Source organism: Flaviflexus salsibiostraticola (genome assembly GCF_003952265.1).
Classification (GTDB): domain Bacteria; phylum Actinomycetota; class Actinomycetes; order Actinomycetales; family Actinomycetaceae; genus Flaviflexus; species Flaviflexus salsibiostraticola.
The window spans coordinates 1,203,059-1,318,401 of sequence record NZ_CP034438.1; the positions used below are offsets into that span (position 1 = coordinate 1,203,059).

Annotated in this window: 99 protein-coding genes, 2 tRNA genes, 3 rRNA genes and 1 pseudogene (1 of these 105 cut by a window edge); 29 read left to right on the forward strand and 76 right to left on the reverse strand. The window is 65.7% G+C overall.

What is annotated here, in order from left to right; genetic code table 11:
• Window positions 1-114: 114 nt before the first annotated feature.
• The 7 genes from EJO69_RS05580 to gatC form a co-directional block, all read right to left on the reverse strand.
• The gene (locus EJO69_RS05580; protein ID WP_164519881.1) at window positions 115-426 is read right to left on the reverse strand and encodes a transposase; all 312 of its coding nucleotides are present in this window, start codon (window positions 424-426) and stop codon (window positions 115-117) included.
• A 397-nt stretch (window positions 427-823) separates the two neighbouring features.
• A 5S ribosomal RNA gene (rrf, locus tag EJO69_RS05585) occupies window positions 824-940 on the reverse strand.
• A 129-nt stretch (window positions 941-1,069) separates the two neighbouring features.
• Window positions 1,070-4,156 (reverse strand): 23S ribosomal RNA (locus tag EJO69_RS05590).
• A 305-nt stretch (window positions 4,157-4,461) separates the two neighbouring features.
• A 16S ribosomal RNA gene (locus EJO69_RS05595) occupies window positions 4,462-5,994 on the reverse strand.
• Together the 16S, 23S and 5S rRNA genes form the textbook arrangement of a ribosomal RNA operon.
• Window positions 5,995-6,414: 420 nt before the next feature.
• Window positions 6,415-7,902 (reverse strand): Asp-tRNA(Asn)/Glu-tRNA(Gln) amidotransferase subunit GatB, encoded by a 1,488-nt coding sequence (gene gatB / locus EJO69_RS05600; protein WP_126040057.1) that lies wholly within the window; start codon window positions 7,900-7,902, stop codon window positions 6,415-6,417.
• Window positions 7,902-9,398 carry an Asp-tRNA(Asn)/Glu-tRNA(Gln) amidotransferase subunit GatA gene (gatA, locus tag EJO69_RS05605; protein ID WP_126040059.1) on the reverse strand — a complete coding sequence of 499 codons (1,497 nt, stop codon included), beginning with the start codon at window positions 9,396-9,398 and terminating at the stop codon, window positions 7,902-7,904. The genes gatB and gatA overlap by 1 nt, the downstream gene beginning before the upstream one ends.
• Complete coding sequence (gatC, locus tag EJO69_RS05610; RefSeq protein WP_126040061.1) at window positions 9,395-9,694, reverse strand: Asp-tRNA(Asn)/Glu-tRNA(Gln) amidotransferase subunit GatC; 300 nt, start codon at window positions 9,692-9,694, stop codon at window positions 9,395-9,397. The genes gatA and gatC overlap by 4 nt, the downstream gene beginning before the upstream one ends.
• 83 nt (window positions 9,695-9,777) lie before the next feature.
• On the opposite strand from gatC, the gene EJO69_RS05615 reads away from it, so the two are divergent.
• Complete coding sequence (locus EJO69_RS05615; RefSeq protein ID WP_126040063.1) at window positions 9,778-11,037, forward strand: phospholipase D-like domain-containing protein; 1,260 nt, start codon at window positions 9,778-9,780, stop codon at window positions 11,035-11,037.
• 33 nt (window positions 11,038-11,070) lie between these two features.
• Here the strand turns inward: EJO69_RS05615 and ligA are convergent, their stop codons facing one another.
• Window positions 11,071-13,428 carry an NAD-dependent DNA ligase LigA gene (ligA, locus tag EJO69_RS05620; protein ID WP_126040065.1) on the reverse strand — a complete coding sequence of 786 codons (2,358 nt, stop codon included), beginning with the start codon at window positions 13,426-13,428 and terminating at the stop codon, window positions 11,071-11,073.
• Between the two features lie 165 nt (window positions 13,429-13,593).
• Between ligA and EJO69_RS05625 the strand changes: the two genes are divergently transcribed.
• The gene (locus EJO69_RS05625) at window positions 13,594-14,289 is read left to right on the forward strand and encodes an SOS response-associated peptidase (RefSeq protein WP_126040067.1); all 696 of its coding nucleotides are present in this window, start codon (window positions 13,594-13,596) and stop codon (window positions 14,287-14,289) included.
• Between the two features lie 18 nt (window positions 14,290-14,307).
• Here EJO69_RS05625 and EJO69_RS05630 read toward each other — a convergent pair whose 3' ends face one another.
• A complete protein-coding gene (locus EJO69_RS05630; RefSeq protein ID WP_126040069.1) occupies window positions 14,308-14,688 on the reverse strand; it encodes a hypothetical protein in 381 nt (126 codons plus the stop codon).
• Window positions 14,689-14,831: 143 nt separating this feature from the next.
• Between EJO69_RS05630 and EJO69_RS05635 the strand changes: the two genes are divergently transcribed.
• Window positions 14,832-15,080, forward strand: a complete 249-nt coding sequence (locus EJO69_RS05635; protein ID WP_126040071.1) for a WhiB family transcriptional regulator — start codon at window positions 14,832-14,834, stop codon at window positions 15,078-15,080.
• 71 nt (window positions 15,081-15,151) lie between these two features.
• Here EJO69_RS05635 and EJO69_RS05640 read toward each other — a convergent pair whose 3' ends face one another.
• The 10 genes from EJO69_RS05640 to EJO69_RS05685 all read right to left on the reverse strand — a co-directional run bounded on the left by EJO69_RS05640 (window position 15,152) and on the right by EJO69_RS05685 (window position 23,634).
• Window positions 15,152-16,126 (reverse strand): IS481 family transposase, encoded by a 975-nt coding sequence (locus EJO69_RS05640; protein ID WP_126040073.1) that lies wholly within the window; start codon window positions 16,124-16,126, stop codon window positions 15,152-15,154.
• 94 nt (window positions 16,127-16,220) lie between these two features.
• Window positions 16,221-17,183: an IS481 family transposase gene (locus EJO69_RS05645; protein ID WP_126037923.1), complete on the reverse strand. Its 963-nt coding sequence runs from the start codon at window positions 17,181-17,183 to the stop codon at window positions 16,221-16,223.
• Between the two features lie 96 nt (window positions 17,184-17,279).
• Window positions 17,280-17,522, reverse strand: a complete 243-nt coding sequence (locus tag EJO69_RS05650) for an IS3 family transposase (RefSeq protein WP_126040075.1) — start codon at window positions 17,520-17,522, stop codon at window positions 17,280-17,282.
• Window positions 17,523-17,577: 55 nt separating this feature from the next.
• Window positions 17,578-18,651 carry an IS110 family RNA-guided transposase gene (locus tag EJO69_RS05655; RefSeq protein WP_126042269.1) on the reverse strand — a complete coding sequence of 358 codons (1,074 nt, stop codon included), beginning with the start codon at window positions 18,649-18,651 and terminating at the stop codon, window positions 17,578-17,580.
• A 276-nt stretch (window positions 18,652-18,927) separates the two neighbouring features.
• Window positions 18,928-19,362, reverse strand: coding sequence for a DDE-type integrase/transposase/recombinase (locus EJO69_RS05660; RefSeq protein ID WP_342769235.1), 435 nt, complete (start codon window positions 19,360-19,362; stop codon window positions 18,928-18,930).
• Between the two features lie 16 nt (window positions 19,363-19,378).
• Complete coding sequence (gene istB, locus EJO69_RS05665; protein ID WP_126038216.1) at window positions 19,379-20,128, reverse strand: IS21-like element helper ATPase IstB; 750 nt, start codon at window positions 20,126-20,128, stop codon at window positions 19,379-19,381.
• Window positions 20,129-21,334: an IS21 family transposase gene (gene istA, locus EJO69_RS05670; RefSeq protein WP_126038218.1), complete on the reverse strand. Its 1,206-nt coding sequence runs from the start codon at window positions 21,332-21,334 to the stop codon at window positions 20,129-20,131.
• Window positions 21,335-21,354: 20 nt separating this feature from the next.
• On the reverse strand, window positions 21,355-21,615 hold the full coding sequence (locus EJO69_RS05675) for a hypothetical protein (protein ID WP_126040079.1): 261 nt from the start codon (window positions 21,613-21,615) through the stop codon (window positions 21,355-21,357).
• Window positions 21,612-21,938, reverse strand: a complete 327-nt coding sequence (locus tag EJO69_RS05680; protein ID WP_164519830.1) for a helix-turn-helix domain containing protein — start codon at window positions 21,936-21,938, stop codon at window positions 21,612-21,614. Before EJO69_RS05680 ends, EJO69_RS05675 begins: the two co-directional genes overlap by 4 nt.
• A 271-nt stretch (window positions 21,939-22,209) precedes the next feature.
• Complete coding sequence (locus EJO69_RS05685; RefSeq protein WP_211331517.1) at window positions 22,210-23,634, reverse strand: sensor histidine kinase; 1,425 nt, start codon at window positions 23,632-23,634, stop codon at window positions 22,210-22,212.
• Between the two features lie 44 nt (window positions 23,635-23,678).
• On the opposite strand from EJO69_RS05685, the gene EJO69_RS05690 reads away from it, so the two are divergent.
• The 8 genes from EJO69_RS05690 to EJO69_RS05725 all read left to right on the forward strand — a co-directional run bounded on the left by EJO69_RS05690 (window position 23,679) and on the right by EJO69_RS05725 (window position 30,803).
• On the forward strand, window positions 23,679-24,170 hold the full coding sequence (locus tag EJO69_RS05690) for a DUF2505 domain-containing protein (protein WP_126040082.1): 492 nt from the start codon (window positions 23,679-23,681) through the stop codon (window positions 24,168-24,170).
• Window positions 24,167-24,589, forward strand: coding sequence for an OsmC family protein (locus EJO69_RS05695; RefSeq protein ID WP_126040084.1), 423 nt, complete (start codon window positions 24,167-24,169; stop codon window positions 24,587-24,589). Before EJO69_RS05690 ends, EJO69_RS05695 begins: the two co-directional genes overlap by 4 nt.
• A gap of 228 nt (window positions 24,590-24,817) precedes the next feature.
• A complete protein-coding gene (locus EJO69_RS05700; protein ID WP_126040086.1) occupies window positions 24,818-25,234 on the forward strand; it encodes an Hsp20/alpha crystallin family protein in 417 nt (138 codons plus the stop codon).
• Window positions 25,235-25,320: 86 nt separating this feature from the next.
• Window positions 25,321-26,151 carry a thymidylate synthase gene (locus tag EJO69_RS05705; protein WP_126040088.1) on the forward strand — a complete coding sequence of 277 codons (831 nt, stop codon included), beginning with the start codon at window positions 25,321-25,323 and terminating at the stop codon, window positions 26,149-26,151.
• Entirely contained in the window at window positions 26,148-26,687 is a 540-nt protein-coding gene (locus tag EJO69_RS05710) for a dihydrofolate reductase (protein ID WP_126040090.1), read from the forward strand. Before EJO69_RS05705 ends, EJO69_RS05710 begins: the two co-directional genes overlap by 4 nt.
• A 95-nt stretch (window positions 26,688-26,782) precedes the next feature.
• Complete coding sequence (locus tag EJO69_RS05715) at window positions 26,783-27,538, forward strand: ABC transporter ATP-binding protein (RefSeq protein ID WP_126040092.1); 756 nt, start codon at window positions 26,783-26,785, stop codon at window positions 27,536-27,538.
• A 1-nt stretch (window position 27,539) separates the two neighbouring features.
• Window positions 27,540-30,065, forward strand: a complete 2,526-nt coding sequence (locus tag EJO69_RS05720; RefSeq protein WP_126040094.1) for an ABC transporter permease — start codon at window positions 27,540-27,542, stop codon at window positions 30,063-30,065.
• Between the two features lie 60 nt (window positions 30,066-30,125).
• Window positions 30,126-30,803: an HD domain-containing protein gene (locus EJO69_RS05725; protein ID WP_126040096.1), complete on the forward strand. Its 678-nt coding sequence runs from the start codon at window positions 30,126-30,128 to the stop codon at window positions 30,801-30,803.
• Window positions 30,804-30,962: 159 nt separating this feature from the next.
• Here EJO69_RS05725 and pflA read toward each other — a convergent pair whose 3' ends face one another.
• The 14 genes from pflA to EJO69_RS05795 all read right to left on the reverse strand — a co-directional run bounded on the left by pflA (window position 30,963) and on the right by EJO69_RS05795 (window position 45,378).
• A complete protein-coding gene (gene pflA, locus EJO69_RS05730; protein ID WP_126040097.1) occupies window positions 30,963-31,832 on the reverse strand; it encodes a pyruvate formate-lyase-activating protein in 870 nt (289 codons plus the stop codon).
• Entirely contained in the window at window positions 31,829-34,078 is a 2,250-nt protein-coding gene (pflB, locus tag EJO69_RS05735) for a formate C-acetyltransferase (RefSeq protein ID WP_126040099.1), read from the reverse strand. The genes pflA and pflB overlap by 4 nt, the downstream gene beginning before the upstream one ends.
• Window positions 34,079-34,289: 211 nt before the next feature.
• A complete protein-coding gene (locus EJO69_RS05740) occupies window positions 34,290-35,030 on the reverse strand; it encodes a transglycosylase SLT domain-containing protein (RefSeq protein WP_211331518.1) in 741 nt (246 codons plus the stop codon).
• 111 nt (window positions 35,031-35,141) lie between these two features.
• Window positions 35,142-35,381, reverse strand: a complete 240-nt coding sequence (locus EJO69_RS05745) for a hypothetical protein (RefSeq protein WP_126040101.1) — start codon at window positions 35,379-35,381, stop codon at window positions 35,142-35,144.
• 185 nt (window positions 35,382-35,566) lie between these two features.
• Complete coding sequence (locus tag EJO69_RS05750) at window positions 35,567-35,842, reverse strand: metal-sensitive transcriptional regulator (RefSeq protein ID WP_126040103.1); 276 nt, start codon at window positions 35,840-35,842, stop codon at window positions 35,567-35,569.
• A 2-nt stretch (window positions 35,843-35,844) separates the two neighbouring features.
• Window positions 35,845-36,099 carry a hypothetical protein gene (locus EJO69_RS05755; RefSeq protein ID WP_126040105.1) on the reverse strand — a complete coding sequence of 85 codons (255 nt, stop codon included), beginning with the start codon at window positions 36,097-36,099 and terminating at the stop codon, window positions 35,845-35,847.
• 1 nt (window position 36,100) lies between these two features.
• Window positions 36,101-37,783: an FAD-dependent oxidoreductase gene (locus EJO69_RS05760; protein WP_126040107.1), complete on the reverse strand. Its 1,683-nt coding sequence runs from the start codon at window positions 37,781-37,783 to the stop codon at window positions 36,101-36,103.
• Window positions 37,784-37,909: 126 nt separating this feature from the next.
• Window positions 37,910-38,707: a siderophore-interacting protein gene (locus EJO69_RS05765; protein ID WP_126040109.1), complete on the reverse strand. Its 798-nt coding sequence runs from the start codon at window positions 38,705-38,707 to the stop codon at window positions 37,910-37,912.
• A gap of 51 nt (window positions 38,708-38,758) precedes the next feature.
• Entirely contained in the window at window positions 38,759-39,514 is a 756-nt protein-coding gene (locus EJO69_RS05770; RefSeq protein WP_126040111.1) for an iron ABC transporter ATP-binding protein, read from the reverse strand.
• Complete coding sequence (locus EJO69_RS05775; protein ID WP_245993793.1) at window positions 39,511-40,635, reverse strand: iron chelate uptake ABC transporter family permease subunit; 1,125 nt, start codon at window positions 40,633-40,635, stop codon at window positions 39,511-39,513. The genes EJO69_RS05770 and EJO69_RS05775 overlap by 4 nt, the downstream gene beginning before the upstream one ends.
• A complete protein-coding gene (locus tag EJO69_RS05780; protein ID WP_211331519.1) occupies window positions 40,628-41,614 on the reverse strand; it encodes an ABC transporter permease in 987 nt (328 codons plus the stop codon). The genes EJO69_RS05775 and EJO69_RS05780 overlap by 8 nt, the downstream gene beginning before the upstream one ends.
• Window positions 41,615-41,667: 53 nt before the next feature.
• Window positions 41,668-42,690, reverse strand: coding sequence for a siderophore ABC transporter substrate-binding protein (locus EJO69_RS05785; RefSeq protein WP_126040113.1), 1,023 nt, complete (start codon window positions 42,688-42,690; stop codon window positions 41,668-41,670).
• Between the two features lie 208 nt (window positions 42,691-42,898).
• Complete coding sequence (locus EJO69_RS05790) at window positions 42,899-43,750, reverse strand: class C sortase (RefSeq protein WP_164519882.1); 852 nt, start codon at window positions 43,748-43,750, stop codon at window positions 42,899-42,901.
• A gap of 35 nt (window positions 43,751-43,785) precedes the next feature.
• Window positions 43,786-45,378, reverse strand: a complete 1,593-nt coding sequence (locus EJO69_RS05795) for a SpaH/EbpB family LPXTG-anchored major pilin (RefSeq protein WP_126040117.1) — start codon at window positions 45,376-45,378, stop codon at window positions 43,786-43,788.
• A gap of 344 nt (window positions 45,379-45,722) precedes the next feature.
• On the opposite strand from EJO69_RS05795, the gene EJO69_RS05800 reads away from it, so the two are divergent.
• From EJO69_RS05800 to EJO69_RS05820, 5 genes are all read left to right on the forward strand, one after another.
• Entirely contained in the window at window positions 45,723-46,409 is a 687-nt protein-coding gene (locus EJO69_RS05800; protein ID WP_126040119.1) for a fasciclin domain-containing protein, read from the forward strand.
• Between the two features lie 101 nt (window positions 46,410-46,510).
• Complete coding sequence (locus EJO69_RS05805) at window positions 46,511-47,110, forward strand: sigma-70 family RNA polymerase sigma factor (RefSeq protein ID WP_126040121.1); 600 nt, start codon at window positions 46,511-46,513, stop codon at window positions 47,108-47,110.
• Window positions 47,107-47,874 carry an anti-sigma factor domain-containing protein gene (locus EJO69_RS05810; protein ID WP_126040123.1) on the forward strand — a complete coding sequence of 256 codons (768 nt, stop codon included), beginning with the start codon at window positions 47,107-47,109 and terminating at the stop codon, window positions 47,872-47,874. Before EJO69_RS05805 ends, EJO69_RS05810 begins: the two co-directional genes overlap by 4 nt.
• Before the next feature lie 8 nt (window positions 47,875-47,882).
• Window positions 47,883-48,314, forward strand: a complete 432-nt coding sequence (locus tag EJO69_RS05815) for a DoxX family protein (protein ID WP_126040125.1) — start codon at window positions 47,883-47,885, stop codon at window positions 48,312-48,314.
• Between the two features lie 65 nt (window positions 48,315-48,379).
• On the forward strand, window positions 48,380-49,486 hold the full coding sequence (locus tag EJO69_RS05820; protein ID WP_126039482.1) for an IS1249 family transposase: 1,107 nt from the start codon (window positions 48,380-48,382) through the stop codon (window positions 49,484-49,486).
• Window positions 49,487-49,639: 153 nt separating this feature from the next.
• Here the strand turns inward: EJO69_RS05820 and EJO69_RS05825 are convergent.
• Window positions 49,640-49,716 (reverse strand) — tRNA-Met (locus tag EJO69_RS05825).
• Window positions 49,717-49,821: 105 nt separating this feature from the next.
• Window positions 49,822-52,872, reverse strand: a complete 3,051-nt coding sequence (locus EJO69_RS05830) for a UPF0182 family membrane protein (RefSeq protein ID WP_245993796.1) — start codon at window positions 52,870-52,872, stop codon at window positions 49,822-49,824.
• Window positions 52,873-52,972: 100 nt separating this feature from the next.
• Between EJO69_RS05830 and EJO69_RS05835 the strand changes: the two genes are divergently transcribed.
• Complete coding sequence (locus EJO69_RS05835; protein WP_126040129.1) at window positions 52,973-53,515, forward strand: PPA1309 family protein; 543 nt, start codon at window positions 52,973-52,975, stop codon at window positions 53,513-53,515.
• 60 nt (window positions 53,516-53,575) lie between these two features.
• Here the strand turns inward: EJO69_RS05835 and EJO69_RS05840 are convergent, their stop codons facing one another.
• On the reverse strand, window positions 53,576-54,667 hold the full coding sequence (locus EJO69_RS05840; protein ID WP_126040131.1) for a YlbL family protein: 1,092 nt from the start codon (window positions 54,665-54,667) through the stop codon (window positions 53,576-53,578).
• Between the two features lie 127 nt (window positions 54,668-54,794).
• On the opposite strand from EJO69_RS05840, the gene EJO69_RS05845 reads away from it, so the two are divergent.
• On the forward strand, window positions 54,795-56,192 hold the full coding sequence (locus tag EJO69_RS05845; RefSeq protein ID WP_126040133.1) for a zinc-dependent metalloprotease: 1,398 nt from the start codon (window positions 54,795-54,797) through the stop codon (window positions 56,190-56,192).
• A gap of 49 nt (window positions 56,193-56,241) precedes the next feature.
• Entirely contained in the window at window positions 56,242-57,198 is a 957-nt protein-coding gene (locus tag EJO69_RS05850; RefSeq protein ID WP_126040135.1) for a hypothetical protein, read from the forward strand.
• Between the two features lie 8 nt (window positions 57,199-57,206).
• On the opposite strand, the gene EJO69_RS05855 is transcribed toward EJO69_RS05850, so the two are convergent.
• From EJO69_RS05855 to EJO69_RS05880, 6 genes are all read right to left on the reverse strand, one after another.
• A complete protein-coding gene (locus EJO69_RS05855; protein ID WP_126040137.1) occupies window positions 57,207-59,201 on the reverse strand; it encodes an ATP-dependent DNA helicase UvrD2 in 1,995 nt (664 codons plus the stop codon).
• A gap of 237 nt (window positions 59,202-59,438) precedes the next feature.
• A complete protein-coding gene (nudC, locus tag EJO69_RS05860; RefSeq protein WP_126040138.1) occupies window positions 59,439-60,371 on the reverse strand; it encodes an NAD(+) diphosphatase in 933 nt (310 codons plus the stop codon).
• Window positions 60,368-61,459, reverse strand: coding sequence for a tRNA 2-thiouridine(34) synthase MnmA (gene mnmA, locus EJO69_RS05865; RefSeq protein ID WP_126040140.1), 1,092 nt, complete (start codon window positions 61,457-61,459; stop codon window positions 60,368-60,370). Before mnmA ends, nudC begins: the two co-directional genes overlap by 4 nt.
• Window positions 61,456-62,556 carry a cysteine desulfurase family protein gene (locus tag EJO69_RS05870; protein ID WP_126040142.1) on the reverse strand — a complete coding sequence of 367 codons (1,101 nt, stop codon included), beginning with the start codon at window positions 62,554-62,556 and terminating at the stop codon, window positions 61,456-61,458. The genes mnmA and EJO69_RS05870 overlap by 4 nt, the downstream gene beginning before the upstream one ends.
• Complete coding sequence (locus tag EJO69_RS05875) at window positions 62,557-63,528, reverse strand: electron transfer flavoprotein subunit alpha/FixB family protein (RefSeq protein ID WP_126040144.1); 972 nt, start codon at window positions 63,526-63,528, stop codon at window positions 62,557-62,559.
• A complete protein-coding gene (locus EJO69_RS05880; RefSeq protein WP_126040146.1) occupies window positions 63,525-64,304 on the reverse strand; it encodes an electron transfer flavoprotein subunit beta/FixA family protein in 780 nt (259 codons plus the stop codon). The genes EJO69_RS05875 and EJO69_RS05880 overlap by 4 nt, the downstream gene beginning before the upstream one ends.
• Before the next feature lie 118 nt (window positions 64,305-64,422).
• Between EJO69_RS05880 and glgX the strand changes: the two genes are divergently transcribed.
• Together glgX and trpS are read left to right on the forward strand one after the other, a co-directional pair.
• Window positions 64,423-66,636: a glycogen debranching protein GlgX gene (glgX, locus tag EJO69_RS05885; protein WP_245993798.1), complete on the forward strand. Its 2,214-nt coding sequence runs from the start codon at window positions 64,423-64,425 to the stop codon at window positions 66,634-66,636.
• 45 nt (window positions 66,637-66,681) lie between these two features.
• The gene (gene trpS, locus EJO69_RS05890) at window positions 66,682-67,794 is read left to right on the forward strand and encodes a tryptophan--tRNA ligase (RefSeq protein ID WP_126040148.1); all 1,113 of its coding nucleotides are present in this window, start codon (window positions 66,682-66,684) and stop codon (window positions 67,792-67,794) included.
• 242 nt (window positions 67,795-68,036) lie between these two features.
• Here the strand turns inward: trpS and EJO69_RS05895 are convergent, their stop codons facing one another.
• Together EJO69_RS05895 and EJO69_RS12680 are read right to left on the reverse strand one after the other, a co-directional pair.
• Window positions 68,037-68,228 carry a hypothetical protein gene (locus EJO69_RS05895; protein WP_126040150.1) on the reverse strand — a complete coding sequence of 64 codons (192 nt, stop codon included), beginning with the start codon at window positions 68,226-68,228 and terminating at the stop codon, window positions 68,037-68,039.
• 47 nt (window positions 68,229-68,275) lie between these two features.
• Window positions 68,276-68,401, reverse strand: coding sequence for a hypothetical protein (locus tag EJO69_RS12680; protein WP_281272849.1), 126 nt, complete (start codon window positions 68,399-68,401; stop codon window positions 68,276-68,278).
• Between the two features lie 127 nt (window positions 68,402-68,528).
• On the opposite strand from EJO69_RS12680, the gene EJO69_RS05900 reads away from it, so the two are divergent.
• The 4 genes and pseudogenes from EJO69_RS05900 (at window position 68,529) to glgB (ending at window position 75,936) form a co-directional block, all read left to right on the forward strand.
• Entirely contained in the window at window positions 68,529-70,541 is a 2,013-nt protein-coding gene (locus EJO69_RS05900; RefSeq protein WP_126042386.1) for a maltotransferase domain-containing protein, read from the forward strand.
• Complete coding sequence (treS, locus tag EJO69_RS05905) at window positions 70,538-72,331, forward strand: maltose alpha-D-glucosyltransferase (protein ID WP_245993800.1); 1,794 nt, start codon at window positions 70,538-70,540, stop codon at window positions 72,329-72,331. The genes EJO69_RS05900 and treS overlap by 4 nt, the downstream gene beginning before the upstream one ends.
• A 2-nt stretch (window positions 72,332-72,333) precedes the next feature.
• A pseudogene (locus EJO69_RS12565) lies at window positions 72,334-72,561 on the forward strand (maltokinase N-terminal cap-like domain-containing protein); the annotation flags it as partial.
• 1,179 nt (window positions 72,562-73,740) lie between these two features.
• The gene (gene glgB / locus EJO69_RS12570) at window positions 73,741-75,936 is read left to right on the forward strand and encodes a 1,4-alpha-glucan branching protein GlgB (RefSeq protein ID WP_245993833.1); all 2,196 of its coding nucleotides are present in this window, start codon (window positions 73,741-73,743) and stop codon (window positions 75,934-75,936) included.
• 103 nt (window positions 75,937-76,039) lie between these two features.
• Here the strand turns inward: glgB and EJO69_RS05915 are convergent, their stop codons facing one another.
• Window positions 76,040-79,255 (reverse strand): DUF3427 domain-containing protein, encoded by a 3,216-nt coding sequence (locus tag EJO69_RS05915; RefSeq protein WP_126040156.1) that lies wholly within the window; start codon window positions 79,253-79,255, stop codon window positions 76,040-76,042.
• Between the two features lie 467 nt (window positions 79,256-79,722).
• On the opposite strand from EJO69_RS05915, the gene EJO69_RS05920 reads away from it, so the two are divergent.
• A complete protein-coding gene (locus tag EJO69_RS05920) occupies window positions 79,723-81,330 on the forward strand; it encodes a glycoside hydrolase family 13 protein (protein WP_126040158.1) in 1,608 nt (535 codons plus the stop codon).
• A gap of 125 nt (window positions 81,331-81,455) precedes the next feature.
• Here the strand turns inward: EJO69_RS05920 and EJO69_RS05925 are convergent, their stop codons facing one another.
• Genes EJO69_RS05925 through EJO69_RS05935 form a run of 3 tightly spaced genes read right to left on the reverse strand, consistent with a single transcriptional unit; the run spans window position 81,456 to window position 84,668 of the window.
• Window positions 81,456-82,388, reverse strand: a complete 933-nt coding sequence (locus EJO69_RS05925; protein ID WP_164519883.1) for a co-chaperone YbbN — start codon at window positions 82,386-82,388, stop codon at window positions 81,456-81,458.
• Between the two features lie 28 nt (window positions 82,389-82,416).
• A complete protein-coding gene (locus tag EJO69_RS05930; protein ID WP_126040162.1) occupies window positions 82,417-83,484 on the reverse strand; it encodes a DUF8094 domain-containing protein in 1,068 nt (355 codons plus the stop codon).
• A 2-nt stretch (window positions 83,485-83,486) separates the two neighbouring features.
• Entirely contained in the window at window positions 83,487-84,668 is a 1,182-nt protein-coding gene (locus tag EJO69_RS05935; protein ID WP_126040164.1) for a prolipoprotein diacylglyceryl transferase, read from the reverse strand.
• 149 nt (window positions 84,669-84,817) lie between these two features.
• On the opposite strand from EJO69_RS05935, the gene EJO69_RS05940 reads away from it, so the two are divergent.
• Window positions 84,818-86,011: a cell division protein DivIVA gene (locus EJO69_RS05940; protein WP_126040166.1), complete on the forward strand. Its 1,194-nt coding sequence runs from the start codon at window positions 84,818-84,820 to the stop codon at window positions 86,009-86,011.
• Here EJO69_RS05940 and EJO69_RS05945 read toward each other — a convergent pair.
• From EJO69_RS05945 to argS, 24 genes are all read right to left on the reverse strand, one after another.
• Complete coding sequence (locus EJO69_RS05945) at window positions 85,998-86,780, reverse strand: alpha/beta fold hydrolase (RefSeq protein WP_126040168.1); 783 nt, start codon at window positions 86,778-86,780, stop codon at window positions 85,998-86,000. The two genes, EJO69_RS05940 and EJO69_RS05945, sit on opposite strands and share 14 nt — an antisense overlap.
• 32 nt (window positions 86,781-86,812) lie before the next feature.
• Window positions 86,813-87,118 carry a hypothetical protein gene (locus tag EJO69_RS05950; RefSeq protein WP_126040170.1) on the reverse strand — a complete coding sequence of 102 codons (306 nt, stop codon included), beginning with the start codon at window positions 87,116-87,118 and terminating at the stop codon, window positions 86,813-86,815.
• Window positions 87,118-87,813, reverse strand: a complete 696-nt coding sequence (gene nucS / locus EJO69_RS05955) for an endonuclease NucS (RefSeq protein ID WP_126040172.1) — start codon at window positions 87,811-87,813, stop codon at window positions 87,118-87,120. Before nucS ends, EJO69_RS05950 begins: the two co-directional genes overlap by 1 nt.
• A 10-nt stretch (window positions 87,814-87,823) precedes the next feature.
• Window positions 87,824-88,240: a DUF2550 family protein gene (locus EJO69_RS05960; RefSeq protein WP_126040174.1), complete on the reverse strand. Its 417-nt coding sequence runs from the start codon at window positions 88,238-88,240 to the stop codon at window positions 87,824-87,826.
• Between the two features lie 12 nt (window positions 88,241-88,252).
• A complete protein-coding gene (locus EJO69_RS05965) occupies window positions 88,253-88,528 on the reverse strand; it encodes a F0F1 ATP synthase subunit delta/epsilon (protein ID WP_126040176.1) in 276 nt (91 codons plus the stop codon).
• Complete coding sequence (gene atpD, locus EJO69_RS05970; protein ID WP_126040178.1) at window positions 88,525-89,988, reverse strand: F0F1 ATP synthase subunit beta; 1,464 nt, start codon at window positions 89,986-89,988, stop codon at window positions 88,525-88,527. The genes EJO69_RS05965 and atpD overlap by 4 nt, the downstream gene beginning before the upstream one ends.
• A 35-nt stretch (window positions 89,989-90,023) precedes the next feature.
• On the reverse strand, window positions 90,024-90,923 hold the full coding sequence (locus tag EJO69_RS05975) for a F0F1 ATP synthase subunit gamma (protein WP_126040179.1): 900 nt from the start codon (window positions 90,921-90,923) through the stop codon (window positions 90,024-90,026).
• A 2-nt stretch (window positions 90,924-90,925) separates the two neighbouring features.
• A complete protein-coding gene (gene atpA, locus EJO69_RS05980) occupies window positions 90,926-92,551 on the reverse strand; it encodes a F0F1 ATP synthase subunit alpha (RefSeq protein WP_126040181.1) in 1,626 nt (541 codons plus the stop codon).
• A 38-nt stretch (window positions 92,552-92,589) separates the two neighbouring features.
• Window positions 92,590-93,399, reverse strand: a complete 810-nt coding sequence (locus EJO69_RS05985) for a F0F1 ATP synthase subunit delta (protein WP_126040182.1) — start codon at window positions 93,397-93,399, stop codon at window positions 92,590-92,592.
• On the reverse strand, window positions 93,396-93,944 hold the full coding sequence (locus tag EJO69_RS05990) for a F0F1 ATP synthase subunit B (RefSeq protein ID WP_126040184.1): 549 nt from the start codon (window positions 93,942-93,944) through the stop codon (window positions 93,396-93,398). The genes EJO69_RS05985 and EJO69_RS05990 overlap by 4 nt, the downstream gene beginning before the upstream one ends.
• Window positions 93,945-93,946: 2 nt before the next feature.
• Complete coding sequence (gene atpE, locus EJO69_RS05995; protein WP_126040186.1) at window positions 93,947-94,159, reverse strand: ATP synthase F0 subunit C; 213 nt, start codon at window positions 94,157-94,159, stop codon at window positions 93,947-93,949.
• 42 nt (window positions 94,160-94,201) lie between these two features.
• Window positions 94,202-94,948, reverse strand: coding sequence for a F0F1 ATP synthase subunit A (atpB, locus tag EJO69_RS06000; RefSeq protein WP_126040188.1), 747 nt, complete (start codon window positions 94,946-94,948; stop codon window positions 94,202-94,204).
• A 230-nt stretch (window positions 94,949-95,178) separates the two neighbouring features.
• Window positions 95,179-95,604 (reverse strand): Cg1360 family ATP-synthase-associated protein, encoded by a 426-nt coding sequence (locus tag EJO69_RS06005; RefSeq protein ID WP_126040190.1) that lies wholly within the window; start codon window positions 95,602-95,604, stop codon window positions 95,179-95,181.
• On the reverse strand, window positions 95,601-96,692 hold the full coding sequence (locus EJO69_RS06010) for an MraY family glycosyltransferase (RefSeq protein WP_126040192.1): 1,092 nt from the start codon (window positions 96,690-96,692) through the stop codon (window positions 95,601-95,603). The genes EJO69_RS06005 and EJO69_RS06010 overlap by 4 nt, the downstream gene beginning before the upstream one ends.
• Window positions 96,689-97,327, reverse strand: a complete 639-nt coding sequence (locus EJO69_RS06015) for an L-threonylcarbamoyladenylate synthase (protein WP_126040194.1) — start codon at window positions 97,325-97,327, stop codon at window positions 96,689-96,691. The genes EJO69_RS06010 and EJO69_RS06015 overlap by 4 nt, the downstream gene beginning before the upstream one ends.
• Before the next feature lie 12 nt (window positions 97,328-97,339).
• Window positions 97,340-98,149 (reverse strand): N5-glutamine methyltransferase family protein, encoded by an 810-nt coding sequence (locus tag EJO69_RS06020; protein WP_126040196.1) that lies wholly within the window; start codon window positions 98,147-98,149, stop codon window positions 97,340-97,342.
• The gene (gene prfA / locus EJO69_RS06025; RefSeq protein ID WP_126040198.1) at window positions 98,146-99,240 is read right to left on the reverse strand and encodes a peptide chain release factor 1; all 1,095 of its coding nucleotides are present in this window, start codon (window positions 99,238-99,240) and stop codon (window positions 98,146-98,148) included. The genes EJO69_RS06020 and prfA overlap by 4 nt, the downstream gene beginning before the upstream one ends.
• A gap of 73 nt (window positions 99,241-99,313) precedes the next feature.
• Complete coding sequence (gene rpmE / locus EJO69_RS06030; protein ID WP_126040200.1) at window positions 99,314-99,526, reverse strand: 50S ribosomal protein L31; 213 nt, start codon at window positions 99,524-99,526, stop codon at window positions 99,314-99,316.
• 148 nt (window positions 99,527-99,674) lie between these two features.
• A complete protein-coding gene (rho, locus tag EJO69_RS06035) occupies window positions 99,675-101,627 on the reverse strand; it encodes a transcription termination factor Rho (protein ID WP_126040202.1) in 1,953 nt (650 codons plus the stop codon).
• Between the two features lie 193 nt (window positions 101,628-101,820).
• Entirely contained in the window at window positions 101,821-102,711 is an 891-nt protein-coding gene (thrB, locus tag EJO69_RS06040) for a homoserine kinase (protein ID WP_126040204.1), read from the reverse strand.
• Entirely contained in the window at window positions 102,711-103,811 is a 1,101-nt protein-coding gene (gene thrC / locus EJO69_RS06045) for a threonine synthase (RefSeq protein ID WP_126040206.1), read from the reverse strand. Before thrC ends, thrB begins: the two co-directional genes overlap by 1 nt.
• Complete coding sequence (locus tag EJO69_RS06050; protein ID WP_126040208.1) at window positions 103,811-105,082, reverse strand: homoserine dehydrogenase; 1,272 nt, start codon at window positions 105,080-105,082, stop codon at window positions 103,811-103,813. The genes thrC and EJO69_RS06050 overlap by 1 nt, the downstream gene beginning before the upstream one ends.
• 26 nt (window positions 105,083-105,108) lie before the next feature.
• On the reverse strand, window positions 105,109-106,449 hold the full coding sequence (lysA, locus tag EJO69_RS06055; protein ID WP_126040210.1) for a diaminopimelate decarboxylase: 1,341 nt from the start codon (window positions 106,447-106,449) through the stop codon (window positions 105,109-105,111).
• Window positions 106,450-108,126 carry an arginine--tRNA ligase gene (gene argS, locus EJO69_RS06060; protein ID WP_126040212.1) on the reverse strand — a complete coding sequence of 559 codons (1,677 nt, stop codon included), beginning with the start codon at window positions 108,124-108,126 and terminating at the stop codon, window positions 106,450-106,452.
• Between the two features lie 133 nt (window positions 108,127-108,259).
• Between argS and EJO69_RS06065 the strand changes: the two genes are divergently transcribed.
• Window positions 108,260-108,335 (forward strand) — tRNA-Arg (locus tag EJO69_RS06065).
• A 109-nt stretch (window positions 108,336-108,444) separates the two neighbouring features.
• Here the strand turns inward: EJO69_RS06065 and EJO69_RS06070 are convergent.
• The 4 genes from EJO69_RS06070 to EJO69_RS06085 form a co-directional block, all read right to left on the reverse strand.
• On the reverse strand, window positions 108,445-109,209 hold the full coding sequence (locus EJO69_RS06070) for a glycerophosphodiester phosphodiesterase family protein (RefSeq protein ID WP_126040213.1): 765 nt from the start codon (window positions 109,207-109,209) through the stop codon (window positions 108,445-108,447).
• A 115-nt stretch (window positions 109,210-109,324) separates the two neighbouring features.
• Window positions 109,325-110,683: a M23 family metallopeptidase gene (locus tag EJO69_RS06075; RefSeq protein ID WP_126040215.1), complete on the reverse strand. Its 1,359-nt coding sequence runs from the start codon at window positions 110,681-110,683 to the stop codon at window positions 109,325-109,327.
• Window positions 110,684-110,854: 171 nt separating this feature from the next.
• Window positions 110,855-111,895 carry a hemolysin family protein gene (locus EJO69_RS06080; protein ID WP_126040217.1) on the reverse strand — a complete coding sequence of 347 codons (1,041 nt, stop codon included), beginning with the start codon at window positions 111,893-111,895 and terminating at the stop codon, window positions 110,855-110,857.
• Complete coding sequence (locus EJO69_RS06085; RefSeq protein ID WP_211331540.1) at window positions 111,892-113,202, reverse strand: hemolysin family protein; 1,311 nt, start codon at window positions 113,200-113,202, stop codon at window positions 111,892-111,894. Before EJO69_RS06085 ends, EJO69_RS06080 begins: the two co-directional genes overlap by 4 nt.
• Before the next feature lie 209 nt (window positions 113,203-113,411).
• Here EJO69_RS06085 and EJO69_RS06090 point away from each other — a divergent pair, with 209 nt between their 5' ends.
• Window positions 113,412-115,343, forward strand: the 5' portion of a protein-coding gene (locus tag EJO69_RS06090; RefSeq protein ID WP_126040220.1) for a multifunctional oxoglutarate decarboxylase/oxoglutarate dehydrogenase thiamine pyrophosphate-binding subunit/dihydrolipoyllysine-residue succinyltransferase subunit. 1,788 nt of this gene lie beyond the right edge of the window; the window shows 1,932 of its 3,720 coding nt (coding positions 1-1,932); its start codon is at window positions 113,412-113,414; the stop codon falls past the right edge of the window.

Consider the following 115,343-nt stretch of genomic DNA (forward strand, 5'->3'; position numbering starts at 1 on the left):
TTTTCCAGGACCGGTAGGTCCGTGCGCTGACCTGTAGGCCCTGGCCCGTGAGGACGTCGCAGATTTGGGTGACTCGGTGGCCCTTGCTGCGTTGGTTGTCGATGAAAGCGATGGTCATCGGGATCGGGGGCCGAGTTCCCCCGCGAAGAAAACCGCTGCGTCGCGCAAAATACTGTTAGCTTCTTCCAGCTCCCGGATCTCTTTACGCAAGCGTTTATTCTCCTCAAGGACATCTGAGGATGTGCCGTCTCGTTGTCCGCCATCGATCTGGGCTTGGCGTACCCACCGGCGTAGAGATTCTTTACCGATCCCGAGCTGCCCGCCGATCTTCACACAGGCCTCGGTCAGATTCGCGTATTCGTCTAGGTGGTTCAAGACCAAGCGGATCGCGCGTTGTTTTGTTTCTTCAGGAATGCGTCTGGGCATAAATCCATTCTCTCTCAGACTCACAAAACAACGGCAACAAACCGAAGACGGTTCACACCGGCAAAAGTTATCGTCGAGGAGCATATTGCCGACAGGCTGCGTTGATCATGCAGGAACTGCGGGGACGCAGCGAAGACCGATACTGCGGATTCTCCCGGCTGCGGCACAGTCGTCTTCAATCTGGATAGTGATGCGATCGAAGAGCGGCGCCGTAAGAGCCTCGACTGGTCTCGCCCAGGGCATCATCACCCTCTCTTTCCAACCCCAAACGCTCAGAGAACGTGCCGACTCAGCAACTCGACTCACGGGCAGTCAACGTGACGGCTGGAGCAGCCTCGGTATTTGGGTATGCGAAAGGGCCCGGGACTGGTGTCCTGGGCCCTTTCCGGGGGTGTTATGGCGGCGGTGTCCTACTCTCCCACACCCTCCCGAGTGCAGTACCATCGGCGCTGGTGGGCTTAGCTTCCGGGTTCGGAATGGGACCGGGCGTTTCCCCACCGCTAGAGCCACCGCCAAAATCTTGGGGTCACGTCAAACGTGTGGTTATTCAGTTATGGACTGGTCACGGGTGGGTTGGGTGGTGACCGTACAGTGGACGCGGAGCATCGGAGCTCGTATGGAACAGTGTGTTCCCTTTTTGTGTGTTGTGAATTCTTTGGCCATTAGTACCAGTCAGCTTCACACCTTGCGGTGCTTCCACGTCTGGCCTATCAACCCCGTGGTCTTCAGGGGGCCTTCACCAACAATGTTGGATGGAAACCTCATCTTGAAGCAGGCTTCCCGCTTAGATGCTTTCAGCGGTTATCCCTTCCGAACGTAGCCAACCAGCCATGCACCTGGCGGTACAACTGGCACACCAGAGGTTCGTCCGTCCCGGTCCTCTCGTACTAGGGACAGCCCTTCTCAAGTTTCCAACGCGCGCAGCGGATAGGGACCGAACTGTCTCACGACGTTCTGAACCCAGCTCGCGTACCGCTTTAATGGGCGAACAGCCCAACCCTTGGGACCTACTCCAGCCCCAGGATGCGACGAGCCGACATCGAGGTGCCAAACCATGCCGTCGATATGAACTCTTGGGCAGGATCAGCCTGTTATCCCCGGGGTACCTTTTATCCGTTGAGCGACGGCGCTTCCACAAGCCACCGCCGGATCACTAGTTCCTGCTTTCGCACCTGCTCGACCTGTCAGTCTCACAGTCAAGCTCCCTTGTACACTTGCACTCGCCACCTGATTACCAACCAGGCTGAGGGAACCTTTGAGCGCCTCCGTTACATTTTGGGAGGCAACCGCCCCAGTTAAACTACCCACCAGGCACTGTCCCTGAACCAGATCATGGTCCGAGGTTAGATGTGCAATACGACCAGAGTGGTATTTCAACAATGACTCCACACCCACTAGCGTGAATGCTTCACAGTCTCCCACCTATCCTACACAAGCCGTACCGAACACCAATACCAAGCTATAGTAAAGGTCCCGGGGTCTTTCCGTCCTGCTGCGCGTAACGAGCATCTTTACTCGTCGTGCAATTTCGCCGAGTTCGTGGTTGAGACAGCGGAGAAGTCGTTACGCCATTCGTGCAGGTCGGAACTTACCCGACAAGGAATTTCGCTACCTTAGGATGGTTATAGTTACCACCGCCGTTTACTGGGGCTTAAATTCCCAGCTTCGCCCACCACAAGGGTGAGCTGACCAGTCCTCTTAACCTTCCAGCACCGGGCAGGCGTCAGTCCGTATACATCGTCTTACGACTTCGCACGGACCTGTGTTTTTGATAAACAGTCGCTTCTCCCTGGTCTCTGCGACCCTCGCCCCTAACCCGCATGGGGTTTCAAGGCTCGGGTCCCCCTTCTTCCAAAGTTACGGGGGCATTTTGCCGAGTTCCTTAACCACGATTCTCTCGATCGCCTTAGTATTCTCTACCTGACTACCTGTGTCGGTTTCGGGTACGGGCGGCTGGTACCTCGCGTCGAGGCTTTTCTAGACAGTACAGGATCACCCTACTTCCCCCATACGGGGTCATCATCAGACCTCACCCTCATGTCTCCCGGATTTGCCTGGGAGACGGGCTGCGTCCTTAAACGTGCCAAGCCATAAGACACGCGGTGGCTACCTCTCTGCGTCACCCCTGTTAATACGCTTGCCTACCGTAAGATCAGGTCCCACGCGCACCACCACACCATCCCGAAGGACGCTGCGGCGGCTTGGGTGGTTAGTATCCCTCACCTCAGCATTGGACGGTACTTCGCCGGTCACCAGAATATCAACTGGTTGTCCATCGACTACGCCTGTCGGCCTCGCCTTAGGTCCCGACTAACCCAGGGCGGATTAACCTGGCCCTGGAACCCTTAGTCATTCGGCGGACGGGTTTCTCACCCGTCTTTCGCTACTCATGCCTGCATTCTCACTCGTCACCATTCCACCGACGCTCACGCCCCGGCTTCACCACGATGACGACGCTCCCCTACCCAGCAACACGACTGTGCTGCTGCCATGGTTTCGGCGGTGTACTTAAGCCCCGCTACATTGTCGGCGCACAATCACTTGACCAGTGAGCTATTACGCACTCTTTCAAGGGTGGCTGCTTCTAAGCCAACCTCCTGGTTGTCACTGCAACTGCACATCCTTTCCCACTTAGCACACGCTTAGGGGCCTTAACCGATGGTCTGGGCTGTTTCCCTCTCGACTACGAAGCTTATCCCCCGCAGTCTCACTGCCACGCAAACGTAACCGGCATTCGGAGTTTGGCTGACGTCAGTAACCCGGTGGGGCCCATCAGCCATCCAGTAGCTCTACCTCCGGCACGCTACACGCAACGCTGCACCTAAATGCATTTCGGGGAGAACCAGCTATCACGGAGTTTGATTGGCCTTTCACCCCTACCCACAGGTCATCCCCTCCATTTTCAACTGAAGTGGGTTCGGGCCTCCACACGCTCTTACACGTGCTTCACCCTGCCCATGGGTAGATCACCCCGCTTCGGGTCTAGAGCATGCGACTCAAACGCCCTATTCAGACTCGCTTTCGCTACGGCTACCCCACACGGGTTAACCTTGCCACACACCACTAACTCGCAGGCTCATTCTTCAAAAGGCACGCCATCACCCCAACAAAGGAGGCTCTGACGGATTGTAGGCGCCCGGTTTCAGGTACTATTTCACTCCCCTCCCGGGGTACTTTTCACCATTCCCTCACGGTACTTATCCACTATCGGTCACTAGGGAGTATTCAGGCTTACAAAGTGGTCTTTGCAGATTCACACGAGATTCCACGAGCCCCGTGCTACTTGGGATACGCATAAGACAACATGCTGCAGTTTCATCTACCGGGCTCTCACCGTCTACGGCCCTGTTTCCCACCAGGCTCGACTACCACAACACATCCATCCCGGCCCCTTTACGGAGGACCGACAACACGCTCCCACAACACCGCATGCGCAACGCCCGTAAGCTCTCACACACACACGGTTTAGCCATCATCCGCGTTCGCTCACCACTACTGACGGAATATCTCTTCCTGCGGGTACTGAGATGTTTCACTTCCCCGCGTTCCCCCCACACACCCTATACATTCAGGTGCGGGTAACCCACCATAACGTGGGCCAGGTTTCCCCATTCGGACACCCTCGGATCACAGCTCGTTTGCCAACTCCCCGAGGCTTATCGCAGGCTACAACGTCCTTCTTCGGCTCCCAGTGCCAAGGCATCCACCGAACGCCCCTACAAAATTCACAACAAAAAGAACTCTTCGATTCACACAAACCAAAGATGCTCGCGTCCACTATACAGTTACCAAACAACCCACCCACACCACACACACCAACCACAGGCCGGCGCACACAGCGGAGCAGCCAGGGCTGCTGACCCCAAACCCCAACAGCATGCCGTTTCTCATTCAAAAACATCGTGTCCCGAGTGCACACTCAAGCAGCACACCACTCGCTACCCCATCGGCAGGAACATCGCCACCACACCACCAGCACAGACAAAAAGCCTGTGAACACTGACCATGTGGATTTCGGGAAAAAATTCTCCCTAGAAAGGAGGTGATCCAGCCGCACCTTCCGGTACGGCTACCTTGTTACGACTTCGTCCCAATCGCCAACCCCACCTTCGACCGCTCCCCCCACAAGGGTTAGGCCACGGGCTTCGGGTGTTGCCAACTTTCGTGACGTGACGGGCGGTGTGTACAAGGCCCGGGAACGTATTCACCGCAGCGTTGCTGATCTGCGATTACTAGCGACTCCGACTTCATGGGGTCGAGTTGCAGACCCCAATCCGAACTGAGACCGGCTTTAAGGGATTCGCTCAGCCTTACGACATCGCAACCCTCTGTACCGGCCATTGTAGCATGCGTGAAGCCCAAGACATAAGGGGCATGATGATTTGACGTCATCCCCACCTTCCTCCGAGTTAACCCCGGCAGTCTCTCGTGAGTCCCCACCATCATGTGCTGGCAACACGAGACAAGGGTTGCGCTCGTTGCGGGACTTAACCCAACATCTCACGACACGAGCTGACGACAACCATGCACCACCTGTACACCACCCCGAAGGCTGCCCCATCTCTGGAACATCGCAGTGTATGTCAAGCCTTGGTAAGGTTCTTCGCGTTGCATCGAATTAATCCGCATGCTCCGCCGCTTGTGCGGGCCCCCGTCAATTCCTTTGAGTTTTAGCCTTGCGGCCGTACTCCCCAGGCGGGGCACTTAATGCGTTAGCTACGGCGCAGAAGTCAAAGACCCCCACACCTAGTGCCCAACGTTTACGGCATGGACTACCAGGGTATCTAATCCTGTTCGCTCCCCATGCTTTCGCTCCTCAGCGTCAGTTATAGCCCAGAGACCTGCCTTCGCCATCGGTGTTCCTCCTGATATCTGCGCATTCCACCGCTACACCAGGAATTCCAGTCTCCCCTACTACACTCAAGCCTGCCCGTACCCACTGCAAGCGCGGAGTTAAGCCCCGCGTTTTCACAGCAGACGCGACAAGCCGCCTACGAGCTCTTTACGCCCAATAATTCCGGACAACGCTCGCGCCCTACGTATTACCGCGGCTGCTGGCACGTAGTTAGCCGGCGCTTCTTATGCAGGTACCCTCAACCAGGCCAAAACCTGGACTTGTTCCCTGCCGAAAGAGGTTTACAACCCGAAAGCCGTCATCCCTCACGCGGCGTCGCTGCATCAAGCTTTCGCTCATTGTGCAATATTCCCCACTGCTGCCTCCCGTAGGAGTCTGGGCCGTATCTCAGTCCCAGTGTGGCCGGTCACCCTCTCAGGCCGGCTACCCGTCGACGCCTTGGTAGGCCATCACCCCACCAACAAGCTGATAGGCCGCGAGCCCATCCCCTCCCAATAAATCTTTCCAACAACCACCATGCGGCAGCCGCTGAATATCCGGTATTAGACCCAGTTTCCCAAGCTTATCCCGAAGAAAGGGGCAGGTTACTCACGTGTTACTCACCCGTTCGCCACTAATCCACCCCCAGCAAGCTGGAGACTTCATCGTTCGACTTGCATGTGTTAAGCACGCCGCCAGCGTTCGTCCTGAGCCAGGATCAAACTCTCCGTAAAAACCTTACAGAAAAGCTGAAACAGCTCCATAAAAATACAGAACAAAAAAATCATCAAACAAAAAACGACACACTATTGAGATTCAAAACAAGCAACCCACAACGAAACGAACTTCCAAACCAGAAGCACTCCCGCGGAGCAACCTCTCCATCTTAGCGAACCAGACCCAGACCGACAAACCCGAACCAAGTGATCCGCGCCATCCCGTCCCGCCCGACCCGAAGATCCAGAGGCGTCCCTCCCGAACCAGCCGGAAGCAACTCGATAAACTTAAGCCGCCACCCCAACCCCGGTCAAATAAAACCACCGTGACCCTGCCCACCAACCCACATCACACCCGCATCTTTCGCCGGAATAGCAGCGAAAAATGAAGGACGGGACCCGTGGGCCCCGTCCTTTTCCTCGCTGCTGAGCGCGTTTCTACACGCGCGCCATGATGATCTCTCGGACCTTGGCGGCGTCCGCCTGTCCTCTCGTCGCCTTCATGACGGCGCCGACAAGTGCGCCGGCGGCCTGAACCTTGCCGCCACGGATCTTGTCGACAACGTCCGGGTGGGCGGCCATCGCGTCATCGACTGCCTTCTCGAGCGCCGAATCGTCGGAGACGATCTCGAGTCCGCGCTCTGCGGCAACCTCGGCAGGCGTTCCTTCGCCGGCGAGTGTGCCCTCGAGTGCCTGCCGAGCAAGCTTGTCGTTGAGCCTGCCGGACTCGACGAGCCGATCGAGCTCAGCGACATCCTCCGGGGTGACCGGGGCATCCTCGAGTGCGATGCCCTGCTCGTTGCAGTAGCGGATGATGAGACCCATCCACCACTTGCGGGCAGCGGCGGGACTCGCGCCGGCCAGAACGGTCCTCTCAACAACATCGAGCGTCTGGGCGGAGACGAGGTCGCGAAGCTCGAGATCGGACAGGCCCCATTCGGCCTGCAGACGCTCGCGCTTGGCGTGCGGGAGCTCGGGCAGAGATGCGCGGATCTCCTCAATCCATTCCCGGGGCGGGGCGACGGGCACAAGGTCCGGCTCCGGGAAGTAGCGATAGTCGTCGGCGTCCGACTTCTCGCGGCCCGGCGAGGTCGTGCCGTCTTCGTCGTGGAAGTGGCGGGTCTCCTGCGTGATCGATCCGCCGGCCGACAGGATCGCGCCCTGGCGCCTCATCTCGTAGACGACTGCCTGCTCGATGGCCGCGAACGAGTTGACGTTCTTCGTCTCTGTCCGGATGCCGAGCGGCGACTCCGGGGTCTCCCGAAGGGAGAGGTTGATGTCGGCGCGGACGTTGCCGCGCTCCATGCGCGCCTCCGAGACCTCGAGCGCGCGGAAGATGTCGCGCAGGGTCTTCACGTAGGCCGCAGCAACCTCAGGTGCACGGCCACCCGTGTTGGGAATGGGGCGAGTGACGATCTCGACCAGCGGCACACCTGCACGGTTGTAGTCGACGAGCGAGTAGTCGGCGCCCTGAATCCGGCCGTTGCCGCCGACATGACTGTTCTTGCCGGCATCCTCCTCCATATGGGCGCGCTCGATCTCGACGCGTACGACCTCGCCGTCATCAAGCCGCACGTCGACCCAGCCGTCGAAGGCGATCGGTTCGTCATGCTGCGACGTCTGGAAGTTCTTCGTCAGATCGGGGTAGAAGTAGTTCTTCCTCGCGAATCGGCACGATTCAGCGATCGTGCAGTTGAGCGCCAGCCCAATGCGGACGGCATACTCGACGGCCTTGCGGTTGAGCACAGGCAGCGATCCGGGAAGCCCGAGCGACGACGGGGTCACGTGAGCGTTCGGTACTCCGCCGAATTCGTTCGGCGCCCCGTCGAACATTTTCGTCTTCGTGCCGAGCTCGACATGCACCTCGATGCCGAGGACTGGATCGAAACGCTCGACGACCTCTGCGAAATCTAGAAGCTGCGTCATCAGTTATCCTTCCAATCCTTGGCGGGGCACGAGCCCGGGATGTCACCTGCGGAGGCCTCGACCGCGGCGGCGACCTCGTACATGAGATCGTCGCGATGTGCGGGCGCGAGCACCTGGAATCCAACCGGGAGTCCCTCGGAGAGTCCGCAGGGGATAGAGATGCCCGGAATGCCGGCGAGGTTGGCCGGGATCGTCGCGAGATCGTTGAGGTACATCGCCATCGGGTCGCCCACCTTCTCTCCGAACTTGAACGCCGTCGTCGGGGACGTGGGTGTCACGAGGACATCCACCTTGGCGAAGGCGGCGTCCAGATCGCGCTGGACAAGAGTGCGGACCTTCTGCGCCGAGGCGTAGTACGCGTCGTAGTGGCCGGCTGACAGGACATGGGTGCCGAGGATGATGCGGCGCTTGACCTCAGCACCGAAGCCCTTGCCCCGGCTCTCCGCCATGACGCGCTCTGCGGTGAGCGGGCCGTCCTCCGGCTCGACCCTCAGGCCGAACCTCATGCCGTCGAATCTCGCCATATTCGAGGAGACCTCGGCGGGCATGATGAGGTAGTACGCGGCGAGCGCGTAGTCGAAGGAGGCGCAGGAGACGGAGACGATCTCGGCGCCGGCCTCTTCGAGTCGGCGGACCGCGGCATCGAACTCTGCCCTGACCCCCGGCTCAAAGCCATCGGTCGACATCTGCTCGACGATGCCGACCTTGAGTCCGGACAGGTCCGAGCCGACACGGCGCACGATGTCCTCGAACGCCGGCACCGGTGCATCGAGGGACGTCGAGTCGAGCGGGTCGTGCCCGCCGATGACCTCCTGCAGGGCTGCCGCATCGGCGACGGTGCGCGCAACGGGGCCGACCTGATCGAGCGAGGACGCCATGGCGATGAGGCCGTAGCGGGAGACCGCACCGTACGTCGGCTTTGCGCCGACGGTGCCGGTCACGGAGCCCGGCTGCCTGATCGAGCCGCCCGTGTCCGAGCCGAGCGCGAGGGGAACCATGAAGGCCGCGACCGCAGCGGCGCTGCCGCCGCCCGAGCCGCCCGGGATCCTCTCCGTATCCCACGGGTTCCTGGTCGGGCCGAAGGCCGAATGCTCGGTCGATGAACCCATGGCGAACTCGTCCATGTTTGTCTTGCCGACGATCGGCATCCCCGCCTCGCGGACCTTGGTGACGACGGTGGCGTCGTAGGGCGGGAGCCATCCGTCGAGCATCATCGATCCGCAGGTCGTCGGGACGCCCCGCATGACGAGGTTGTCCTTGATGGCGATCGGGATGCCGGCGAGCCTGCCCACCTTCTCTCCGCGAGCGCGCTTCTCGTCGACCTCGCGGGCCGTCTCGAGCGCGGATTCCGCATCGACGTGGAGGAAGGCGTTGATCGTCGGGTTGAGCCTCTCGATGCGATCGAGGGTGGCGCGAGTGAGCTCGACGGAGGTGAGCTCACCGGCGGCGAGCATGTCGGCCAGCTCGAGAGCAGTCTTCTGCAGCAGCGCGGTCATGCCTCCTCCCCCAGGATCTGCGGGACGAGGAACTTGCCGTCCTCGCTGGCCGGCGCCTGGGCGAGGAACTCCGCAGGGTCGAGGCAGGGAACGACCTCATCCTCACGCATGACATTGGTCAGCGGAATCGGATGGGAGGTGGCGGGGATGTCCGGGGTGGCGACCTCGGAGACCGCGGCGACGGCATCGGCCACGACGGCCAGCTCGTGCGAGAATCTTTCGATCTCCTCCTCGGTCAGGGCAATGCGCGCGAGTGCCGCCACGCGGGCGACCTCGTCGGTAGAGATAGACGACATGCGCTCAGTCTAATACGGACCTGCCCCTCCCGTGGATCCGCATCTCGTAACGCGAGGCACTCCCTGTCCGTACAATACGGACCATGAGCAGATACCGCGCCCCCTCGATGAGCCGTCTCTGGCGTGGTGTCAAGGCGGGGCTCGCCGTCACCTTCGCCCTGCAGGCGACCGCGGTCGGCATCGTCACGGCCATCGATGAGCGTCGGAAGCGGCGCGAGCCCGCCACAGGCGAGTTCCCGCATTTCGCGCCCAAGCACTCGCATGTCGCGAATACCCAGGTGACGACGTACACGTTCGGGCACGATCTCTACGAGGACATGATCGAGGCGATCGAGTCGGCCGAACACACCGTCTATCTCGAGACGTACATCTGGAAGGCCGATGCCATCGGCCAGCGCTTCCGGGACGCGATCATCGGCGCTGCGGAGCGCGGAGTCTCGACCTACGTCATTGTCGACGTGTTCGGCAATCTCAACCAGGATCCACGGTTCCGGCACTTTCCGGACCTGGAGAACCTGCACGTGCGCCGCTTCCCCTTCCTCCATCCCGGAAGGATCTTTGGCTTCATCCGGCATTCCGGTCTCGACCACCGCAAGCTTCTCATCGTCGACTCGACGATCTCGTTCGTCGGCGGGTATAACATCGGCCAGCTCTATGCCGATCATTGGCGCGACACCCACATCCGTCTCGTCGGGCCCCAGACCTGGGAGCTGGAGAACGCCTTCATCGATATGTGGAATGCGCATCGGAAGCGCGGCGCGAAGCGGCTGACGGATCGGGGGACGTCGGAATGGGATTCGCGGGTGCGTGCGGTTCAGAACCTCCCCTCGCGGCTCTCCTATCCAATCCGCTCCATCTACCTCGGCGCACTGGACCGAGCGGCGTCGCACGCGTGGATCACGATGGGCTACTTCATTCCTGATCGCGATCTCCAGGAGGCCCTCATCGCCGCCGCCGACCGCGGCGTCGACGTCCGCGTCCTCATCCCCGAATACTCGAACCACATCGTCGCCGACTGGGCGGGCCGCCCCTCCTATAAGGCTCTGCTCGATGCCGGGGTGAGGATCTTCCTCTATCAGGGAGCGATGGTCCACTCGAAGACGATGACGGTTGACGGCAAGTGGAGCACGGTCGGCACCGCCAACATCGATGCCCTCTCCATGCGCGGCAACTACGAGGTCAACGCCGAGATCTACTCCGAGTCGCTTGCCGGCAACCTCGAGACCATCTTCGACCTGGACCTGACGAACTCACGCGAGCTGACGTCCGAGATGTGGGAGAACCGCCCGCTCTTCGCCCGCGTGCTCGAGCGGATCCTGCGGCCTCTCGGCGTCATTCTCTGACCCGCCGCTTCGGACCGCCGTCCAGAAGCGGTGTCAGGCGATGGCGTCTGGGCCGCCCTCGAGAAGGGCTGTGAACTGGTCCTCGTCGAGGATCGTCACACCGAGCTCCTCGGCCTTGGCGGCCTTCGAGCCGGCGTTCTCCCCGACGACGACATAGTCGGTCTTTTTTGACACCGAACCCGATGCCCTGCCGCCGCGGGCGATGATCGCCTCCTTGACCGAATCGCGGGTATAGGACTCGAGGCTGCCGGTGGCGACGATCGTCAGGCCCGCAAGGGTCTGAGGCAGCTCGTCGTCGACCTCGTCCTCCCACCGCACACCAGCGGCGCGCCAGCGCTCGACGATATCGCGATGCCAGTCGACCTCGAACCAGCTCGTCAGCGATTCGGCGATGATGCGGCCGACTCCGTCGGTCTCGGCGAGGTCCTCGACCGAGGCGGCGGCGATGGCATCGAGTGAGCCGAACCGGGCCGCCAGTGACCGAGCAGCGGTCGGGCCGACGTGCCGGATCGAGAGCGCGACGATCTTCCGCCACAGCTCCTTCGTCTTCGCGCCCTCGATCTCGCGAAGGAGAAGCTCTGTCGTCTTCGTCGGGACGGACTCCGTCTTGACTGTGCCGTCTTTGGCGTAGGCGGGCTTCGTCCAGGCCGCTCGCGCGTACCGATAGTCCCCCTGGAACTCTCCCTTGACCCTGACCTCGCTCCAGACGAACACGTCCTTCAGGTGCTCCGCCCTCACGTCGAAGAGGCCCGCCTCGTTGCGCAGAACGGGGGCCTGGGGGCCGGGAATGCCGAGGGCGTCGAGCAGGTCGGGGTTGATCTCGCCCGGGACGGGTTCGCCATGGTCGGCCACGGCCGCCCTGCCCGCCTTTGTGTCGAGGCTGACCCTCCTCCCGTCGATGAGGAGCGTGTGGCCGCCAATGAGGGAGGCGATTGCGGCGTCCCGCCGCGCGTCCGGGTTCGTCAGCATGAGCGCGGTCTCCGCGCCGAGAGCCTCGATATCAAGTGCGCCTCGTGAGCCGACGTGGGCAAGCCGCTCCGTCAGCTGTGCGGGACAGGACTTCGAGTTCGGGCACCGCCAGTCGGCCTCCCCCTCGTTGGAGGGGGCAAGAACGGAGCCGCAGCTCGGGCAGTGTCTCGGCATCGTCCACGGCACCTCATCGCCCGTCCGCAGCCGGTAAACGGGCCCGACCACCTCGGGGATGATGTCGCCGGCCTTCCGGAGGACGACCGTGTCGCCGATGAGGACGTCCTTTCGTGCGACCTCGGAGGGATTGTGGAGCGTCGCCTGCGAAACGGTCGACCCGTCGACGAAGACGGGTTCCATGACCGCGTAGGGCGTCGCCCGGCCGGTCCGGCCGATCTGGACTCGAATATCGAGGAGCCTCGTGTGGACCTCCTCGGGCGGGTACTTGTAGGCGATCGCCCACCGGGGCACGCGGGAGGTGTAGCCGAGCTCGCGCTGCATGGCGCGGCTCGCCACCTTGATGACGGCCCCGTCCATCCCGTGGATGAGGGAGTGTCTCTTCTCCCCGAGTCGCTCGATGAAGTCGAGCGCCTCATCGAGTCCCGTCACGAGCTCGGTGTAGGGAGAGATGGGCACACCCCAGCTCTCGAGCCGCTCGTAGATCTCCAGCTGGGACGAGACATCACTGCCGCCGTCGACCGCACCGATGCCGTGGGCGATGAAGGAGAGCGGGCGCGAGGCGGTCGCCGCCGGGTCCTTCTGCCGCAGCGATCCCGCGGCCGCGTTCCGAGGGTTGGCGAACGTCCTCGCCCCGTCCTCCTCGAGCCGCCGGTTGAAGGCGGCGAAGTCCGCGAGCGCGATGAAGACCTCGCCGCGGATCTCGATGAGATCGGGCCAATCGTCGCCCGTGAGCCTGTGGGGAACCGAGGCGATGGTGCGCACATTCGCCGTCACGTCCTCGCCCGTCGTCCCGTCCCCTCGTGTGGCCGCCTGGACGAGCTCACCGGACTCGTAGCGGAGGTTGACGGCGAGACCATCGATCTTCGCCTCGCAGACGACCTCGATCTCGGGGGTGCCCTCCTCACGGGCAACCCGCGCGAACCAGGCCTCGACCTCGTCCGTGTCAAACGCATCCTCAAGCGAGTACATGCGCTCCCGGTGCGTGACCGGGGAGAACACGGCGGGGGCCTCATCACCCGCCTCGGCGACATCGGCGCCAACATTCTTCGTTGGGGAGTCCTGCGTGCTGAGCTGGGGGAATTCCTCCTCCAGCTCACGCAGCTCCCTCATGAGCCGGTCATACTCGGCATCGGAGATCGGCGACTCGCCGCGCTCGTCGAGGTAGTAGGCGGTCTGCGCGGGAAGGAGGATGTCGGCCAGCTCCTGCCAGCGCGCATGGGCATCCGCAAATTCTTTCGTGCTCACGCGCCAATCCTAACGCCGAAGCCCCCGGCTAGCGCGATGTCGCCGCTCGCCCACACCGGGACGCGCGGGCCCACGGATGTGGGGCGATATGCCCGGTGCGGAGCAGCCTCGATGTGCCGCCGTCTCGGACTGCTCACGCGGGGCCCGCTCCACTACAGTGGTGCCATGTGCGGCCGATATGCGACATTCACCAGGCTTGATGAGCAGCCCGGACTGTTCGACCTCGATCTCATCACCGAGCCCGTGCGGCAGCGCCCGCCGAGCTGGAACGTCGCACCGACGACTGATGTGCCCGTCATCGTCGAGCGGTACGACGAGGGGCTCTCGCGTGAAGCGCACCTCGCCCACTGGGGGCTTCTGCCGCCCTGGGCGAAGGACAGGTCGTTCGCGGCCAAGATGATCAACGCCCGCGCCGAGAGCGTCGCCGAGAAGCGCTCGTTCGCACCCTCCCTCAAGAAGCGGCGCTGCCTCGTCCCTGCCGATGGCTATTACGAATGGAAGAAGGTCGGCGGCACGAAGCAGCCGTACTACATCTCCCGGGCCGACGGGCTTCCGCTCGCGTTTGCGGGGCTGTACTCGTGGTCGCGGGACGCCGATGGATGGCTGCTGAGCACGACGATCATCACGAAGGTGGCCGACCAGCTCGCCGACATCCACGACCGTGTACCCGTCGTCCTCAACCGTGAGGACTTCGCGGCCTGGCTCGATCCGCGTTCCGAGAGCGTCGATGCGGCTCTCGACATCCTTCAACACCCGAGTCCGGCTCTGTCCGCCATCCCGGTCGCGAAGGATGTGGGCCGGGTCTCTGTCGACCTGCCCGCGAATATTGAGGAGATACCGGCCGACCAGGTGATCGGCTGAGGGCGCGCAGGCGTCCGATCAGGTGAACTGGCGGCGGCGGACGGCGATGAGGGCGACGCTGACGAGCACGGCATAGACGACGATCGCGCCGATCGCGGCGGGGTGGAGAAAGTCAGTCGAGTAGAAGGCCCCGCCCACGAGGAGAACCTGCAGGGTGATCGCCGGGCCCGTCGCCCAGCGGACCTCCTTCCACACGGCGAAGGCGATGCCGCCGAGGAGCACCGCGACAACGAGCATGAACGCACCGAGGGTGGTCTCACTCCCATCGTCTGTCACGACCCGCTCACCGGTCAGTCCCGAGATCAGCACCGTCACCGCCCATGCCCCGAGGACAAGCGCTTCAAGGGCAACGCCGAGGGCCGCAATTCTCTCCGTGGGCAGCGGTTTCCGTTCCTGCATGGGCCAATAGTACCCAGGGAGCCTGTGACCGACTGCACCGGGCATTGTCGCCATGAAACCCTTTACCGCCCGCGGTCTCCGTGACAAGGTAATGAACTAGATGTTCACCCGGCGTTCGTGCCGGCTAAAGGAGACGATGTTCTATGGATTGGCGCCACCGCGCAGCGTGTCTGACCGAAGATCCCGAGCTGTTCTTCCCTATCGGCAACTCCGGTCCCGCGATTGCCCAGGTTGAGCAGGCCAAGGCCGTCTGCCTTCGCTGCGAAGTCCGCGATACCTGCCTCAAGTGGGCCCTTGAGACCGGGCAGGATGCCGGAGTCTGGGGAGCCATGTCCGAGGAGGAGCGCAGGTCGCTCAAGCGCCGCAACGCCCGCGCGCGTCGCGCGTCCTAGGGTCCGATGACAGGAGGAGAGGCGGCCGGTTCTGAACTGTTCCCCATTTGTTGGACAAGTTAATTAAACACCTAGGTGTACTGACCTCGACCGTTGTTGATTCGGTTGATTGGTGGGATTCCGGCGATGCCGAGGTGGGGTCTGTCTAGGTTGTAGTAATCGAGCCAGGACTGCAAGTGCGCGGTGCGTTGGGTGTTGGAGTCCCAGGGTCTGGCGTACGCCCATTCACCAGCCAGGGTTCGGTTGAACCGCTCGACTTTGCCGTTGGTCCATGGACAGTGGGGCTTGATGAACTTCTGTCTGATGCCATGAGCGTCGATCACGCCACGAAACGCCGCGGACTTGCGGTATGCGAACGCGTTGTCCGTGATCACCCGTTCAACACGCACTCCCAATCGGGCGTAGAACGCGATCGCACGCTGCAAGACTCCGGCAGCGGTGCAGCCTTTCTCATCGTCGTGGATCTCCGCATAGGCGACCCGGGAGTGATCATCGATCACGGCATGAATGTAGTCATATCCCAGGCCGCGCCTGCCACTCGGGCGCGCTCCGCGACCGTGGACTCGCCAGCCGCCACCGTCGGGGATCCGGCCAAGTTTCTTCACATCCATATGGATCAGTGATCCTGGGTAGTCGTGCTCGTAACGCTGAGCCGAGCGGCGCCGGGCCCGGATCACGGTCCCCGTCACCGGGTCCAGCTCGCGCAGCAGCGGGGCCTGATGACGACGCAACACCCGTCCCACGGTCGAGGCGTGCATGCCAAGCTGACCGGCGATGAACACCGGCCCGCGACGCGTGAAATGACGCAGGATCCGCACCCGAGTCTCCACGCACCCGCCCGTGCGTCGAGGGTGGGAACGGGCCACGCTGGAGCGGTCCTGCAGTCCCGCCAGGCCAGCCTCGCGGAAGCGGCGCCACCACCGCCATGCCGTCGTTCGAGAGACACCCATCTCGGCAGCGACGTGCGCAACAGCACGCCCCGATTGAATACGCCGAACCATAATCAGTCTTCCGGCCGGAGCCAGACGGGCATTAGCGTGGGACATAAGAGACCTCCGTGAGTACGAGTAGGGGAACTAGACAGCTCCAACTCGACTACGGAGGTCTCCCTCAAGTCAACAACGCTCCGGGTCAGTACACCTAGGTGTAGTTCCCAGTGAGGTTGTGAACACGGTCTGAGGGAGTCTGTCCTCCGATTCCGGTGTGGGGTCGGTGATGATTGTAGTGGTGGAGCCAGGTGCTGTACGTTGCGGCCCTGGCTCCGTCGCTTTCGTACATCTGGGCGTAGGCCCACTCGGTGGCGAGGGTGCGGTTGAAACGTTCAACTTTCCCGTTGGTCTGGGGCCGATACGGACGAGTTCGACGATGTTTCACATCAGGTCCGAGCGCGGCTGCGAACGTTCGAGAGCGGTAACAAGACCCGTTATCGGTCATCACCGCCGCAACGGTCACTCCGGCCTGGGCGAAGAACATGCGCGCTCGGTGCCAGAACGCGGCGGCTGTTTCTTTCTTCTCGTCGGCAAGGATCTCGGAGTAGGCCAGACGCGAGTAGTCATCGACCGCGTGATGCAGAAACGCGTACCCGACGCCATGGCGACGGTTACGCTTGCCGTTGGCGCGTCCGAGCATGCGATGTCCACCACCGTCAGGGATACGGCCGAGCTTCTTGATGTCGACATGCACAAGCTCGCCCGGACGCTGTTTCTCGTAGCGCACAGGGCGAGGCTTACGGACGGGCAGCCCGGTTGCTTGATCCAGATGTGCCAGCAGAGGCATCCGGTACCGGGCAAGGACGCGTTCGACCGTGGACCGCGGGATGCCCAGGTGGTAGCTGATCCGGTGCGGTCCCCACCGGCGGGTGAACCGCAGGCTGATGATGCGGTGCTCGCGCCGCTCCGCAAGCCTCATGGGTGAGTGATGCGGGCGCGAGGAACGATCCACGAGAGGTTCACCCGCGCGGTATCGGGACGCCCATTTCGATGCGGTGGCAGGTGAGACCTGGAATCGCTCCGCTGCGCGTCGGATCGACCATCCCTGATCGACGATCAGAGAAGCCAGGCGCTGCCTGCCCACAGGGGTCAATGGTGCGTTAGCGTGGGACATGAAGACCTCCGGTTACTGGATGCGAGTGTGGTAACCCACATCCTGCCGGAGGTCTTCATCTAACTCGAGCGTTCACAACCTCCCGAGGAACTACACCTAGGCTGCGAGGGCGTGGGTCCGGTATTCGATCGGGCTCATGCCCTTGAGCGTTAGGGATAGTCGCTGGGTGTTGTACCAGGCGATATAGGTGTGCAGGGCTGATTCGAGAGCGGCGATGTCGTCGTGGGTGTCGTGGTGGAACATCTCTTCCTTGACGTGTCCGAAGAAGTTCTCCATCACCGCGTTGTCCAGGCAGTTGCCCTTGCGTGACATCGATTGCCGTGCCCCTGCGTTGGCCAAGGCAGCACGCCAGGCTCCATGCTGGTACTGGAATCCCTGGACGCCCTTCTAAGTGTCAAGCAGCAATCTGCGTCTGATTGATTACCTGGGTTCTGGTTTTGAGCGCGTAGAACATTTCCCGTGCGAGGTATCGTTTCACGCACCTGAGGGCTTCCATTTTGGAGTGCCCTTCGGAGAGTTTCTTCGCCACATAGTCCTGGGTTCTCGGGTCGGTTCTGAGTCTGCCGATCGCGATGATGTGCAGGGCAGAGTTGGCTTGCCGGTCACCACCCCTGTTGAGCCGGTGACGGTGTGTTTTGCCTGATGATGCCGGGATCGGGCTCGCCCCACACAATGCTGCGAACGCGGCTTCTGAAGTCAGCCGGTCGGGGTTGTCTCCCGCAGTGATCAGCAGCTGAGCTGCAGACTCATAGCCGACCGCTGGTTTTTTGATGAGGTCTGGGGCGAGATGATCAACAATGTTTTTGATCATGACATCAAGATCAGCGATCTCATCAGTGAGTTCCAGGTACCTACGTGCAAGGGATTTCAAAGCGATCTTGTACGCGCCAGTGACATCGCGATACTTCGTGAGATCTGGTCGCCATGCGGCTAGGGTGCGGATGAGTTTCATGCGAGTCAGGGTGCGCAGCTGGTCACGGAGTTCGTCTGGTGCTGACACGATGTTCATGCGGATCATCTGTAACGCGACTCGTCTGGCAGCGACCGCAGTTTTACGGGACACTTTCAACACCCGTAGGGATTCAACCAGCCCGTCACGGGTTTTCGGGGTCACGGCACGCACCCGGGCATAGGCTGCGTGAGCAGCATTCTCTGCATCGAGGGTGTCGTCTTTGCCTTTGCGCCTTCGGAGGGCTTGGTCGGGGCCGGTGACTTCGAGTACTTCGATATCTTGTGCGTGGAGGTAGCGCAACAGGCCCGCCCCATAGGTGCCGGTGCATTCCACCCCGATCCTGGCGATCTGTCCGAAGGAGCGTAACCAGTGCACGAGCAGCTTGTACCCATGCCTGGTCGTAGGAAAGAATTCGGTTGCGAGTACCCGGTCGTGCTGATCAACTACCGCAGCAACATGCAGGTCTTTGTGGGTGTCTACGCCACCAACGACAGTGATGAAAGGTTGTGAGGTCATGAGGTTTCTCCAATCGATGTGCATTGTTTGTGGTGCTTTCGTATCGACCGGTAACCTGGACAAGACAGTAAAGAGAAAAGGTGTTCAGGCCCTTCTTGAGTCACATGATCACGGCGAGGCGAAAGCCTCGCCGTGAGTGTTCTCGAATGGTCGACAGGTCCGGGGAAAGACACGCTGGTCGATCAGAGTGTGAGTCAGAACCTTTCGGGAACACTCACGGCACCTGACCGACTGTTCAGGGGTCGATCGCTGTGTGGGTCAAACCATTCGAGAAGATCAGGCACTTCTATTCTTACTGTCTGAATGGACAAGCACAGTCGCTCCTGGAGGCAGGGCGCTGAGCGCGGCTTTAAGCGGGGTCAGGGTGAACTCCACTGTCGGGCTGGGACCGATCGAGTAGGACAGCACCGAGCGGTCGAAGAGATCCATGATCGGTGACAGATACAGCTTGTCGGCTCCGATGCGGAACTCGGTGACATCGGTGACCCATTTCTGGTTCGGCTCGGTGGCGGTGAAGTCCCGATTGAGGACATTGTCCGCGATGGTGCCGACCTGTCCGCGATAGCTGACATACCGTTTCCGTGATCGGGTCTTGCACTTCAACCCGAGCTCGCGCATCAGTTTCCATACCGTCTTCTGCGATATCTGCATGCCGCGGCGGTGAAGTTCCAGACTGTCGGCGGCAGTTGAATTTGGTGCATTTCCGGCGATCGAAAACTGAGCGGTTTTAGTTTACAGTTCCTTGTTCTTGTCGGTGTCTGATCCGGTAGGAGGTTCCTTTCGTGGTCAGGACTTGGGCGTGGTGGACGAGCCGGTCGATGATGGCTGTCGCAATCGTCTCGTCGTGGAAGATCGTGGACCAGGACCCGAAAGCGAGGTTTGAGGTGATCAGGATGGATGATTGCTCGTATCGGTCCGAGATGAGCTGGAAGAACAGGTTCGCGGCTTCTGGCTCGATGGGGAGGTAGCCGAGCTCGTCGATGATGATGAGCTTGTAGCGGCGAATACGCCGCAGCTCTTTCGTCAGGTCTCCCTTGTTGTGAGCGGCAGTGAGCGACTGGATCCAGCCGGCTGCGGTGTCGAACAGGACCGGGATTCCGGCCCTGGTCGCGGCAATGCCGAGCCCGATCGATATGTGAGTCTTCCCGGTGCCTGGTGGGCCGAGAAGGATCATGTTCTCCGCGTTGTGGATCCAGGTCGAGCGTGATGCTGCTTGAACGTCTGAGCGCAGGTGGGGCTGGTGATCGAAGGTGAAGTCCTCAATCGTCTTCATGGACGGGAAGTGTGCTCGTTTCCGTCGTATCTCGGCCCCAGATGCTTCCCGGGCGGTGACCTCGGCTTCCAAAACCGCGGCTAAGTACTCCTCGAACGTCCAGCCCTGTGCCCGCCCAGTGTCAGCCAGGCGAGCGAAAGAAGCTTGAATACGTGGTGCTTTCAACGCACTCGTGTAGTACGTGACGTCTTTGATCGCCTCCATTTAGGCCACCTCGATGTCAAAGATCTGGTCATATACTGCCAGGTCCCCGCCCTGGACCGTCACTCCGTAGCCGGGCAGGCCCTGGCGCTGCTGAAAGGTCGCACGCAGCTTCCGAGCGGTCTCCACGTGGTCAGGGTCGGTCACCTGACCGCCGCTGCCCCAAAGACGCTCATGAGTCGTGATGACCTTCCCGCCCGTACTGACTTGGACCGTCGACAGGTCCATGGTGACGTCGATGCGGTGCCCGATCCACCTGGGGTCAACACTGTAGGCGTTCGCGCCGATCTCGATGTAGTAGTCACGTCCCAACCGCGTCTGCACAGTCCACCTCGCTGCGGGATCAACCGGCGGCAACGCACCCATATGCTCGAGCTCGACGGTCAGGCCCTGGCCCCGAGTTTGGTCTTTCCCTCGTGGTTTCTTCCCTCGGATCACCTCGAGCCAGCCGGCGAGTTGAGCATTGAAATCCTTGGGACTGGCGAACGTCCGCCCGGGCAGGAACGAGGTTTCCAGGTAGGAGTTGAACCGTTCGACCACGCCCTTGGTCTCCGGGTCATAGGGTTTGGCTTGGACGAGCTTCACTCCGAGGGTTCCACAGAACTCCGCGACTTCCTGCCCGAGCTTGCCGTATCGTCCGATTCCGGCCTCGTTGTCCCACAATAGGCGTCGAGGAACCCTGCCAAAGGTGCTGATCCCGTCCCACATGCCCAACAGCAGGTCCGGGCGTTGCCGGCTCGGGATCATCAAGGCAACGGGATACTTTGACCAGGCCAGGATCATCGTCAGCACAGGGAAGCGTGCCGTCTTGCCGTTCCCGATCGGGATATCAACATTGGGGAACCACAGGTCACACTGAGCCACATCCCCGATCTCCCACTCCAACCGGTCCGCAGGATCGAGACGTCGTGGCGCATACTCAGGACGGATCCGTGCCACATTCTGCCGCAAGGCCCTCTCCGAGTAAGGCCAGCCCACCCGCTCGCCGATCACCGAGGCCGGCATCGTCGGACACTCCTCCAGCAGCCACCGTATCCGGGCCTCATACTCCCCAAACTTCGTCGGTGTCCTCGTGCGGACATAACGCGGCGGCTGATCAGACTTCACCGCCCGATCCACCGTATTGCGTGAGATACCCAGCTCAGCAGCAATACGAGCCTTCGGTACACCCTCGCGGGCAAGCACCCGGATCTTTTCCCAATCGTGCATTGAAATCACACTCCACATCGTTAATCGAAGTGCTCACTTTTCAAATGCCGAAACTGCTCACTTTTCAACTGCCGCCGACACAGACGAATGCGTCGGTGCCCGTACCTGCCCTGCCTGCTGGAGAAGATCTCCGTGATCAAGGCTTTGACTGCAGCGTGGCGGTCGGGACGGTTCAATGCGCGCAGATGGTAGTAGAACGTGGACCTGGGCAGGCGTGCGATCTCCAGCAGCACCGCCAGATTGTAGTCCGACTTGAGGGTGGCGACAGCGAGGGTTCTCACCTGTGCCCCTGATCCCTCAAGTCCCGCAATTTTTTCAGGTACGCGTTCTCCGCCCGCAACCGCTCGTTCTCCCGCTGGACCTGCTCGAGCTCACTGAGCTGGCGCGGCGGAGCATCATCGTCTTTACGTGGACGGCCTTTGGGCTTGGGTCGAAGGCCGGCCTCACCCTCATCTCGATAGCGACGCACCCATGCATCGATGAGCTTAGGAGAGGACAGCTGGAACTCCTGAGCCAGGGCTGGTTTCGACTCCCCGGCCAGGACACGCTCTACGACGACCTTCTTCTTCTCATACGAGTGCTGAGTCCTGGTTGGCTTGTTCATGAGGCACAATCTGCCATGGATCCGCCACCGGTCATAGAGCCGCGCCACGCGACCTTCAGGCACGCACAGCCGAGTCGCAACAAACCATGCGCCGTAGCCCCGTTCGAACAAGCCAACAGCCTCTTCACGCTGCTGTGGCGATAACAAAGACCTCAAATACATGAAATACTCCCCGGAAATCGGAACTGACTTCTACAGTCCAACTTCCGGGGAGCACTTCATTCGGCCGCCTCTCCTCTTTTCTCTGGGCAGCGCGCCCAGCGCTGACCGCTCAGTCCCGGCGTCGGATCTGGGCGTGGACACGGACGACGGTGCCGCCGTCCTCGCCCGGGTTCCAGGAGATGCTGCCGAGCAGGTCGGACTTGACCATGGTCTCAACGATCTGGGTGCCGAGCCCGCTGCCCCGCTCGCCCTCCTTGATCCCGACCCCGTCATCGACGATGACGACGTCGAGCTGGTCGTCGTCCCGCTCCGCCCGCACGGTGATGGTGCCATCCCGGCCCTTGAGCCCGTGCTCGACCGCGTTCGTGACGATCTCATTGAGGACCACCGCGAGCGAGGTCGCCGCCTCGGCGTGGACCTTGCCGAACGATCCCTCGAAGCGTGTCGTCACCTTCTGACCGGTCGCGGCCACGCCCGCGGCGAGGCGCATGAGTCGCGCGAACGTCTCGTCGAAGTCGACGCTGTCGGCGCCCGTCCGTGCGAGAGCCTCGTGGACCATTGAGATTGTGTAGATGCGGCGCTGGGCGTCGTCGAGGCTCTGCTTCGCGCCCGCGTCGGTCGCCCTGCGCGCCTGGAGGCGCAGGAGGGCCGACACGGTCTGGAGATTGTTCTTCACGCGATGGTTGATCTCGCGGATCATCGCGTCCTTCGTCATGAGCTCGCGCTCGGAGCGACGCAGCTCGGTCACATCACGGCAGAGCAGCATCGCCCCGGTCCGTACGCCCCTGTCCTTGAGCTCGATCGCCCGCAGCGAGACGACAACGCCGCGCGCCTCGACCTCGGTCACCCAGTTGCCCTTGCCCATGACGACGAGGGGCAGCATCTCATCGACGCTGTTCGAGTGCTCGGCAATCTCGGTGATCCGCTCCGCCAGCACCGTGCCGGGCAGGAGCCGGCGAATCCCGAGCCGGTGGAACGCGGAGATCGCATTCGGCGAGGCATAGAGCATCCTGCCGTTCTCATCGAGGTGGATGAGGCCATCGGACACGCGGGGGGTCCCGTGCCTGAAGCTCGTCGGGGCGTGCTCCGCCGGGTATTCTCCCCGGGAGATCATGCCGAGGAGGGCCTCGGTGATCGCCGTATAGTTCGTCTGGACCTGGTCCGGGACGCGGTCGCCGCGTCCCCACGTGACGACGGAGAGGACGGCGATGACCCGGCCGGGCTCGGGGGTGATCGGCACGAGGTCGTAGCGGATCCCGGTGACGACGATGGACATGCGTTCGCCCGTTTCGAAGCACTCCGCCACCTTCGCCTCGGTCGAGGCCGGCACCTTTGACCCGACAACGTCCTCCACCTCGACGGTCGCGGCCGTCGCGGGGCGGGTGTGCGCGGCGATGATGTAGCGATTGTCCCTCGTGCGGACGATGAGGAAGAGGTCGGAGAAGGAGATGTCGGCCAGGGGATGCCAATCACCGGCGAGGTGATGGAGATGCTCAGCTTCATCGCTGTTGAGCGTCCCAGCCTGATTTATCATGTTGGAAAGTGTTGGCACAGGGTCAGCCTATCTGAGGAGTAGACATGCACGTAGAACGAACTGCCACCTATGACGCGGACCTGCCCACCGTGCTCGACGTGCTCGTGTCGAGCGAGCTGGCGAATGCCCGCACCAACGCCGGGCGTCTCGATGCCCCCGTCCATTCGGTCACCGATGCCGATACAGCGCCGGAGGCTGTCACGACCGTGACCGTTCCCGCCGACCGCATCCCCGAGAAGGCCCGCCGCTTCGTCAGCAGGGCCACCACCGTGACGATCCGCCAGAAGTGGGACGGGAAGGGCCCGGACCGCGCGAGCGCCGACTTCACGGTCGACGTCGGCTCGCTCCCCGTCAAGATCGACCTCACGCAGACGCTGACCGCGGAGGGAGACACGACAACGGCATCCTTCTCCGGCGAGATCCGCGTGACGATCCCTCTCATCGGCCCGAAGCTCGAGAAGCTCGCCGTCAGCCAGGTCGACGCGGTTCTCAAGCGCGACCAGAGGCTCGTCAACGAGATCCTGGCGGCGCGATGAAGGCCGTGCGCACCGGGGTTCGGGAATGGATCGCGACGAATGACCGAGGCGCGGTCGTCAAGATCGGCGATGCGGAGGCGCCCGAGGTCTTCTCCCCCGGGGAGCTGCTCCAGCTCGCCGCCGCGACCTGTGCCGGCCTTTCAATCGACCATCGCCTCACCTACGCCCTCGGCGAGGATATTCACGTGACCCTCGAGGTTGAGCCGGAGCGGGTCGCAGGCGAGAACCGCTACAGCGCGATCGACACGGTCTTCTCCCTCGACCTCTCGTCCCTGTCCGGTGAAGAGCTCGAGCGGCTGCTCGAGAAGGTCCACGAGGCGATCGAGCGCTCGTGTACGGTCAAGCGCACGCTCGATGCCACAGCGGAATCTCGGCACCGCCTCGTCGACAGGCCGCTCGGCCAGCGCAGCGCCGAGTAGCGCCCGATATTCCCGACGAGACCCCGCCACGGCGGGGTCTCGTCGCGCTGTGGGATGCGGAGCGAGCGCGCCCTCCCAGTGGAAACGGAACCAGAAAGACCACGGCCAGTCGACGTGACACCACCTCGTTCATCTTGAGCGAAGCACACTCAAGTTTAGTTGACAGTCCTCGACGGCAGTCAGATAATGGAGCGGTAGCCGTAACCCATTGAAAGGAAAGTGGTACAGATGGCAAAGACATACGATCCGTTCCGCGATTTCGAGCGCATGTTCTCCTCGGCACTGCCGCGACCGAATGTTCCCGGCATGCCGATGGACCTCACAAGGACCGGCGATGAGTACGTCGCCGAGCTGGATCTGCCCGGCGTCGATCCCGAGTCGATCGACATCGATATCGACGACCGCACGCTGACGATCCGTGCGGAGCGTCGCGCCCGCGAGGGCGACATCGAGTGGCTGTCGAAGGAGCGCCCGACAGGGACGTTCGCCCGTCAGCTCACGCTCGGCTACGGGGTGGCAGTCGATAGGATCAAGGCCGACTACTCCGGCGGCGTCCTCACGCTGACCTTCCCGGTGGCGGAGGAGGCGAAGCCTCGGAAGATCGCCGTCAACGCCGGCGACGATACGAAGACAATCGACGCCTGATCCCAGAGATGGAGCGGCCCCGCGGGGCCGCTCTTCTGCGTCCACAATCGCGCAGAGACGAGCCGTACCCTCAAGAGAGATCCCCGATGTCCCTCACGCCGTCGGAGGCTAGACTGGGGGACGTGAATACGGCCTACGAAGATCTCCTCCGTCATGTCCTCGACAACGGCACCCGCAAGTCAGACCGAACAGGCACCGGAACCCGGTCCGTGTTCGGCCACCAGATGAGGTTCGACCTCGCCGAGGGCTTCCCCCGCATCACCACCAAATTCGTGGCGATGAAGGCGGTCAAGGGTGAGCTGCTCTGGTTCCTCCGCGGCGACACGAACATCGGGTGGCTGACGGAGCGGGGCATCACGATCTGGGATGAGTGGGCAGATGATAAGGGTGAACTCGGCCCCGTCTACGGGTACCAGTGGCGGTCCTGGCCCGCACCCGACGGCAGGCATATCGACCAGATCCAGACGGTCATCGACCAGATCCGTCAGACTCCCGATTCGCGCCGCATGATCGTGTCCGCCTGGAACGTCGCGGATCTCGACGAGATGGCGCTCCAACCGTGCCACGCCCTCTTCCAGTTCTATGTCGCGGATGGGAAACTCTCGTGTCAGCTCTACCAGCGGAGCGCCGACCTGTTCCTCGGAGTGCCCTTCAACATCGCCTCCTACGCGCTGCTCACGCACATGGTTGCCCAGCAGACCGGGCTCGAGGTCGGCGAGTTCATCTGGACCGGCGGGGACTGCCACATCTACGACAACCACGTCGCGCAGGTCGAGGAGCAGCTCTCCCGCGAGCCCTACCCCTTCCCCACGCTCCGCCTCACGAAGGCCCCGTCGATTTTCGAGTACGACATGGACGACATCTTCACGGACGGATACCAGCACCATCCCGCGATCAAGGCGCCGGTGGCGGTATGAGTCTCGCGGCGATCTGGGCCCAGGGCCACGGCCGGGCCATCGGCCGCGACGGGGCAATGGCGTGGCACGTCCCCGAGGACTTGGAGCACTTCAAGCGACTCACGGTCGGTCACCCGGTCATCATGGGCCGCGCCACCTACGACTCACTCGGCGAGCAGTACCGCCCCCTCAAGGGCCGCCGGAACATCGTCGTCACCCGGTCCGGCAGGTCCTTCCCCGGCTGCGAGGCCGCCGCCTCCCTTGAGGAGGCCTGTACCCTCGCCGGCGAGGGGCTGGTGTGGATCATGGGCGGGGCTCAGATCTACGAAGCGGCCATGCCCATGCTCGATGGCGTCGTCGTCACCGACATCGACATCGTCGTCCCGGGTGCGGATGCGTTTGCGCCCCCACTGCCCGACTGGACCTCGGACTGGGAGCTCATCGGAGCTGATCCCGACCGAGGGTGGCACACATCGTCGACCGGCCTGCGCTATCGCTTCACCGCTCTCAGGCGGCGAGGCACCGACCCCTGGGGCGGAGATCCCCTGGCCCGATGAGGGGCGTCTCAGGGATGAATCAGGGGAACTCCTGATTCATCCGGCGTGCCCGCATTGGTTTACTTGAGACGTTCGCTTCACCAACAGGAGACCCCATGTCAGCTTTCACGCGCACGCTCGCCCCGGTCGACGACCCCGTCGTCGTCGTCCGCGACCTGAAGAAGACCTTCGGACTGGGCACGACCCTCGTCCACGCCCTTCGCGGCATCGACCTCAAGCTCGGCCGGGGTGAACTGACTGCGATCATGGGACCGTCCGGTTCGGGCAAGTCCACCCTCATGCACTGCATCGCCGGCCTCGAGGGCGCCACCTCGGGCCAGGTCCTCATCGACGGCAAGGAGGTGACGGCGATGAAGGAGTCGGAGCTGACGCGGCTGCGGCGCGATCACATCGGCTTCATCTTCCAGTCGTTCAACCTCGTCCCCACGCTCAACGCCCGCGAGAACATCACGCTGCCCGCCACCATCGCCGGCCGCACGATCGATCAGGACCACTTCGACAGGGTTGTTGAGACCGTCGGCCTGGGCGACCGCCTCGAGCACCGTCCAACCGAGCTATCGGGCGGCCAGCAGCAGCGCGTGGCATGCGCGCGGGCCATGGTTGGCTCGCCCGACGTCGTCTTCGCCGATGAGCCGACCGGCAACCTCGACTCGACGGCAGCCGAGCAGATCCTTCAGTTCCTCCGCACCTCAGTCGATGAGCTCGGGCAATCGGTCGTCATGGTCACGCACGAGCCCGACTCGGCGGCGTGGGCTGATCGCGTCGTCATCCTCCGCGATGGCCAGATCCTCGGCGAGCTCCGAAACCCGACCCGCGACACCATCCTCGACGCCCTGAGGGACGGCAAGTAGCATGTGGCACGTCACTCTGCGCGGCATACGCGCCCATCTCGGCCGCTTCCTGCTGACCGCCCTATCGGTCATGCTCGGCATCGCCTTCCTGTCCGGAACCCTCGCACTCCGGGACGTCCTCGGACAGACGTTCTCCAACCTCTCGGCCGGCATCGCCACGACCGACCTGTCGGTGCGCGGCACGCCGCTCGAATCCCAGAACGCGTTCGAGGGCTCGAATTCGCCCATCAGCGACACCCTGACGGTGGACGTCGAGGCGGTCGATGGTGTCGCCGACGCCTTCCCCATCTACTCCGGAAGCGCCGTCCTCATCGGTAGCACAGGCCAGCCGGCGAACGTCGGCCAGGCGCCCCCGCTCGGCTTCTCCTGGACTGAGGAGACCGACAGCCAGTTCCTCAGCGCGGGGCGCGCTCCCGAGACCGCCGATGAGGTTGTCCTCGAGTCCGGAACCGCGGAGGCCGCACAGCTGTCCGTGGGAGATCCGGCGATCCTCCTCATCGATGGCGCCCCGCGCGACGTCGAGGTCGTCGGTATCGTCAGCTTCGGCTCGAGCGTCGCGGGCGCCTCCATCACTCTTCTCGAGAACGACTTCGCGCGAGAATCCTTCAGCCCGAACGGCATGGTGTTCGAGATCGGCGTCCTCATCGACGCCGGAGCAGACCCCGAGACCGTCGCCGCCGCCCTCGAGGCGGACCTCGGCGAGGTCGACGTTCTCACGGCCGAGGAGGTCCAGGCCGAGACCGAGGAGGCCGTCTCCTCTATCCTCAACCTCATCAATACGTTCCTCCTCGTCTTCGTCGCCATCGCCCTCGGCATCGGCATCTTCATCATCACGAACACGTTCCGGATCTCCGTGCGCCAACGGCAGAAGGAGTTCGCGCTCCTCCGCGCCATCGGTGCCTCACCGAAGCAGGTGTTCGGCGTCGTCTTCGTCCAGGCCATCATCATCGGTCTGTTGGGTTCGGCTCTCGGCGTTCTCCTCGGCCAGGGCCTCATCCTCGGAGTCAGGGCCGCGCTCGAGGCGTGGGGCTTCCCGCTCGACGCGGAGCTCATCATGTCGGGCAGAATCGTCCTCACCTCGATCATCATCGGCGTCATCGTCACTGTGATCTCCGCGCTCCTGCCGGCGCGGACTGCGGCGCTCACGCCGCCGATTGAGGCGATGAGGGAGACCTCGGGCGCGACGGAGAAGCCCCTCCGGATCCGCACGCTCATCGGCGTCGTCACGCTCGCCATCGGCATTGTCGCCTTCGTCGCGGGCTCCCAACGGATGCTGGAAGCAGCGGGATGGGCGCTCGGGATCGGCGCGTTCCTCATCATCGCCAGCCTCATCGTCCTCTCCCCCGCTCTCGTCACGTCCACCGTCTCGGTGCTGGGGTGGCCGGCCCGGCGCTTCTCGCCGGTGCTGGGCAAGATCGCCTCCGAGTCGACTGCGGCGAGCCCGAGGAAGACGGCATCGACCGCCTCGGCCCTCATGATCGGAGTCGCGCTGGTCGCGACCGGCGCGACACTTGCCGCATCGGTCAAGGCCTCTCTCAACGACGTCATCGAAACCTCTGTCTCCGCGGACCTGCTGGTGACAACGAACATCCCGATCAGCGATCCGAGCGCCGGCGTCGCCGCCATGGAGGCGGTCGACGGGGTCGAGAGCATCGACTCGTCGATCCGCTACGGCGCGGCGATCTCCGGTGGGGACTCCCCGCGCGCGCAGATCACGACCGCCATGTCCCCCTCCGCCATCTCCGCCCTCGGTCTCGAGACCGTCGAGGGCAGTGCGGACTCCCTCGAAGACGGCCGAGTCGCCGCTCTTCATGATTCCTTCGCCGAATCAGAGGGACTCGGTGTCGGCGACGAGATCACGCTCCTCGGTGTCGACGGGCCGGTCACCCTTGAGGTGGGCGCCGTCCTCTCGTCCGAGATCGTCATGTCCCCGATCTACGTCTCGCAGGAGACGTTCTCACAGCTGCGGATCGACACGTCCTATCTCGCCGTCATGATCATCGACGTCGCCGAGGGCTACGAGATCACCACGGTCAAGGATGATGTCGTCGCCGCCGTCGAGGACATGTACGTCTTCCAGGTGCTCGACGAGGACGGTCTTAAGGGGCTCGTCGGTCAGACCGTCGACAGTGTTCTCACGACGCTCTATGCGCTGCTCGGCCTGTCGATCGTCATCGCCGCCCTCGGCATCGTCAACACCCTCTCCCTGTCGGTCTCCGATCGGACGCGAGAGATCGGGCTGCTGCGCGCCATCGGCCTGTCGAAGCGCGGGGTGCGCGGCTCGATCCTCATCGAATCGATCATCATCTCCGTGCTCGGTGCCGTCATCGGCCTCGTCGTCGGCGTCCCGCTCGCGATCGGCCTCAACGAGTACGTGGCTGACGACGCGACGTCGATCATCCAGATCCCGTGGCTCTCGCTCGGCGTCATGCTCGTCCTCGCGGTCCTCGTCGGCGCGCTCGCCTCGATCCTGCCGGCCCGCAGGGCCGCGCGCCTCAACGTGCTCGAGGCGATCGCCACGGAGTAGGGCGCTCCGCCTGCGGAGGTATAGGGCTGGGCAGCTTCTGCCCAGCCCTATACTTCTGTCGTGATCTCTTCGTTCTTCGAACCCGCCCGCATCGCATTGCGCGATCATCTCTTCAGCAGGCCACGCACACATGCCGAGCTCCTCTACCGGTACGAGCATTCCCTGCGCGTTGCCCACATCGGCCGCATCGTCGCCGAGGCTGAGGGGTTGGATGCGGATCGGCTCGAGCTCGCCTGCCTCCTGCACGACATCGGCAAGTTCGATGCGACGATCGCGGTCGATCATGGTCGTGCCGGCGCCCGCCTCGCCCGCCCCATCCTCGAGGGCCTCGGCCTCGAGGAAGACGCCATCCAGGAGATCTGCCAGGGGATCGCCATGCACGTCGACGGCCGGTGGAACTACGCTCCAGACTCCCCCGACCATCCGGGCCATGACCTGTTCGCCGAGGGTCCGAGCGTGCTCAGCAGATCCGTCGGCGACTGCGACAACGTCGATCGTTATTCGCTCCTGCGGATCCACGGAACGATGAGCTGGGTCGGGTTCTCCGAGAAGCCGGCCCCGGCGGCGATCAACTGGATCGACGGCTACCTCGAGGTCCTCGACCACGAGCGGCGCTATCGCTGCGCCACAGACACAGCCCAGCGACTGTGGACAGAAGCGCTCGACAACCACGAATGGTACTTCCGCGGACTGGTGGAGATGATGAGGCCGGCGGATATCGACAACATCGACGTCTGACGCTCAGACGCCTGCCCTTCGGCTGCTGCTCGCGAGCCGAGTGGGCGGCGCGACGGCGGAAGGTCATAGCGAAGGCCGTCAAGCAAAGGCCGTCAAGCAGAGCCAAGCATCGCGGACCCAAAGGCGAAGGGCTGATCGATATCGATCAGCCCTTCGAGGTCAGTAGACGGTGGGGATGCCATGGTCGCGGAAGCGCTGGCGCACTGCTTCCGTCTCGTCGTTGGAGGGCGGCTCGACATCGTCCAGCTGGTACGTCATGCCGATCGTCTCCCACTTGTCCCGACCCATCTGATGGAAGGGAAGCACCTCGAGGCGCTCGACGTTCGGCCATTGCGCGACGATCCGTGCCACCGCGTCGATGTTCTCGGGCGCATCCGTATGACCCGGGACGAGGACGAAGCGGACCCACACGCGTCGTTCGAGGCGTGCGAGCCGGTCACCGAAGTCAATGGTCGGCTGGAGGTCGCGGCCCGTCAGCGCCCGGTATGTCTCGGGGATTCCCGACTTGACGTCGAGGAGCACGAGATCGAGGTTCGCGAGATCCGCATCGCTCATCGCAGATCCGAGGTATCCGGAGGTGTCGATCGCGGTGTGGATGCCGTGCCGCTTCGACTCGGCGAGGACGTTCTTGACGAAGGCGGGCTGCATGAGGGGCTCGCCCCCTGAGATCGTCAGCCCTCCCCCGCTTGCCGTGAAGACGCCGCGGTAGCGGAGGATTCGCTCCATGACCGCGTCGAGCGTGACCGGCTCGCCGTCCTTCATCTTCATCGTGTCGGGGTTATGGCAGTACAGGCACCGAAGCGGGCATCCCGCCATGAACAGCGTCATGCGGGAGCCGGGGCCGTCGACTGCCGTCACCAGCTCCCAGGAGTGGATGGAGCCGAGCCGACCCTCTCGCACCATGGCGAGATGCTCCTCACGAGACATCTCCGGGGCGGGCGTCAGCCCGGCGACACCCGAGCCCGCCACCCGGGGCACCTCGAACTCGAGGGCCTCGGGGGCGGCTGCTCCGGTGATGCCGTCGGTCATACGCGGTCGTGGAAGGTGCGGGAGATGACGTCGAGCTGCTGCTCGCGCGTCAGCCGCACGAAGTTGACTGCGTACCCGGACACGCGAATCGTCAGCTGCGGGTACTTCTGCGGGTTCTCCATCGCGTCGTAGAGCGTGTCGCGATTGAGAACGTTAATGTTGACATGGAAGCCCTGAGAGACCATGTAGGAGTCGAGGAGTCCGACAAGGTTCTTCACCTGCTCCGGCAGGTCCCGGCCGAGGCCGGAGGGGACGACCGTGTTCGTCAGGGAGATGCCGTCCTGAGCCTCCGAGTACGGGAGCTTCGCGACCGACAGGGCGGAGGCGAGCATCCCGTGCGTGTCGCGGCCGTTCATCGGGTTCGCACCCGGAGCGAACGGCTCACCCTTGCGGCGACCATCGGGGGTGTTGCCCGTGTGCTTGCCGTAGACGACGTTCGACGTGATCGTCAGGACCGACTGGGTGTGGAGCGAGTCGCGGTACGTGGGGAGCTTCCGGATCTTCTCCATGAAGCTGCGGACGAGCATGACCGCGATGTCGTCGACACGGTCATCGTCGTTGCCGAATGTCGGGTAGTCACCCTCGACCTCGTAATCGACGACAAGGCCGTTCTCGTCCCTCACCGGGCGCACGGTTGCGTACTTGATCGCAGACAGGGAGTCGGCGGCCACCGAGAGTCCGGCGATGCCGCAGGCCATGGTGCGGAGCACCTCGGCGTCGTGCAGGGCCATCTCCAGGCGCTCGTACGCGTACTTGTCATGCATGTAGTGAATGCAGTTGAGCGCGTCGACGTAGGTCTGGGCGAGCCAGTCCATCATGACGTCGAGCTTCGCCGCGACGTCGTCGTATTCGAGGACATCGCCCTCGACCGCGGGCATCTCCGGCGCGATCTGCTCGCCCGAATTCTCGTCGCGACCGCCGTTGATCGCGTAGAGCAGGGTCTTGGCGAGGTTGACACGGGCTCCGAAGAACTGCATCTGCTTGCCGATCGCCATGGCCGAGACGCAGCAGGCGATGCCGGCGTCGTCGCCCCAGCAGTCCTTGATGAGATCGTCGGATTCGTACTGAATCGCCGAGGTCTCGATCGAGGTGCGTGCGCAGAACTCCTTGAATCCCTCGGGCAGCCTGTCCGACCAGAGCACAGTGAGATTCGGTTCGGGTGCCGGACCGAGGTTGTGCAGTGTCTGGAGGAAGCGGAAGGAGTTCTTCGTGACGAGCGCGCGGCCGTCGCTGCCGACGCCGCCGATCGACTCGGTCACCCACGTCGGGTCGCCCGAGAAGAGCTCATCGTATTCCGGGGTGCGGAGGAAGCGGACGATGCGGAGCTTGATGACGAAGTCATCGATGATCTCCTGGGCCTCGTCCTCGGTGAGGAGGCCAGCCTCGAGGTCGCGCTGGAAGTACACGTCGAGGAAGGTGGAGACGCGGCCGAGCGACATGGCCGCACCGTTCTGCTCCTTGACCGCGGCGAGGTAGGCGAAGTACAGCCACTGGACGGCCTCCTTCGCGGTCGTCGCGGGCTGGGAGATGTCGAAACCGTAGGAGTCCGCCATGGCCTTCAGCTCGCCGAGCGCACGGATCTGCTCCGACAGCTCCTCGCGGTCCCTGATGACATCTTCGATCGAGCGGACGTCATCGAGGGCGGCCTTCTCGGCCTTCTTCGCCTCAATGAGGTAGTCGACACCGTACAGCGGGACGCGACGGTAGTCGCCGATGATGCGGCCGCGCCCGTAGGCGTCCGGCAGGCCGGTGACGATATGCGAGGAGCGCGCCTTGCGGACCGCGGGCGGGTACACGTCGAAGACGCCCTGGTTATGCGTCTTGCGGTGGGTGGTGAAGACCTCCTTGAGCACCGGATCGACCTCGTAGCCGTAGGTGCGCAGCGAGTTCTCGACCATGCGCCAGCCGCCGTACGGCATGATGGCGCGCTTGAGCGGTGCATCCGTCTGCAGTCCGACGATGATCTCCTCATCCTCGGAGATGTAGCCAGGGGCGTGAGAGGTGATCGTCGAGGGGGTGGTGGCATCGACGTCGTAGACGCCGCGCTCGCGCTCCTCGGGGAACATGCCCGAAAGGATCTCCCAGATCCTCAGGGTGCGCTCGGTCGGACCCGCCAGGAAGCTGTCGTCGCCGAGGTAGGGCGTGTAGTTCTTCTGGATAAAGTCTCGGACATCGACATGCTCGATCCAGGATCCGGTTTCGAATCCGGCCCATGCCTTCGTCCCGCTGATGACGCTCATTGACATTTCCTTCCCAGAGGGGCGGGTCGCGCCCCGTTATCTGTTATGAACAAAGCCTAGGTTGACCTGGTCCTCAGGTCCTGGGCCGAGGGTCCCATTTCGGTTTTGACCCGGCTAAAACCGGCGGTGCATTTCGTCACGGTTAGGGACTTAAGCCGCTACACAACGCCTTGACACAGTGCGTATACTCCCGCATTCACGCGGATTTCCAACGCGCCTACGGCCCCGCCGCTGCGGCGCGATAGCGGTCTGCCGCGCCGGCCACCTCGTTGTTGTATTCAACACTTCGGTTGTAGCTGTCGATGGCGGCGATCCAGTTCTCCGTCTCCCCGAGATCCCCGCCCACCCAGCACAGGAGACGCGCCGCCGCGAGCGCGGCGTCGTCGATGTTCTGGGGATCCTCGACGCCGTCGAGATTCCCATCGGCGCCGAACCGCTCCCACGTCGAGGGGATGAACTGCATCGGCCCGACGGCGCGGTCCCATTCGGCGTCGCCATCGAGTGCTCCCCCGTCGGTGTCCGGCACCTCCGCGGTCCGTTCACCGTCGAGTGGGATGCCGAAGATCGCGGGTGTCTGCTGGCCGGCCTCGTCGATCCGCCCGCCCTGGAGCCGCCCATGGCGGGACTCGACATAGCCGATGCCCGCCAGCGTCGCCCAGTCCAGGCGACATTCCGGCAGGTCGCGGAGGAACGCAACCTCGACACCTGCGTAGGCGCTCAGCGCACGCTCGGGGATTCCGGACTCAGCGGCGGTTCGCGCCACCCAGTCGGCGTCCGCCAGGTCGGCCGTTCCGGCGGCCCCGTACTCAAGGCCGCTCGGCGGGACCGGATGCCCCTCGACCGACGGGGCGATTCGCGTGGGTGGGGTGTCGGAGCTGCCGGGCAGGACCGTGAGGGTGAGGGCGATGGTGAGCAGGGCTCCGCCGGCCACTGCAATGCCGATACCGCGTCGTCCCATGCTCGCCTCCTCCCCTCCATTCAACCGGTAGGCGCCTCCCCGACCAAGCATGAGCCGAGTGAACAGAATCATGGGCCGACGGCGAGTAGCCGCCGGCCCATCGCCACTCTGCTACCGGGCCGTGTCCATCGAGTGGAGTGCCCCGTAGAGCGTGTCGACCGTCTCGCACGTGTCGGCGGGCGGGGTGTAGTCGTTCGTCAGTCCACGCAGCTCGACGAAGAGCTCATCGGCGTCTCCCTCGGATGCGCTGACAGTCTCGACGATCTCCCGAATCCTCGTCATCTCCGGATGCCCGGGTCCGTGAACCCGTTCGACGATCGGTGCCAATTCCAGTGCTCTCTCAACAGACATGTTGTTCCCTTCTCATTGTTGCCCTCATCATGGTCGAGGGCGGCGAGAGGGTCATTGACGGCCGTCAATCACCGCGGTGTGAGGAGGCCCTCATCAACGACCGGGGCGGCCCTGCGGAAATACAGAGCCGCCCCGGTCGAGCCGAACCAGTCGGAGGTATGCCCGCACGGTGGGCAGCACCTCGCCTACGCCAGCGCGAGGAAGAGCTTCTCGAGCTCGTCGGTCGTGATTCCGTCGCGCTCCTCGGCACCCTCCGGGTCGACGAGGCAGTTCTCCATGGCAGTCGAGACCATGAGGAACCCCGCCCTATTGAGGGCATGGGTGACGGCGGCGAGCTGGGTGACGACATCCCGGCAGGACTCGCCCCGCTCCGCAGCGGCGATGACTGCGTCAAGCTGTCCTCGCGCCCTCTTGAGCCGGTTGTTGATCTTGCGCTGCGCTGCAGCGTCGTCGATGGCCATGGTCAGTCCTTCCCTGCCGCCGGTTCGGCGGCCTCCTGTCTGGTCAAAAGATCGTGTTCGGGCAGTCTGCACGACGTCGGCGCCGCGCCCCACCCGCATCGGCCCGACTGCGCCATGCGCAGTCCAAGGACTGCCATGACGGCGGCACCCACGGCAATGATGGGACTCTCGCCCACCATATCGATCGCCGTCACCACGAGGATGAGGCCAATGAGACCGGCGATGATCCGGTCGCGGGGCCGCAGCAGCACGCACATGTCAGCTGATGCCCGCCGGGGCCTTGAGGATATCGTCGGCGCTGGTGCCGAGGGCTGCCCGCAGGGTGAGCATGCCACCCGAGAGCGACGCCGAGTCGAAGCCCGCCTGGGTAAGGATACGGTGCGCGATCGCGGAGCGGACGCCCGAGGCGCACATGACGCGGACGGGGCGCCCGGAGGCGGCCTCTGTCACCTCGTCGAGACGCTCGCGCAGCTCCGTATGGGGGATGTGGAGGGCTCCGGGGACCATCCCGGTCGCGACCTCGGCCGCACTGCGGACGTCGAGGACGAGAGCATCGGTGTCGTCGAGCTGATCGGCGTACCAGAGGCTGAGCACTCCCTCCATGACATTGGAGCCGGCCATACCCGCCATGTTGACCGCATCCTTCGCCTGGCCATACGGCGGGGAGTAGGTGAGGTCGAGGTCGATGAGGTCACCGATGAGCGCGCCGTGCCGAATTGCGGTGGCGAGCACGTCGATGCGCTTGTCGACGCCGTCCGCGCCGACAGCCTGGGCGCCGAGGACCCTGCCATCCTCCCGGGCGAAGTGCACGGTGAGGTGGATCTGGGAGGCGCCCGGGAAGTAGCCGGCGTGCTGGAGCGGGTGGAGGTGGAGCGTGTGGAACGGGATGCCCGCACCGTCGAGCGTGCGGCGGTTCGCTCCGGTCATCGCGGCCGTCAGCTCACCGACGCGCACGATCGATGTGCCGAGCGGGCGGGGAATCGGTCGCGCCCGCTCCGGGGCCATGATGAAGTCGGCCACGAGGCGCCCTGCCCGGTTTGCGGGGCCCGCCAGCGCCACGGGGCGGCGGATGCCGGTGATGGGGTCCGTGCTGACGGTGGCGTCACCCACAGCAAAGACATCCGTCTGCGAGGTGCGGCCGTGCTCGTCGACGACGATCGCTCCGCGCTCGGTGTCGATGCCGGACGAGTCGAGGAACGACGTCTCCGGCCGAACCCCGACCGACAGGACGATGAGGTCGGTGTCGATCTGCGTTCCGTCCGACAGAACGACGGTGTCGCTCTGCTCACCGACGAGGATCCGCTCCGCGGCCACACCCTCGCGGGTCGTGATGCCGATGCGCCGCAACTCTTCACCGACCAGCCAGGCCTGCTCGGAGTCGAGCGGGGGAAGGACGTGAGGGGCGAGTTCGACGATCGTCGTATCGACGCCCGCCATCGACAGCGCCTCCGCGGCCTCGAGTCCGATGAACCCGGCTCCGAGGACGACGGCGCGGCGGATGCCGCGCTCGACGAAGCCGCGCACCGCGAGCGCATCGTCGACCGTGCGCAGCGTGTGGAGACGCGTCGACTCCTCGAGGCCCTCGATATCAGGCCGGAGGGCCTTCGCTCCTGGAGCGAGGACGAGCCTGTCGTACGAGAGGGTCTCCTCGACACCCTCGTGAAGGACGGTGACCTCGTGTGCACCCGCATCCACCCCGGTCACGTTGTGACCGATGCGGACGTCGAGATTGAGAGAGGCGGCCAACGACTCAGGCGTCTGGACCAGCAGCTTCGAGCGGTCGGTGATCTCTCCCCCGACGTAGTAGGGCAGGCCGCAGTTCGCGAACGAGACATAGGGCCCACGTTCGAGCACGATGATCTCCGCGGTCTCATTGAGCCGACGTGCACGAGCAGCAAAGCTCATGCCCCCGGCGACGCCACCGACAACAACAATTCTCATTAAGCCCTCCTCAGGAGCGCGCTCACCGCGCTTCACTGAGTTTAGGATACCCATGGGGGTATTTATGGTCAATCAAAGCCAGGCCTGCCGGCCATGAATGCAGTCACAGGCGCTCGTCGCGGCAGTTCAGATCTTTCCGGCCTCCGTGCGCTTCTCGACCTGGAACTGGTCCTCCGCGCGGCCGCGGGCCCAATAGCCGGAGATCGAGAGACGCTCCCGAGGGATCTCGAGCTCTTTGAACGCCCGGCGAAGCTCCTTGACCGCCTCCCGCTCGCCGTGCGCGAAGACGGAGACGTCGCCCCGCTCCGCAAGGTCGAGGCTGCGCACTCGATCGGCGAGCGCTGCGGGACTGTACTCGGCCGGGCCGCGTACGAGCCACTCGACGGTCATCCCCGCGGGCGCCGGCAATGGGAGGGGATGGTCGCTGACCTCGACGAGGACGGCGCCCACAGCATCTTCCGGCAGCCGCTCGAGTCCGGCGGCGATGGCGGGGACTGCCGATTCGTCGCCGACGAACAGGTGGAACTCAGCATCATCCCTCGGCGACCACGCGCCGCCCGGCCCCATGAATTGGACGAGGTCTCCCGGCTCGGCGGCCCGCGCCCACGGCGCGGCGATCCCCGCGTCGCCGTGGATGACGAAATCGACCGAGATCGACTCAGGGTCGACGGTGCGGACGGTGTACGTGCGGGTCTTCGGCCACCTGTCCCTCGTCTCGGTGGCCCGGATGTGGGAGACATCGACCGGCTCGGGGTAGGGCCGACCCTCCGGGTCGAAGACGAGCTTGATGTAGGAGTCCGCATGCCCCGCGTCGACGAAAGCGCCGAAGTTCGGCCCGCCGAGCACGAGTCGAAGCATGTGCGGCGTCAGCCGCTCGCTGCGAAGGACGGTGAGGTGCGTCGTGGGGCGGTGGGGGCGGGTCATTCTTCTCCAGTCGACTGAATGCCGGGGCGCGGGTTCTCTCGGCGGTCGGGTCTAGTAGTAGGAGGCCATGAGGCCGTCGTCCGTCTGGAGGATCTTCACATCCGTGTGGAACACACGGGAGAGGACCTCTTCCGTCATGATGTCCTCGGCCCGTCCGAACTCGGTCACCTTCCCGTCGTTCATCGTCACGATGTGGTCGGCGTAGCGGGCGGCGAAGTTGATGTCGTGGATGACGATGACGATCGTCCGGCCGAGCTCGTCGGCGGCCCGCCGAAGCTGCTTCATCATCTGGACGGAGTGCTGCATGTCGAGGTTGTTGAGCGGCTCGTCGAGCAGGACGAACTCCGTGTTCTGGGCGAGCACCATCGCGACGTAGGCGCGCTGGCGCTGACCTCCCGAGAGCTGATCGAGATACCGGTGCTCGAGGTCCGTGAGATTGAGGAAGTCGATGGCCTCGGTGATGTAGTACTCGTCCTCGTCGGTCAGCCTTCCCTGCGAGTACGGGTAGCGGCCGAAGCCGACGAGCTGGCGCACCGTGAGGCGGGTGATGAAGTGGTTCTCCTGGCGCAGGATCGACAGGGTCCGTGCGATCGCCTTCGAGGACGCCTTCCGCACATCCTGCCCGGCGACCTCGATCGTACCCGCGTCGATGTCGAGCAGCCGACCGATCATCGTGAGAATCGTCGACTTCCCAGCACCGTTCGGGCCGACGAGGGCGGTGATGCCGCCCTGGGGAATGTCGAGTGTGACGGGACCGATCTGGACGTCGTCCGAATAGACCTTGGTGACGTTGCGAAGCCTGATCACAGGCGCCCCTTTCTCATGATGACGACGAGGAAGACGAGACCGCCGATGAGCTCGATGATGACGGTGACCGCTCCCCCGGCGTAGAAGAAGTTGCGGAGGATGAAGTACGCCCCGCTGAGGACGACGAAGCCGAGAAGGAACGCGACCGGGTAGATGAGGCGGTGGTCGTAGGTGTCCGTCAGCGAGTAGGCGAGGGTCGCGATGAGGAAGCCGAGGAACGTCATGGGCCCGACGAGAGAGGTCGTCATCGCCATGAGGATCGAGACGAGCAGAAGGATGATCATCGTCTCGCGGCGATGGTTCATGCCGAGGTTCGAGCACACATCCCTGCCGAGTGCGAGGACATTGAGACGCCGGGCACGGAACCATAGGATCGTCGACACGACGATGACGGTCGGAATGACGAGCGGAAGGTTATCCGTATCCGCATTCGAGAGGTTGCCGAAGAGGCGTGCCGTCAGCACGTCGAACTCGTTCGGGTCGAGGAGGCGCTGCATGAAGGTGGAGAGGGCGCCGAGCCCGCCGCCGATGACGACACCGACGAGGAGCATGATGTGCATGTTCCCGAACCTGCCGGACAGGAGCCACCCGTAGAGCGCCCCCGCGAACCCGACCATGAGGAGGACCTGGAGGACGAACTGGCCGGTCCCCGCCACCATCGTCACCCCGGCCGCACCGAAGACGAAGACGACCGCAGTCTGGATCGCGATGTAGAGGGACTCGAAGCCCATGATCGACGGGGTGATGATCCGATTGGCGGTGACGGTCTGGAAGCTGACGGTCGCAAAGGCCTGGCAGGCCGCGACGACAACCATGACGATGAGGGAGTCCGCCCTCATCGACACGATCCGCCAATACCCCTCAGAACCGAACGGCATCCCGTTGTCGTACGTGAGCACCGCGAAGGCGAGAGCGAGTGCCATGACAGTAAGAGCGGAGACGATCGCGACGTAGCGGACCCTCTGCCGCTTGGTGACGATGGGGCCCGAGCACCCGGACCTGGCGCACCGTTTCGGGTTCGCCCGGCACGACTGGCATGCGAGCGGCGCAGGTGACGTGTCGGCCCGATGGACCTCGCACGCCTGCTCGATGATGATTCTCTCCTGGACCGCTTCAGCCACGACGCTGCCTCACAAGTAGGAACACAAAGACAATGGCGCCGAGGACGCCGAGGATGAGAGAGACCGGCACTTCGAACGGCATGATGATGGTCCGGCCGATGATGTCGGAGACGGTGACGACCCAGATGCCGACGAGCGCGACCCACGGCAGATTTGTCCGCAGGTTGTCGCCCCGGAAGAGCGAGACGACGTTCGGCACGATGAGGCCGAGGAACGGCAGCGCTCCGATGACGACGGTGACGACTCCGGTCACCGCCGCGACGATGCTGATCCCGGTGAAGATGATGGCGCCGTAGTTGAGGCCCACGTTCGTGGCGACGTCCTTGCCGAGGCCTGCGACGGTGAAGCGATCGGCGATGAGGAACACGATGATGAGCAGGACGATGACGATCCACAGGAGCTCGTAGCGTCCCCGCACGACCGTGGTGAACGAGCCCGCGAACCAGATTCCGAGGTTCTGGAGCATGTCCGTCTGCAGGGCGAGGAACGTGGAGAATGCACCGACGACCGCGCCGAGCATGATGCCGACGATCGGGACGATGAGGGATGACTTGAGCGTGACCCGCCTCAGGAACATGAAGAAGACGATGGTTCCGACGAACGCGAAGATGATCGCCCCGATCATCCTCACGAGGATGGGTGACCCCGGGAAGAGGATCATGGTCGTCAAAAGGCCAAGACCGGCCCATTCAGTCGTTCCCGTCGTCGACGGCTCGACGAACCTGTTCTGCGTCATCAGCTGCATGACCAGGCCCGCGATCGACATTGCCGCACCGGCGAGAACGAGGGCGATCGTCCTCGGCACGCGGGTGATGAAGAACATCTCCGCCCCGCCCTCGGCCGAGATGTCATAGACCCCGACGAAGAGCGAGGCGGTGACGAGCCCGATCGTCAGGATGATGCCGATGGCGAGCGCCCGCTTCGGCGCCGCCGAACGGCCGCGGATGCCGCTCCGCGTCTTCACATCAGTCACTGTCACGGTGTCACTCTTTCAACGAGGGGCTGGACGGCCAATGCCGCCCAGCCCTCACATCACTTCGCCTCGAACGCGTCTGCCATCTGATTGAACAGCTCGGTGTAGTGCTGGATATCCTCTGCCACATAGAAGGTCGGGTCGAGGTAGATGATGTTCCCCTCCTGCACTGCCGTCACGCCTGCCAGCGCCTCCGACTCGGCGATGAGCTCGCGCGCGCTTGCGGCGCCCTCAGTGCCGGCACCCGCATCACGGTCGAGCACAAGGATCCAGTCCGGATTTGCGTCCGCGATCGCCTCGACCGAGATGTCATCGCCCTGGTGATTGGATGAGCCGTCGCGGTCGAGGGCCGGAGTGAGCCCGAGGACGTCGAAGATCGGCCCGATCGTCCGGCCCGTCGACGGCGCAACATAGTTGATCGACCCGCCCGTGGTCATGAGACCGACGACGGTCTGGTCGGATTCGTAGGCAGCGGCGGCGCGATCGATGGACTCGTCGAAGTCGGCGATCAGCTGGTCGGCATCATCCTGCCTGCCGAAGATGTCTCCGAGCAGTGCGGTGAGCTCGCGCAGTCCGTCGTCGATCACGACATTCGCGATGTCGATCTCCGTGCTGACGAACGCCGTATCCCCCACGAGGTCGCGGATCTGCTCCTCGTACTGGGCGAAGCGCTGACCGTTGAGGATGAGGTCGGGTTCGGTGGTGATGAACGCTTCCATGTTCGGCTCGCGGTGATTGCCGAGGTTCTCGATCTCATCGCTCTCGGTGTAGACGGCCAGCGACTCATCCGCGACCGGCATGAGGTCGATCGGCGCGGCCGACAGCTCGATGCCCCAGTCGGCGAGCGTGCCGAACGTGCGATTGTCCGTCGCAATGATCGACTGCGGATCGGCGGGAAGTTCGACCGTGTTGCCGGCCATGTCCGTCACCTGCGACTCAGAGGTCGTCTCCTGCGATTCCTGTCCACCGCCTGCGTTGCCGCCCGCGGTCGTGTCGGCATCATCGCCGCAGGCCGAGAGCGTCAACGCCGCGGCGGCTGCCACGGCGATGAGGCCGAGATGGGATCGAGAACGAATGATCATCCGTGCATCTTTCTCTGAAAGAACTCATGGAACGGGCTCCCCGTTCGTAGGTAAGGCTAACCTAATTCATTTAAGAAACAACAGATGTTCGTAATTCACTTTTCGTTGACATATCAACGTAGTCCTTTGGTCCTAACGAATAAACCCTGGTAAATCCAGGAATGTCGAGTGGTCATCGCGGCGCGGTCGTTCTTCTCCATGATTTATTTCACCCCTGCGGATGCTGAGAAAGGCCCGCGTCCGTCCGGCTCACGTGGCGCCGACCGCCGCGAGTCACAATGAGCGCAGCAGCGCCACCCCCGACCGCAAGCACGACCAGCCACGATGGAAAGGGCATCTCGAACGGCTCCGGGTCCCTCTCCACAGGAGGGTCGGTGCGCTCACCGCGGACGAGGATCCTGTGACTGTTAACGCCGACCGGCGTGCAGGTGAAGAGCGTGACGATATCCCTACCCGGCACAACCGCGAGCGCGTCGCCGTCGTTCGGGTCATGGACGCCGACGCCCGTGACCCTGTACCAGCGGCGCTCGCCGAGCATCTCGATCCAGAAAGTGTCACCCACCTCCGCGTCGTGCAGGTCGGTGAATAGTCGCGCCCCCGGGAGACCCGAGTGGGCGGTGAGAACCGCGTGGGTGGAGGGCCCGCCGATCGGGAGCGCAGTCCCGGGAAGGTGCCCGGCGCCCTTGGCGAGGACATCATCGCCGGTGCCGCGGTAGATGGGCAGATCAATGCCGACGTGGCCGTATTTGACCCGCCCAACGGCGTCCGAACCATCGACCGAGAGGAAGTCGGCGTAAACACCGCTCATGCCACCGCCCTCAAAGGGATCATCAATAGCCTCGATCCCGCCGTCGGCGTTGAAGGCCCGCGCCTGCGTGAGAGCATCGCCTCCGACCTGCGGGGCGGAGGCGATGTAGTTCGCGATCTCGGCGCCGTGGCTCCGCCGTGCCGCCCAATCCGCGGCGTTCGGGTACACGAGCACGGCGAGCCCAAGCATGATGAGAAGCCACGCCGCGGCTCGCCCCACGGTCCCGCTCACCTGTCTGCGATCGTCTTCCATAGTGCTGGGTGCGGCCCGAGGGCCGCACCCCGTCATCAGCCCAAACGCTGTTTCCGTCGCAGGGCGACGTAGACACCAGCGGTGACGATGAGGGCACCTGCTGCCGTGAAGAGCCACGTGCCCGTCGACCCGGTCAGCGGCATCGCCAGGCTGGTGCGCGGTGCCCCTTCGATGCGGGTGGCGAGCTCAAGTGGCTGATCGATCTGGTCGACCGTGAACTCCACGGGGGCTGTCAGAAGTTCATACCCGACCGGCGCCTTCTGCTCGACGGCCCAGTAGGACGTCCAACCCTCGACGTCGGAACTCACGACACCGTTCTGCGTCCATCCCGAATAGCGCAGACCGATGATCCGCACCGTCCCGTCCGCTCCCGTCGTGAATACACTCCGCCCGCCGACCGTCAGCGGATTCGCTCCGCTGAGAGCCTCTGCCCGGGTGCGGTGGAGAGTGAATTCGGCGCCCTCAAGCTTCTTCGTCGCGTCGACTGCGTCGACCTTCTCGAGCAGAACGTCCCCCCATTTCGTCATCGGCTCGCTGGAGACGAGAGGCGTGTTCTCGGCAAAGGCCCGAAGACTGGTGAACAGCTCTGCGGGACTGCTGATCAGACCATCGCCCAAGGCGCCGACCTCGACGCCGCGCAGCCTCGACCTGATCGTGACCCTTACCTTGACACCTTCTGGATCGTCGGCGAGAGAGATCGCCTCACCGAGCCTGGCCCGCCCCGTCTCGAGGAACGTCAGAGTCATCTCCTGTGAACCGCCGATCTCCTTCCAGCCGATCTGGTAGTCGGAGGGCACGAGGCCCACCGTCGACCCGTCGAGCGTGACGGTGACGGGGTCGTCCGCGGACACGAGACGCGGGTCGAGGCGATCCTTGATGATGAACAGAGGTGGCGCAAGGAATCGGCTGGCCTCGTCCGTCATATTCGCATTTGCGATTCTCGGAACCCCCGCCATCATCGTCCATTCGATGACGTCGCCAGCGGCCGCCGCCGACCTGTCGTCGACGGTCTTCGTGAAGTCGAGGAGCGAGTACTTGGGGTAGACGTGGAGGTCATAGAGCCAGGAGTCCCGGTCCACCGGGTGCGTTCTCGGGACCGTCATCACCCACGGCACGGTGTCCTTCGCCGCGCCGGCGCTCGTCACCTCCTCGAACATGTACACGCCGACGGGCAGGCTCTCGAATACGGCGGGCGCATATTCACCACCAGCCGGGCCGGTGGACGCTGTCTGGGAGAGATCGCCGTACTGCACGGTCGCCTGCTGACCGTCGTACCACCACTGGCCTGCCGCCGCGTCGTAGTCGAGCTTGGACGCGTTCGCCCATCCCGTGCTCGTCGCCAGGTTGAGGCTGAACCCCTTGAGGCCCAGTTTCGCGGACACGACGTGTCGGGCTCTGAATGTTGTGCCCGGCAGTCCGGGAGCAGTCTCAAGATCGGTCTGTCTCAGACCGTCTGCCGGGGCACCGATGATTCCGCCCTGTTCCGACGTGTGAATGGTGACGCGAGCCGTCCGGTCCGGATCGAGGACCGAGTCGCTCGCATGGGCGGCGCCGATGCCGCCCGCAAGGAGCAGCGTCGCAGTGAATGCCGCCGTCAGCGCTCTCCGTGCGCCTGTCATGATTGCCATGAATCTTCCTTCGTGAGGGTGCGTTCATCGAGGCGGAGAGCCCCGAGTCTCAGAGCCGACCCGTCCCGGGCCGCGCTCATCAGCACCGACGCTAGGTTGGCGCCTCTACCCCACCCGACCGCGGCTGATCGCCTGTGAGTCGGCCGCCCGCCTGGGATTCATGGGTACTCCCAACCGCTGGATCGACCACCGCAGAACCCTCGATCGGTGATCGTCAATCGTCCTGTGGAAAGTTCTTTCACATTCATCCAATCCAGACCGGCGGGCGCTCCGAACCATAAGCACAGGGACGGAGGCCAACACGGCAGTTCCGAACCGAAGCACCACGTACTCAAGGAGACATCATGACCCGCTCAATCCGCACACGTACCTCTGCAGTCCTCAGCGTCGCCGTGCTGTCCGTGCTCACACTGGCCGCCTGCTCCGACGACGAGACGACCGAGTCCGAGTCGACCATGGAAGAGACCACGATGGCCGAGGAGGAGACGACGATGGCAGAGGAGGAGACAACCGAATCCGAGGAGCCCGACGAGATGGCCACCATCGACGGCCCGTTCGGTCCCGGCTGCGCCGCCTACGTTGAGGCGAACCCGACCGGACCGGCCTCAGTCGAGGGCATGGCCGAGGGCAACGTCGTCGACGCCGTCATCGCCAACCCCGAGCTGCAGACACTCAAGGCTGCCGTCGCGGGCGAGCTCAACCCTGACGTCAACCTCGTCGAGACCCTCGCGGGTGGCGAGTTCACGGTTCTCGCTCCCATCAACGACGCCTTCGCCGCCCTCCCCGAGGAGGATCTCAACGCGGTCGTTGCGGATGCCGATACGCTGACCAGCGTGCTCACCTACCACGTGATCCCCGGTCGGATCGGCCCCGATGAGATCGTCGGCGAGCACGAGACGGTCAACGGTGCCACCGTCACCGTCACCGGCTCGGGCGATGACCTGCAGTTCAACGACGCGGGTCTCGTCTGCGGCAACGTCGACATCACGAACGCGACCGTCTACATGATCGACTCGGTGCTTCTGCCCTGAGCCTGACGTCGAGGGTGGGCCGTGCCTTCGGGCACTGCCCACCGTCGGCATGCATGGGGAACCTGATGGCAGGCCTGGCACCGACGTGGCACTCTTGGCCTATGGAGAATACTGACCAGCCGCCGGGTCCCGGCGTACAGCGGGGTGGTGATGATGCCGGGATCCTCCTCGACCAGATCGCGAGCGGCGACCGACAGGCCTTCGCCGACCTGTACGAGTTGACGGGCGGCATGCTGCTCGCCGTCATCATCCGCGTGGTCCGGGATCGGGACCTTGCCGAGGAGGTGCTGCACGAGTGCTTCACCTACATCTGGACCTCCGCGCGGTCCTTCGACGGCGAGCGCGGGACAGGAACAGGCTGGCTCGTCACCCTCGCCCGCCGGCGAGCGATCGACTGCGTGCGCTCCACCCAGTCTCAGCGGACCCGCGAGACTGTTCAGGGGATCCGGGAGATCAACCTGACGGCCGGATTCCACGGCGGCGTCGACGACGAGGTGGAGACCCGTATCGAATCCGCTCGCGCAGCTACTGCGCTGCGGACGCTGCCGCCCGAGCAGGGGCGCGTCATCGCCCTCGTCTACTATGAGGGCCTCACCCATCAGCAGGCCGCAGAGCGCACCGGCATTCCGCTCGGGACAGTGAAGACAAGGATCAGGGACGGTTTGAAGAGACTGCGTGAACAGATGGAGGGAGTCCGATGATCGATAGAGAACACCTCGCCGCCGGACTCGTCTTCGGCGGGCTCGCCCCCGACGAGGAGTCCCTCGCCCTCGCCCTCGAGGAGCGGGATCCGGACTTTGCGCTCCTCGTCGCCGACTATTCCGAGACCGCCTCGGCACTCGCTCTGAGCGACGTCCCCGAACGGCCCTCGGATGAGATCACGGCTCGCATCCTCTCCATTCCCGAGGAGACTGCGCTCCCCCGTGCGATCGACGAATCTCCCAAACCCACGGGCGGCGGAGTCGTCTCCCTCGACGAGTTCCGTCGCGAATCATCGAAGTGGAAGCGCATCTCCCTCGCCCTTGCGGGCGTCGGTGCCGCCGCCTCCGTCGCTTTCGCCGCCGTCGTCGTCGGACTCATCGATGACCGAGATGAGCTGCGCAGTCAGGTGGAGGCCATCCAGACCGAACGGACCGAGCTCGACCGTCTCATGGAGGCCGAGGACCTCTCGATCGCCGAGGCGACGCTGCCCGGAGATGAATCCGCGCGGATCACCGTCATGGCCTCTGTCGACGAGGGGCTCATCCGCGTCCAGACCGCGAACGTCACCATCCCCGAGGATCAGGACATGCAAATGTGGCTCATCAGCGGCGACGGTGCCACACCCATGGGAGTCATCGACCCCGCCCATCCCGGCGTTGAGTCCCTGCCGATCCCTGCGAGCGCAGAGCTCGGATTCACCATGGAGCCGAAGGGCGGATCCGACGAGCTCGAGGGCCCTCCCGTGGTCTCCATCAAGCTGTAGGAGCAGACGTGGCAGAGCCCCTCTGGATCACGCGTTCACGGAACGCCACCCGCCTCATCCTCGGCGGCGGCATGACTCTTGTCGGCCTCGCTCACCTTACGGTTGCGCGGGAGGAGTTCCAGGCGCAGGTGCCCAGCTGGGTGCCGGTCGACGAGGACCTGGTCGTCCTCGGATCCGGCGCCATTGAGATCGGCCTCGGCCTCGCCCTGCTCCTCCTGCCCGACCATCGTCGGTGGGCGGGTATCGCCCTCGCCCTGTTCTATGTGGCGATCTTTCCCGGCAACATCGGCCAGTACGTCGAGGGGATCGACGCCTTCGGACTCGACACTGATGCGAAGAGGCTCGGCCGACTGTTCTTCCAGCCGGTTCTCGTACTGCTCGCACTGTGGGCCGCCGGTCTGCCGCGCATCGGAGCTATAGGTCAGAAAGTGTGTCTCTGATCCTGGTTTATCGTTGAGGGCATGGGAGAAGGTCTGACATTTAATACTTCTGGAGTATTAAATCCATGCCTTCTCCCACCTACCGGCGTACGTGTGATATCTGCTCTGCTTCACTGAAGAAGAATGGCTACACCACAGCAGGTGCCCAACGGTTCCGATGCACTCGCTGCGGCAGCTCCACCACCCTGACCAAGCCGGCCCTGACCGACCGGCACGTGCTGCGCTGGTTCGTGTCCTGGCTCCTCGATAGCTTCGACCCGGCAACAGTCGGGATCTCACCGCGCACGTTCCGGCGCAAGATCGCACACCTATGGCAGATCCAGCCGCGCCCAATCCTCACCGGAGAAGTCCATGACGTCCTCATTCTCGACGGGACATGGATCGGGAACATGGTCTGCCTCATCGCCTCCAGCCCCACCCATGTCGTCGCCTGGCACTGGGCCACTCAAGAGAACGCCCACTCCTGGCAGGTACTGATGGATACCCTGCCCCCACCACGCATCGTCGTCATTGACGGCGGCTCCGGCATCGCCAAAGCCCTGCGCGCCAGCTGGCCCACCACACACATCCAACGCTGCCTGTTCCACGTCTTCCTCAACGTCAAACGACAGACCACGTTCCGGCCCGTGTTCGGGCCCTCCAAAGACGCCCTGTCTCTGACCAGAGCCCTCATGCAAGTCACCACCCGCGACGAAGCCATCGCCTGGCAGAAAGAACTCGCCCGCGTCCACGCCCACCACAAGCCCACGCTCAACGAAAGAACCATCAGCCGGGACAGATACGGCCACCCCACAACGGACTACACCCACCTGCGATCACGGCGAGCATTCGCAGTGCTGACCACACGGGCACGGGCCGGTGACCTGTTCACCCACCTCAACCCAGAGCTCCACGCAGTGACCGGCACAATACCGCGCACCACAAACCGGCTCGAGGGCGGAATCAACTCACCCCTCAAGGCGCTGATCGCCACACATCGAGGAATGCCACCAGCTCACCAACGCGCCCTGACCGACTGGTACCTGTACTACCGCACCGAAGCCCCCGAGGACCCCGCCACAACAGCCGCTCGCTACCACGACCACCACGCCCACATCCGCGCCGACGCGGCACACCAACAGAACCAGCCCCGCCAATACGACACCGCCCTGGACTGGACAGAACTACGCTAGACACGCCCAACCCAGACACACTTTTTGGCCTATAACTCACGCATCGAGCGACGCTCGCCCACGGACTGATCACTGTCCGCGAGCCGGCGCCGCGGCACTGCGGCCGCCGAACACAGAAGAGGCCCGGTTCCGAAGAACCGGGCCTCTGTCACTTGGTGGCGGGGGCAGGATTTGAACCTACGACCTCCGGGTTATGAGCCCGGCGAGCTACCGAACTGCTCCACCCCGCGGCGACTTCTCCACTGTAGTGGGTGGGGCCGATGAAACTCAAGGTGGGACCGAGTTAGGCCCCTCACATGGTGATGGCACCCCGGTCGGGGTGCCATCACCGTTGCCTAGTTACCGCCGGTGTCGAGCTCAACCTGCGCGGCGATCGCGTCTTCGATCGCATCGGTCAGCTCGTCCTGGGCCCGACCGTAGGCCGCCCAGTCGCCATCCTCGAGCGCCTGCGACGAGGCCTCCATGGCCTGCTGCGCTCGGTTGAGCGCGTTGTCGAGACGGTCCTGCGGGGAACCGATGACCGGCGCTCCCGTGTCCGTCGGCTCATCCGTCGGCTCGACCGTGGGCTCGTCGGTGGGCTCGGTCGGCTCCTCCGTGGCGCCCTCGCGGGCCTCCTCGGCGCGGGCCTCGCGCTCCTCCGCGTCGATGTCGGAGTCGCCCGCCTCGACGCCGGAGTCGCCGTCGAAGACCTGGTCGAGCGCCTCGTCGAGCGTCGGTGCGAACCCGATCTGATCGCCGAACGCCACAAGGACGTACTGGAGCAGCGGGTAGGACGTGCCCTGTGACGCCTGGACGTAGACGGGCTGCACGTACAGCAGGCCACCGCCGACGGGCAGCGTCAGCAGGTTGCCGGAGAGAACCGTCGAACCGCCCTGGCGGAGCAGGTTGAGTTCGGTCGAGACCTCAGCGTTGGAGTTGAACCTGTTCTGGACCTGTCCCGGTCCCGGGACGGTCAGGTCGCGCGGGAGCTCAAGAAGCCTGAGCTGGCCGTAGTCCTCGTTCGGCTCTCCCGCCTCGCTGCCGGCGTCGGCACTGACGGCGAGGAAGCCCGTGAGGACGTTCCTATCCGTATTGCCGCCGGGGATGAAGGAGGTTGACAGGGAGAAGCTCGCCTCGTCCGTTCCCGGCATCTGCAGCGTCTGGTAGTACGGGGGCTGTGCCGTGGCCGGGCCGCCGTCGCCGACCGTCGGGTCCGGCGGGACGTTCCAGAAGTCGCCGCCCGAGTAGAAGGACGCCGCGTCGGTCACGTGGTAGCGGGTGAGCAACTGTCGCTGGACCTTGAACAGGTCCTCCGGGTAGCGCACGTGGCTCATGAGGTCGCCAGACATCTCCGTGCGGGAGGTGAGCTGTCCGGGGAAGATGCTGCTCCACGCGTTGAGGATCGGATCCTCCTCGTCCCACTGGTAGAGGGTGACCGAGCCGTCGTAGGCGTTGACGACCGCCTTGACGGAGTTGCGGATGTAGTTGACCTCTTCGGGGATGTAGCCGACGATCTGGCCGGTGATATCGGTCGTCGTCGTCGCATCCTCGAGGGACTCTCGAGCCGAGTACGGGTACTGGTTCGTCGTCGTGTAACCGTCGATGATCCACACGAGATCCTTCGGCGTATCCTCGTCGCCGTCCATGTCGACGACCGCCGGGTAGGCCTTCGAGTCGAGCGTGAGGTACGGAGCGATCTTCTCGATGCGGGTGTGAGGGTCGCGATCGTAGAGGATCTGCGAGTTGTCGTTGACGCGCTCGGAGAAGAAGATCTCCTGGTCGCGGAATTTCGTCGCGTAGAGCAGCTTGACCCAGAAGCTGTCGATCTTCGGTCCGCCGTCACCCTCGAAGGTGTTGTTGACCTGGCCGGTCGGCGCATCGTCGTTCGGGTAGTCGAGCTCCCAGGGCTCAGCGCCCTCGGGTGCCCCGACGATCGAGTACGTCGGCGAGTTCTGGCCGAAGTAGATCCGCGGCTCGTACTCACCGAGCTCACCCGTCGAGGGGATTCCCTGCTGGAAGAAGGCCGGCCTGCCGTCGCTCTGGGCGGTGTTGCCGTAGGCGGCCACCACTCCGAAGCCGTGCGTGTAGACCGTGTGGTCGTTGACCCACGTGCGCTGATCATCGCCGAGGCCCGCGAGATTGAGCTCGCGCATGGCGATGACGGTGTCGCGCTCCTCGCCGTCGATCGCGTACTTGTCGACCGCGAGCTGCTGGGCGAAGCCGTAGTACTGACGGTTCTGCTGCAGCTGGTTGAAGGTCGGCGAGACGATGTTCGGATCGAGCAGGCGGATCTGGGCCGTCGACTGCGAGTCCTCGCGGAGCTGGCCCGCCGACGCCTCGGTCTCGGCGTTGTACGTGATCATCTCGATGTCATCGAGACCGTACGCGGTCAGCGTCGCATCGATGTTGCGCTGGATGTAGGGCGACTCCAGCTCGACGGCGTTGGGCTGGACCTGGAACTGCTGGACGATCGCGGGGTACGCGGTGCCGACTGTGATCTGGGCGATGAGGGCAACGGCGAGGCCGGCGATGGCGACGCGGATGCGACCCTTGAAGGCGACGTAGACGAAGATGCCGGCGATGATGATGCTGACGCCCGTCATGATCTCCCGGGCGGGGAGCGACGCCTGCACGTCGGTGTAGGAGGCGCCGGAGTAGCGGTAGTTCTCACCGATGAGGAGCTCATAGCGGGACAGCCAGAACCAGGCTGCGGCCGTCAGCGCCGAGACGGCGCCGAGGACCGCGAGGTGGACGCGCGCCTTCGAGGAGAAGTACATCGGCTTCTGTGTGGGGTCGATACCGCCATACAGGTAGTGCATGAAGAGCGCGACGATCCAGGCCGCCACAAGGAGACGGATAATGAAGGAGAGAACCAGCGACAGCATCGGCAGAGTGAAGACGAAGAAGCCGATATCGAGGCCGAACTCGGGATCGACCTCACCGAACGCCTCCCGGTTGAAGAACATCATGACGGTCCGCCACTGGGATCCGAGCCCGGCTCCGAACATGACACCGAGGAGGAGCGGCAGGCCGTAGAACGACAGCTTCCGGTACTTGCTGATGCCATCCCGGTAGGGATCGAGGCTGCGGTTGCGGATCGCACCCGGCTCGGGAATGCCACCCGACGGGTAGGCGATCCGCATCGTCAGCCAGATGACGACAGCGAGGATAAGCACGCCGATGGCGCCGACGCCGATCTGTGCTCCCCACTGGGTCCAGAAGACGCGAACGGCGCCGAGCTGGTCGTACCAGAGCACCTCGGTCCACACGTTGGCGGTCATAACGAACAGGAAGAGCAGGGCTCCGAGCACGACGACGGTCGGGATGAAGGCTCCGCCGCCGCCGGGTCTCGCCGTCGTTCCCCCGCCCGCGTTCCACGGGCGGTTCGGGAATGAGGAAGTGGTCACAGGATTCTCCATACTGGGGACGGTGTACCCTTCTACCGTATCGCAAGCGGCAGAGGCGCTCCCAGCCCATTCCCAAACTCCGGTGTGACACGATATCCCCATGGATATTGACCCCAAGCTGGCGGCTCTGCGAGATGCCGTAACCGAGATCGAGAAGTTCGTCGCGACCGACGGCTGGGACGCGCCGATCCGGGTCTTCGCGATCATCCGCGCCGTTCCCGCCCTCGAGGCGACACCCGAGCTCGCGGCGGAGCTGCCCGCCGATGTCGCCGTCAACGCGATCACCGACCCGCACACGCTCTTCTCCGTCGAGCAGGAGGGTCTGCCCCAGGCGAACACACTCGAAGAGCTTCTCGCCCAGCTCGCGTGGCCGGACGAGGTGGACGGCGCTGCGATCGTCGCCGAACGGATCATCGTGCCGCCCTCGGCAGAGAAGGATCTGCCGAAGGACCCCCAGCGCGCCCTCATCGCCCTGTCCGAGCACCCCGAGCGGGAGGATGTGCGCATGGCGGTCGGCTTCATGCGTGAGGGCCAGAGCTGGTGCTGCGTGCGCACGCGCTCCAACGACTCCGATGAGATGGTCGCCGGCAGCCCCGACGCCGTCCCCGGCCTCGTCGCGGCCCTCAGAGCCACCTTCGAATAGGTCGGTCCCACCGCCGCCTGCCGTACCCGCCATGGTCGAACGGACGGTCTCGCCTCCGCATCAGCCGCAGGAGGGCAGGCCCTCCGTACGGCCGTCGCGGATGGCCTCGAGGGCTGCGACCGAATCGTCGAGGGAGGCGACGGCGATGACCTGCAGGCCCGCCACCTCCTCGACCTCTTTGCAGTTGTCGACCGGGGCGAGGAAGTAGTCCGCGCCGGCACGTCTGGCTCCGACGAGCTTGTGCTCGATCCCGCCGATCGGCCCGACCGTCCCATCGGCCGCGACCGTGCCCGTGCCGGCGATGACGTTCTCTCCGCCGATCGAACCCTCCGTCAGGAGGTCGTAGATCCGCAGGGCGAACATGTGGCCCGCACTGGGCCCGCCGACGTTCTCGAGGCTGATGTCGGCGCCCGGCGCTCCGGGCGCCGGCTGGGACATGACGGAGATGCCGAGGAGCGATCCCTCGCCCTCGGGTGCGGGCAGGGTCGCGAACGTCGCCGACCGCTCCGCCTCTCCTCTCGTCACCGTCGCCGTCAGCTCCGTCCCCGGTTCAATATCGGCGAGGTAGTCCTTCAGCTCCCGGAAGGTGGCAGGTTCGACCCGGTCGCCGCCGGGCCCGCTGAGGGCGACGAGTTCATCGCCCGGCTCGAGCCGGCCAATGGCGTTCGAGCCCTCGGAGAAGCCCGCGATCGTCAGCGTCACGGGGATGTCGATGCCCGCCTGGCCGTAGCCCGCGAGGACGGCGTCGATCTGCGACGCGTCCATCATCGCCGCACTCGACGAGCGCACCTCCTCGCTTGTCACCTCGGGGCTGTAGATCGACCTGACGGGCAGCAGGTTCTTGTCGTCGTCGAGCAGAGCCTGGACGGCCGCGGATCCGATGACCGACTCGTCCGGGTTGCCGAAGGTCGACACCGTCGTCATGAGGAGCTCCGTGTCGCTCGGGTGCGTCTCCGCCTCGAAGTCGGTCAGCTCGACCACCGGCTCACCGTTGAGTTCGACGACGGACAGCGCCGGCCCGGGAGCCTGATAGAGGTAGGTCGTCGGCATGAAGGTCTGCCACAGAAGGAGGGCCCCGAACGCGACGGAGAGCACCCCGCCCAGGAGCACTCTCGGGGGCGTGGGCGTGACGTCATCGCGGTGGCTTCTCACCGCACCATCATGCACCCCAACCGGGCTCGGGCGGCAGTCGGTCACGTTTTTTCGCCGTCAGCTGGCATGCTGGCCTCCGGGCTTCTCCCTCCACTAGCCTTGAGCTCAGACAACCGAGGAGTACGACGTGAGTGAACCGAATCCGCGCGACGATCAGTGGAAAGAGATGCTGCGTGCCGTCCTCGGCGACCAGGCTGCCGAGGAGGTCATCGCGTCGATGGAGGCGCAGGGCTTCGACCCGGCCGCACTGTCCCGCATGAACCCCTCCGGCCCAGATTTCTCTGTCCTCATGGGCCAGCTGCGCTCCATGCTCGCCGGAGCGCCCGATGGTCCGGTCAACTGGCAGATCGCCGAGCAGGTCGCCCGCCAGTCGCTGACGAGGGACGGTGTCGACACACTCACCGAGGGCGACGTCGCACGCGCCAAATCCAATCTCGAGCTCGCCGACATGTGGCTGAACGAGGTGACGGCCTTCGACCCATCGTACGGTCCCGCGCAGGCGTGGAGCCGGCTCGACTGGATCGCCCATGCTCAGTCGACCTTCCGCCGCATGACCGAGCCCGTCGCGAAGAACCTGACCGCCGCCTTCACGCGTGCCATGCAGGAGCAGATGGAGCAGATGCCCGAGGAGATGAAGGGGATGCTCGGTGATCAGGCCGGCACCTTCATGGAACAGATGATGGCGTCGATGACCGGCATGCAGTTCGGCGCCGCCCTCGCCGAGCTCGCCCGGCAGTCCTTCGGCTCGACGGACACCGGCCTGCCGTTCGTCGAGGGCCACACGACCGCGCTCGTCCCCGCCAATATCGCCGACTTCGCCGAGGATCTCGAGGCCCCGCTCGATGAGGTCATCCTCTTCGTCGCCGTCCGCGAGCAGGCCCATGCTCGACTCTTTGCCTCCTCCGCCTGGCTGCGCGCCTACCTTCTCGACACGATCGAGGCGTGGGCGCGGGATATCACCATCGACATGGGTGCCGTCGAGGAGCAGCTGCGCGGCATCGACATGTCGAACCCTCAGGCGATGCCCGAGATCGACCTCACGGACGTCTTCAGCCCCGCTCCGACCGAATCCCAGGGTGCAATCCTCACGCAGCTCGAGACGATCCTCGCCCTCATCGAGGGCTGGGTCTCCGAGGTCACCGATCTCGCCACCGTCGGCCATCTGCCCCACGCGGCCGCTCTGCGGGAGATGTTCACCCGCCGCCGCGCCACGGGCGGTCCCGCCGAGGTCACATTCGGCAACCTCGTCGGCCTCGAGATGCGCCCGCGGAAGGTCCGGGAGGCCGCGGCGTTCTGGAGGATGGCGCTCGCAAAGGGCGACCAGGATTCTCGCGAATACCTCTGGTCTCATCCCGATCTTCTGCCCGATTCGGGCGATCTCGACAAGCCCGATCTCTTCCTCGCCGACGACACGTCGGACCTTGCGACGGAGATCGATGACCTGCTCGCCGACATCTTCGCCGATGAGGAGGCCGGGGAGGACCCCTCCGGGCCGGAGGAACCGCTGCCCCCGACCGAGCGGTGAGCTGTGGATAACTGAGGGAGGGCTGTCCCTCGCGCCCTAGTGTGGGCGCATGCAGCTTCCCGAGGGCCTTGGACTCTATTGGCGCGATAATGAGACGGTTCAGCTCGGTCTCTCCCCCGCCCGCAGCGCCGTCTTCTCCGGGCTCTATCCCCGCGAGATTCCCCTGCTCAGCCTCCTGCGCAACCCCTGCACGATCGAGGACATCGACCAGTGGGCGCGATCGAATCAGGTCGACGCGGACCGCGCACGCAAGATCTGGAATGAGGTGCGGAACTCCGGCCTCGCCGAGGATCGTCCCGGCACGAGCACGATGACCCGGTCGGAACGGGCCGCCGCGGCCAGAGCCGGTGTCAAGGGCGTGGAGGGGATCGGTGACTTCGCCCTCGAAATCCGCGGCGCCGGACTCATCGGCGCCCAACTCGCCCTCACAGCCGACCTCTACGGCTTCTCCGCCATCCGCGTCATCGATCCGACCCCGGTCTCGGAGTCGGTCGCGCGCCTACTCGGGCTGTCAACCTTCGGCAAACCACTCGACACCGTGCTCCGGCCACGCCTGCGCCCGGCCGGCAGCCGCAACGCGCAGTCGATCGTCGTCTCGATCAGCTCCCGCGTCTATCCCCTCCACACCGCTCGGACGTGCCTGGCGGAGGATGTGCCGTACCTGCCGGTCGTCATCGCCGAGTCGGATATCCAGGTCGGCCCATTCGTCACCGGCACCCCGTGCATCGAATGCGTCGAATCGGCCCGCACGGATCGGGATGAGGTATGGCCGCTGCTCGCCGCCCAGGCCGGCCGCCTGTCCATGCTCGAGGCAGATGCCGCGAGCGCGCTTCAGGTCTGTTCACTCGTCGTCAGCGAGCTCGTCGAATTCGCGACGAACAGGGACATGGAACCGCGGCTCTCGTCGTCGATCCTCCACATACCACCGCCTCCGCTCTGGCCGTTCATCGAGCGTGTGGAGCGGCACGCGAGCTGTGGGTGCGCGGCCAACGTGTTCCGGGCATAGCGGAGCTCTTACGCGTGCCCGTCGACGACGGCGAGGATGGCGGCACCATAGCGGTCGAGCTTTGTCATACCGATTCCCTTGACGCGGCCGAGTTCGGCGATGGTCGCGGGCTTGGCAGCGGCGATCGACATGAGGACCGAGTCGACGAGGATCATGTAGGCGGGCCTGCGCTCCTCCTCCGCCTGGATCCGCCGCCACGCCTTGAGGTCGTTGAGCAGAGCAACATCCTGGGGATGATTGAGCTCGAAGTCGACGGCGGCCTCCTTCGAGCGGCGCCGGTTCTTCGTGGCCCGAGAGACGTTCTCCTCCTCGGGCCAAATCCCGTCGAGGAACCGGGTCCGCCTGCGATTGCCGCGGCCCGCGGCACTCCGCGACCTCGCGTAGGAGAGGTGGAGATGCTCCCGAGCACGGGTGACACCGACGTAGAGGAGGCGACGCTCCTCGTCGACGGCCGCGGGGGTCTCGGCGAGGGAGATGGGCATGAGGCCCTCGCTCATCCCGACAAGGAACACCGCGTCCCACTCCAGACCCTTCGCCGCGTGCATCGTCGAGATCGTCACGCCCTCGATCGTCGGGGCATTCTGGGTCGAGGCACGCTCCTCGAGCTCGGACACGAAGCCGGACAGGTCGGCGCCGCGCGCCTTGTCGATGTCATCCGCGAGGGTGACGAGCGCGTTGAGCGCCTCCCACCGCTCGCGCTGGGCGCCCGCGCTCTTCGGGGCATCGGACGACCAGCCGAGCCTGCCGACGACCTCCCGGACGGCGTCGGGCATGGTGGCGTCGACGCCGCTGCGTGCCAGCGTCCTCATCATGACCATCGCCTCGCGCACCTCCTTACGGGAGAAGTAGCGCTCACCGCCGCGGATCGTGAACCCGATACCGACGGCCGACAGTGCGGACTCGAAGGCCTGGCTCTGTGCGTTCGTGCGGATGAGGATCGCGATCTCAGAGAGGAGTACGTCGCGGTCCTGAAGGGCGAGGATCCGTGCGGCGACATCCTTCGCCTCAGCATCATCATCGTCGTAGTCCCGGAAGCTGACAGAGGGTCCCGAGGGGCGCTGGGCGACGAGCTTGACCGAACCCGCGAGCCGGCCGGGTGCGATGACACGGTTGGCGACGTCGACCACCTGCGGTGTCGAGCGGTAGTCGCGGACGAGCTCGATCTCAGCCGCGTCCTTGAATCGCTTCCGGAAGTCCCTCAGGTAGCGCGGCGTCGCCCCCGTGAAGGAGTAGATGGTCTGCGAGACATCGCCGACGACGCACAGGTCGGTGCGCTCCCCGAGCCAGTGGTCGAGGAGCCGCTGCTGGAGCGGCGACACGTCCTGATACTCGTCGACGACGAAGTGCCGGTACTGGTGGCGGATCTGGCGGGCGATGTCATCGCGCTCCGACATGATGCCGATGAGGATGAGGATGATGTCCTCGAAGTCGATGACGCCGCGGGCGGACTTCGCCTCCTCGTAGGCGAGGATAAGACGCTGGATCGCCTCGTGGCTCATCCCGGACACCGGTTCCCGCGCCGCGCTCTGCGCACGCTCGACGTAGTGCTCCGGCCCCGCGAGCGAGACCTTCGACCATTCGATCTCCGAGGCGAGGTCCCTGATCGTCGTCCTATCCACGCTCATCCCGAGCTGGCCCGCGGCCTGGGCGACGAGCCCTGCCTTGTGCTCCTGAAGCTGGGGCATGGGGCCGCCGACCGCGTGTGCCCAGAAGTAGGAGAGCTGACGCAGTGCAGCCGCGTGAAAGGTCTGTGCCTGGACACCGTGCGCACCGAGGTCCCGCAGCCTGCTCCTCATCTCCCCCGCCGCGCGGGCGGTGAAAGTGACGGCGAGGACGTTCGTCGGCTCATAGGCGCCGACGAGAACGCCGTGGGCGATCCGGTACGTGATCGCCCGGGTCTTGCCGGTGCCGGCGCCCGCCCGGACGACGAGGGGTCCGCGAAGATGCTCGGCGACCGTCCGCTGATCCGGGTCGAGGGCCGATAAAAGCTGTTCAACATCCATAAATCCTCCTCGGTCAGTGTGTCACGGCCGACTGGCACTCCCCCGCCGCCGTGGATGGCGAGGAGTGCCCGGCCCGTCGGTACGCAGGGCGGGTTCGCGACCGATTCGGTGCGGCCTCATGCGCGGCCGCTCGGCCCCCACAGTCCGCCCGGGTCGACGAATGCATCGGCCACGCGGCCGGGACGCCGGTATGACGGTCACAGCCGGGCCTGCGGCCCGCGGCGATTCGCGACCCCGTCAGTCAGTGGGCGGCACGGGCAGCGGGCCCCCGTACCAGTCCTCGATGAGGTAGCGGGCGACGGAGGAGGCCATGGGGACGGTCAGACGGTTCGACTCGATCTCCGCCGTGAGCTCCTCGCGGGTGAAGAACCGAGCCTTCGTGATCTCCTCGCCGTCGACCTCGATGGCCTCAGAGTCCGTCCACGCCCGGAAGGCGGCCATGAGCGAGCGGGGGAACGGCCACGGCTGTGACCCGAAGTATTCGACCCTCGTGATGGTGACGCCCGCCTCTTCGAAGGATTCGCGGGCGACCGCGCGCTCGAGTGATTCACCGGCCTCGACGAAGCCCGCGAGGCAGGAGTAGCGGGTCGGCTCCCAGTTCGAGGCGTGGCCGAGCAGCAGGCGGTCCCGGCCGTCCCTGATCGCCATGATGACACTCGGGTCGGTGCGCGGGTAGAGGATAAGGTCGCAGTCGCGGCACGCGCCCTCCCATCCTGCGGCCCGCGGGCCGAGGACTCCACCACAGCTCGGGCAGTGCGTCCGGTATTCCCGCCAGGCCCCGAGCGCGGTCGCGGCCGTTGCCAGGCCGGCCTCGATCCCCGACAGCTCGTGGCCAATCTTCCTCAGCGACACGAACTCCCGGTGGTGGAGGGCGGTGATCCGTCGGTCGCCGTAGGGCATACCCTCCGGATCGAGCTTGAATTCGGTCGCGTCGAGGTGGACGACGGCCCAATGCTCGCCGTCGCTCCGGCCGAGGTAGGACAGGTGGTCCCACGAGAGGAGCTCATCCGGAAGATCCGTGGCGGGGACATGGACGAGGCCGTCCGCGTCGACGGCGATCTGGCCGTCGCGGACGAGGAGGAACCTGCTGAGACGCGTCAGCAGGGTGGGATCGTTGCGCGACAGCGCATCGGTGTCGTGTTCGATCCGCGCCAGCGGCATCTCACTCATGCTGTCTCCTCCACCGTGGCCTGGCCGAGGACCCGGCTGCCCGAGTAGACGACGGCGGACTGGCCCGCGGCGAGGCCGCGCAGCGGCTCGTCAAGGTCCATGACGAGCCGGTCGTCCTCGAGTCGAACGGTCGCGGCGATCTCGCGGCCGTGGGCGCGCACCTGAACACCGGCCCGCAGCGGCTCCGCAGGGTCGATATCGGGGGCGAGCCAGACGGTGTCGGCGCCGATGATGCGCCGGACATCGAGAGCCTCGACAGGGCCGACGTGGACGCGGTTCGTCTCGATGTCGACCTTCGTGACGAACCGGGGCAGGCCGTCCTTGGCGGGGATGCCGAGGCCGAGGCCGCGGCGCTGGCCGATCGTGTAGGCGAACGCGCCGAGGTGCTCCCCGACGACCGCACCCGACTCGTCGACGATCTCGCCGGGGTTCTCGCCGAGCCGCTGACGGAGGAATCCCCTCGTGTCGCCGTCGGCGATGAAGCAGATGTCGTACGAGTCCGGCTTGAGGGAGACGCCGAGGCCGCGCGCGGCGGCTTCAATGCGGACCTCATCCTTCGTCGGCACATCGCCCAGCGGGAAGAGGACATTGCCGAGGACCTGCTTGCCCATGACGGCGAGGACGTAGGACTGATCCTTCGGATGATTCGCGGCCCTGTGCAGCTCGTGGCGCACGCCCGAGCCGTCCTCGACGTCGCGCAGGTCCGCGTAGTGGCCCGTGCACACAGCGTCGAATCCCATCGACAGACCGCGCTCGAGAAGGGCCGCGAACTTCACGTGCTCATTGCATCGCACGCACGGATTGGGGGTGCGGCCAGCCGAGTATTCGGAGAGGAAATCGGCGACAACCGTGTCCTCGAAATCGTCGGACAGGTCCCACACGTAGTAGGGGATGCCGAGCTTGTCGGCCGCCCTGCGGGCGTCGTAGCCATCCTCGACCGAGCAGCAGCCGCGGCTGCCGCTCCTGTGCTCGGCGCGGGACTTCGACAGCGCCATATGGACGCCGACGACATCGTGCCCCGCGTCGACGGCTCGCGCCGCCGCGACGGCGGAGTCGACCCCGCCGGACATCGCAGCCAGGACTCTCATGCGCGCACCGCCCGCCGTGCCATGTCGACCGCGGCCGGGAGAGCGCGCTCGAGTGCGTCGACGTCCGCCTCCGTCGTCCCCTCGCCGAGCGAGAATCGCAGCGGGGTCGAGGCCTCATCGACACCCATCGCCTCGAGAACCCTCGAGGGCCGGTAGACGCCCGCCGAGCAGGCGGACCCGGTCGAGCAGGCGATCCCCGCCATGTCGAGCCCGAGCAGCAGCGCCTCAGGGTCAGTCGCAGGGAAGAGTGCGTGGACGATATGTGCCAGGCGCGGGACGTCCCCGCCGCTCAGGCTGCCGCCCGCGCGAACGCAGGCCGCCGCGACCCGCACGCCGAGCGCCCGCAGACGCGCCTCCCGCTCGGATCGCAGCTCGACCGCCTCGGACAGTGCGGCCGCGAGCGCGGCCGCACCCGCGACGTTGAGTGTGCCGGAGCGGACCCTGCGCTCCTGCCCGCCGCCGCCCTCCAAAGGAACGAGGGGGTAGTCGCGGGCTGCGATGAGGGCGCCGACCCCGACCGGGGCGCCGAGCTTATGACCCGAGATCGACATCGCATAATCCTTCGGGATGTCGAGGCTCGCGACCGCCTGGACGGCGTCCGTGTGGAGCCGTGCCTGCGGCGCCCGCTCCCGGACGAGGGCGGCGATCTCGGCCAGCGGCTGGATGATGCCGGTCTCGTTGTTGGCCGCCATGACCGAGACGAGGCTGACGTCCTCATCGAGCATCGACTCCAGCGCCGTCATGTCGACCACCCCGTCCGCCGTCACGGGGATGACGGCGTGGGTCGGGGCGTGGAGTTCGGCCGCCTCACGGACGGCGGGATGCTCGATGGCCGAGTAGAGGACCCGGCCGCGGGCTGCCGGACCGGCGACCGCGAGGTTGTCGGCCTCCGTTCCCCCCGAGGTGACAATGACCTCCGGCGGGTCGACGCCGAGGACGGATGCGATCTGCTCGCGCGCGTCCTCGAGGACGGAGCGGGCCGCCCGGCCCGCCGCATGCGTCGCCGAGGCGTTGCCGGTGACGGCCGTCGCCTCGAGCCAGGCCTGCTTCGCCGTCTCCGACAGCGGTGCCGTTGCCGCCCAGTCCAGGTAGATCACCTAGAGCCCTGCCTCCCTGAGAGCCGCGATCGCCTGCGGCATGACGTCCTTGACGTCCCCGACGATCCCGAAGTTCGCGATCTCGAAGATCGGGGCCTCGGAGTCGTCGCACACGGCGACGATGTGCTCGGAGGCGAGCATGCCCGAGGTGTGGTGGACGGCGCCGGAGACGCCGAGTCCGATGTAGAGCCGGGGTGCGACCGTCTCGCCCGTCTGGCCGATCTGTGCCGAGTGGTCGATCCATCCCTCGTCGCACGCGACCCGGGTCGCGCCGACCGCGCCGCCGAGCAGGTCGGCGAGCTCGCGGACGGGGCCGAAGTCGCCGTCGACGCCGCGGCCGCCCACGACGACGACCTGGGACTCGGCCAGGTTCGGTCCGACATGGTCGCGCTTCTGGCGCGACACGAGCCGGGTCCGCTTCGCGCGTTCGGGCACGGTGATCTCGAGCGGCGCGACCGTGGCGTCGGTGACGTCCCGGGGCACGGCCTCAACCGCGGTCGGGCGCAGCGCGACGACGGCGACGCCCCGGATGATCTCATCGTGTGTCGCCCAGGTCCCGGAGAAGACGGCCTTCGTGATGGCAAGCTGGCCGCCCACGGCCGAGACCGCGTCCGCGTCGACGACGACGCCCGAATCGAAGTGGACCGCGGCCTGGGCCGCGATCTCCTTCCCCAGGTAGGAGGAGGCCATGAGGACCGCGCGCGGGTTGACCCGCTCGGCCGCGGCAAGAGCGAGAGCCGCCCAGACCGCCGGATGATTGAGATCGGCCCCCGTCGACGTGACGGAGTCCGGGTCGACGACGAGGATCTCATCGGCGCCGTAGCGGGCGAGCTCCTCAACCGGGGGCTGGCCGAAGGTGGCGGAGACGACGCGGTCCGCGATCGCACGGGCCGCGGTGAGGACCTCCCGCGACGAGTCCGACAGCGCGGTGCCGTCGTGGCGGGAGATGACGAGGACGGTATCGAGTTTCACTTCATCACTCCAAGGATGTAGTCGGCGAGCCTCCGGCCGCCGTCGCCTGAATCGTTGTGGACCTCGCCCGCGTCCCGCGGGGGCCGCTCGACGGCGTTCGTCACGCGGGTGCCGGCCCCGGCAGCACCGACGAGTCCATCGCCGAGACCGAGATCATCGAGGTCGATCTCGTCGATCGGCTTCTTCTTCGCGGCCATGATCGCCTTGAAGTTCGGGTACCTCACCTCGTTCGCCTGGTCGGTGACGGAGAGGATCGCGGGCAGGTCTGCCTCGAGGACCTCGTCACTGAATCCCATCGTCCGCGTGATCCGCAGGACGGTGCCGGTGAGCTCGACCGTCTTCGCGAGCGTGAGCGCCGGCAGGTCGAGGTGGGCGGCGAGGGCAGAGGGAATCGTCGCCGTCATCCCGTCGAGGGCGGCCATGCCGGTGACGACGAGGTCGATCGGAGCCTCCTCGCCGAGCTGCCTGATCGCCGCGGCGAGAACGCGGGCGGTGCCGAGCACATCGGAACCCGCGGCCCGGTCGTCACAGACGTGGATCGCACGATCGGCGCCGAGGGCGAGAGCCCGGCGAAGGCCGTCGACCGCATCCTCCGGCCCCATGGTGAGGGCGATGACCTCACCGTCGCCGCCGGCGAGATCGACGGACTCCTGAACGGCGTTCTCATCGAGTTCGTTCAGCACATCGTCGTCGCCGCGGACAAGGAAGCCCTCATCGCCGAGCACTCGCTCGGCCTGCACGTCGGGCACGTGTTTTACACAGACAACAATCCTCATGCCTCCTAGCGTGCCACCTTTGACGGATTTCTCCCAAGAGATGTGCGCCATGGGTGGAAGGGTCTGCACACCGGGCAACGTGTCCGAGTCGCTGATCCAAAAGTGAGAGACTGTGCCCGTGACTCGAACTTCCAGACACGCCCGCACACCCGCCCGCTACGTGGCGCGGGCCCCGGAGCAGACCCTGCCGAGGAGGATCCGCGCGAACCGACTCGGAGTCACGGTGCTGCCGGATGGCATCGACGTCTCGGTCGTCTCGACGCATGCCTCGCTCGTCGAGTTCTGCGCGGTGGACATTGACGGTGCCGGGACGATCCGCGAGCGCAGGTTCGCCCTCAACGGGCCCGAGCTGGGCGTGTGGAGCGGCTTCATCCCGGGCATCAAGCCCGGCCAGCACTACGGCTTTCGGGTGCACGGCAGATGGGACCCGGACGCCAGTATGCGGCACAACCCGGCGAAGCTTCTCGTCGACCCGTACGCACTGGGCGTCGCCGGCGACTACGACCTCGGGCCGGCAGTCTACTCCCACCAGGTGGACGACAGCCTCCATCCCCTGCCCGGTCGGCGCAGGCTCTCGGAGCTGGACTCCGCGCCCCACGTGCCGCATTCGGTCGTCGTCGATGAGAGCTACGACGGACCGGTCGGGACGCTCGACCTGCCGTGGAGCACGACCGTCATCTATGAGGCACACGTGCGCGGACTGACGATGGCGATGCCGGGGGTCCCGGCCCACTTGAGGGGGACATACGCGGGTGTGGCTCATCCCGCGACGATCACCCACCTCAAGGAGCTCGGCATCACCGCCCTCCAGCTGCTCCCGATCCACGCGAAGCTGCCCGAGCCGTTCCTCATCGAGAAGGGTCTGACGAACTACTGGGGCTACAACACGCTCGGATTCTTCGCCCCCGAGCCGTCGTACGCGACGAAGGCAGCGCAGGAAGCCGGTCCATCGGCCGTGCTGCGGGAGGTCAAGGGCATGGTGTCCCTCCTCCACGAGGCGGGCATCGAGGTCATCCTCGATGTCGTCTACAACCACACGTGCGAGGCCGGGATCGACGGCCCCACCCTCTCCTGGCGGGGGCTGGGCGAGTCCTCGTTCTACATGCAGTCGGGCACGAACCCGGCCGACTTCTGGGACGTGACGGGTACCGGCAATTCGCTCGACTTCCGCCTGCGGAGGGTCACGCAGATGGCGCTCGACTCGCTGCGCTATTGGGTCGAGAAGGTCGGCATCGACGGCTTCCGCTTCGACCTCGCCGTCACCCTCGGCCGCCAGGGCCGGGAGTTCATCCCCCACCATCCCTTTTATGTGGCGATGACGACGGATCCTGTTCTGCGCTCCCGCAAACTCATCAACGAGCCGTGGGATCTGGGTCCGAACGGCTGGCGCACGGGCCAGTTCCCCTCGCCGACGGCGGACTGGAATGACCGCTTCCGCAACGCGGTCCGCTCGTTCTGGCTCACAGACCAGCGCGTCCAGGTCGACGGCCACAAGCCGCATGATTCCCGCGAGCTCGTCACCCGCCTGTCCGGCTCGGCCGACCTGTTCTCCCGGGGACGCACCCCGGGCGGGCGCGGCACGTTCGCGTCGATCAACTTCATCACGGCCCACGACGGCTTCACCCTGCGGGATCTCGTCACGTACGACGGGAAGCACAACGAGGCGAACCTCGAGGGCAACCGCGACGGCACGAACGACAACCGGTCGTGGAACCACGGCGCGGAGGGGCATAATCCCGAACTCCTCGAGGCGCGGCTGAAGTCGATGCGGAACCTCATCGGCACCCTCCTCCTCTCCTCGGGCACGCCGATGATGACGGCGGGCGATGAGATCGCGCGCACCCAGGACGGCAACAACAACCCGTACTGCCAGGACAACGAGCTGTCGTGGATCGACTGGCGGACCGAGCCGTGGCAGGACGACTTCCACGCGACCGTCTCCCATCTCCTTCAGCTCCGCCGCGAGCACGAGGTGTTCCGGCCAGCCGGGTTCTTCTCCGGCACACCCCGGACGGGCGACAGCCTCCCCGATGTCACGTGGATCGACCGCGGCGGCGCGGAGATGCCGGCGTGGAAGTGGTTCGAGCCGTCCTCGCGGACGTTCCAGATGCTGCGGTCGGGCGGGGGCCGGGATGTCGACGCGCTCCTCATGATCAATGGCCTCGTCGACGATGCGGAATTCACGGTCCCGACCGGTCGCGGGCGACCGTTCGACCTGGTCTGGGATTCCGCCGAGCCGCGGCCGAAACGGTTCGATGAGCTGGCGCTGCCGGGGTCGACCGTCATGGTCAACGGACAGTCGATTCGCCTCTACCTGTCGAACCCGTCTTAGAATGTTCCCTGTCTGCGACAGCGCGGGCACCGGAAAGGATGATCCATGCACAGTGACGAGATTGTCGATCTCGAATCGACGGTCGACGAGGCCTCCCTGCGTCGGTCGGAGAGGCTCAGCGACGAGCTGAAGGAGAAGATCCGCGAGGATGCCTCCCCGTTCAGGATGCTGACCGGGGACCGGCCGACCGGCCGGCTCCACCTCGGCCACTACTTCGGCTCCCTGAGGAACAGGGTCGAGCTGCAGAATGCGGGCGTCGACAGCTGGCTCGTCATCGCCGACTACCAGGTCATCACCGACCGCGACGCCGTCGGCGAGATCAGGGACCGCGTCTACGGCCTCGTGACGGACTACCTCGCCATCGACATCGACCCGGAGCGCGCCGTCATCTTCCCGCACTCGCAGATCCCCGCCCTCAACGAACTCGTCCTGCCCTTCCTCTCGATCGTCACCGATTCGGAGCTGCGGAGGAACCCGACGGTCAAGGCCGAACTCGACGCATCCGGCAACCGCCCCATGTCAGGCCTGCTCCTCACCTACCCGGTCCACCAGGCCGCCGACATCCTCTTCTGCAAGGCGAATGTCGTGCCCGTCGGCAAGGACCAGCTCCCCCACCTCGAGCAGGCCCGCGTCATCGCCCAGCGCTTCGACCGGCGCTACGGCCGCGCCGCCGGCGCGACGCACCCGATCTTCCCCCGCCCCCAGGCGCTCCTCTCGGAGGCGCCCTCGGTGCTGGGCCTCGACGGGCAGAAGATGTCGAAGTCGCGCGGCAACACGATCGAGCTGGGCATGACGGCCGATGAGACGGCGAAGCTCCTGAAGAAGGCCGTCACCGACTCCGAGCGCCGCATCACCTTCGACCCGGTCGGCCGCCCCGAGGTCTCGAACCTCGTCCAGCTCACCGCGCTCGCCACCAACCGCGATCCGGTCGAGGTGGCGGATGAGATCGGGGATGGCGGAGCGGGCACGCTCAAGAGGGTCGCCACCGAGGCGATCAACGAGATGATGGCTCCGATCCGCGCCCGCCGCCTCGAGATCGAGAACGACCAGGCCTACGTCCAGCAGGTCCTGCGGGACGGAATCGCACGCGCGAACGCCCAGGCCGAGGAGACGCTGCGCGAGGTCCATGAGGCCCTCGACATGGTCTACCTGCCGTAGTCCAGAGTCTCGGCTCTGGTGACCTGTCTGCCACGAGCGAACACCCTCCTCGCGAGTCCGGGCTCCGGCGCTTCGGTTGGTACTGCGCGCCGTGCATTGGCGCTCCCGGCGGCTGGCGCACGCCGCCACAGAACCGATCGAGGTGGAGTTCATCTGCCTCGATCGGCTCTCCGGTTTCGTGACGGCCGTCACTGCTCTACGATCGGTCGGAACCGACCACGAAAGGAGCCATGATGACACGCTCACTCGGGAAGCGCGCCCTCCTCGGAGCGGGGCTTGCCCTGACCCTCCCGTTCGGTCTCGCCGCATGCGGGGACGATGAGGGAAGCGACGTCGAGACCGTCGAGGAGGACACGCCGACTCGCGGCGGGGACGACCTCGACGACACGGATGACAGCGACGATATGGACGACGACGGCTGATCGGCGATCCATCAGTACAGTGTGGGGCTCGCGGCATCAGCCGCGAGCCCCACACTGTGTCAGACCTCCGCTCGTTCGGATCCACGTCGCGCCATCATCGCCTGCTCGACGCCCGCGATGATGGCGCCGACGATGCAGGGCTGGTTCTCATAACGGAACCTGGCGTTCGCGCACACTGATTCCATCGTCGGCTCAATCGCCGCCCAATGCTCTGCCCGCCGTCGGCACTTTGGATAGGCTTGGCACGTGACTACATCGAGCAATTCCCGGACAAACCGGAAGCCTGCAGCCCAGGAGCGTCATTCTGCCCCCGTGACCGCCGCGGCAGAGTCCGAACGGCCGCAGAGAGCGCCCTTCGCGCTCGTCGGGCGCATCCCGATCGTCGATGTGTGGCCCGTCATCGAGGATGGCAGGTGGCCCGCGAAGGCGACCGTCGGCGAGGCATTCCCCGTACGCGCCACCGTCTTCCGCGAGGGCCACGACGCCTGGTCGGTCGAAGCGGTGCTCACGCGCCCCGACGGGACGGAGTTCCAGCGTGTGCGGATGGTCGACACGAAGCCGGGTCTCGACCGATATGAGGGATGGCTCGTCCCCGACACTCCCGGCCGGTGGACATTCCACATCGAGTCGTGGTCCGATCCGTACCGGACGTGGGTCCATGACGCGGTCCTCAAGATCGAGGCGGACGTCGATTCCCAGCTCATGATCGATGAGGGCATCGAGGTGCTCGAGCGCGCCGCGCAGGGCATGCCCGCCGGCTCGGCCGAGGCTGAGGCGACCACTCGCGCGGCCGAGGCGATGAGGGCGGGTGGAGATCCGAAGCAGCTCATCAGCCACGGCATCGCCGAGCCCGTCAAGGCTGCGCTTGAGAGGTATCCCCTGCGCGACATGCTCACCCACTCGGCCGAGTACGAGGTCAAGGTCGACCGCGAGGCGGCGCTGTACGGCTCGTGGTACGAGTTCTTCCCCCGCTCGACGGGGGCCTTCCAAAACGCCGATGGCTCCTGGGTCTCCGGAACGCTGCGGACTGCGGCGGACGAGCTGGACCGGGTCAAGGACATGGGGTTCACGGTCGCCTACCTCACCCCGATCCACCCGATCGGCACGACAAACCGGAAGGGCCGCAACAATACCCTGACCGCTGAGCCGGGCGATCCGGGCTCGCCCTACGGCATCGGCTCGCACGAGGGCGGTCACGACGCGATCCATCCCGAGCTCGGCACGTTCGACGATTTCGACGCGTTCGTCGCGAAGGCCCGCTCCCTCGATCTCGAGGTCGCCCTCGATATCGCGCTCCAGGCATCGCCCGACCACCCGTGGGTGTCCGAGCACCCGGAGTGGTTCACGACCCGCGCGGACGGATCGATCGCGTACGCGGAGAACCCGCCGAAGAAGTACCAGGACATCTACCCTCTCAACTTCGACAACGATCCCGAGGGGATCTATGTCGCGATCCGTGACATGCTCGAGCTGTGGGTGGATCACGGCGTCACGCTCTTCCGGATCGACAACCCGCACACGAAGCCGCTCCCATTCTGGCACCGCCTTCTCCTCGAGTTCGAGGAGAAACACCCGGACGTCATCTTCCTCGCCGAGGCGTTCACGAAGCCACCGATGCTCCAGACGCTCGGTGCGATCGGGTTCCACCAGTCGTACAACTACTTCGCGTGGCGCAACGAGCGCGAGGAGATCGAGGACTACCTCCTGGAGCTCGCGTACGAAACCGATCACCTTGTCCGGCCGGCGTTCTGGCCGACGACGCACGACATCCTGACGCCGTACATGCAGCGCGGCGGGATCCCGGCCTTCGCGATCCGCGCGATCCTCGCGGCCACCGGCGCACCGACCTGGGGCATCTACTCCGGCTACGAGCTCGCCGAGAACATCGCGCGCCCGGGCGCCGAGGAGCAGATCGACAACGAGAAGTACCAGTTCAAGGCGCGCGACTACTCGCTGGGCGAATCGACGGGCATCACACCCCTGTTGACCCAGCTCAATGCGATACGCGCCGCGCATCCCGCGCTCCAGAGGCTGCGGAATGTCGCGATCCATCCGACGTCATCGGACAAGATCATCTGCTTCTCGAAGCGGTCCAACCCGGGAGAACCGAGCGATACCGTCATCGTCGTGCTCAACCTCGATCCGTTCATCACCCATGACGCGCTCATCGATCTCGACTTCGAGGCGCTCGGGGTGCCGGAGCAGATGGCGATCGACGTCGACGACGAGCTGTCCGGCCAGTCCTTTGAATGGGGCCGCCGTCCCTTCGTTCGCCTGGACCCGCGCGGTTCTGTCGCCCATATCCTGTCTGTGAGGGTGCCGTGACATCAGCCCAGTTTGGAGACCTGGCCCGGCCGGGCCTGTCCGACGATCCGAAGTGGTACGAGACGGCCGTCTTCTACGAGGCGCTGCTGCGGGCGATGGAGGACTCGAATGGTGCCGGCATCGGCGACCTGCAGGGCCTCATCAACCGGCTCGACTACCTCCAGTGGCTCGGCGTCGACTGCATCTGGATCCCGCCGTTCTACCCCTCCCCCATGAGGGACGGCGGCTATGACATCGCCGACTACACGGCGATCAAGTCCGAATACGGCACGATCGATGACTTCACCGAGCTCATGGATGAGGCGCATGCCCGCGGCATCCGCGTCATCATCGACCTCGTCATCAACCACACCTCGGATCAGCACCCGTGGTTCCAGGCCTCGCGGTCGAACCCAGACGGGCCGTATGGCGACTTCTACGTGTGGTCCGATTCAGACGAGCTGTACCAGGATGCCCGGATCATCTTCATCGACACCGAGACGTCGAACTGGACGTTCGATCCGGTGCGCAGGCAATACTTCTGGCATCGCTTCTTCTCCCACCAGCCCGACCTCAACTTCGAGAACCCGGCAGTCCAGGAGGCGATCTTCGACGTCGTCCGCTACTGGTGCCGGATCGGCGTCGACGGGTTCCGTCTCGACGCGATTCCCTACCTCTTCGAGGAGGAGGGGACGAACTGCGAGAACCTGCCGCAGACCCACGAGTTCATCGCCAGCCTGAGACGGATGGTCGATACCGAGTTCCCGGGACGCATTCTTCTCGCCGAGGCGAATCAGTGGCCGGAGGATGTCGTCGCGTACTACGGGACGGAGGAGGAGCCGGAATGCCACATGTGCTTCCACTTCCCCGTCATGCCCCGCATCTTCTATTCCCTGCGCGAGCAGCGGGCCACGTCGATCAAGGACATCCTCGCGGCGACACCCGACATCCCCGCCGGGGCACAGTGGGGTACGTTCCTCCGCAACCACGATGAGCTGACGCTCGAGATGGTCTCGACCGAGGAGCGCGCCGCCATGTACGGCTGGTATGCGGAGGATCCGCGCATGAGGGCGAACGTCGGCATCCGCCGCCGGCTCGCCCCGCTGCTCGGCAACTCCCGGCCCGAGATCGAGCTGGCCAACGCGCTGCTCCTGTCCCTGCCCGGCTCGCCGTGCCTCTACTACGGCGATGAGATCGGGATGGGCGACAACATCTGGCTGCCGGACCGCGATGGGGTGCGCACCCCGATGCAGTGGACGCCCGACCGGAACGCAGGGTTCTCTGCCGCGGACCCGGGCAAGCTCTACCTGCCCCTCATCCAGTCACTCGTTCACCACTATCAGTCGGTCAACGTTGAATCGCAGCTCGCCCAGCCGTCCTCGCTCCTGCACTGGACGCGCGGCATGCTGGAGATCCGCCGCCTCCATCCCGTGCTCGGCTCGGGCAGGTTCGAGATCCTGCCGACCGACAATGAGGCCGTGCTCGCCTACATCCGCTACGACGATGAGGAGACGATTCTCTGCGTCATGAACATGGCGAACACCCCGCGCGCCGCGACGATCACTCTGCCAGAGCGCTACCGGAGCTGGCACGTGACGGACGTGTTCGGCGGGGCGGGCTTCCCGCCCGTCGATGAGAAGGGCCAGTACCTGTCGACGCTCGGCTCGCGCGACTTCTTCTGGCTGACCGTCTCCTCCCCGGACCGGGTGGTCCAGGCGCCGGTGGACGGCATGCCCGCAGCGGTCGAACCGAAGCACGATCGCAACGAGGCGGCCGACGTCCCCTCCCCGATCAGACCCGAGAAGGAGTGACCGTGCTCGAACAGGATCTTGCCGCCTGGCTTCCGACCCAGCGCTGGTTCGCCTCATCCGACACCGCAGCCACTGTTCGGATCAGGGGCCGCTGGGTGCTGGTGCCCGGCGACCCTCAGGTCGAGATCGTCATCGTGGACACGGGTGCGACCTCATACGTCGTGCCACTCGTCTTCTGCGACACCGCTTTCAAGGGCGATCCGATCGGCCGGGACCACGGCCGGCTCGTCTACGATGCGACGGAGCTGGGCTATGGGCACAAGGTTCTGCTCGACGCCGCGACAGCCCTCTGGGTCGAGGGCGTCGGTGATTGCACAACCCTGACGGGCCGCGCGGAGGGTGAAATCCCCGGCATCGCCTCGTCGAAGAAGTTCACGGGCGAGCAGTCGAACACCTCGATCATGTACGAGCTGACCGACGGCTCAACAATCATCCTCAAGGTGTTCCGGGTCCTCGCCGCCGGACTCAACCCCGACGTCATCCTCACCCGCGCCCTCGCCGAGGCAGGGTCCCCGCACGTCGCCGCCCCGCGCGGCTCGACCCTGGGGACCTGGCAGGAGAACGGCCACGAGGCGACCGGTCACCTGCTCGTCGCCCAGGAATTCCTCACCGGCTCAACCGACGCGTGGCAGGTCATGACCGACAGTGCCGCCGCAGGCATTCTCGACGAGGACGCGATCGAGGCCCTCGGCGCCGCCACACGCAGCATCCACTCGACGCTCGCCTCCGTCATGCCGACCGATGAGGCCGGCGAGGACACGAGGCGCACGCTGGTCGCCGCGTGGCGGCGCAGGGCGGATGATGCGGTGAGCAGGGTGCCGGAGCTCGAGCGGAGACGTGCCGATATTGATGCGGTCTATCGCGCAGCAGAAGAGAGTTCGGCATGGCCGAGCCTGCAGCGCATCCACGGCGACCTCCACCTGGGTCAGGTCCTCGACGCACCAGACCGTGGTTGGGTCATCCTCGACTTCGAGGGAGAGCCGCTCCGGCCGCTCACGGAGCGCACGGCGCCCGACATGGCGCTGCGAGACGTGGCGGGAATGCTCCGCTCCTTCGATTACGTCGGCGGGCACGTCACCCGGCACGGGGCGGATCCCGCCGCGGCCACGCAGTGGACGGAGGGCGCGCAGAAGGCCTTCCTCCGGGGTTACGGAGAGCTTCCCAATGGGTCGGCGGATCTGCTCCGCGCCCTCGAACTCGATAAGACTCTCTACGAGGTCTCCTACGAGATCTCGCACCGTCCCGACTGGCTCGATGTGCCGCTGGCGGGTGTCGAGGCCATCCTCGGCCAGTCCCGGCCCGCGGAGCCCGTCAGCGCGGCGGAGATTCCGCCGCGCACAACAGAGAATTCCCTCTCCGATGCGGGCGGCAGCGTACTAGCATCGGAGTCAACGAGGAAAGGGGCCATCATGAAGCATGAGCCGCTGGAAGTTTCAATGGACAGCCTGGCAGCAGTAGCGTACGGGGATTACCACGCCCCGCACGATATCCTCGGCCCACACCTATCCGATGGCACGGTGACGATCCGCGTGGTGCGACACCTCGCGACCGCGGTGACGATCGTGACCCCGGACGGCGAGTACGAGGCCGAACACGAGTACAACGGGGTCTGGGTCGTCGCATTCGCCGCCGATGAGACGCCGGATTACCGTGTGCGCACCGCCTACGCCGACGATCTCGTCGTCACGGGAGATGATCCGTACCGGTTCCTCCCAACCGTCGGCGAGCTCGACCTCTACCTCTTCGGCGAGGGCCGCCACGAGGAGCTGTGGCGCGTGCTCGGCTCGCACGTCAAGGAGTTTGCATCGCCGCTCGGGACGACCCGCGGCACATCCTTCGCAGTGTGGGCGCCCAACGCCCGCGCAGTCCGCGTCGTCGGTGACTTCAACCACTGGAGCGGCCGCTCGCACGCGATGAGGACCCTCGGTGTCTCGGGTGTCTGGGAGCTCTTCATCCCTGAGGCCGAGGTCGGCCAGGGCTACAAGTACGAGATCCAGCATCAGGATGGCTCCTGGCACCAGAAGGCCGATCCGATGGCCCGCCGCACGGAGAAGCCGCCGCTCACCGCCTCCGTCATCACCAAGGCCGAGTTCGAGTGGGACGATGACGAATGGCTGGAGAAGAGAAGGGTGACGGACCCGCTCAAGGGTCCCGTGTCGATCTACGAGGTTCACCTCGGATCGTGGCGTCCCGAGCTCAGCTTCGAGGACCTGACAAAGCAGCTGATCTCGCACGTCACGCACCTCGGCTTCACCCACGTCGAGCTCATGCCCGTCGCGGAGCACCCGTACGGTCCGTCCTGGGGATACCAGGTCACCTCGTACTATGCTCCGACCGCCCGCATCGGCACGCCGGATGAGTTCCGCCGACTCGTCAACGAACTCCACCGCGCCGGTATCGGCGTCATCATGGACTGGGTGCCCGCACACTTCCCGAAGGACGCCTGGGCGCTCGCCCGCTTCGACGGCACGCCGCTGTACGAGGATCCGGACCCCACCCGCGGCGAGCATCCCGACTGGGGAACCTACATCTTCAACTACGGCCGCCACGAGGTCCGCAACTTCCTCGTCGCGAACGCCCTCTACTGGCTCGATGAGTTCCACATCGACGGCATCCGCGTCGACGCTGTCGCCTCCCTCCTCTACCTCGACTACTCGAGGGAGGATGGCCAGTGGCGCCCGAACGTCTACGGCGGTCGGGAGAACCTCGAGGCGATCTCGTTCCTGCAGGAGACGAACGCGACGGCCTACCGCAACCACCCCGGCATCATGATGATCGCCGAGGAGTCGACCTCGTGGCCGGGCGTCACAGGCCTGACCGAGAACGGCGGGCTCGGCTTCGGACTCAAGTGGAACATGGGGTGGATGAATGACACCCTCCACTACCTGGCCGAGGAGCCGATCAACCGTCGGTACCACCACGGCGAGATCACCTTCTCGCTCGTCTACGCATTCTCCGAGCAGTTCCTCCTGCCGATCTCCCACGACGAGGTCGTCCACGGCAAGGGCTCGCTGTATGCGAAGATGCCGGGCGACGACTGGCAGAAGCGGGCCGGCATGCGCGCCCTCTTCGCCTACCAGTGGGCGCACCCCGGCAAGCAGCTCCTCTTCATGGGCCAGGAATTCGCCCAGATCGACGAGTGGAGCGAAGGCCGGGGCCTCGACTGGTGGCTGCTCGACAACAAGAACCACGACCAGGTCATGAGGCTCGTCAAGGACCTCAATACGGTCTACACGGACAGCCCCGCGCTGTGGGCGGATGACTTCACGAACCACGGGTTCGAGTGGATCGACGTCTCGGACGGCGACCACAACACCCTCTCCTTCATCCGCAAGTCCGCGGATGAGAAGGACTGGCTCGTCGCCGTCGTCAACTTCGCCGGCGTCCCACACGAGAACTACCGGGTCGGCCTGCCGTTCCCCGGCGAGTGGGACGAGGTCCTCAACACCGACGATCCGAAGTACGGCGGCTCGGGCGTGCTCAACACGTCCGTCACCGTCGAGAAGGTCGGGTGGAACGGCCGGGCACAGTCCGCTGCCCTTCGTGTGCCCCCGCTCGGTGCGGTCTACCTGCGGCCGAGGTCGCGGAAGAGGCCGCTGAACTAGTCAGTGGGTAACGGGTGCGGGGTGTCAGCGTCGGCTGACACCCCGCACCCGTTCATGCTCTTTGAGGCCTTTGACCTCGGGTTCCCATGCGACCGCCGGGCCGCTACGCTGCCACGCGTGCGATATTGAACAGCTCCGCCGGCATTGGCCGCTCCAGATGCCAGGTGACGTGCATGGGCTGAGAGCCCTCGTGACGCACATAGCGGACCGGGCCGAGGAACGTGTACGGCTCTGTCGCGTTCGGCACGGACTGGCTCGGCTTGGACCGTCGAACGAACAGGAGCGGCATGCGCTCCTCACCGATCCCTTGGTACATGAGACCGAGCCTGCTGTCGGGCGTGGTGGCATTCTGAGAGTCCCAGGCGAATTCCTCCTCGGAGACCGCATAGTCCTTATACATCGTCTGCGGAGAGTAGTGTTTCTCTGTCTTTTCGAGAGTGACCAGCAGAGCGACCGAATCGAGCGCGCGGGACTCCATGACGCCCTCGACTGCGGAGCCGGGGGCGCGCTGAGCCGACGTTTCGTGCAGCGCGAGTCCCGCAAACAGCTCCTCGCGCGAGTAGGTGCCGTGGGTGAGCAGCGGCGACCTGCCGGCCAGCTCTGGGACTGGCTTAACGACGCTGCGGTCACGTTCGGCGACGATCTGCCAGACCTCATCCAGCTCATCGGCGAACGCCGGGTACTGACGGAGCCTGGCGAGAGCCTCGTCGAGGGTGAACTTCGGCTCGCCCTGGGCGAATCTGCCCGTGATCCAGACCGAGTAGACGAGCATCCACGCGAGCCGTCGCTCCGCATCTGACATCTCAGCCTCGCAGGTCGCACTCCGCAGGAGCCGAAGGTAGCCCTCCTGGCGCACCGGATCATTGACGTGGAGCAGGGATGCGACTCGGTTGTTGATATCGACGAATCGATCGTCCGCGAAGAGCTCGAGGAGATCGTCCTCGACGCGGGAATGCGCGAGCAGATACGTCCAGGTGACGAACGCATTCTGAGGGCTTCTGCCGGAGGCCCTCTTCACCTTTCGACCGTAGATATGGCCGAAGTCGCGCCCCGTGTCGCGGAGAAAGTCGGCGAGGCGGGGCCGCATCGACTCGGCTCCCGCCTCGGCGAATGTGCGCACCTCGTCGACGAGCACGGGGGTCCGCACCTGGAGGGACTGCTTGATGCCGGCGATGATCTGCTCGCGAGTGAACTGGTCGAGTTCGATGTTGCAGCCGGGAGGCAGATCGGGGAAATCCTGTTCGACCGCAGCCGTGGAGAGGCGCTCTCCGCGCGCGAACGCTTTGTACTTGCGCTCAAATCGATAGAGACCGGATTGATTTCCGACGAAGTCGAGGACGGTGAGAACGCTCTTGCCCGGAGCCCGCCGGAGACCGCGGCCCAACTGCTGCTGGAACAGTGTCGGCGACTGGGTCGGCCGAAGCATGAGGATTGTGTCGACGTCGGGGATGTCGATGCCCTCATTGAAGATGTCGACAGTGAAGATGATGGCAAGGGGGTCGTCGGGGTTGAGGAGCCTGGTGACCGCGTCACCACGCACGTCCTCGTTATCTTCTCCGACAAGGCTGACTGCACCGATGCCTGCTCGATTGAACACGTCCGCCATGAAGTGCGCATGCTTCTTTGAGGCGCAGAATCCAAGGGCCTTCATCCGCTGCGGGTCCGCGATCTTCTGCTCGACCTCTTCGAAGATGACCCGCAGGCGGGTCTTGCCCTGGCTGCCCTCTGATTCGTCGAGATAGAGATTGTCCAACTCGGCCGGATCATAGGCACCCTGCCGGACCCTCACGCTCCTCAGGTCGGTGCCGTCCGCGATACCGAAGTAGTGGAACGGGACCAACAGATCGGCGTCGAGCGCATCCCAGAGCCGAAGCTCAGTGGCGACCCTTCCATCGAAGAACTCGTCCGAGACGTCGATTCCGTCCGAGCGCTCAGGCGTTGCCGTGAGGCCGACCAGCTCTTTCGGCTTCAGGTAATCGAGAACCGCTCGATAGGTGGAGGCCTCGGCGTGATGGAATTCGTCGATGATGACGACATCGAAATGTTCTGGCCCGAACCTCTCCAGCCAGCCGCGGCTGAGCGACTGGATGGAGGCAAATACGTGCCGGCCATCGTGGGGGTACTTTCCGCCGACGAGCATCTCCCCAAAGCCGCGCCGGCGGACGACTGCACGGAAAGCCTCCCGTGCCTGCAGGAGGATGCTCTCTCGGTGGGCGACGAACAGCAGAGTCGGCCTGTCGAGGGCCTCGGTGAGGTTTCGGAAGTCAAGGGCAGAGAGGATGGTCTTGCCGGTGCCGGTGGCGGCGACGACAAGATTCCTGTGGTGGCCGCGGCTCCGCTCTGCCGCCAGGTGGTCGAGCATAAGCGACTGATGCGGCCTGGGAAAGACCTCGAGAAATGACGTATCGACCGCCGCGAGAAGGCGCCGCTCACCTGTACTCGATCGCGCGCGCCGAAGCGCACTCTCCAGCTCCTCGAACTGTTCCGGAGAGTAGGTGACGAACTCCGGATCGTTCCAATAACCGTCGAATGCAGCTCTGAACTGGGCGAGCACCCCCGGAGTCAGAACGTTCGACAGCCGGACGTTCCATTCGAGTCCATCCGTCATGGCGGCGGCCGATAGATTCGAGGAGCCGACGTAACCTGTACTGAAGCCGGAATTCCTCTCGAAGAGCCACGCCTTGGCGTGAAGTCGCGTGGACGCGTTCTGGTAGCTGATCTTCACCTCCGCCCCCAGATCGTGCAGCTCTTGGACTGCCTTTGCATCGGTTGCGCCCATGTAGGTCGTGGCGATGACCCGCATCGGCACTCCCCGCCAGCGGAGCTCCTCAAGGGCGCCGCGTACGACGTTGACACCGCTGAGCTTGAGGAAGGAACAGAGCAGCTCGACCCTGTCGGCACTCGCCATCTCGCGTGAGATCTCTCGGGTGAACGACGGCTGCTGAGGGCTGTTCGTGAGAAGGGAGACGTCCGACAGCGGCCTGAGCGGCTCGACGATGTCGGCCGCCCCCGCGGGCCGCAGCGATGTCAGCTGCCGGAAGGTACCGCTCTTCGGCTCCTTCCAGAGAATCCTGTCCTCTGGATCGACCTGGGCAAGCACGCTGTTGATGATCGCGACGCGATCCGATTTCTCGGCCGTGTTGAGCTGGTGCTCAAGCCTCTGGGCGACATAGGTCGCGAGGACCTTGATCCGCTCGGCCTCTTCCACGTCACTCCACCCCGCGACGCCATCGGCGGGAAAGTCGTCAGCAGGAAGAGCCCGCGATTCCACAAGTTCATAAAGGCCATACGGCAGCATTGCCTTGTCACCGTTACTCATAGAGGCAGCCTAACAACGCGTGCCGCACGAAAAGGCCATCGTTTGTCTCTAGTTGAGGCCATCGCAGCACATCAACCGGATAGGATACGTCATGCAGGACATATGACAGCAAGGGAGCGTCACGCAGATTGCGCAACGTACTGAGCATTATCACAGCATCGCAGCTGAGCAGTCCCTGGAACGGACATCGAGCTCGCAATGGTCGGAGCGGCTCTCCGATCTCGGAATCGCCTCCAACCCGTCCGCGTAAGCGACATCCGCCAAGATCTCGTCGTCATCCTGTCGGTGCCTACGCGGGAGGCTACGGCCGCGCTAATCGGCGGCCCTCGCATCGCCGAAGCACTACGGCGAATCCACCAACGGTCCGGCAGCTGTGTCTACGGGAATCGTGCACCGCAAGGGGCACCGAAGCACCGCACCGAACCCCCTAACCCGAGAATCCGGAATCCAACGATAAGGAGACACGCGTGGATCAGTGGTCGCGCTCAGCCGTCATCTACCAGGTCTATCCCCGCTCGTTCAAAGCAACCTCGGGCTCGGTCGGCGACCTGCCCGGCATCACCTCGAAGCTCGACTACATCGCCCAGCTCGGTGTCGACGCGCTCTGGCTCTCGCCGTTCTACCGGTCGCCGCAGAAGGATGCGGGATACGACGTGTCGGATTTCCGCGACGTGGATCCGCTGTTCGGCACCCTCGAGGATGCCGAGGCGCTCATTGCCCGCGCCAACCAGCTGAACCTCAAGGTCATCATCGACCTCGTCCCCAACCACACCTCGGACCAGCACGCGTGGTTCCAGGAGGCGCTGGGCTCCGAGCCGGGCTCACCAGCCCGCGAGCGCTATTGGTTCCGGGACGGCCGCGGGGAATCCGGTGAGCTGCCGCCCACGAACTGGGTGAGCGTGTTCGGCGGGCCGGCGTGGACGCGGGTGCCGGATGGTCAGTGGTACCTCCACCTGTTCGACGCGAGCCAGCCGGACCTCAACTGGGAGAATCCCGAGGTCCACGATGAGTTCGAGTCGATCCTCCGCTTCTGGCTCGACCGGGGCGTGGCCGGCTTCCGGGTGGACGTGGCCCATGGTCTCATGAAAGACCCCGACCTGCCGGATTGGCAGCACACGTGGGGGATGGTGTCCGGCCAGGAGGAGACGGACATTCCACCGGCCCCGATGTGGGACCTCGATGCGGTCCACGACATCTATCGGTCATGGCGGGGCGTGCTCGACGAGTACGGGGCGATGATGTGCGCCGAGGCCTGGGTCATCGACGATGATCGGCGCTCTCTCTACGTCCGTGAGGACGAGTTCGATCAGTGCTTCAACTTCTCGTTCCTCTCGAGCCCGTGGACAGCGGCGGACATGCGCTCCACGATCCGCGAGTCCTATGCCGCGAGCGCCCGCGTGGAGGCCCCCACGACGTGGGTGCTGTCGAATCATGACGTCGTGCGCCTGCCGTCGCGGATGGGCCTGGACAGGACCGGCAAGGGCCCGAATGGGATCTATACCCATGATCCCCAGCCGGACCACGAGCTCGGCGCTCGGCGCTCCCGTGCCGCCCACCTGCTCATGCTTGCGCTTCCCGGCTCGGCCTACCTCTACAACGGCGAGGAGCTCGGTCTGCCCGAGCACACATCCCTGCCGGACGAGGCACGCCAGGATCCCACCTTCTTCCGCACGCAGGGCGCGGAGGCCGGCCGCGATGGGTGCCGGATCCCTCTCCCCTGGGCCGCCGATGAGCCCCATGCGGGATTCTCGCCGGACGGTTCGTGGCTGCCCCAGCCCGACGGCTGGGCGGACCATGCGGTCGACCGCCAGGAGGCCGACCCGGATTCGTACCTCAACTTCATCCGAAGCGCGCTCGCCTACCGTGCGAAGCACGGTCTCGGGCTTGCGGAGATCCGCGATGAGTCGGAGGGCGGCGTGCTCGACTACCGTGTCGGCCCGGTCCGCGTCATCACCTGCTTCGACGAGGAGGCGCCCCTGCCTGAGGGATGGCGGGTACTCCTCTCCTCATCTCCCGTCGACGACCGGATCGGCACCGACACAACTGTCTGGCTGGTCGCTGAGAACGACGTGTGAGCCTCTGCGCCGCGTTCTCACCGCTGTGATTACCCCACGTCGCTCTGACATGACTGTCGGCGGGCATAGGCCCGCCGACAGTGCGTGGATCTGGATCGTCCGACGGTCGAGTTGCCGGCGATCGGCTACATGAGTGCGCTGGCGAGTTGCTTCCGCGCCTCGCTGACAACCGGGTCGTGGATGCCGACGATGCCGAACAGGTCGATGAGGCGGAGGCGGGCGCGATCCCGCTCATCGCCCGAAACCGTCCGGATAACGTCGAGCAGTCGCGCGAAGGCCGACTCCGGCATCCGCGCCATGACCTCGACATCAGCTGCCAACAGGTGGGCATCGACGTCGGTCAGCGGGGCGGTCGAGGCCGCCTGGAGGACCTCCTGCGGGTCGCGATCGGTGATCCGCTGGAAGAGCTCAACCTGGCTGAGCGCGAGCTTCGACTCGTCGTCGCCCGGGTTCTCCTTGATCGCCTTCGTGTAGGCCGCGTGTGCGGCCTCGAGGTCTCCCCTGTCGAGTGCCGCGCGGGCCTCCTTGACGTGGGGAGGAAGCTCAGGCTCCGGGAGTCTGCCGTTCTCGTCGCCGTCGAGCCTGCCCAGAACGCCGAGCTGCTGCGCTGCCTGGAGGACCGAATCAAGGGCCTTCGAGGCATCCTCTGGTGCGGCCGTGCCCTGGAAGAGCGGGACCGGGTTGCCGCCGAGAACGGCCACCGTCGTCGGGAGCGCCTGGATCTGGAAGGCCTGAACGATCTCGGGAGCATTGTCGGCATCGACGATGCCGAGGCCGATCGTGCCGTTGAGATCCCTCACGAGGTCCGTCAGTGTTCTCGCGAGTTCGAGGGATCCCTGGGACCGGTCGGAGCGGAACACAATGACGAGGGGGACGTGCAGCGACAGCTCGAGGAACTCCTGCAGGGCCTCGACCGTGACGTCGCGGACCAGCGGGCCGGGGATGATCTGGACACCATCCTCGTTCGTCGTCTGCTCCTTGAGCCGCTCCTGATGCTTGGCGGGAGCGAGCGCGGACAGGTCGACTGCCCCTCGGATGTTGAGCGGTGACTGAGTCAATCTGTGTCCTCTCGTAGTCGTGCGGGTGTCAGCTGTCGGGGTTGGTCGACCCGTCGTCGACAACGTTGATGAGCTCGGGGCTCGACGTCGCGATGACGCGGACGTTCCCCTCCCCCTTCGCGGGGATGTAGAACGCCACGGTCACCTGATAGGTCGACGTCAGTGTCCCCTCCACATCGTAGGTCGAATCCGCCTCCCCGGTCATCCACCGGGCGAGTTCGTCGCCCACCGAGACCGTCGAGCCGGGCTCGGTGCGGGCGATCGCAATGTCGTATTCGAACGCCCCCATCGTCACCGCGCCGCCATCCTCTGTCGCCATGGACAGCGGGCCGTGGTTGAGGGCGCGCGCGGCGATGGAGACCTCTCCCGTGTCGCCGAGCGACTCCGCGATCGAGTCGCGCTGAGCATGGAGGGAGGATGTCAGCTGATCCTCCTCGTACGTCACGCTCGTGTCGGTGCCCGCCAGCCTCATCGCGTACTCCTCGACGCCCTGGCGCGGACTCGTCGCGAGCGTTCCGTCCCCGTCCTTGTCGATGGCCTCGGTGTCGGTCGCGAACGTGATGTCGACCTCGGCGGGCACGAGATCGGCGTAGCCCCAGAGCCGGTAGTTCTCGCGGCCGTCCGACTGCGAGAGGACGAGCAGCTGATCGTTCGTTCCCGTCTCGGGGTTCTCCGTGAAGACCATGGCAACGCGGGGGAAATCGCTCGACGAGCTCCAGGTCGAGTCGGCATCCGACGTCGACACCTGCTCGATGTCCTCGATGCCGAGGCGCTCAGCGTTCGCGAAGACCGCCTCAAGGGTCAGCTGCGCGGGACCGCCGATGCGGTCGAGGACCGTGGCCGTCGACCTCTCGTCATACGCGGTCGCGAGGGCCTCGGCGATGCCGGCAAGCACCTGGTCCGCGCGCTGGGACTGACCCGATCCGCTGTCGGTCTCGCCCTCGCCACTCTCGGTCTCTCCTTCGGGAGTTTCACCCTCGGACGCCGTGGGAGACTCGACGACCGGGGTCGGCAGCTCCTCGGGGCTGCTCGAGCATGCTGACAGCACGAGCCCTCCCGCGACGGCGAGTGCCCAGAACTTCCTGTTCGTCTTCATTCCTACTCCTTCGGGCCGAAGCCCCACAGCGACCGCCAGGCGGCGGAGCTGGCTCGCTTGTCGGCATCAGCCGAGTCCTCAGGGCCCGTCACTGACGATTCTCCCACGGTGCCCTCGGCGCTCTCGCCGACGGCCTCATTCTCCTCCAGGGAATCCTCAGCGAGCCGGACCTCTGATGCGGCGGCCTCAGGTGATGCTCCGGTCGTGGCCGGGTGCTCGGTCGTGGATCCAGGCTCGGCGTGGGTGTCATGATCGGCCTCGACGGCCGTGGGGTCATCGTCCGGCACCGCGGGTGCGGCGCCGCTCTCGTCGACCTCATACGTGCGCTCTTCGCCCTCCGCGATGGTCTCGTCGAGGCTCACGTCCTCGTCCTCGCCCGCGGCGGGTTTGCGGACGGGAAGAATGCCGGCGCCGTAGCTGCCGCCCGTCTCGTCGCGGACGTCGGCACGAACCTCGTCGCCGGACGAGGTCGCACGGTCGCGGCGGAATCCGCCCACCGCGGGGAGGACTGACGTCTCGGTCGAGTCGGCGGACCTGCGCCGGGCCGTGCGCTCGCTGCTCGCAACCCTGCGCTCGGCGGCGCCTCGCTGCTGAGAGTCGAAGATGTAGAGCGCGCTTCCAGCGGCGAGGGTGACGACGCCGAGGATGATGAGCGGGATGGCCCATGGGGTGCTGACCTCGCGCTCCCACGTCATCGTCAGCTGGGGCGTCGTGCCGTCCTGCCCGATGGCGATGAGGGTCCAGTCACCCGGGGGTACGTCAAAGTAGAACTCAGCCGAGTCGGTGGCGGCGATGAGGTTCTCGGGGTGGAAGAGATCCGAGCCCTGGAGCGTGAGCTCCCCCTCGGGAGCCACATCCTCGGCCGGCTCCTCAGTCGCGAGGGTCTCCCAGTCGGTGAGTCCTGTCACGCGGACGTGCGGCTCGGGGCCGAGCCAGATGGCCGCGATGTCGCTCGACGCCACCGCCATCTCAACCTCCGTGCCCGGGGCGCGGGCGGTCACCCGCACCGTGTCATCGACCAGCTCAAGCACACCCGGATCCGTCGCAATGATGCCGGATTCCGAGGACGCAGCCGTCGAGGCCTCAACGATCGGGCTCTCCTTCCACCACGTGGCCGACCCGATGCCGACAACGGTCAGCGCCATACCGGCGACCAGCATGAGTGCCGCAACGAGTCGTCTCATGTCGTTCCTCCTCTACAATCAGTGCTCGAGTCTAGATGTATAACGATTTCATAAAGAAGTCTTCCGCGTAGAGCGGACGCGGCCTCGTATCCCCTAGGTTAGCGCCGCAGGGCACGGCGTAGGCTAGTGGAAGTTGAGAAAGGATTGGTATGGAGGAGTCACAGCAGTTCCCGATAGTGATGCGCGGCTACGAGCGCGCACAGGTCGATCAGAAGCTCCACTCGCTGAGCGCCGCCCTCAAGGAGACGAGGAGCCAGGTCGCACGGCTGGACGACGAGGTGCTCACCCTCTCCGGCGAGCTCGCCGAGGCGCGTCGTGAGCTGGCGGAGAACGACCGCCCCTCCTACTCCGGGCTCGGTGCCCGTGTCGAGCGTCTCCTGCGCTCGACCGAGGAGCAGTCTCTCGACATCGTCACCCGCGCCAACGCGGATGCGGAGAAGACGCTCAACCGCGCCAGTGCTCAGGCCGCGGCAATGACGGAGAATGCCGAGCGCCAGTCCGCGGAGCTCCTCTCGAAGGCCCGGCGCGACGCCGATGACGAGCGGAAGGCCGCGACGGCCGCAGCCTCCGCCGAGCTCGACAACGCTCGGATCAAGGCCGAGGAACTCGTCTCCTCGGCCGAGCGCGAGGCGAACAGGCTCCAGAGCGAGGCGCAGGCCCACGCGGCCGAGCTGCGCAGCAGGGTGGAGTCAGAGACGCGGTCGCTGAGGGCTGCCACCGAGGATGAGGTGGCGAGGCTGCGCTCCGAGCAGGAGCGCTCCCTCGCCGAGGAGCTCGCCGCCCACCGCACCCGCATCCACGACGAGAGCGCCGCGCACGAGAGCAGGATCGCGCAGGAGCGTGCGGCCCACGAGAAGCTCATCGCCGATCAGCGGACCGAGCACGATCGGAGGATCTCCGAGGAGACCGCCGCGCACCGCGAGAGCCTCACGACCGCGGCACGGGAATCGGCCGAGCAGCTCGCAGCCGAGGAGCAGCGGCAGCGGGACGCGATGACGGCGATGGTGACCGAGGCTGAGGCGAAGGCCGCCGATGCCGAGAGGCGCCTCTCCGAGGCGGTCAGCCGCGCCGAGAACCTCCGCACCACCTCCCAGTCCGACGCGTCTGCCCGCGTCGCTCAGGCGACAGCTGAGGCGGAGACGATCCTCGCCGAGGCCCGTGCACAGGCCGGAGCGATCCTCGCCGAGGCACGTGAGTCCGCCCGACGCGAGCAGGAGTCCGTCCAGGAGCATGTTGAGCAGCTGACTGCCCAGCGCGATTCCCTCACGTCCTACCTGTCCGACATGAGGGCGCTGCTCGCCTCGGATCAGCAGAAGCTGCTGACGGACCTCACGGACGAGTGACGTCGGCCAGGAGGCGCCGAAGCTCGTCGGGTGTCTCCAGGGCCGTGAAATGCCCGGCGCCTGCGATCGTCTCGACGGTCGCGGTGCCGGGATATCTCTGTGCGAGGTCGGCCATCATGTGCTCCGTGCACGACGCATCGTCCTCGCCGCGGATGAGAAGAAGCGGGATGTCGAGGGTGTCGATGAGGTGGCGGCGGTCCGGCCGTGCCGCCATGGCCCTCTGCATCCATGCGAGTGAGTCGGGCCGGACCTGCCGAAGCCGTCTCGCAATATCGTCATAGACCTCGGGCCGGCGCTCACGCGTGACCGGTGACGTCATCGTGTCGGCCATGGGCAGGACCGTCGTCGCATCTCCCCTATCGGCCTTCTCGGCCGCCTCGAGACGCTTCGCGCGGGCCTCGTCGGTGTCGGCCCCGATGTTCGTATCCATAAGCACGAGGGCCGAGACGAGTTCGGGCGCCTGGTCGAGGATCGACATGGCGACCGCGCCGCCCATCGACAGCCCGCCGATTGCGCAGCGGTCGATGCCGAGCTCGCGAAGGTCGGCGATGACGGCACGGGCATAGGTATCGAGGCTTGGGCTCTCAGCGCCGAGGGCTGCGTCGATATCGCTGGCGGGTGGGGATTCGCCGAAGCCCGGCGCATCGACCGTCATGACGTGGCCGAGGCCCTGTCGCACGGAATCGAACATGGTCGAGTCGAGCGGCATGGCGTGGAGGAGAAGAAGCGGCTCACCGCTTCCGGTCGATCGGACTGAGAGGTGGGTCATAGCCCCACTGTAGTCAGGCGTCCTCGCCCCGACTAGAAGGAGTATCCCCTCGTATCCCACGCACGCCAGCACGAGGTGTGCCAGTGCCTACGGTTCTCAAGGCCGACCTCCTCGCCCCAGATCGTCTCCTCGGTCCAGGCCACGACGTGGGCGACGCCGATCTGGACGATCTGCTGGCATCCCGGGCACCGGTATTCCTTCGTGGCCTTCGGGATGTGACGAACGTTGAAGATCCGACCACCGGGGCCGGTCTCGCGGCGCACTCCCCCGGTCACGCGGTCGATGCTGAGCGGGATGTGCCCCGCATGGTAGGGCCGCTTGCGCGACTTCCTCCCCATCAGAACAACCGATCCTCGACGTTGTCCGTGCCCTTCATCGCCCCATAGTCGAGGACGAGGCAGCGGATCCCGCGATCCTCGGCGAGCACCCTCGCCTGCGGCTTGATCTCCTGGGCGGCGAAGATGCCAGAGACGGGTGCGAGCAGCGGGTCGCGGTTGAGGAGCTCGAGATACCGGGTGAGCTGCTCAACGCCGTCAATCTCGCCGCGGCGCTTGACCTCGATGGCGACGTGCTGGCCATCCTCATCCTTGACCATGAGGTCGACGGGGCCGATGGCGGTGGGAAACTCCCGGCGGACCAGCCGCGTGCCGGAGCCGACGAGGTCGACCTGCTCGGCGAGCAGCTCCTGCAGGTGGGCCTCGACGCCGTCCTTGATGAGTCCCGGATCCTGGCCGAGCTGCTGCTCCATCTCCCCGAGGATCTCGTAGATCTTGATGCTGAGAGCGTCGTTCGTCTTCGCATTGGCGACAAGCCAGACGGCGGTCACGCCGGCCTCGGCCTCTTCGGCCAGCACCTCTGATTCGGTGAACGTGCATGGCGCACTCATCCAGTTGAGCGGCTTATAGGATCCGCCGTCCGAGTGGACAAGAACGGAGCCGTCCGCCTTGATCATGATGAGGCGGGGCGCCCTGGGCAGGTAGGCGTCGAGACGGCCCGAGTAGTCGACGGAGCATTCGGCAAAAACAACACGCACGCCCCCAAGTCTACATACCGGTCGGCTCCTCGGACGGGCGGGCCCCGTCCATCCAGCCCACGAGCCCCGCCATCGACGACATCGACATCGCCCACAGATGCTCATCGCCGTTGCACTCGAGGTGGACGACGATCGTGCCGGCGGCCACGTCCCGCTGGTGGTAGTCGACGACGCGCAGGCGGTGCCGGGAGAAGGAGAGAGCGGGTTTTCGGGAGAGCGAGGCGGTCCTGAACCAGGTGATGTACTCGGCCCCGAAGATCGCGACTCCGGAGCGCCACGAGCCCGATTCGAGGTCGCTCACTGCGCACGGGAAGGATCCGACTCGCCGGTAGAGGGCACGGGTGCGGATGACGCCCCAGAGGATGAAAACCCCGGCGATCACGAGCATGACGATAAGGACGCCAGTCACGATTGCCGGGGTGTTCATACGTGCACCTGCCTAGTCGTCGAACTCCTCGAGGTTCAGATAGGCATCGCCCGAGTCATCGACGACGATCGTGACGACGTTCGAGTCGACGACTACGAATCCCTGCGGGATGTCGAAAGTCTTCTCTTCTGCTCCCGATCCTACTCGAACAGTGCCCGGTCTGAGCACGGCGAGAAGCGGCTCCCGGTCGTCGAGGATGCCGAGCTCGCCGTCGAAGGCGGGGACGATGACCGAGTCGGTCTCGCCGCGCCATTCCTCGCCGCTGCGGGCGACGATCGCGACCTTCATCTGTTCTCTTCCTCGAGCTCCCGAGCGCGGCGCTCGAGGTCCTCGATGCCGCCGATGTTGAAGAACGCCTGCTCCGGCACGTGGTCGTAGTCGCCCTCCGTGATCCGGCGGAACGCCTCGACAGTCTCATCGACCGGAACGGTCGAGCCCTCGACGCCCGTGAACTTCACAGCCGTGTAGGTGTTCTGCGACAGGTACTGCTCGATGCGACGGGCGCGTGCGACCGTCACCTTGTCCTCTTCGCCGAGCTCGTCGACGCCAAGGATCGCGATGATGTCCTGCAGCTCCTTGTTCTTCTGGAGAATCGACTTCACGCGGGTGGCGACATCGTAATGCGCCTGGCCCACGTACTGGGGGTCGAGGATGCGGGAGGTCGACGCCAGCGGGTCCACGGCCGGGTAAAGGCCGCGGGACGCGATGTCACGCGACAGCTCCGTCGTCGCGTCGAGGTGCGCGAACGTCGTCGCCGGCGCCGGGTCCGTGTAGTCATCGGCGGGCACGTAGATCGCCTGGAGGGAGGTGATCGAGTGGCCGCGGACGGAGGTGATGCGCTCCTGCAGCTGGCCCATCTCGTCGGCGAGCGTCGGCTGGTAGCCGACGGCGGACGGCATGCGGCCCAGCAGGGTCGATACCTCAGAGCCGGCCTGAGTGAAGCGGAAGATGTTGTCGATGAAGAGCAGCACCTCCTGGTTCTGGACGTCGCGGAAGTACTCCGCCATCGTCAGAGCCGACAGCGCGACGCGAAGGCGCGTGCCCGGCGGCTCGTCCATCTGGCCGAAGACGAGGGCGGTCTTCTCGAAGACGCCCGCCTCCTCCATCTCGACGATGAGGTCGTTGCCCTCACGGGTGCGCTCGCCGACACCGGCGAACACCGACACACCGCCGTGGTCCTGCGCCACGCGCTGGATCATCTCCTGGATGAGGACGGTCTTGCCGACGCCCGCGCCGCCGAAGAGGCCGATCTTGCCGCCGAGAACGTAGGGGGTGAGGAGGTCGATGACCTTGATGCCGGTCTCGAACATCTCCGTCTTCGACTCGAGCTCATCGAAGCCCGGGGGGTTGCGATGGATCGGCCAGCGCTCCGTGACCTCGAGGGTCTCCCCCTCGGCCAGGTTGAGGCATTCGCCGGTCACGTTGAACACGTGGCCGAGCGTCACGTTGCCCACCGGCACCGAGATCGGCGAGCCGGTGTCGATGACCTTCGCGCCGCGGACGAGGCCGTCCGTCGGCTTGAGCGCGATCGTGCGGACGATGTTGTCACCAAGGTGCTGGGCGACCTCGAGCGTGAGCGTCGTCGTCGAACCGCCCTCGCCCTGTGCAGTCAGATCCAGCGTCGTGGTGAGCGCGTTGTTGAGGGACGGCAGCTGGTCTGCGGAGAACTCGACGTCGACGATCGCGCCGATGACGCGGACGATCCGGCCAACGGCCTGCTCCGTCGTGGTCTCGGTAGTGGCAGTCATTCTTTCTTCCTTCACTTGGCCAGTGGCCGGGGGTTCTAGCTGGCGTTCTCCAGCGCATCCGCGCCGGAGATGAGCTCAGTGATTTCTGTCGTGATCTCGGCCTGTCGAGCGTTGTTGGCCAGTCTCGTGTAGTCCTCGATGAGCTCGCGAGCGTTGTCGGTGGCCGCGTGCATCGCCTGCTGGCGGGCAGCGAGCTCGGAGGCGGCCGCCATGAGGAGGACAGCCTGGATGCGCTGGGAGACGTACATCGGCAGGATCGCGTCGAAGACCTCTTCCGCGGAGGGCTCGAACTCGTAGAGCGGAGCCTCCTCGATCGGCTCATCGCCGTCGGCGTCCACGACCTCGAGGGGAAGCATGCGACGCACCTGGACGGTCTGCTGGACCATGTTGACGAACCGGGTGAAGACGACATGGAGTTCGGCGACGCCACCCTCGTCTTCAGCGGCGAGGAAGCGGCCGAGCATCTCGTCGGCGATCTCCTGCGCGACCTCGGGATTCGGGTTATCGGACGACCCCGTCCACACGCGCTCCATCGGCACCTTGCGGAACTTGAAGTAGGACTCGCCGCGGCGGCCGTAGACGTAGAGGAGGGGTTCCTTGCCCTCCTCCCGCAGGGATTCGATGCGGGCCTCGGCCTCGCGCAGCACGGACGAGGAGTAGGCCCCCGCCATCCCTCGGTCGGAGGTGACGACGAGGATCGCGACGCGGCTCGTGTCCGTCCGGGGCGTGATGAGGGGGTGCTGGAGGTCGCTGACGCTGCCCGCCACCGTGGCGATCGAGGAGATGAGCGCGCGAGTGTACGGATCCTGGCCGAGCGCGCGGTCGCGCGCCCTGCCGATCCGCGAGGATGCAATGAGCTCCATCGCCCGGAAGACCTTCTCAAGGGTCTTCGTCGCTCGGATCTTCTGCTTATATACCCGCTGCGAGCCTGCCACAGTCAGCCCCTCTTCGAGCGGACGATCTGCTCGGTCTCTTCTTCGGCCTCGGGCTCGGAAGCCTCAGCCGTCTCGACGTCCTTCGCCGCGATGAAATCCTGCTGGAACTCTTCGACGCCGCGCCGCAGCTCCTCCTCCGTCTCCGACTCGAGCCTACCGGTGTCCCGGATCGCCGTCAGAGCGGTGGTGTTGTGCCGGAGGTAGTCAAGCATCCCCGCCTCGAAGGCGTGGACCTGGTCGACCGGAATGACGTCGAGGTAGCCGTTCGTGCCCGCCCACACGGACGCGACCTGGTCCTCGACCGCGTAGGGCGTGTACTGGGGCTGCTTGAGCAGCTCCATGAGCCGCTCGCCACGGGTGAGCTGGCGCCTTGTCGTCGCGTCGAGATCCGAGGCGAACATCGCGAACGCCTCCTGCGCACGGTACTGGGCGAGCGTGATCTTCAGCGTGCCGGAGACCTTCTTCATCGCCTTGACCTGGGCGTCGCCGCCGACGCGGGACACGGAGATGCCGACGTCGACCGCAGGGCGCTGGTTCGAGTTGAACAGGTCGGACTGGAGGAAGATCTGTCCGTCGGTGATGGAGATGACGTTGGTCGGGATGTAGGCCGAGACGTCGTTGGCCTTCGTCTCGATGATCGGCAGACCGGTCATCGATCCCGCACCGAGCTCGTCGGAGAGCTTCGCGCACCTCTCGAGGAGGCGGGAGTGCAGGTAGAACACGTCACCCGGGTAGGCCTCGCGGCCCGGCGGGCGGCGCAGCAGAAGGGAGACGGAGCGGTAGGCCTCGGCCTGCTTCGACAGGTCGTCGAAGATGATGAGGACGTGCTTGCCGCCGTACATCCAGTGCTGGCCGATGGCCGAGCCGGTGTAGGGGGCGAGGTACTTGAAGCCGGCCGGGTCGGAGGCAGGCGAGGCGACGATCGTTGTGTACTCGAGGGCACCGGCGCGTTCGAGGGTGCCGCGCACGGAGGCGATGGTCGAACCCTTCTGGCCGACGGCGACGTAGATGCAGCGCACCTGCTTATTCGGGTCGCCCGAGTCCCAGTTCTCCTTCTGGGAGAGGATCGTGTCGATGGCGAGTGCGGTCTTGCCGGTCTGGCGGTCGCCGATGATGAGCTGGCGCTGACCGCGACCGATCGGGATCATCGCGTCGATCGCCTTGATGCCGGTCTGGAGGGGCTCGTGGACCGACTTCCTCATCATGACGCCGGGCGCCTGAAGCTCGAGGGCGCGGCGGCCGTCGAGGTCGGTGATCTCGCCCTGGCCGTCGATCGGCTGGCCGAGCGGGTCGACGACGCGTCCGAGGTAGCCGTCACCGACGGGCACGGAGAGGACCTCGCCGGTGCGGCGCACCTCCTGGCCCTCTTCGATGCCGGAGAAGTCGCCGAGGACGACGCAGCCGATCTCTCGGTCCTCAAGGTTCATGGCCAGGCCCTCAGTGCCATCCTCGAAACGGAGAAGCTCGTTCGCCATGGCGCCGGGAAGGCCTTCTACGCGGGCAATCCCGTCCGCCGTCATGGTGACGTGACCGACCTCTTCCGCGACTGCTGCTGCAGGTTCGTACGAATTGACGAAACTGTCGAGCGCTGCCCGGATGTCCTCGGGCTGGATTGTCAGCTCAGCCATTGATATTCCTTTTCTCTGCGGGTTACCGCTGTAGTCTGTCAGTCCGCGAAAACGGACTTCACGTTGTTGATGCGGGCGGCGAGCGAACCGTCGATGACGTCCGCGCCGATGACGATGCGAAGCCCCCCGACGATCTCGGGGTCGACGCCGACGTGGATCTCGACGGGCTTGCCGTAGCGCCGCGAGAGGATGTCCGTCAGACGCCGCTCCTGGTCCGCCTCGAGCGGCTGTGCCGCTGTCACGATGGCGACGAGGTGCCTGCTCCTGGTGCCCGCGTCGGTCACCCAGCGCCGCATCTGCGGGATGAGGGCGACGTTCGATTCGACGGCGTGCCCGATGAGGGCGACCGTCTCGGCCGTCCATCCGCCGAACACGCGCTCGGCGAGTTCCCTGCGCCTGGATGCGTCGACGCCACGGTCCTCGAGGGTGCGGCGCAGTGTCCGCTCCTCGGCAAGCAGCCGAGCGCCGCGATAGAGCTCCTCCTCGACGTCGTCGAGGCGGCTGTGATACTGCGCGGACATGAGGAGAGTCTCGACGCCTGCAAGGTCAATGGCCTCCGACAGGTCGACGGCGACGGGGAAGCGTTCGCGTGCCAGCCCGGTGACGAAGTCGAGAACCTCACCCGACACCTTGCCATCGAAGACGCTGCGCATGATTCCGGCTCGATCGTCGGCGGACCGTGCCGGGTCGGTGGCCGCCCGGAGAAGGGCGGAGGACCCATCGAGGACGTCGGCGACAGCGAAAAGATCGTCCGCCCAGCGGATCGCCTCGGAGGGACGGTTCGCAACCACCCCTTCCCAGGGCTGGAGCATCCGCTCGAGAGCCTGTTCGCCTGTCTGCCTCATCATGCCTCCGTGTTCGCGGGGGTGGTCGCCTCGAGCTCATCGAGGAAGCGGTCGACGACCTGACGAGAGATGTCGCGGTCGGCGACATTCGCCTCGATGATGCGGCCGGCGAGCACGGTGGCGAGCGAACCCACATCCGTACGGAGCTCCGCCTCGGCGGAGACGCGATCCGCCTCGATCTGGCGGTGAGCCTGATCGACGATGCGCTGCGCCTCGGCGTTGGCTTTGGAGCGGGCGTCGGCGACGATCGCCTTCGCGCTCTCCTGCGCGTCCTCGCGGATGCGTGCTGCGTCCTTGCGTGCCGCAGTCACCTCATCGGCGAGCTGCTCACGCTCGGCCTTGATCTCTTCTCGCGCCCGTTCGGCTGCCAGCAGCCCATCTTCAATCTTTTCGCGACGCTCATCGAGCGTGGCGATGAATGTGGGCCATGCCTTCTTGTAGACGACCCAGGCGACGATGAGGAACGCTACCGTTCCCCACACCAGGTCGTAGACGGCCGGAACGAGCAGCGAGGGTTCCCAGTTGAACCACTCGGAGCTGATGTTCATGATCAGAAGACGAACCCAGCCGCGAAGCCGATCAGGCCGAGGGCCTCGACGAACGCCATACCAAGGAACATGTTGACGCGGAGGAAGGCCTTGATCTCAGGCTGACGGGCCGAGGCCTCCTGCGTCTTGGCGACGAGCATGCCGATGCCGATACCCGGGCCGGTCGCAGCGAGGCCGTAACCGATGGTCGCGATATTACCGACGACAGAATCCATAGTGATGTTTTCCTTTGTTGTTGGAGTGGTTTGTCAGGAGGGTCAGTGCTCTTCGATGGACAGCGCCAGGTAGACCGCGGCTAGAAGGGCGAACACATAGGCCTGCAGGCCGGCGACGAGGATCTCGAAGACGACAACTGCCACACCGCCGAGAAGGGTGACCGTGCCGCCGAGAAGGCCTCCTGCGCCGCCAACCGAGAAGTAGAGCGCGTGCGTCGCCGCGAAGGTGAGGACGAGCAGGAGGTGCCCCACCACCATGTTGGCGAGAAGACGGATGACGAGCGTGGCCGGGCGGACGATGAAGTTCGAGAGGAACTCGATCGGCGTCATGAGGATGTAGATGGGCCATGGGACACCCGCAGGCATGAGCTGGCTCTTGAAGTAGCCGCCCACGCCGTGGGTCCGGATGCCGGATGCGATGAACATGACATAGGCGAAGAGCGCATAGATGATCGGCATGCCGACCAGCGACGTCGAGGCGATATGGAGGCCGGGTATGATGCCCGTGATGTTCATGAAGAAGACGCCGAGGAAGAGCGTGGCGAGCGCCGGCAGGTACCGGGCGGCCTTCTCTTCGCCGATCACCTCGTAGCCGATCGACTTCCTGATGAAGTCCAGCACGTATTCGAACGCGGCCTGCGACCGTCCGGGGACCAGCTTGGCCCGCCGTGCGTACAGGATGCAGATCGTCGCAAGGACGGCCACCGAGATGAGTCGCGCCATGATGATGCGGTTGATGGCGAACGGAGTGCCCTCGAACAGATAGGGCTCTGGGAAGAACTCATCCATCGTCGGTGCATGGAAGCCGGAATCCTCTGCGGCAGCGGTGAGGCGCCCGTATTGGGCGGCAAGCTCAAACGAGGCGTTGGCGAACAGAATGGCCCCCAGGGAAACGTATGTGGTGGACGGGCGATCGCCGTGTTCGACACAGAACAGCCTCGCCCAAGCGGACGGCACTCATCGTAACTGATTTGCTCGCAGAATGCTGGCAGATCCACAGCCGTCTCGGGACCTCAGTCCTATGCTCTGGTCCTCGCGATCGTCCATAGGTCGACGGCGAGCGAGATGATGATGGCAGCGACAAATCCCAGCAACAGCGCGGATCTGTCGAAGAAATCGGATCCTCGAAGTCCGACAAAGACGACGAAGAGGATGACCATTTTCGCGAGGTAGCTGCCGAGCATCGCGGCCATGTCGTTCACGCCCGGCCGCTTCTCTGTGAACATCATCACGACAACGGTGAGGCCCATGGCGGCGCCGGCGATGCCGACCCCGAGGAGGACTCCCCAGACGGCGCTGGTCCCGGCGGTGGTGGCGGCGATGGCGGAGCCGCCCACAGCGAGGACGAGGTAGCCGACGAGGGTCCGCCGCGCGATGGTCCCGAACATCTCGGCCGTGCTCGGGACATGGCCCGGCTCGCGGTCCGCGGATCTGCCTAGCCTCATGCCGGCACCCCGCCCCTCATCTCATACCTCGTGTAGATGAGCGCCGCGATGAGGCCGGCCGCTCCGGCCACAAGGGTCGGGATCGGCTCGAAGACGGCGAGGCCGACGGCGATGAACGTGAAGACGGCGGACCAGGCATAGATGACCTGGACGGCACCACGATGGGAGTTGCCTGCACGAAGGAGCCTGTGGTGGAGGTGGCCGGCGTCGGCCGCGAACGGCGAGAGCCCCTTCGACATCCGGCGGAGCACTGCGAACGCGAAGTCGAGCAGCGGGATGAGGAGGATCCCGATGGGCACGAGGATCGGCATGAAGGCAGGGATCTGACGCGAGGTCGTGATCCCCGGGTCGATCTGGCCGGTGACGACAATGCCGGCGGCGGCGCAGATGAGCCCGAGCATGAGCGCGCCCGAGTCACCCATGAAGATCGTCGCCGGGTTGTAGTTGTGCGGCAGGAAACCGAGACAGATGCCGACGAGAGCGGCGACGACGATGACTGCCACCGACGAGTAGTCCCCCGGCGAGGTTTCGCGCGTGAGCATGTAGGTGTAGACGAAGAACCCCGCAGCGGCAATGCCGACGACGCCCGCCGCGAGCCCGTCGAGCCCGTCGATGAAGTTGATGGCGTTGGCAACGATGACGACGACGATGATCGTGAGGAAGAGGGTGAGCCGCGTCGAGCCGACGGTAAGCCCCCAGACCGGCACGGACACGAACTGGACGCCCTGCCATGCCATGACGCCCGCGGCGAGGACCTCACCCGCGAGCTTCGCATACCAGTCGAGCTCCCACACGTCGTCGAGCACGCCGATGAAGCACATGAGGGACGCGCCGATGAGGATGCCCCACGCGGGCGAACCCGCGGCGAACTCCTGCTCAAGGTAGGGGATCTGGCTTGCGATCCCGAACGAGGAGGCGAGCCCGATGAGCATCGCCACCCCGCCGAGCCTCGGAACGGGGACCGTGTGAACGTCCCGGTCCCTCACCTGGGTGATCGCTCCCGTCGCCAAGGCCGCCCGCCGCACGACCGGCACCATGATGTAGGTGACGGCCGCGGCGATGAGCATGACGAGGAGGTAGACCCTCACGGCTGGTCGGGATCCTCGAGCTCGATGAGCGCGGCGATCTCCTCGCGGGGCACGGCGCCCTGTCGGACGATCCGGTACGGGGCGGAGGTGAGGTCGACGATCGTCGAGGCCACTCCCCCGCCGGCCTGCCCGCCGTCGAGGTAGAGCGACACGGCCTCGCCGAGCATGGCCGAGGCCTCCTCGACCGTGAGCGCGGCCGGCTGCCCCGTCTTGTTCGCCGATGACACCGCGAGCGGCCCGGTGCGCTGAAGCAGGTCGAGCGCGGGCTCGGAGTCGGGCATGCGCAGCGCGACGGTCCCCGCGGTCTCGCCGAGATCCCAGGCGAGTGACGGCTGCGCCGTGACGATGATGGTGAGGGCGCCCGGCCAGAACCGGTCGATTAGGGTCCGCGCCGCATCCGGCAGCGCATCGGCCAGAGCCTCCGCCGTCTCCTTTGTGCCGACGAGAACAGGTGGCGGCATCTGCCTGCCGCGGCCCTTGGCCGCAAGGAGGTTGGCGACGGCCGCGGGGTTGAAGGCGTCGGCGCCGATGCCGTAGACCGTGTCGGTCGGAAGGACGATCAGCCTGCCGTTAGAGATGGCGACCGAGGCCGCGTCGAGGGCTCCGCTGTCTGATGTGCAGTCTCGAATATCCACGGTCCCAGCTTCTCACACCGCGTGCAGATACCGGGGCCGACCAGCGAGGTCAGCTCCTGTTGTCGCCGTCATACCGAGGCCGGCCGCGCACTCGACGAGGGCAGGGCCCTGGGTCTCGTCGTGCTCCATGATGAGCACTCCCCCCGGCCTCAGAAGGAGACGTGCCCGGGCGACGAGAGCACGCGGCAGGTCGAGCCCGTCGCTGCCACCGCCCCACAGCGCGATCTGCGGGTCGGCCATAACCTCGGCGGGTACCTGGGACGGCGGGACATAGGGCGGGTTGGAGACGACGACGTCGACCGTGCCCAGAAGGTCCTCGCATGCCGTCCGAGCGTCCCCCTGCCGCACCTCGACTCCGTAGGGCTCCGCGTTCCTGCGGGCCGCCGCGTACGCGGCCTCGTCGAGCTCGACGGCGATCACGCGGGCCCCGGGGACCTCGTCGGCGATGGCGATCGCGATCGCACCCGAGCCGGTGCACAGATCGAGCACGAGTGGCGACGGTCCTGCGGCGCGGGCCGCATCGATCGCCGCCCCGGCGACGATCTCCGTCTCGGGACGCACGATGAAAACACCCGGCTCCGCCGGGAGCGTGACATTGCGGAAATGCATGACACCGGTCAGGTGCTGGAGCGGCACGCGCTGCGCGCGGGCGTCGACCAGCCGGAGGAACTCATCCGCCTGCCCGTCCGTCGGATCGGGTGCGAGCACGAGATGGGCGCTGGCGACGTGCTCCGCCAGCCACCGAGCATCGGCCTCCGGCGTCTCGATCCCGGCGGCGGCCAGGATGAGGGCGGCCCGCCGCTGGAGCTCACGCCACGTCACTCTCCCGCGTGCTCCATACGCTCGCGCTCATCGAGTTCGCGGGCGGAGTCGATGACGGGACCAAGCTCCCCGCCGAGGACCGTGTCGAGGTTGTAGGCCTTGAAGCCGGTCCTGTGGTCGGAGATCCGGTTCTCCGGGAAGTTGTATGTGCGGATCCGCTCGGATCGGTCAACGGTGCGGACCTGGCTGCGGCGCTGGGCGGCCTCCTCGGCCGCCGCCTCCTCCTGCTTCGCGGCGAGCAGCCGCGCCCGGAGGACGCGCATGGCCGCGTCCCTGTTTTTGTGCTGGGACTTCTCGTCCTGCATCGACACGACAATGCCGGTGGGAACGTGGGTGATGCGGACCGCGGAGTCGGTCGTGTTGACGGACTGTCCGCCCGGACCCGATGAGCGGTAGACGTCGATGCGCAGATCGTTCGGGTCGATCTCGACCTCGCCCGGGTCGTCGACCTCGGGGAAGACGAGCACGCCGGCGGCCGAGGTGTGGATACGGCCCTGCGACTCGGTGACCGGCACCCGCTGGACGCGATGGACGCCGGCCTCGTACTTGAGGTGGGCCCACACCCCATCCGCCGGGTCCTCGGGCGGCTGGGGGCTCTTGATGGCGACCTGGACGACCTTGTAGCCGCCGAGGTCGGATTCTGTTGCGGATAGGGTCTGGGTCTGCCAGCCCTTGTTCTCCGCGAAGCGCAGGTACATGCGCAGCAGATCGCCCGCGAAGAGCGCGGACTCCTCGCCGCCCTCACCGGCCTTGACTTCGAGGATGACGTCGCGCGAATCATCGGGGTCGCGCGGGATGAGAACGTTCTTCAGCTCCTCGTCGAGCTCCGCGAATCTCTTCTCGAGCCCCGGCACCTCGGCCGCGAACAGCTCGCCGTCGTCCCCGCCGAGATCGACGATCTCCTTCGCCTCCGCCAGATCGTCGCGCGCTGCGAGCCACTCGCGGTAGACGCGGATGACACGGCCGAGCTCCGCGTAGCGCCTCCCGAGCGAGCGCAGCCTATCGGGGCTCGACAGGACTTCCGGCGTCGCCATCTGTCCTTCGATCTTCATGAATTCGGCGAGCATCTGCTCGGGGACTGACTGGCTCATGGGGGATCCTCACCTCGGTCTGGACAATACGGGAGAGCGCCGGCGAGATACTCGCCGGCGCCCTATCGCAAAGCTACTTCTTCCGCTTGCCGTAGCGTGCCTCGAAGCGGGCGACGCGGCCACCGGTGTCCAGAATCTTCTGCTTGCCGGTGTAGAACGGGTGGCAGGCCGAGCAGACATCGGCGCGGATCTCGCCGGACTTCACGGTCGACCGAGTGGTGAACTGATTGCCACAGGTGCAGGTGACCTCGGTGACAAAGTATTCAGGGTGGATTCCCTGCTTCATGAGATTTCTCCTTGGATCGTTGCCGCCCCGGGTCCAGCCCAGGCGTGTGACTGGAAGTCTCGCGCCGATGTGCAGACCGGTGAACCGGAAGCCGTCAGGTAATTATGGTGCTGGGTGTGCCCGCCCCGCAAGGGGCGGGCCTGTGAGGCTACTCTCCAGCCTGCTGCATGTTCTTGGCGATCGTCATGAGGAATTCGCCATTCGATTCGGACTTGCGGAGCCTGCCGAGCAGGAAGTCGGATGCCTCCTGGACCTCGAGCGTGCCGAGTGCGCGACGCAGCTGCCATACGATCTTGAGCTCCTCGGGGCTGAACAGCAGCTCCTCGCGGCGCGTGCCGGAGGCGTTGATGTCGACGGCGGGGAAGATCCTGCGGTCGGCGAGCTGGCGGGAGAGCCGCAGCTCCATGTTGCCGGTGCCCTTGAACTCCTCGAAGATGACCTCGTCCATCTTCGACCCCGTCTCGACGAGCGCCGAGGCGAGGATCGTGAGGGATCCGCCGTTCTCGACGTTGCGGGCGGCGCCGAAGAAGCGCTTCGGCGGGTAGAGCGCGCCTGCGTCGACACCACCGGAGAGGATCCTGCCGGATGCGGGTGCCGCCAGGTTGTAGGCGCGGCTGAGGCGGGTGATCGAGTCGAGCAGGACGACAACATCCTGGCCGAGCTCGACGAGGCGCTTCGCACGCTCGATGGCGAGCTCCGCGACAACCGTGTGCTCGGAGGCGGGCCGGTCGAAGGTGGAGGCGATGACCTCACCCTTGACCATGCGCTGCATGTCGGTAACCTCCTCCGGGCGCTCATCGACGAGCACGACCATGAGGTGGACATCGGGGTTGTTGACCGCGATGGCGTTCGCCATCTGCTGCATGATCATCGTTTTGCCCGCCTTCGGGGGCGACACGATGAGGCCGCGCTGGCCCTTGCCGATCGGGGCGACGAGGTCGATGACTCGAGGAGTGATCGCCTTCGGCGACGTCTCCATGCGGAGCATCTCGTTCGGGTACAGCGGGGTCAGCTTGCCGAACTCGGGGCGCTGTGCCAGCTGCTCGAGGGTGAGTCCGTTGACGGAATCGATCTCGACGAGCGGGTTGTACTTGTGACGCTGGCGTGAACCGCCGCGTCCGCCGCCACCGCCGCCCGACGACTCGCCGAGGTCGCGCACGGCGCCGACGATCGCATCGCCGCGACGCAGCTTGTTGCGCTTGATGAGCGCCTGCGAGACGTAGGCGTCATTCGAGCCCGGCAGGTAGCCGGCAGTGCGCAGGTAGGCGTTGTTGCCGTCGATGTCGAGGATGCCGGCGACCTTGAGGAGGACGTCGCCGTCCTTCACCTGGTCGTTGTAGTCAGAATCGGAATCGTTCTGTCGCTGGCGATCGTTCCGGTTATCACCGCGGCTATCGCCCCGATTGTCGCGCTGTCGGCCATCGCGGCGGGCCGGGCGCTCACGGCGGCGGTCATTCCGCCTGCGCCGATTGTCGCCCTCATCCTCGCCGTCGCGGGAGGTGTCCTGGCGGCGGCTATCCGCGGCCTCGCTGTCATCACGACGGGACTGACCCTCGCTCCGGCGCGAATCACCGCGCGAATCGTCACGGGAACGGGAGTCTCCGCGTGAATCGCTGTCGTCCTCGCGGCGGGATTCGCCCTCGCCGCGGCGTCCGCGCTCACGGCGATGGGATTCCTGTGCCTTGCGCGAGGCGGCCTCGCCGAGCGCCTCGAGGGCGGCCAGCTTGTCCTCCGGCAGTTCGTGGTCCTCCTCCGGCTCCTCGGCCTTCGCCGGGGTCGGCAGGTCGAGTTCGAGCTTCGGGGCGCGGTTGTTCTCCCTGCGTCCGCGGGGGCGGCGGCGGTCGGAGGAGCCCTCGGACTCGTCCGACGAGTCCTCGGCAGACTCCTTGGCCTCGGCCCTCTCCGGGCGCTGCGGCTGATCGGCGGGTGCGGAATCGGAGTCCGCGCCAGACGAGGAGCGGGCTTCGCGGATGGCGGTGATGTAGTCGTTGCGGCGGGCCTTGGAGTCAAGTGTGAGGCCCATGCCGGAGGCGAGCTCTTGAAGCTCACCGAGTCGCATTGCAGTCAGAGCTTTGCGGGGAGCGGTTGAAGTTTCGCTCACGAGGTTCCTTCCTCAGTACCCGCATGCACGCGGGGCGGGATGTCAAATGGTTCATCAGCGCAGACAGGGCGAGAAAATTGAGATCTGTCGCCCACACTGAGCGCTTCGAAATCACCGTGCATGGGTATAGCCACATGTCACTGAAATTCGGTGATGCGCTCAGCCTACCAGGTCAAGACCCACCGTGGCATCTTCAGTCGACAATGTGGGCACCACGGCCCAATCCCGGTGTTGACACTGCAAACCCGCGCGACTCGAGGATCCTGCACGTTTGGGGGTCCAGCTCGTCGAGCACGAGGATCGATGGACCCGCCCCCGAGACGACCGCCGGCCAGCCCGCCGCCCGCAGAGCGTCGAGAACCTCGGCCGTGGCGGGCATCGACGCGGAGCGATACTCCTGATGGAGGCGGTCGCGAGTCGCCTCGTAGAGCAGATCGAGGTTCTTCGCGAGCGCGTGGACGAGCAGTGCCGTCCGCGCCGCGTTGAAGGCCGCGTCGACATGCGGCACGGACACGGGCAGCGCCGCCCTGGCCGTTGCCGTTGAGAGGACCTCTCGGGGCACGAGCAGCGTCGTGCGCAGCTCCGGGTGGATGTCGAGGCTCGCGGCGTGGGACCTGCCGGACTCCGACCAGGCGATGACGGCGCCGCCGTACACCGCCGGGCCAGCGTTGTCGGGATGACCCTCGAACTCCGTCGCCAGCGTCAGCACCTCGGCCCTGCCGAACGCCTCCGGGCGACCGACGAAGCCGGCCGCCAGCGTGAGACCCGCGACGACGGCCGCCGCCGACGAGCCGAGCCCGCGCGACTGCGAGATGCTGTTCCTGCAGGTCATCCGCACGCCCGCGTTGGGCATGCCCGCGAACTCGAAGCCGCGCTGCATGGCGCGGACAATGAGATGGGAGTCGTCCGTGGGCAGCTCACCCTGGCCCTCGCCGAGGATCTCGACGGTCGACGACCCAGCGATGAGGGTCGCCTCAACCTCGTCGTAGATGCCGTGCGCCATGCCGAGGCAGTCGAAGCCCGGGCCGAGGTTGCCGGAGGTTGCGGGGACGCGCACGCGGAGGGTTTCGACGACTGGGCGCATTACAGCCCCAGCACGCGAACTGCCGCCTCGAGCGACGGAGCGATGACATCGGGATCGACGTCGCGGCCCGCGAGGGCGGTCGCCGTGTCCTTGAGGCCATTGCCGGTCACCGTGCACACGATCGTCGCACCCTCGGGTACGCCACCCGCCGCAGCGGTCTTGAGAAGACCCGCGACGGAGGCTGCGGAGGCCGGCTCGACGAAGACGCCGACCTCGGCGGCGAGGATTGCCTGCGCCTCGAGGATCTCCTCGTCCGTCACGCGGTCGATGAGACCCGCAGAGGAGTCCCTCGCCTCCTCCGCATACTTCCACGAGGCGGGGTTGCCGATGCGGATGGCGGTGGCGATGGTCTCGGGCGACTCGATCGGATGCCCGAGGACAAGCGGTGCGGAGTTCCAGGCCTGGAATCCCCACATCTGCGGCACCGACTCCGAGACGGGCTCCATGTGGAGCGCCGAGTCGTCGAAGCTCGCCAGCGTCGTCCGCCCCGCGTACTCGCTGTAGCCCATCCAGTACGCCGTGATGTTGCCGGCGTTGCCGACGGGAAGGATATGGATGTCGGGGGCCCGGCCGAGGGCATCGACGATCTCGAACGCGGCCGTCTTCTGTCCCTGGAGGCGGTAGGGGTTGACGGAGTTGACGAGGTCAACCGGGTACGCCTCCGTCAGCTCGCGCGTGATCCGCAGGCAGTCGTCGAAGTTGCCGTCGACCGCGACGAGCCGGGCGCCGTGGACGATCGCTTGGGCGAGCTTGCCGGCCGCGATCTTGCCGGCGGGTAGGATGACGGCGCACTGGAGGCCCGCGGCGACGGCGTAGGCCGCCGCCGACGCGGAGGTGTTGCCCGTCGACGCACACGCGATGACCTCGGTGCCATCGGCCTTGACCTTCGACACGGCCGAGGTCATGCCGCGGTCCTTGAACGAGCCGGTCGGGTTCATGCCCTCGACCTTGACGTGGACTTCGGCGCCGACGCGCTCGGAGAGCCGGGGGGCCGGCACGAGCGGCGTCCCACCCTCATAGAGTGTGACGACGGGATCCGTGTCGCCGAACGGGAGCCGATCGCGGTATTCCCGAATGATGCCCTGCCATTGGTGTGCCATCAGCTGCCCTCAACCCTCATGACCTGAAGAACTTCCTTGACGTAATCGGCCGACGTGATCGCCGCCAGCGCCGCATCGACATCGGCCGTGCGGGCCTCGTGCGTCGTGACGGTGAGCCGCGCGCCGCCCTCCTCCTGCATCTGCCGCACCGCGGCGATCGAGACGCCGCTGTCGGCGAATGCACCCGACAGGCGCGTGAGCACGCCGGTGCGATCCTCGACTGCGAAATCGATCCGGTAGGACGCGATCGAGTCCTCGCGGGCGAGGATCGGGAGGTCGGCGTATGTGAGCTCCCGGGGAGCCCGCCCGCCGTGGACGCGATGCGAGGCACCCGCGACAACATCGGACAGGACCGCGGACGCGGTCGGGGCGCCGCCGGCACCGCGGCCGTAGAACATGAGGCGACCGGCGCCCGATGCCTCGATGACGACCGAGTTGAAGGAGCCGCGCACCGCGGCGAGCGGATGGTCGTGCGGCACGAGCGTCGGCTCGACGGAGAGCTCGATGCCGGCGTCGCGGCGGCGGGCGATCGCGAGCAGCTTGATGGCGTAGCCGTCGCGCTTCGCGGCGGCGATATCCTCGGCGGTGATGGCGCGGATGCCGGTCGTCGGCACGTCCTCGATCGAGACCCGGGTGTGGAAGGCGAGGGACGCGAGGATCGCGATCTTCGCGGCGGCATCATGGCCGTCCACGTCCGCCGTCGGATCGGCCTCGGCAAAGCCGAGGTCCTGAGCCTTCTTCAGTGCCTCATCGAAGGACAGTCCAGCCGTCTCCATCTCGTCGAGGATGAAGTTCGTCGTGCCGTTGACGATGCCGAGCACGCTCTCAACCCGATCGCCCGCGAGCGACTCGCGCAGCCCGTAGACAACGGGAACAGCACCGGCGACAGCGGCCTCGTAGTAGACGTCGACGTCGGCCTCGGCGGCCGCCTCGTAGATCTCGGGGCCGTGCGCGGCGAGGAGCGCCTTGTTGCCGGTGACGACGGTCGCCCCTCCCCTGATCGCGTTGAGCACGTGCGTGCGGGCGGGCTCGATGCCGCCGATGAGCTCGATGACGATATCGGCGCCGGCCATGAGGCCGTCGACGTCGTCAGTCAGGAGGGAGCGGTCGATCGCGGGATCGCGGGGTGCGTCGAGATCACGGACGGCGATCCCGATCAGCTCGAGCGTGTCGCCGGCGCGTTCGGCGAAGTCGCCGTTCTGCTCCTGAAGCATCGTGGCAACGGCGGTGCCGACTGTCCCGCATCCCAGCAGGGCGATCTTGACTGACATTGTTCCTCCAGCAGTTGGGTTCCGGATCAGCGATCCGGGAAGATTCCTAGGATATCGTCCCAGGTTTCGGGTCGGACGAGCCACGATGTCCCCTGTTCGGACACGGCGAGCACTCCGGGCCTGCGGACCAGGTTGTAGTTCGAGGCCATCGACCTGCCGTAGGCACCGGTCGCGGCCACGAGCAGCAGGTCGCCGCGGCGCACGTCCGCCGGCAGTGCGACGTCCCGGACGACGATGTCGCCGGACTCGCAGTGCATCCCCACCACCCGTGAGGGCACATTGTCCGCGGAGGAGTCCCGCCCGAGCAGGGCCGTGTAGTCGGCGCCGTAGAGCGCCGGGCGGATGTTGTCGCTCATCCCGCCATCGACCGAGACGTAGCGGCGCACGCCGTCATCGGTCATGACATCCTTCGTTGCCCCGACCCGGTAGAGGGTCATGCCGGGAGGGCCGGAGATGGACCGACCGGGCTCGATCGACAGTCGGGGAACGGGAATACCCGCACGCTCGCAGGCGGTTTCGATGGCGGAGCGGATCCCCGCGATCATCTCCGCCTCCGTCGCCGGCTCCGGATCAAGGCCCGTGTACTGGATGCCGTACCCGCCGCCGAGGTCGACCTCGGGGACGTCGATGCCGATGCCGAACAGCTCGGCGGCGAAGTCGATGACGGCCGAGGCTGCGGCCGCGAAACCCTCCGAGTCGAGGATCTGGCTGCCGATGTGGGAGTGGAGGCCGAGGAGCTCGAGGTGCGGGTTCTCGCTCATCGCGACCGCAACCTCGCGGGCAGCGCCCGTCGCGAGCGACAGACCGAACTTCTGATCCTCGTGCGCGGTCGCGATGAAGTCATGCCCGCCCGCGTGGACTCCTGTCGTCACCCGGACGAAGCACGGGGCCACCGTTCCCGTCTCCTCCGCGATCGCGGCGAGCTGATCGACCTCTCCGGGCGAGTCGATGACGATCCTGCCCACGCCGGACTCGAGAGCCAGTCGAAGCGTCGAATCGGACTTCGAGTTGCCGTGCAGCCCGATCCGCTCACCGGGGACACCGCCCGCGAGCGCGGTGCGAAGCTCCCCCTCGGAGGCCGTGTCGATCGACAGGCCCTCCTCGACCATCCATCGGGCGACGGTGGGGGTGAGGAAGGACTTGCCTGCGTAGTAGACGTCGCCGTCGCCGATCGCGCTCACCCAGGCTCGCGCCCGGTTCCGCATGTCGGCCTCATCGACGAGGTAGAGGGGCGTGCCCTCCTCCGCGAGAGCCGTCAGGCTGTGACCGGCGAGGTGAAGGTCACCGTCGACGCGTGTGAGGTTGGCGGGCCAGGGTCCGGCGCCCGGCTCGGGGGCAGGGACTGCGGCGAGGGGGGCAAAAGTCATCTACATCTTCTCCGGGGCTGAGACGCCGAGCAGCGTGAGGCCGTTGGCGAGGACACGGGTGGTGGCGTCGTTGAGCCACAGGCGGGCCCGGTGACCGTCGGTCACCTCTTCATCCGACCGAGGCGTGACGCGGGTCTGGCCGTACCACGTGTGATACGAGGCGGCGAGCTCTTCGAGGTAGCGTGCGACGCGATGGGGCTCGCGCAGATCAGCCGCCTGCGCGACGGCGTCGGGGAACTCGGCGAGAACGCCGAGGAGGGCGGAGTCGGCCGCATGGTCGAGGGCCGCCGGGTTGAAGTCGTCCCGCGTGACGCCGTGCTCGGCCGCATTGCGGGCGACGGAGCACGTGCGTGCGTGCGCGTACTGGACGTAGAACACAGGGTTCTCGTTCGTCCGGGACGCGAGCAGGTCGAGATCGAGTTCGAGCGTCGTGTCGACCGAGGATCGGACGAGCGCGTAGCGCGCCGCGTCGACGCCGACTGCGTCGACGAGATCCTCGAGGGTGATGATGTTGCCGGCGCGCTTCGACATGCGGACGGGCTGCCCGTCCTTGACGAGGTTGACCATCTGGCCGATGAGCAGCTCGAGGTTCTCCCCCGGGCCGGCCGTATCGCCGAAGGCCCTCGCCATGGCGTACATGCGGCCGATGTAGCCGTGATGATCGGCGCCGAGCATGATGATGACGTGGTCCGCCCCGCGCTCGCGCTTGTCGAGGTAGTAGGCGACGTCACCGGCGAAGTAGGCTGCCTCGCCATCGGACTTGAAGACCACGCGGTCCTTGTCGTCGCCGAAGTCGGAGGTGCGGATCCACACCGCGCCATCACTGTCGTAGACATGGCCACGCTGCCGGAGCACGTCGACCGCACGCGTGACGGCACCCGACTTGTGAAGGGTGTCCTCGTGGTAGTAGACGTCGAACTCGACGCCGAAGTCGGCGAGCGCCCGCTTGATCTCGGAGAACATGATGTCGACACCGCGTGCGCGGAAGACCTCCTGCGCCTCGGCATCCGGCAGGGTGAGGGGATTGGGCTCACCCGCGGCGGCGCAGTCCTCGACGACCTTCGTCGCGACGTCGGTGATGTAGTCCCCGCCGTAGCCGTTGTCCGGCACCGCCTCGCCCTTGGCGCGGGCGAGGAGCGACTCGGAGAAGCGATCGATCTGCGCGCCGGCGTCGTTGAAGTAGTACTCGCGCGTCACGGTCGAGCCGGTCGCCTCGAGGAGGCGGGCGAGCGAGTCGCCGACGGCTGCCCAGCGGACGCCACCCAGGTGGATCGGGCCCGTCGGGTTCGCCGAGACGAACTCGAGGTTGACGGCGCCGGCCTGGGCATTGCTCCGGCCATACTCAGCACCTGCGGTGAGGATCGTCCGGGCGAGCTCGCCCGCGGCGCCCTTGGCGAGCCGGATGTTGATGAAGCCCGGGCCCGCGACGGAGGCGGAGTCGATGCCCTCCCTCGTCTCGAGGCGCTCGGCCAGGAGCGTCCCGAGATCGCGGGGGTTGGTGCCGGCCTTCTTGGCGAGCTGCATGGCGACGTTCGTGGCCCAATCGCCGTGATCACGGTTGCGCGGACGCTCGACCTTGACGGTGGGGAGCTCGTCCGCGGATAGTGCCACAGCACCATCCGCCGCTGCTTCCCGCAGGACGGAATCGATGAGAGCGCTGAGTTCTTCAGGAGTCATGGTCACAGTCTAGCGACGTGCCGCAGTACCATATCGTCTCGAGGTGAAACTGTGGGACACCACGCCCTGCATTGAGGCTCACAGCCGCTCGATTCCGTCACACGCCTCCACGCCTGCTAAAGTTGGCAATTGCGCCCCGGTAGCTCAGGGGATAGAGCGTCTGCCTCCGGAGCAGAAGGTCGCAGGTTCGAATCCTGTCCGGGGCACCAGCCCCATGTAGGCCCGACTAATGTCGGGCCTACGGCGCATCTGCAGCAGATCGAACGCCGGCACACCCCTTCGCGGACGACATGCGCGTGACTGTGCTCGCCGCTTCTGTCAGCCGCGCAGCTCGATGACCTCCCTGGCCAGAGTCGGCCTATCCGTCACGAGCGCATCCACCCCCAGGTCGAGAAGCCGTGTCATGTCCATCGCCTCGTTTACTGTCCACACGTGGAGTGCCGCCCCCATCCCATGGATGAGGTCAACGAGGCGCGTCTCGAGGAGGGGGACGCCGCGGTAGGTCTCCGGCATCTGGACGCACGCGAAACCCGTCGCTGCGATCCGGGCCGACATCGCCTCCCGGATCGGCCTCGGGGCGCGGGCGGCGACGACGAGCGCGGCGACGGCGGCCGTGCCGACACTCGTGGCCACCCCCGGGATCGCTGCCCTCATCGCGCTGAGCCGTCTCTCGGAGAAGGAGGCGAGGAGAACGCGGTCGAGATAATCCCCCTCCCGCATAAGTCGAATCATCGGCTCAACCGTCGCATCAGACTTGAGGTCGACATTGAAGTCGAGGTCGGGGAACAGATCAAGGGCCTCCCGCAGCAGCATGGGCCGCCGCCCCGACCTGTCGGTGAGCCTCTCAACCTCGGCCCACGTGGCCTCCGCAATCGGGCCGAACCCATCCGTCGTCCGCTCAAGGGTGGGATCGTGGATGATGACGAGCTCGCCGTCCACCGTCGCGTGGGTGTCAGTCTCGATGTAGGTGAAGCCGAGCTCCCTCATCTTCTCGAATGATTCGAGCGAGTTCTCCGGATATTCGTCGGCCCCTCCCCGATGGGCGAGGATGACCGGCCTGTCTGTGCGCTCCCACGATCTCATGGCCCCATCGTCTCACCCATGGCGGGGTGCACAACCAGGAGCCGCGCCCGGATGGTCGACCCCAGCCGTGTGTCGGCAGGAGGCGGCTCATCGGGCAGCTATGCGCGCAGTGATCCTAGGAGCAGAGGTTCGAGACGTCGCGCGCGCCGCGATCGGCGAGGAAGCCGAGCGGGTCGACCGTCGTGCCGCTCTGGTCCGTGTGGATCTCGAGATGGAGGTGGGGACCGGTGGAGCGACCGTTGTTCCCGACATCGGCGATGTGCTGGCCGACCTCGACCTGCTCGCCCTCCGCGACATGGATGCCGTTGTCGTACATGTGGACGTACCAGGACCAGAAGACGTCCCCGCCGTTCTCATGCCGGATGATGACGAGGTTGTTGGACCGGCCGTCCTTACCGAGACCGACGTATTCGACGGTTCCGTCGGCGATGGCGTAGATCGGGGTGCCGAGCTCGGCCGCGAAGTCGGAGCCGAGATGGAACTGGTATCCACCGGCGATCGGGTTCCAGCGGTTGCCGTAGCCGGAGGAGATGCGGTAGCTCCCCTCTCGCACCGGCATCGCCACGACGCTGTTCGACGTGTCCGTGAGCGCCGCGGTCAAACCGTTCGCCGACTCATCGGCGCAGACGGCAGGCTTCGCGGGGGTGGACTCGGCGAGCGCCCGTGCGCCGATCACCCGGTCGATGTCCGCCGCCTCGGTGTTCTTCGCGAACGCGGCCGGCACGGTTGCGTCGATGACGGGTGCCTGCTCCAAAGAGGAGACGACGGGTGAACCGGTGACGGCGGCCGCGGACTGTCCGGCGCCGGCGATGACGCTGGCAGCTCCGAAGCCCACGACAACCGATGTCGCAACAGCCATCGACGCCCTCGCCTGCATCCGGACACGGGACACTGCGTGCGCGCTGCGGCTCGCTCTCCGCGACACGTGCGGGACTGCGGCGATCCTCTCCGTCGGAGTCTCCTCGCGCGGGCAGGTCGCGGTCCGGACGAGCATGGGCGCGGGGCGCACTGACACGTCAGTGATCTCGGTGTTCGCCGGCGCCTCGGCGGTCTCCCGAACGGCCGCTTCCGGCTTCGCCGGGATCTCAGCAGTCGCCATTTGGGTCACGGCCGCTTCCGGCTTCGCCGGCGATGCATCGAGGACCGCGGGCTCGGCCGTTACCGCAGCCCGCTCGACGGCCACCCGCGGGGCCTGGGCGTCAGAGGGGGTCGCGAGGTCCGTGGGTCGGGCCTGTAGTGAGAGATCAGCGAGCTCGTCCGCGATGAGACTCTGGGATGGGACGACCGGCTGACCGGCCGCGCGTCGGGCGCGACGCGCGGCGATGGACTCGTCACGGACAGCGGCGGCAGAGGCCGCCCTCCTGGCCTCGCGGAGCTCCCGACGCGAGGGAAGCGGCGCCTGGGCCGAGACTGCACGCCGGGCGGCGCGCAGCTCCCGACGCGAGGGAAGCGATGTCGCCTCCCGCTCGGGCATAGCTTCGCCCGCGGGGTGTAGGGCTGACTGGAGGCTGGAATGACGTCCCACGGGCTCACTTCCACGACTATAACGGTCGGTAACAAAAAGATAACGGTACGTCACGATGATAGCGGGTGCGGGCGCCTGTCGCACCCCCTTTTTCGTCGCGTAGGCGACATTCTCAGTGAGTCATGAATCACGCTGCATCGAGTCGCGCACCTCGCCGACGAGCTCCTCGAGCACGTCCTCCAGGAAGAGGACGCCGATGGACGCGCCGCTCGCGTCCCACACCTCGACGAGGTGGATGCCGTCCCGCTTCATGATCGCGAGCGCGCTCTCGACCTCGTCGCCGCCCGGCATGGGCGACATCGTCCGAATCTTGAAGGCCGGCAGCGGCCTCGTGCGGGCTTCGCCGACGGCGCCGATGACATCCTTGATGTGGAGGTAGCCGATGAAGGCGCCGGAGTCGTCGGCGACGACGAACCTCGAGTACCCGGTCTTCGCGACCCGCTCCTCCAGCTCCGCAGGCGTGACGTCGGGGCCGACGGTCGCGACCCGGTCCCGGGGCACCATGACCTCGGCGACCGTGAGGTCGGAGAACTCGAGCGCGCCTGCGATGAGGCCGATCTCGTCCTCGAGGACGCCGGCCCGCTGGGAGGTCTCGACGATGGAGGCGACCTCGTCGGCGGTGAAGCCGGAGGCGACCTCGTCCTTCGGCTCGAATCCCGCGAGGCGGATGAACTGGTTCGCGAGCTTATTGAGGCCGACGACGATGGGCTTGAAGATCCGGGCGATGAGGACGAGCGGCGGGGCGAGGATGAGGGCGGCCTTCTCCGGCACCGTGACGGCCAGGTTCTTCGGCACCATCTCGCCGACGACGACGTGGAGGTAGACGACGACGATGAGGGCGATGGCGAAGGCGACCGCGTGGGCGGCCGCCGACGGGATCCCGAGCGCCGTGAATGGACCCATGAGGAGCTGGGCGATGGCGGGCTCGGCCACCGCTCCGAGCGAGGTCGAGCACAGCGTGATGCCGAGCTGGCAGGCCGCGAGCATGAGGGTGACATTCTCGAGGGCCCACAGCACCGTCTTCGCCGGCTTCGACCCGGCATCGGCCAGGGGCTCGATGCGAGAGCGTCGCGCGGACATGATCGCGAACTCCGCCCCCACGAAGAAGGCGTTGAGGGCGAGGAGGATGGCGCCGATCGTCAGCGCAGCACCGGCGCTCACTGTTCTCCCTCCGGGGCCTGGGCACGGGCGCGGATCCAGGCGACTCTGCGGCCGTCCAGCCTCTCGACCGTGAGGATGACGTCCTCACCGGTCACCTCATCGCCGACCTCGGGCATCCTGCCCAGCGTCGTCATGATGTAGCCGGCGAGCGTCTCGTACCGACCGTCGTCCGGGACCGTCAACCCGGCCTCCCGGGCGAGCTCGTCCGGTCTCATGTCGCCGGGGATGACCCAGCCGTCGGAGGAGAAGCGCGCACGCAGGCGTCGCGGATCGTGTTCGTCCGCAACCTCGCCGACGATCTCCTCGACGCAGTCCTCGAGGGTGACGATCCCCGACGTCCCGCCATATTCATCGAGCACGACCGCCATCTGCCCCGTGTCCCGCAGCTGGACGAGGAGCGGCGCGAGGGCGATCGTCTCGGGGACCCGCTCAATCGGCTGCAGGATCGAGGAGGAGGTGACCGGCACCTCCGCGCGACGGTCATAGGGGATCTTGATGGCGCTGCGGAGGTTGACGAACCCACGGATGTCATCGAGATCGTCGCCCGCCACGGGGAAGCGGGAGTGCCCCGTCGCTCGAGCGAGCTTGACGATGTCGGCCGCGGTCGCACCCTGGTCGATCCAGTTGACCCGCCCCCGGTCCGTCATGACGTCGACGGCGGTGAGCCTGCCGATGCCGATCGAGCGCGTGAGCAGACGTGCGGTCGAGATGTCAAGAGTTCCCAATGAGGCGCTTCTGCGGACGAGGGCGACGAGCTCCGTCGCGGACCGGGCGCCAGACAGCTCCTCGGCCGGCTCGATGCCGAACCTGCGGATGATCCAGTTGGCGGACGAGTTGAGACCGACGATGACGGGCTCGAGGACCGTCGTGAACGCACCCTGGAGGGGCGCGACGACGCCGGCGGTGCCGAGCGGCTCCGCGAGCGCGAAGTTCTTCGGCACGAGCTCGCCGAAGAGCATCGAGAAGAGGTTGATGAGGATGAGGGACAGGGCGACGGCGACGCCGGTCGCCGCCGCCTGGGCGAGGCCCGCCGACCGCAGGGGGCCCTCCAGCAGGTTCGCGACCGCCTGCTGCGTCGTGTAGCCGAGCAGAATCGTCGTCAGGGTGATGCCGACCTGGGCCGATGAGAGTTCGAGTGAGAGCTTCTTCAGCGCCTTGAGGGCAGCCGCGGCGCGGGCGTCGCCGTCCTGCGCCTTCCGCTCGATCGTTCCGGGGTCCAGTGCGACAAGAGAGAATTCCGCGGCCACGAAGATCGCGGTTCCTGCCGTGAGGAGCACGCCGAACAGGATGAGAAGGATGTCCATGATGCTTGGAATGCTACATCGCTCCAAGGCTGTTGATGGGCCTTGCGGGTGCCACGGGTGACGCAATCGTGACCCGCTCTTGAAAGTGGCCAACAACGGTGGCGCAAAAGCAGGAAAATAAAGCGTGTTTTGGGGACGGGGGCGGTGTCTGTCGGCCACGTCACCTAAACTGGACATGTTCCGCAACTCACAGAAAGATAGGGCGACCGCAAGTGTCCGACACAAAGAAACGTTCCGATGAGGATTTCGGCGCGAACCAGTGGTTCATCGACGAGCTCTACGCGAAATACCTCGAGGACCGTGGAGCCGTCCAGCCGCAATGGCGCGAGCTGTTCATGAGATGGGAATCGGAGGGCCGTGAAGCACCTGCGGCTCCCGTCGAGGAGGAGAGCACCTCGTCCCGTCGCGCTCAGCATGATCCCGATAATCGTCAGTCAGCGACGGAGCAGTCCCAGGTCCGCTCCGACCTTCCCCCCGCACCCCCCGTGGTCGCCATTCCTGCGACGACCCCGTACGTGGAGAAGTACGAGCTTGCACCGGCAGAGGATGATGGTGCGGCGTCGACGACGAAGCTGCGCGGTGCCGCGGCTCGCACCGTGAAGAACATGGAGTCCTCGCTCGAGATCCCAGTCGCGACCTCGGTGCGCGCGATCCCGGCGAAGGTCATGTTCGAGAACCGCGCGGTCATCAACCAGCATCTGCGACGCACGCGCGGCGGCAAGGTGTCGTTCACGCACCTCATCGGCTATGCCGTCGTCGAGGCGCTCGTCAAGGTGCCGGACATGAATAAGGCGTACACGCTGACGGAAGACGGCAAGCCGGCGGTCTTCGAGCCCGCCCACGTCAACTTCGGCCTCGCCATCGACCTGCCGAAGCCCGACGGCACCCGCACGCTCGTGGTGCCCTCCGTCAAGGCGGCGGAGACGATGGATTTCGTCGAGTTCTGGCGCGCGTATGAGGACCTCGTCGACCGGGCCCGGAAGAACAGCCTCACTGTCGAGGACTTCCAGGGCACGACGACGACCCTGACGAATCCCGGCGGCATCGGCACCGTCCACTCGATCCCGCGCCTTATGAACGGCCAGGGCACGATCATCGGCGTCGGCGCGATGAACTTCCCCGCGGAATTCGCGGGCACATCCGACAGGGCGCTCGCCCGCATGGGAGTCTCCCGTGTCCTCACCCTGACCTCCACCTACGATCACCGGATCATCCAGGGCGCCGCCTCGGGCGAGTTCCTGCGCGAGATCGAGGAGAAGCTGACGGGCCGGGACGGGTTCTACGACCGGGTGTTCACGGCGCTCCACGTGCCCTATGAGCCGGTCCGCTGGCAGAAGGATGTCGAGTATGACGCGAAGCGGGAGATGGGCAAGCCTGCCCGCATCGCCGAGCTCATCCACGCCTACCGCTCGCGCGGCCACCTCATCGCGGACACCGATCCTCTGGCCTTCCGCAACCGCCGCCACCCCGACCTCGACATCACCCGGTACGGCCTCACCCTGTGGGATCTCGACAGGTCGTTCCCGACGGGCGGCTTCGCGGGCACGTCCCATCTGCTCCTGCGTGAGATCATCGAGCAGCTGCGCGAGTCCTACTGCCGCAATGTCGGCATCGAGTACATGCACATCCAGGACCCTGCGCAACGCGAATGGTTCCAGGCCCGTCTTGAGCGCCCGCACATCGAGCTGACGGCCGAGGACCGCCTGCAGATCCTGCGCAAGCTCAACGAGGCCGAGGCGTTCGAGACGTTCCTCCAGACGAAGTTCGTCGGCCAGAAGCGCTTCTCGCTCGAGGGCGGCGAGTCCCTCATCCCGCTCCTCGACGCGATCCTCGACTCGGCGGCCGACTCCGGCCTCGAGGAGGTCGGCATCGCCATGGCACACCGTGGGCGGCTCAACGTGCTGACAAACATCGCCGGCAAGTCCTACAAGCAGGTGTTCACCGAGTTCGACGGCACCCAGGACCCGCGCTCGGTCCAGGGCACGGGTGACGTCAAGTACCACCTCGGCACGGAGGGCACGTACACGGCGCGCTCCGGGTCGACAACGGACGTCTACCTCGCGGCCAACCCGTCCCACCTCGAAGCGGTCAACGGCGTCCTCGAGGGCGTCATCCGCGCGAAGCAGGACAGGATCGATCTCGGC

Coding starts and splice junctions, on each gene's coding strand:
- EJO69_RS05580 (WP_164519881.1), bottom strand. CDS start 426: ATGCCCAGACGCATTCCTGAAGAAACAAAACAACGCGCGATCCGCTTG.
- gatB (WP_126040057.1), bottom strand. CDS start 7,902: ATGACGCAGCTTCTAGATTTCGCAGAGGTCGTCGAGCGTTTCGATCCA.
- gatA (WP_126040059.1), bottom strand. CDS start 9,398: ATGACCGCGCTGCTGCAGAAGACTGCTCTCGAGCTGGCCGACATGCTC.
- gatC (WP_126040061.1), bottom strand. CDS start 9,694: ATGTCGTCTATCTCTACCGACGAGGTCGCCCGCGTGGCGGCACTCGCG.
- EJO69_RS05615 (WP_126040063.1), top strand. CDS start 9,778: ATGAGCAGATACCGCGCCCCCTCGATGAGCCGTCTCTGGCGTGGTGTC.
- EJO69_RS05625 (WP_126040067.1), top strand. CDS start 13,594: ATGTGCGGCCGATATGCGACATTCACCAGGCTTGATGAGCAGCCCGGA.
- EJO69_RS05630 (WP_126040069.1), bottom strand. CDS start 14,688: ATGCAGGAACGGAAACCGCTGCCCACGGAGAGAATTGCGGCCCTCGGC.
- EJO69_RS05635 (WP_126040071.1), top strand. CDS start 14,832: ATGGATTGGCGCCACCGCGCAGCGTGTCTGACCGAAGATCCCGAGCTG.
- EJO69_RS05640 (WP_126040073.1), bottom strand. CDS start 16,126: ATGTCCCACGCTAATGCCCGTCTGGCTCCGGCCGGAAGACTGATTATG.
- EJO69_RS05645 (WP_126037923.1), bottom strand. CDS start 17,183: ATGTCCCACGCTAACGCACCATTGACCCCTGTGGGCAGGCAGCGCCTG.
- EJO69_RS05655 (WP_126042269.1), bottom strand. CDS start 18,651: ATGACCTCACAACCTTTCATCACTGTCGTTGGTGGCGTAGACACCCAC.
- istB (WP_126038216.1), bottom strand. CDS start 20,128: ATGGAGGCGATCAAAGACGTCACGTACTACACGAGTGCGTTGAAAGCA.
- istA (WP_126038218.1), bottom strand. CDS start 21,334: ATGCACGATTGGGAAAAGATCCGGGTGCTTGCCCGCGAGGGTGTACCG.
- EJO69_RS05680 (WP_164519830.1), bottom strand. CDS start 21,938: ATGAACAAGCCAACCAGGACTCAGCACTCGTATGAGAAGAAGAAGGTC.
- EJO69_RS05685 (WP_211331517.1), bottom strand. CDS start 23,634: ATGATAAATCAGGCTGGGACGCTCAACAGCGATGAAGCTGAGCATCTC.
- EJO69_RS05690 (WP_126040082.1), top strand. CDS start 23,679: ATGCACGTAGAACGAACTGCCACCTATGACGCGGACCTGCCCACCGTG.
- EJO69_RS05695 (WP_126040084.1), top strand. CDS start 24,167: ATGAAGGCCGTGCGCACCGGGGTTCGGGAATGGATCGCGACGAATGAC.
- EJO69_RS05700 (WP_126040086.1), top strand. CDS start 24,818: ATGGCAAAGACATACGATCCGTTCCGCGATTTCGAGCGCATGTTCTCC.
- EJO69_RS05705 (WP_126040088.1), top strand. CDS start 25,321: ATGTCCCTCACGCCGTCGGAGGCTAGACTGGGGGACGTGAATACGGCC.
- EJO69_RS05710 (WP_126040090.1), top strand. CDS start 26,148: ATGAGTCTCGCGGCGATCTGGGCCCAGGGCCACGGCCGGGCCATCGGC.
- EJO69_RS05715 (WP_126040092.1), top strand. CDS start 26,783: ATGTCAGCTTTCACGCGCACGCTCGCCCCGGTCGACGACCCCGTCGTC.
- EJO69_RS05720 (WP_126040094.1), top strand. CDS start 27,540: ATGTGGCACGTCACTCTGCGCGGCATACGCGCCCATCTCGGCCGCTTC.
- pflA (WP_126040097.1), bottom strand. CDS start 31,832: ATGACCGACGGCATCACCGGAGCAGCCGCCCCCGAGGCCCTCGAGTTC.
- pflB (WP_126040099.1), bottom strand. CDS start 34,078: ATGTCAATGAGCGTCATCAGCGGGACGAAGGCATGGGCCGGATTCGAA.
- EJO69_RS05740 (WP_211331518.1), bottom strand. CDS start 35,030: ATGGGACGACGCGGTATCGGCATTGCAGTGGCCGGCGGAGCCCTGCTC.
- EJO69_RS05745 (WP_126040101.1), bottom strand. CDS start 35,381: ATGTCTGTTGAGAGAGCACTGGAATTGGCACCGATCGTCGAACGGGTT.
- EJO69_RS05750 (WP_126040103.1), bottom strand. CDS start 35,842: ATGGCCATCGACGACGCTGCAGCGCAGCGCAAGATCAACAACCGGCTC.
- EJO69_RS05755 (WP_126040105.1), bottom strand. CDS start 36,099: ATGTGCGTGCTGCTGCGGCCCCGCGACCGGATCATCGCCGGTCTCATT.
- EJO69_RS05760 (WP_126040107.1), bottom strand. CDS start 37,783: ATGAGAATTGTTGTTGTCGGTGGCGTCGCCGGGGGCATGAGCTTTGCT.
- EJO69_RS05765 (WP_126040109.1), bottom strand. CDS start 38,707: ATGACCCGCCCCCACCGCCCCACGACGCACCTCACCGTCCTTCGCAGC.
- EJO69_RS05785 (WP_126040113.1), bottom strand. CDS start 42,690: ATGATCATTCGTTCTCGATCCCATCTCGGCCTCATCGCCGTGGCAGCC.
- EJO69_RS05790 (WP_164519882.1), bottom strand. CDS start 43,750: ATGGAAGACGATCGCAGACAGGTGAGCGGGACCGTGGGGCGAGCCGCG.
- EJO69_RS05795 (WP_126040117.1), bottom strand. CDS start 45,378: ATGGCAATCATGACAGGCGCACGGAGAGCGCTGACGGCGGCATTCACT.
- EJO69_RS05800 (WP_126040119.1), top strand. CDS start 45,723: ATGACCCGCTCAATCCGCACACGTACCTCTGCAGTCCTCAGCGTCGCC.
- EJO69_RS05805 (WP_126040121.1), top strand. CDS start 46,511: ATGGAGAATACTGACCAGCCGCCGGGTCCCGGCGTACAGCGGGGTGGT.
- EJO69_RS05810 (WP_126040123.1), top strand. CDS start 47,107: ATGATCGATAGAGAACACCTCGCCGCCGGACTCGTCTTCGGCGGGCTC.
- EJO69_RS05820 (WP_126039482.1), top strand. CDS start 48,380: ATGCCTTCTCCCACCTACCGGCGTACGTGTGATATCTGCTCTGCTTCA.
- EJO69_RS05835 (WP_126040129.1), top strand. CDS start 52,973: ATGGATATTGACCCCAAGCTGGCGGCTCTGCGAGATGCCGTAACCGAG.
- EJO69_RS05850 (WP_126040135.1), top strand. CDS start 56,242: ATGCAGCTTCCCGAGGGCCTTGGACTCTATTGGCGCGATAATGAGACG.
- EJO69_RS05855 (WP_126040137.1), bottom strand. CDS start 59,201: ATGGATGTTGAACAGCTTTTATCGGCCCTCGACCCGGATCAGCGGACG.
- nudC (WP_126040138.1), bottom strand. CDS start 60,371: ATGAGTGAGATGCCGCTGGCGCGGATCGAACACGACACCGATGCGCTG.
- mnmA (WP_126040140.1), bottom strand. CDS start 61,459: ATGAGAGTCCTGGCTGCGATGTCCGGCGGGGTCGACTCCGCCGTCGCG.
- EJO69_RS05880 (WP_126040146.1), bottom strand. CDS start 64,304: ATGAGGATTGTTGTCTGTGTAAAACACGTGCCCGACGTGCAGGCCGAG.
- trpS (WP_126040148.1), top strand. CDS start 66,682: ATGCACAGTGACGAGATTGTCGATCTCGAATCGACGGTCGACGAGGCC.
- EJO69_RS05895 (WP_126040150.1), bottom strand. CDS start 68,228: ATGGATCGCCGATCAGCCGTCGTCGTCCATATCGTCGCTGTCATCCGT.
- EJO69_RS12680 (WP_281272849.1), bottom strand. CDS start 68,401: ATGGAATCAGTGTGCGCGAACGCCAGGTTCCGTTATGAGAACCAGCCC.
- glgB (WP_245993833.1), top strand. CDS start 73,741: ATGAAGCATGAGCCGCTGGAAGTTTCAATGGACAGCCTGGCAGCAGTA.
- EJO69_RS05915 (WP_126040156.1), bottom strand. CDS start 79,255: ATGAGTAACGGTGACAAGGCAATGCTGCCGTATGGCCTTTATGAACTT.
- EJO69_RS05930 (WP_126040162.1), bottom strand. CDS start 83,484: ATGAAGACGAACAGGAAGTTCTGGGCACTCGCCGTCGCGGGAGGGCTC.
- EJO69_RS05935 (WP_126040164.1), bottom strand. CDS start 84,668: ATGAGACGACTCGTTGCGGCACTCATGCTGGTCGCCGGTATGGCGCTG.
- EJO69_RS05940 (WP_126040166.1), top strand. CDS start 84,818: ATGGAGGAGTCACAGCAGTTCCCGATAGTGATGCGCGGCTACGAGCGC.
- EJO69_RS05945 (WP_126040168.1), bottom strand. CDS start 86,780: ATGACCCACCTCTCAGTCCGATCGACCGGAAGCGGTGAGCCGCTTCTT.
- EJO69_RS05950 (WP_126040170.1), bottom strand. CDS start 87,118: ATGGGGAGGAAGTCGCGCAAGCGGCCCTACCATGCGGGGCACATCCCG.
- EJO69_RS05960 (WP_126040174.1), bottom strand. CDS start 88,240: ATGAACACCCCGGCAATCGTGACTGGCGTCCTTATCGTCATGCTCGTG.
- EJO69_RS05965 (WP_126040176.1), bottom strand. CDS start 88,528: ATGAAGGTCGCGATCGTCGCCCGCAGCGGCGAGGAATGGCGCGGCGAG.
- atpD (WP_126040178.1), bottom strand. CDS start 89,988: ATGACTGCCACTACCGAGACCACGACGGAGCAGGCCGTTGGCCGGATC.
- atpA (WP_126040181.1), bottom strand. CDS start 92,551: ATGGCTGAGCTGACAATCCAGCCCGAGGACATCCGGGCAGCGCTCGAC.
- EJO69_RS05985 (WP_126040182.1), bottom strand. CDS start 93,399: ATGATGAGGCAGACAGGCGAACAGGCTCTCGAGCGGATGCTCCAGCCC.
- EJO69_RS05990 (WP_126040184.1), bottom strand. CDS start 93,944: ATGAACATCAGCTCCGAGTGGTTCAACTGGGAACCCTCGCTGCTCGTT.
- atpE (WP_126040186.1), bottom strand. CDS start 94,159: ATGGATTCTGTCGTCGGTAATATCGCGACCATCGGTTACGGCCTCGCT.
- atpB (WP_126040188.1), bottom strand. CDS start 94,948: ATGGATGAGTTCTTCCCAGAGCCCTATCTGTTCGAGGGCACTCCGTTC.
- EJO69_RS06005 (WP_126040190.1), bottom strand. CDS start 95,604: ATGAGGCTAGGCAGATCCGCGGACCGCGAGCCGGGCCATGTCCCGAGC.
- prfA (WP_126040198.1), bottom strand. CDS start 99,240: ATGAGCCAGTCAGTCCCCGAGCAGATGCTCGCCGAATTCATGAAGATC.
- rpmE (WP_126040200.1), bottom strand. CDS start 99,526: ATGAAGCAGGGAATCCACCCTGAATACTTTGTCACCGAGGTCACCTGC.
- thrB (WP_126040204.1), bottom strand. CDS start 102,711: ATGCGCCCAGTCGTCGAAACCCTCCGCGTGCGCGTCCCCGCAACCTCC.
- thrC (WP_126040206.1), bottom strand. CDS start 103,811: ATGGCACACCAATGGCAGGGCATCATTCGGGAATACCGCGATCGGCTC.
- EJO69_RS06050 (WP_126040208.1), bottom strand. CDS start 105,082: ATGTCAGTCAAGATCGCCCTGCTGGGATGCGGGACAGTCGGCACCGCC.
- lysA (WP_126040210.1), bottom strand. CDS start 106,449: ATGACTTTTGCCCCCCTCGCCGCAGTCCCTGCCCCCGAGCCGGGCGCC.
- argS (WP_126040212.1), bottom strand. CDS start 108,126: ATGACTCCTGAAGAACTCAGCGCTCTCATCGATTCCGTCCTGCGGGAA.
- EJO69_RS06070 (WP_126040213.1), bottom strand. CDS start 109,209: ATGAGATCGTGGGAGCGCACAGACAGGCCGGTCATCCTCGCCCATCGG.
- EJO69_RS06075 (WP_126040215.1), bottom strand. CDS start 110,683: ATGCCCGAGCGGGAGGCGACATCGCTTCCCTCGCGTCGGGAGCTGCGC.